Genomic DNA, 115,343 nt, shown 5'->3' on the forward strand with positions numbered 1-115,343 from the left:
CTTCTCCGTTTTTAGATCAGCAGTCTTGGAAGACGGGAAAATTTGCCAATTGTGCCTGCGTTTGAATTCGACAGGCTTTGGTCCGTAAAGGGGTTCGCGCAATCTTTCCATTAAGCGGTCAATGAGGCCGATATTGTCGGCAACCTCACGTTGGGTATAGATCTTGATACTGTATGACAGGTCAGTCATTTTCTGCTCGATGACAATACTGCGCTGTTCTGAAACCTTTCGCAGATATGGGAACTCGTCGCGAACTTCGTCGATGATCGTCTGTACCCAGTAGACGTAATCCAGTGATAGATACTCGTCATACACCAGAGAAATAGCGCGATCCACGACGATCCTGCCGTCATCCGTTTGAAGGTCAGATATAGTTGGGCAATAATAGCTCATCGCACGATCTCCGGTTCACGATCCAGAAAGCGCGACAGGCTTTCAATTAGAGCATTGTATTCGTTGATATTGACCCTTCTCGGCCGAAGTCCAAACGATTCCATTTCATCGCCGTCTACCCAGTGACGAATTGTGAAATTCACCATCGGATCATTCTCGTTGCCCAGAACAGCACTGATAATCGGCGTCGCAATCAGGTCGTCAACGTCTTGCGGGCTAAGACTACGATCTGCAAACAATACGATTTCTGAAACACCATCCAAGGATGTCGAAACGGGCACCACAGGCGTCAAAACAGCCTCTTCTGGAGTCCGAACAATCTCCTTCTCAATTTCACCATGACCTTCATTGATACGCGCCAATCTGGACTGCTCTGCCTTGTCTGCGGCAACGAGAAAGCCAACAAATGCATCCGCATGTGCCAAATCGGGATTCAATACTTCTTCGCTGATCATCATCCATGCAGCTTCATCGGCTCCAAACTCGGCAATGGAAGCAAGCAGCCTGTCACCGCGATATGAACGGGAATTGAAACCTGATGTCACTCCGACATTGCTTGTCGCCTCGTGCAGTGCAACTTGCCAGAGCTGGAAGAATTGGAGATGTCCAAATCCGAGCTTCTTGGCAAACAGCTTTTGAGCTTTCAGCCATACATGGTCGGCGACCAAATAAGGCTCGACATCGAATTTGCCAGCATTCGAATTCACTGCATCAAAAAGAACGCGCGTCTGATGATGACTTGGAGCCAGTAGTTCCAAGCGGAATTCGATGTGATCCAAAGGCCTGCCACGTGCCTCCTTGCGGACTTCCACTATCTTAGTTTTAAAGCGGCGAATGGATGCAAGATCGGCTTCCAGGAAGCTTAAAACGCGTTCCTTCAGCTTACCAAAGCTGACGCCTGCTTCGATGTCTCGGGGGAAGCCAGACCATGCAGCGTCGCCTTGATGATGATCTCATTATCGCCATCGGGATCCCATTTCTTCTGAACGGCGGTCGCAGCCAGCACGCGGTATATACGGATGGAAAACTTGGATCTCATGGTGGCCAACGGTGCCAGCTCCAGGTAGGCGTATGAAGGCATCGATTTCATAAGATCGCGGATCGGTTGCGGTAAGCTGTAGCGAATGATGTCGGACTGCTTGTCGCTTTCCAGCCAGGAAACGATCATTGGCACATTTTCGTAACGGCGTGTTTCCAGCGTTCCATAATTCACCGTGGTTGCCGTCAACCTCTTGAGTGACAGCTTAAGCATCTCACGACGGTTGATATGTGTATCTCTTTGACCGAAATATTTGAGAACCGTAGACACCGGAATGGAATGAGTGGCCTCCATCATTTCCGGATCAAACATGTATGCAGTCGCCACCATCAGCTCGTGCAGCGCGGTGTCCGATGCGGTCAGTTTGTCATCGGAAGCAATTTCGCAGCTTTCAAGCATCTCAACCGGACGCGGGCTGGATGGTGCTACCTTTGAAAGCGCATCATTATCAATTGCAGCGATGACATCGCCACGAGTAGCAGGTTTAAATAATTCGGTTGTTTTCGGTTTCATTTGTCTTGGTCTTTCTCAATCATGTATTTCAATGATGAGTCGACCACTTGCATACGACAAGAAATAAAATCACACGAATTCAAATCTGCCGCTTAAGTGTATGTTGATATATTATAACGTATTGTTATTGCTATATAAATATTTATATCCTGCAATCCGATGCTACGGGATATGGTTATTTCATCGGCGGATTCATACCCTATGAGTCTATGTCTAAATCACATTTTTCGTTTTCGCGGGATTTAACAAGAACAGCAAAAGCGTCAAATCTAGGGATATAAACATCTAATTATTTGTTTTATTTATTCTTTCTATTTATCCCATCTCAGCAATCTATGAGATATAAATACGTAATGTTAGGCTTGGATTTGCAATTATTGACGCCTTCGGCTGGCAAAAACCGTTAAATCATGGGTTTTAGACATATGTTTTACGATATTCTGTTGACGGCAAAAAATGGCCTCCATTAAATCGCGGGATAAAAACAAAGTGGACGAATCGCGACACCCTAAGACTTTCACTCGTTTCCCTCGCGTACGCGCGCGTGAGATTCTAAACCCCTTAGCGTGACGCACGCCGACGCACGCGCATATACACGCGTACACGCGTGTATGGCGAACCTGCGGTGCAGTTTGGATTTTTCAAATCCGTGGCGCTTCGCACTGGCTTATCGTTGCAGCTATACGATCCGGCCTAGCGGATAATCTTTGACGGGCTTTTTCAATTGAGGGAGAGGAACACAAGGCTTCAGCCGATATGGCGATGTAGTTTGCCCGATATACGGTCAGCAATAGTTGTCGGCATGCCTCTACGATCTACAGAAACGCCCAAAATCGCAGCGTCTTTCACATTTCCCACTCGTTACTCATCAGAACATAAAACCACACGGATTTGAGCTGTTTTTGAAGCTTTGAAAGGCCGTGTTCTATTTTCCACCATCGGCTCAACCTTAATTCCACCCACCAGCCAATGACAACGTGGTTGGCCAACTCGCAATATGAACCTCGCTAACAACATACGCATTCATGCGTCAAAAACCGTCCAAGTCTCTGCGTCTTTGCAAATTCCGGCTCCTATATACACAAGAAGGTAATTCTAAGCTCAATTGGGCTGTTTCTGATGATTGGGATCCAGGCTGGTTCGGCTAATATGCCATAGGCTCAATCTGGTGTCGAATATCGATGAATATTCTGCAAAGAAGCTGTAAAAGGGGTCAGTTCCGGCTGAGGGCGAAATGACACCATAAGGCCGATTCCACTGTCCCAGTTGAACCCTCGTGGATTTTTGCGCTGGAATACCTTGATTTGTAAGGGCTGATTGTTGTCCCACACAGCCTTTTGTTCAACTGGGACAAGGAATTGCGCTATGTCTTGTGAGATTGAGGAATGCCCATGCTGCCGCAACTATTTGATGAATTGATAGGTGGTCGTATCAATCAGACTACATGGCTTTCTGATGATGCCCTGTCTTCGATTGGCAATGTCTTCCCGGCACCGCTCGTTGAATTGTATGCCCAAGCGGGCCTTTGCTCGATTAAGGGCGGCAGGTTACAACTGTGTGATCCAGAAACATTGCGCGGTGTGCTGGCCCTTGTTTTTGGCGCGGATAAGCAGTTCAGCCATAATAATTGCCATAGTTTTGCGTTTTCATCGTTTGGAAAGATCTATTGCTGGTCCGAAGTCCTTGCGATGGTGAGCGTGGACATGATCAGCGGTGAGGTAACGAGCCGGGGTGCACTCGGTAAAATCAAGGCAGGAGCGAAAATCGAAAATCAGATTTACGTCCCCTTTAGCCTTTCAGACGATGCACTCGACCTTGATGATGAAGAGGGAAAACCACTGTTCTCACGAGCCGCTAAGAAGTTGGGCGTTCTTGACATAGGGGAATGCTATGGCTTCTTTCCAGCGGTGGCACTTGGAGGTGTGCGTCGTATTGAGAGCCTCAAAAGGGTGAGCGCTCCTGAGCACTTCGCCATTATCGCGCAAACATTAGATTTCCAACTTATTGATGTTCAAGGTTATGGCAGGACAAAGCTCGTTCGAGCAATCGGATAGGAACGCTACGCTGCCGACATTCTTACGGTGTCATTTCGCCCTCAGCCTGCACCGACCCCTAAAAGTGAGACCAGATTATCATGATGTTCAACGAAACTGTTAAAAACGATGACTAACCTGCATGATTTTGAGCGAAATTACAAAAAGAATAGAAACGATTGGCCTTTTCAAAGTTTTGTAGAAATTGTATTCGTATACTTTAATAATTATTTCGACTTTCGAACCATATATCCGACAGATGCGTACGTACAACCAGTCCTGTTTCGTTTCGAATGTCGAAATACTACTCTTCTGATGAAATTTTAATATTCTTCAGAATCGCCACTAACTGTTATATAGTGTAGTATTCAGAAATTATCTTCCACCATATTTCTGATAATGCCGATGCCAAGTCTTCTAGCTCTTCGTATCGTTCTACGAGAAACGCATCACCATGCACGAACCTCTCGCGGAGTGTTTCGATGGTCATGGCAATCAACATTCTGAACTTACCTTCAATCTGGCAACGTTCTATTGTGTCAAATGAGTTTTGACGTCTCTTTTCAATGTGCTTTACGTTTCTTGCGACCCAATCATTGTTCATTTGTTCACGTATGCGAATAAGGCCTTTGTTTGTCGACGATATTTCATTGAACAACGCATAAATATGCGAATGCTCTCTGTATGCGTAACAGAAAGCCAAATTTGTCTCATATAGAAGTTGATAGGCGTTGACCTCTCCAGTCTTCTTTCGGATCGGTTCACGACTTCCCCACGTCATATTCAAGAAGGTTTCCAGTAGATTTACGAGTAGGCCATCGACGTCTTTATAATGATTATAAAACGTCCCACGAGATAGGCCCGTTTCCTCCAGCACCTTCTCAATTGAAATCTTTGCGGATGGCTCACGGCTAAGCAGATTTGTTGCTGCCGTTAGCAACAGATACTTAGTTCTTTCTTTCTTCAGAAGTTTGCGATCCAAGCTGCGTGCTTTTAGCCCGTCAGCAAATGATTGGCTATTAAGTGCGACACCGCTTGCTTGGAGTGGAGTATCCATATGCGTAACCTTGTTTGACCTGCAAAATTGAGTAGCACAATTCCACAAAGAAAGAAATTGACACTTTGTTCAAAAATGACATAGGATCCACAAAAATTACGATAATGACCAGCAGGGGTGCGAACGTGACGGGCGCTAAGCTAGAATTCAAGAACGTGAAAAAGTCATACGGAAACGTCGTTGCCCTCAGTGATTTCAATCTAGCCGTCGAACCTGGCGAATTTGTTTCTATTCTAGGTGCCAGCGGGTCCGGCAAAACCACTGCGCTCAATGCATTGGCAGGATTTGCGTTTGCAGATAGCGGTCAGATCCTGTTGGATGGAGAAGATATCTCATTGGCCAAACCTGAGAAACGTAATCTCGGGATGGTTTTTCAGAATTATTCGCTGTTTCCTCATATGACAGTTCTTGAGAACGTCATTTTTCCGCTCAAGATGCGTGGACTTTCAAAGTCCGATGCACAATCAAAGGCTTCCTCTGCATTAGAGGTCGTTCAGCTCCAGGCTCTTGCTAGTCGTTATCCGAAAGAATTATCAGGCGGACAACAGCAGCGAGTGGCGCTCGCCCGTGCAATCGTTTTTGAGCCTCGCGTATTGTTAATGGACGAACCCTTGGGTGCACTCGATCTAAAACTGCGCGAGGCCATGCAGTATGAAATCAAACAAATTCAACATAAGCTCGGTTGCACTGTAATCTATGTCACGCATGATCAACATGAGGCTTTGGCGCTTTCGTCTCGAATTGCGGTATTGCGGAACGGCGTAATCGAGCAGCTTGATACACCCACTAATCTTTATGATGCCCCAAGGACGCGATACGTCGCTGAATTTATCGGGCAAAATAATATCTTCGATACCGCAGCTAACGGGCACAAAGTCTCTGTTCCAGACTTGGCTATGACAATTGATGCCCCGGCAAACCCTTTCAAGTTCGCGTGCATTCGGCCAGAGAATTGGCAGCGGAAACTAAGCTCTGCGTCTGATGGAGCTGCAGCGACCGTCGACGAAGTGACCTTTCAAGGCGATTCTATCGAGTACAGCGCCAAATTAAAAACCGGGAAGTCGGTGATTGTCAAAGAAAATCGCCGATTGGATTTACCAGAAATACAACGAGGGCTGGAGGTCATATTAAGTGCCTCTCCCGAACATGTCGTTTTTGTTAACTAGTGAACAAATAAAGGGAACGAAATGCTGAAGAAGACTTATCTATCTATTTTTGCGGCTGTGCCGCTTATGGCACCTCTATCCGCTCACGCAAGCGAAAGTCTAGTCATTGCGAATTATGGCGGAGCATGGGCCAAGACCCTTGATGAGGTCTGCGTGAAGCCTTTTAGCGCAGAAACCGGGATCACCGTCACCCAATCTGCGACGGACGATTCTGCTGCACAAATTAAAGTCCAACAAATGACCGGGAATGTTTTGTGGGATATCTCCCCAACGGAGGGTTCGACGCTGTTTATTGCACGTGACAATAATTGGCTTGAACCGATTGATTGGAAGGTTGTCGATCCTAATTCCGAACTGATAGATCAGGCCAAGAATGAATTCGCTATTGGTTCGGTAGCTTATTCCACAGCGTTGGGATTCCGCACAGATAAACTCCCGGCTGGCGAAACTGTGAAGTCATGGAAGGATTTCTGGGACACGAAGAAGTTTCCCGGCCCACGTTCGCTTCGAAACAGCCCAGTTGAAAACCTCGAATTTGCCCTTATCGCTGACGGCGTAGAACCAGCCGATGTTTATAAAGTTCTGGACACGCCAGAAGGTGTAGACCGTGCGTTCAAGAAACTGGACGAGATCAAAGGCGATATCACTGTTTGGTGGACGAGTGGCCAGCAACCCGTTCAGCTGCTCGCTTCCGGTGATGTTTACTATGCCACCGCTTTCAATGGTCGAATTGGACAGCTACAAGCGGACAAGGTACCTGTGGACTATACATTCAATGGCGCGTCCCTCGATGTAAGCTACTATTCAATCCAAAAGGGGGCCAAGAATCCAAAGGCCGCGATGCAGTTCATGAAGTACTGCTGGAACTCACCGGAACGCCTTGCCAAGATTGCGGAACTCATGCCCTACTCCGGATTCAATCCGAAGCTTTTTGATAAGATCGACCCATCACTTGCTAACAAGCTGCCGACAGCACCCGATAATCTGTCTAAGCAGTTCTTTCTAAATGGCAGTTTCTGGGCCAAACATCGTCCCGAAATCCAGGCCCGCTGGGATGAATGGATCCTACAGTAAATCGACAAACGGCTATCCAGACCTCTCTGGATAGCTTCCGTTCGATGGTGAGGATTTTATGGAACGAACAAGCAAATATCTCCTGGCACTTCCGTTGAGTATTCTACTACTGCTGGGATGCATCATTCCATCAGGGCTTGTCCTATGGATGAGTGTGTATGACAATGGGTTTAGTTTGGGTGCCTATCAAAGCGTGGTATCCGGTGTCTATCTCGGCATACTCGTCAGAACCGCAACAACCTCGCTATTAGTAGCGTTATTATGCGTCGTATTCGGTTATCCGGTTGCCTACTATCTCGCTAATAGCAAGACCAAATATAAAACAGTTCTGCTGCTTTTAATTGTAAGTCCGATGTGGGTCAGCACGCTTGTCCGTACCTATGGTTGGATCATCGTTCTAGGCAGGGAGGGGCTAGTAAATTCCTTGCTGTCTACGTTCTATATAATCGATAAACCATTGCCCTTGTTATACAATCTCTTCTCAGTGCTAATCGCCATGGTTCAGGTCATGATGCCGATTGCCATTATGCTGATGTACTCCTCGATGCTGAACGTCAACTACAACCTGGTAAAAGCTGCGAGGGTATTGGGAGCAAATCGCGTTAGAGCATTTCTACATGTCTATCTGCCCCTATCCGTAAACGGTGCCGTCACTTCAGGCATTCTGATTTTCATTATGTCCCTTGGGTTCTTTGTCGTTCCGGCACTGGTCGGCGGCCCGAAAAACCAGATGATCTCCAATGTCATTGTTACTCAGGTTAACCAAACCCTGAACTGGCATTTTGGTGCAGCCTTGGGTGTCGCTATCATAATGATCGGCATCGTAGCTGCGTATTTAGCGTTCATCCTGAGCAGCCGATTTACCTCTGACAATCTCACAGGGGGCGTCAAATGAAATCGAAGAGTGACAACCACGAAAGCCGCATCCTTGCGATATATTTCGCCGTTATGCTTTGCTTTCTGATGCTTCCATTGCTTCTGATTATTCCGACCGCGTTTTCAGAGACACGGTATCTCAAATTCCCACCTACCGGTTTCACGTTGAGATGGTTCGCGGACTTCTTTCAAAGTGCAGAATGGATGGATGCAACTGTTCGAAGTCTATCTATTGGAGTTTGCTCCGCAACACTCTCTGTAATCGTTGGAACAGCAGCCTCCTTTTATATCGACAGCAAAATGAAAGGTTTCCGGGTACTTAATATCCTTGCACTCGGCCCTCAAATAATCCCGTCCATCATTCTTGCGCTTGGAATACTGCTGTTTCTGTCGAAGATGAGAATGCTTGGTACATATCCTGGCATTATTGTGGCTCACGCGGCGCTATCCTGCCCTTTCGTATTGCTGGCAGTAAGCACTTCTCTAAAGCAAAATGGAACGACGCTTGAACAAGCCGCGAGAGTGCTTGGCGCGAATGTTTGGCAGACCTTCTGGTATGTTACTCTACCAAGAATTAGACTGGCAGTAATTTCCGCCTGGATATTTGCGTTCTTCATATCCTTCGACGAAATCATAATCAGCCTTTTCACAATGGGAGGGAAGGAAACCTTACCCATGCGAATTTGGGCAGATATGCGTCAAGACTTAACCCCCATCGTTGCGGCCGCATCTAGCATACTGGTGATCGTCACACTGGTTTCAATTTTCACAATCGAAACGCTCAAGAACAAAACACGCGTGTAGTTCTCCGGAAAGTAAAATGACCGAACATATCGATACAGCACCGTTTATAGAATTTAACAGATCGATAGAGGAATTAGAGTTACCCGACTCGATTTATGATCAACTTACAATCACCGCTGGCAAATGCGGGCAAAAACTCGCTTGGAATTTCATTGATTCTGACATCCAGCGTAACTGGTTTGAAGTTCTTACACTCGTTGACAATGCAGCCAACGCGTTCTCATCGATTGGAATTAAGGCAGGCACGCATGTTGGTGTTATGTCCTGGAACAGAGAAGAGTTCCTTATCACCTGGCTTGCTCTATCGAAGCTTCAGGCCGTAATGGTGCCAATCAATGCATCCTATACAAGCCGAGAGCTTGACTACGCACTTCAACTATCCGACGCTGAATACCTTTTCATTGAAAAAGATTTCGCAGTGTTGTTCGAAGGGGCCGAGGCATCCAAAACGTTTAAAAATGTCATCTATTTTGATCCAAACGATGAAGATACCCTTACGTGGAAGTCAATTCATGACAATGTTTCGGGACAAATTCCGGAGATAGAGCGAAACCGCGACGCACTATTGAATCTTCAGTTCACCTCCGGGACAACGGGCTTTTCCAAGGCGTGCGAACTTACAAACGATTATTGGCTAACCTTAGGGGCGAGTTCAACAGCGTTCTTTGGGTCTGATATCAAGCGATTTTACGTTGGGTCCTCGATCTATTACATGGTTGGGCAACGCATCTTCCTGAACGCACTCTTTTCCGGGGGGACTATTTTTGTTCCGCGCAAGCCGAGCGCAAAGCGTTTTATGTCGGACGTCAGCAAGTATGAGTGCGAGTACTGCGCTGCTTTTGAGATTGTCTTCAAACAGCCCCCCTCTGAGGCTGACCGCGACCACAAACTGAAATTGGTCTCCATTTTTGGCTTTTCCAGAGAAAATCACAAGCAATTCGAGGAACGTTTCGGAGTCAGAGGTCAAGAATTCTACGGGATGACCGAGATCGGTGGCGCAACCTATATGCCCCGCAAACTGCTAGATCAGATGTCGGGCTCTGGAAGCTGCGGTATTACCGCACCATGGAGGGAAGTCGCTGTTTTTGACACGGAAACCAACAAACAAGTAGCTGCTAACTCTATTGGTGAACTTCGCGTACGCGGGCGTTCCATCTTAAGAGGATATTATAAGAACCCCGAAGCTACGGAAGACAGCTTTATCGACGGCTGGTTCACTACGGGTGATCTGGCTCGTATCGATGAGCAAGGATTCGTCTATATTCTCGGACGCAACAAGGACATGGTACGCCGCATGGGCGAGAATATCGCTTGTCGTGAAGTCGAGTCAGTAATCCGTCAAATCCCCGAAATCGAAGAAGTTGCATTAATTCCGGTACCTGATGAATTTCGCGGGGAAGAAGGCAAGGTGTATATCAAACTGCATGAAGGTAAATCCCCCGAGGTCGTCACACCTCAGTTAATCCTGGATTTCTGCAAGGGAAAGTTGGCGGATTTCAAAATACCCCGTTACCTGGAATATAGAACCGAGTTCCCGCTGACGGATTCCCAACGAGTTCAAAAGAAGAAGCTAATTGCTGAAAAGCCCGACCTCACCGTTGGTGCCTTTGATAGGCAAACTGGCACCTGGAACAGCTAAAGGGCGACGTAAAATGGCTGAAATCATTAAAACCCAAGATGGGCCGATCCTCATTCTAACTATTTCGAATGAGAGCAAGAGAAATGCCTTTCAGGGCAATATGGCGTCAGAGATGCTTCGGCACTTTAATGAGGCAGAACAAAACCCTGAAGTACGTTCGATAATCGTCACGGGAAGCGGAGATGTCGCATTCTCCAGTGGGCACGATCTTGCTGAAATTCAATCAGGAGCGCACGCAGAATCGGGTCTTGGAGAAGAACCGTTTATGCGGCCTCTGACGATGAATAAACCGGTGATCGCTGCTGTTAACGGTCATTGCTACGCAGCTTCCCTGATCCTCGCCCTCTCATGTGATATCCGAGTTGCATCTACAAACGCTGCATTCGGCTCACCTGGTGCTCGATTGGGAATGCTGCCAGAAGGTCGTCAGATCAGCTCGATGATAAGATCGATGTTTGAATCATTGGCGGTCGAAATGATGTTTACTGCTAAGCCGCTTAGCGCAGAGGATGCCTACAGGGCAGGCTTTGTGAACCGTCTGGTTCCAGTCGGGAATGCGCTATCGGCCGCTCTCGCCATCGCCGCCGACATTAGTGCAAATTCCCCTACCGCCGTTGCTGCTATTAAACGCGGCATCAGGCATTCGAAATGCAATGGGATCACTTCGGGCGATCAATTTGAAGCCCGCGTTGCTCCGATATTGGCAGAACTGCCGGATGCCAAGGAGGGCGTAAATGCTTTCTTTGAGAAGCGGACACCAAGCTTTACGGATTTGAATATGGAAGCGTTGACGCCAGCATTAGAACTCTCGTCGAACTGAATTTTATTCATATGTGAAGTCAGGTTGTACAGTTATGAAAGCTATTCAAATTAACAAAGACAGCTCTGGTTATCGAGCAACCCTCGAAGAGCTGAATGAAGACGAACTGCCCGTTAACGATGTTAAAGTAGATGTCGAGTTTAGCACGTTAAACTACAAGGATGCACTCGCCATTACTGGAAAAGGCCCTGTAGTCCGTTCGTTTCCGATGATTCCCGGCATTGATCTATCTGGCACAGTCAGGGAATCCAAGGATCCTCGCTTTAAGGCGGGGGACGCGGTTATTCTGAATGGCTGGGGAGTGGGTGAAAAGTTTCCAGGCGGTTATGGAGAGGTAGCGTCGCTCAAAGCTGACTGGCTTATTCATCGCCCAAGCTCTTTGAGCGCCTGGACTGCTATGGCAATTGGAACGGCAGGCTACACTGCTATGCTCTGTGCAAACGCCTTGCGTGATGCAGGCATAGCTCCCGGCTCCGGCGAGATCGTCGTATCAGGGGCAACAGGCGGTGTAGGTAGCATTGCTATAAAAATCTTATCCAAAAGGGGCTACCAGGTAACAGCGATCAGCGGCAAAGATTCCGCACAAGAGTATCTGAAGTCGCTAGGCGCTAGTGAAGTTATCGACCGCGCAGAATTCGAAGCCACTTCCAAACCCCTATTGAAAGAACGCTGGATCGGTGCGATTGACACCTGCGGCGGAGCAATCCTTGCCAATTTATGCGCAAGCATAAAATACGGTGGCGTCGTCACCGCCTGCGGACTTGCCCAGTCGATGGATCTTCCAACGACCGTTGCGCCATTTATTCTTCGTGGTGTTTCCCTTATTGGCGTTGACAGTGTCATGTGCCCTGTTGAAAAACGAAAGCTAGCTTGGGATGACCTTGCTAAGGAAGTTCAGGAGAGCGATCTTTCTGAAATTGTCCAGACAATCGGCTTGGAAGATGTGTTGAGCGTCGCTCCAGGGATGATTGATGGAACTACGAAGGGTCGTTATGTCGTCAATGTAAAGCAGTGATACTTCATCAGTTGTTCCCTTGGCATTTTCCGGGGGAACAATTCTCATGCGTTGATAAACCGATTGCAGCTAACACATTTCCATTTCTATCGTCTCCAGAGTATTACATATTCGATATGCTATCGTTAACTCGGAGACTCCATGCAGGACAGATACGCGGGCGACATCGGGGACTATGTGAAGCTCGCTCTACTTCGACATTTAACGGGAGGTCGAAAACTCGGTATCGCTTGGTATCTCTATCCCGATGAAGGTCACAATGCCGATGGGCGTCATATAGGCTATCTCAGTCTGCCAGACCGATGGCGACGGCTCGATCCAGAACTCTTCGATGTTCTGAAAACTGTTGCAGACGACACACGTTCCGTCCAAGCATTGCAGCAAACTAAGATGATCGGCGACCTGTTCCACGGCACGCCGCTCACTTCTGAGGCTCTGCCATGGCAAAAGAGGTCAGCTTGGCGTCATGAATGGTTTCAGGATGTAGTTGCAAGCATGTCCGATGCCGATGTTGTTTTTGCCGATCCTGACAACGGGCTCGTAGATGACGATCCCAAGCGGCGCACGAAAGCTAAATTTGGAAAGTCGATAACTCTGCAGGAGGCGACCGCCCTCGCCCGCAATCGCCCCGCAATTATCTATCATCACAACCCTCGCCGTCCTGGCGGCCATGATCTGGAAGTCGAATATTGGCTAAGCCATTTTGATGATAGAGCGTTTGCGATACGTGCAAATGCTTATAGCTGCCGTACCTTTTTCGTATTGAACCCAGATGACCAGATCTTTGAACGCGCTCAGGAATTTTGCTATAATTGGCGTGAACGTGGGGTGCGTTTGCATATATTGAAGTAGCGTCGTGGGGGCGATATGGGGAATTTCAAAGGGTTGGCACGGATTTTGACGTTGTTGGTTGTGACGACTGCTATGCTGACCACACCCTCAGTTGGTGCAGGACCCGGCAAGAACGAAGATATTGTGCACCCAAAGTTACCTATTACGTCTCGTTGGCTGCACTTAGAAGGTAAAGACAACGCCAATTTCACAATATTCCGCAAATACACCTTCGTTCCGGAGGACAAGGAAGTCCCTATCCGAAATATTTTGATGTTGAATTGCGCAAAAGATGAACCCGCATATTTAGATTTCGTAATCCCAAAACAGCTTCCATTGAAAGACCTGTACGGGAAGGAATACATTGAGAAACAATATTTTGGTTTGGTGTTAGCACCGCTATCTGGGGCAAAAGAGCGGGTATTCACGATTGAAGGAGAGGTCAAGGACAACCATATCTTCGTTGATTTTGTTGGTGATCAGCGAAAAGCCATTGCTGCACTCCTGCGTGCAGATAGATTTCGGCTGTACTTTGATGACTACCGCCACCTTGAGCTTACCGAGGTAAACGACAAAATATTCCCCACAAAAAAACAAGGTCAAAAGTTTGATGAAGTGGTGAATTCACTGTTATCCAACCAATATGAAATCGATATAATTCCATCCATCGGTAAGATACTCGACAGTTGCCCAGATATTAAGGAATGGAATTCTTTAGTAGATCCGTAATATATATAAGTCGGAACGCTATTCTGATAAAATTTCTGTAATCGGCCAAATGCCTTGATATGGATGTTACATATGAAAAAGAATTACATCTTTACGGTAATGATATTTGGTTTCTTTTTTTCTGCAGTCAACGGCAAAGCAGGCGAGTGGTGGCAAGATAAATTCATAAAAGACGGAAGCGGTATCTGTGAGAACAATGATAGCATACGAACGTTTTCTGCCACCACGATGGAAGGCTGGGAGACAAGCTGCAAAATAACAAAGCAACATAACATCAAGGATATCGACGCCATCATTCTTGATTACGAATGCGGTGGCAACGACCTGGACCCTGAAATCACGAAACCGCGTGAATTGGTCGTAAAATTACAGGACGGCATCCGAATTTTCCCAGGCGGTGAAAAATATCAGTATTGCGCTTCAATTAATCCCTACTTGCTGCCACAGTACCAGCCGAAAGCCCCCGATTGCCCCATTGATCGCAGCCTGATGCAATCCGACACCCGCGACGATGGCACGTATCAAGTGCTTCAGTTCACAGAAGGCTACTTACAGGGGCGAGCCACGCTCACAGGGTATAAAAACAATGAAGCTATATGGACAACGAGACCCGACAACATGTGTTCGAATGGCGCAGTTATATGCAGAATGAGCTTTCGGACACGAGCAGGTGAAGAATATGAAGAGGCCTTCCAACCGCTATATGTCAATTCTCGTCCATGGGCCGTCTTCGCTGAACTCCGGCAAACTCTTTATATGAAAGAACGGGACGCGACTTATTACCGAAAGGCTTATGGCGGCATCGAGGTCAAGTTCCTGAATGGATATAAGCCCGCCGTCGATGAGATGATACTGCCAGAAAATGTGTATAAATTCTCTGGATGTAGCGCCCCTGAAACTCGCGCAGAATAGTCAATTTTCAAAGATAGATTTCAGTATACGCTTCTTAGGCGTCACTGCTCGCGTTGTTATTTGATCCTTTTCCTCATATGATCGAGTTGTCTACGAGGGGCGAAATCATGGACACTCGATCTGTATATATAACAGTGACGCTCGTTATATTGGCGAACGGTGGCGTCCTGACAGCCGTCTTGGGAGACCTGCCGTCGTCACTTCGGCCTGCCGCTCGTATTTGGCAAGTAGCCACTCTTTTGGTAGCAATCGGCTGCGTTATTTTTGCTATTGAAGATATGCTCCCGTATAATTTGGCTACGTCTTTTGCTAATGCAGTATTACTGTTTGCCCTTTGTTTATATCACGCCAGCATTCGTAAGTTTCACGAGCTGCAAGTCTACACCAATGCGTTTATTGTTCCTGCAGTTGGCACAATTCCATATTCCTATTATCTTTTCATTGTCCCAGATATTGGTGCGCGCATATTTCTTGTTGCGCTTCTATGGGGCTTCATAACCTGTGCGTCTGCAATCATTTTAATTAAGAATGTCAGAAATCCAGAATACCGTTCACGGGGCGCATTTTCTCTGACTGCGATCTATGTCGTGGTCACAATTGCTAATCTGACACGTACGCTCATATACCTGTTCGATGGCAATCGTGGTCTGAATACCGTCGCCGATAACGAGCATTGGATGAATGCCGTTACTCCGATGTTTCTCTGCATTATGCCTGTCATAGGCACGACCTCATTTTTGTTGATGTGCTCTGATCAGGTGAAAAAGCTTTGGGAAGACGCGGCCTCACGAGACCATCTGACGGGATTGCCAAATCGTCGTTCGCTTATCTCTTACAGTTTGGCGTTCCTGGAAAACGATAAAGCTAACAATAGTCGTCGTGCTGTTGCCATGCTCGATATCGACGATTTCAAAATCATCAACGATACCTACGGCCATCAATCCGGCGACCATGTCCTGCAGGAAATAGCAATGCGGATCGAAGAAATTTTACAACCGGAGGACTTCGTTGCACGCTCAGGCGGCGAAGAGTTCGTTGTTATCTTCGGCGAAAAGGGCAGCATGTCGCCCGAAATCTCAGCCGAGAGAATTCGTCAGATCATTGGCAGCAGATCTTTCCAGATTGGCACTACAGCGATTTCTGTAACGGTTTCCATCGGAGTCGTCCTGCATATCGACAACGCGACGTTTTCCGAGACGCTTACGAGAGCCGATAAAGCCCTTTATGCCGCCAAGAACAAAGGCCGAAATCAGGTTATTTTTGCCGAGGGAGTTCCTTCAGAACCTAGATCGGCTGAATTGCCGTCTCATCTCCCGGCCAACGACTCGAATTGATCTGGCGGTCAACGCGATATATCTGGAGATCGCCGTCCAGATGCTCTTTCAGCAACTCTTTAGCATCAGTAACCGAGGTCGTGGGATTAATCCACGCCTCGTAGACGTCAGGTTTCAGAATGACAGGCATCCGCGTGTGAATTGAAACAATAGGCTCGACTGGTAAAGCGGTCAAAATGGTGCAGGAGCTGATGCCAAGCGGTTCATTTGTCGCCCAGAGACCAGCAAACGAGAACGGCGCGTGTTCGGGCAGATGAATGTGCCAAGGATCTCGGCCGCCATCCTCGGCATTCTTGGTCCATTCGTAAAAACCATCGGCCGGAATCAGGCACCGCTTGCTTTTGAAGGCTACTCGAAACATTGGTTTTTTGTCGGCTTCCTCGCTCTTGGCATTAAACGTCGAAAAATTCCCGAGTTCCTTGGCCCAGAACGGAACGAGGCCCCACCTACCCTTCCGTAATCTCATCCCGTCGTCGGAGTGAGTGACGAACAGGACATCCTGAGTTGGGCAAATGTTGTATCGCGGCTGCGTGTTGCGTGCTTTATCAGCAGCCAGTGTCAGGTTATACAGCCGATGTATCTCCGACCAAGGTAGGTAAAGAGTGTATCGGCCGCACATTGCTTGCATCTCTACTTTGTTAAGCGGTTTCACTTGAGTTGTTGACTATAGCGCGAACGGCCCGCGTTGAAATCTTGTATTTCTTGGCAATTTCGGAGATAGGTGTTTTTCTCATAAACGCGCTTTTTATTGCTTTTCTCTCATTGCTTTTCACCTTTCGCGGGCGTCCGATATGCTTTCCCTTCAGTCGCGCCGCTTCCATACCAGCTCTGGTTCGTTCACTAATCAGCGAACGCTCAAACTCGGCTAGGGCCGCCATAATGTGAAATATAAGCCGACCTCCAGACGACCTCGTATCGATACTCTCCGTTAATGACTGAAATTCGACACCTTGCATCCCAAGATTATTAACAAGTTCAACCAGGTTAACGAGAGACCTACCGAGTCGGTCAAGTCGCCAAACCACCAATGTATCTCCATCGGAAAGGTGATCTAGTGCTCCCTGAAGCCCCGGTCGATTAGATACTTTCCCAGAAACGCCTTGATCTGTATATATTTTACTACATCCTGCTAAGCGAAGTGCATTTAGCTGCAAATCAAGGTGCTGATCGTCTGTAGAAACCCTCGCATAACCAATGCGAGCTATTTCTTTTTTTGGTTTTAATAGATCTTCGTTCTTCTTTTCTGTTCGTGGGCGCATAGTAAATATTCTGAGCTTTGCCATTTATCTTAACGCCATTCTTGTTCTCGCGAACCCCCTTGGCGTTGACATAAAGGGAACCCTTTCCTCCGCTTATATTTGTAAACATTTTTCGCAATGAAAGTTCCCCCCGGAATTGGCCGACAGGCCGTTTTTGCTGACGAATCTGTGTTTTAATCCAATGCGAATGAGTTTTGACGTGGACTTACCATAAGGGTTCCCTTTCGTTCCGAGCTTCTCTGTCCGCTATCGAACCAAACTGAGGTGAGTCATTTGATGGATCACCTCGATGTCGCAGACCCCGCATTATTTTCTGCAATAACGGATGCAATTCTAGAGAACCGAATTGAAATCGCGGTTCAGGGAATACATTGCGTTACAAATGCTGACCGTTTGCTTTACGGCGAGTGCCTTGCACGACTCCTGAACCGCGACGGTACCATCACCAGTGCTGGCGAGTTCATTCCCATCCTGGATATCTGGGGCAAAACACCGCTCCTTGACCAGCACATGATTAAGCTCGTTCTTGACGAACTGGACACAGATTCACGCGCAGTTTTGGGCTGCAACATTTCTACTGACAGCCTCGCAGACGCCGAATGGTCACTGATTTATCGTCAGTTGGTCGAACGTGCTCATTTGGCTCACCGTCTGGTTCTTGAAATTACCGAAACACGGCCGCTCGGCGACATTGTTACCGCCAACAGATCCCTGGCGGCTGCGCGTAAGCTCGGTTGTCTAATTGCCGTCGATGATTTCGGCAGCGGTCAAGTTACACCCTGGCAGTTGCTGCGGCTGGAGGTCGATATCGTGAAAATCGACGCGTCATTTGTGCGCGACATCAAGGAATCCCATTCTCGAGGCAACAGCCTTCAATTCATGATCGGTCTGGCAAAGTGCGCAGCTCCGACTGTTATCGTCGAAGGTGTCGAAAACAATTCTCATCTGATCGATGCCGTGTTGGCCGGGGCTACTCATGTCCAGGGCTTTCATCTTTCTCGACCAGCATTTCTGCATTCAAACGAGCCTGTGTTTCGGGCTAATTCTGAGGGTAAGACATGTCATTAATTTCCAGAGATCTGGCGCGTGTACTGGGGTCAACCGCCATTGCACTGGTTCTAACAGGCGCAGTTGCGAAAGCTGAGCCCGCAGTTACGATGGATGGAGCCGCATATCGGTATTCTGCTGGCGGCACGGATACGACGAGTGGTAACACTTTTGAAGCTGCCACGAGCGGGACGACAAAGCGGGCATGGGGCATGCTCGTATATAACGGCTCAAAAGCGCACGTTTCCGATACAACAGTCATCACGTCTGGAGCGAAGGCTCACGGAATTCAGGTCGGTGCCAAAGGTGGCAACGCAGACGGTGCAGATCATTCAGCAATCAATCTCGGCAACGGCGTCAATGTCACGACGGGCGGAAATGATTCTTATGGTCTTCATGCTATTGATGGCGGCAACATCTCTGGCACAGCGACTGTCGGTACGACTGGTGCCAGAGCTTACGGCGCGTTTGCAGAATCCTTCTCGACAATCGATCTGACTGGCGGCTCGATCACCACGAGTGGCAGCCTTGCATATGGCCTGCTCGCGAACAACGATATGAATACTGTCGGCGGCAAAATCACCGCGACGGATGTTGATATCGACACCTCTTCCAGCTGGACATTCGGTGCTTATGCCAAAAATGGCGGCGAAATTACGCTAAACGGTGGCTCGATCACCACCACGGGCGAACGCGCTTATGGCATTCTCGCCAGCAATGGCGGTATAGTTAGCTCAAGCGCCGATATCAAAACCACTTTCGATAAGACTCACGGCATCCAGGCGGGTGAGGATGCAAATAATCCTGGCGGGCAGGTAAATCTGACTGGCGGAAGCGTTACAACTGATGGGGTTTTCTCTGTCGGCCTGCACGCTGTTCAAGGCGGCACAATCCAGGGCAACACGACAATCACGACCAATGGCATGAATGGTCACGGCGCGTTCGCTGAAAGCGATTCAATTATTGCGCTGAATAACTCGACCATTACTACAAGGGGCAATACTGCTTACGGTCTTCATGCCAACAATGACAAAAACACGGTTGGTGGCAAAATCACTGCTGTAGATACCGTCATAACGACAAATGGCGTTCATTCCTACGGTGCGTTTGCCGACAATGGCGGCCAGATCAATTTGACGGGTGGCTCGATCACAACCGCCAATGAAAAAGGCAAAGGAACGCAAGATGGTGACGGTTCGCGCGGCTACGCCCTTTTCTCTCAGGGTAGTGGTTCCCTTGTCAGTGCCGAAGGAACGGCGATCCACACACTTGGACAGCGCGCCTATGGCGCTTATGCGCTGAATGGTGGTGATGTCGATCTGAAGAATGTTTCGATCACGACCGAGGGCTTCATGGCCTACGGTGTGTATGCATCTGGTACAGGATCAGTGCTGAATGCCGAGAACGTCAACATCACGACGTCTGGCGACGTTGGCGATGCCGCGTGGGCATATGCGGGTGGTATTCTCAATCTGAAAGGCGGCACATACAACGTCCTGGGAGAGCAAAACTCGAATTCGCCGCATGAAAATGCCAACGGTCTTATCGCTGTTGGTGGTACGGCAACGACTGACGGCGGCATCATTAATGCAGAAAACCTGGTTATCAACACGACTGGTGCCGACAGCTACGGTTTCCGAGCTGGCGCTGTTGTTGGCAACGACCAAACGTTTGGTACAATTGATCTGAAAAATACCACGATTACTGCCTCTGGTGAGAACGCCTATATCGGCCAGGTTCAGTATGGCAGCACTCTCACGGTTTCGGATTCCACGCTGAAATCCGAGCGTGGGATCGGCATTGGACTGACTGACAGCGCCGATGTAACACTCAACAAGACCACGATTATCTCCGGTAAGGAAACGTTCGAGTCCACATTCACGAAATCTGGTCAGACCCAGAACCTGAGCTTGGGCGATAGCACGATTGCAACGCAAAATAACGGAACCCTGCTGAAGGTAAATCGTGAAACAGCTGGCGGTGACGGTATCGTCAATCTGAATCTGCAAGCTGGATCGACATCGAGCGGCGATATCGTTGATACTGACGCTACGAAGACGACAGGTCTCGTCAACGTCAAGGTTGAGCAAGGTGCGACCTATAAAGGTAAGATCGAAGGCATCACTGATCTGGACGCCGAATCCGGCACCGAACTGACTTTCGAAGCTGGTACCGAGATCGCGGGCAACCTGACGGGAACGAACAGCACCTTCAATTTCGATCCTTTGGGCGCGGATATTGGTGGCGATGTCGAACTGAATGACGGCTCCTCCACCCACGGCGGTAGCATCGACACCCCAATTACCGTTGGCGGCAATGTTCTCGTTGATCCGACCTCCATTATGGGCGGCAATTGGAATATTGCAGGCGATCTAACCGCAAATGGCACGATCACCCCCGGCAACTCGATTGGCGTTGTAACGGTTGGCGGCGATGCGACATTCAGTGCAGATTCTATATATGCAGTTGAAATCGCAGGCGACGGAACGAGCGACCGTATCGATGTGACCGGAAAGGCAACACTGCAAGGTGGTACTGTCGAAGTTACTGCACTTGACGACAAGGTAAGCTATCAGGATGGTCAAAAATACACTATCCTGACTGCAGGTAATGGTGTGGACGGCGAGTTCTCTGAAGCCGTATCCAAGTCGATCTTCCTGACGGCTGAATTGCAGCACCTGGCAAACGCGGTCGATCTGACCGTGGGCCTGGTTGCCGATCCTGTCGATCCGGAGAACCCACCAGTCGTATTCGAAAAGGTGGCTAAGACAGGCAATCAGGTCGCTACGGCTCGTGCGCTGGACAGCCTGGAACAAAGCGGTTCGTCACTTGAACTGTATAACTCGGTTCTCTTCCTGACGAATGAAGACGAAGCTCGTGATGCCTTCAACCAGCTGTCAGGAGACACGCATGCATCGGTAAAAACAGGTCTTATCGATACTGCAAACTTGACTGCGGATGCGATCAATAATCGCCTGCGCTCGGCATTTGAAGGTGTGGCCGCCAAGGACGCTCCTGTTCTGTCATTCGCTCAATCGCCAAAAGGCAGTGCACCGCAGCCGTTCGATGCAGTTGAGCCTGCTTCATACGATTATGGTGTCTGGGCTTCTGGTTTCGGTTCGTGGGTCGTTCACGACGGAAATGCAAACACGGGCGGCTTGAAGTCGACCACGGGCGGCTTCCTGTCTGGTGTTGATGTCGGCTTTGTTTCCGGATGGCGTCTTGGCGTTGTCGGCGGTTACAGCCAGACCGATCTTGATGCCAAGGGCCGTTTTGCTTCGGCGACGAGCGATAACTGGCATCTGGGTGTCTATGGTGGCAATCAATGGGGACCAATTGGTCTGCGCGCTGGCCTCGTGCACACTTGGCATAGCATCGACTCTTCACGCTCGGTTGCTTACACAGGTTTCAGCGACAGCCTCGATGCTGATTATGATGCCCGTACATTCCAGGCATTTGGTGAACTTGGTTATCGCATCGATACGGCTGCGGCATCCTTTGAACCGTTTGCCAACCTGTCGCATGTTCGTTTGCACACCGATGGTTTCACTGAAAAGGGCAGTGCGGCAGCTTTGTCTGTTAACGGTGAAACGACCAGCACCACCTTCACAACCATTGGTCTGAGGGCATCGGCTCCCCTCCAGCTCGGTGCCACCACCACCAATCTGAAGGGAACTCTCGGCTGGCGTCACGCTTATGGTGACATCACGCCGGAATCCACGCAGTACTTCGCAGGAAGCAACGCCTTTACCGTCGAAGGTGTCGCAATCGCCAAGGATGCGGCTCTGGTCGAAGCTGGCTTTGATGTCGCCATCACTGAAGCATCAACCTTCGGTGTAAGCTACGTCGGCCAGTTTGGCAGCGATACCATTCAGAATGGTTTCAATGCGAGTTTGAACGTCAAGTTCTAATTTCAAAGCAAGTCGCATTACCCCTCAGATATGTAAGCGATTTCCAATAAGGGTCTTCAGTTGCTCCTGAGGCCCTACTTGCCGCCCAACGTAAAGTTGGGCGGCCTTTTCTCAACAACTCTCAATGCACTCTTGGGTGGGGCTTTCCATGAATAAAATTAACGGGTTCGTTTTCGACCATAGCGTCGAGATACAAAAAGAATCTGAATTGTCCTTTCAACATCGTTATGACGATGGAGTTTCTACATCTGGCAGTAAACAACGGCTGAAATACTGGCTCGCCACAGTATCCTTATCGATTCTGGCATCAGTGGGACGAGCCACGATTAATTCGAAATTCACACACAAAGCCGCATTGGTTGCACTTGGTGTCGTCGCTGCACCAGTATTAGCGCAGGCACACACAGATTCACTTGGCTATATTCTAACACCTGGAAGCGAGGACGGTAAGTATAACGCCCAGGTTGTCTACGGTAGTTGGCACCCCGGAACAATCGGCCCTGAAGGATCGGTAAACCTCTACAAAGATGGTGACCTAATTGGAACGGAGACTTTCAGTATTTTGCTTGCCGACGTCGCTAACGGAACCTTGCCAGATGGGCTTACCACAGGGCAGAACTATTTTTTTGCTAATGGCAGCGAATTAACAAGCGATCCAAGCGGACACACAATATACAACTTTCAATCCGCAACGTTTCTGGACCTCACGCCTGGTACATATACATTCAGCTATGCGAGCACTAGCGGGCTTTCGCAGAATTGGGAGCCTTCTGGCATCGCAATCAGCCAAGGTAGCTTCATAATCACTGACAACGGTGAAATCATCGTTCCGGGCACTGCTACTGATATCGATAGTAACGCACCATCATATAATGCGAGTAATTTGGGAGACACTGTAAACCCCGCGTTTACTGGCGGGACGTTGGTCACCGACGAAAACAACGCAAGCTACTCGAATAATTTTACGCTGGACAGTTCACCATCCAATACAATTGATAGCAGCGGTAATCATTCGAACCTTACTGGCAGTTTTTCAGATGCCGATCCATCTCAACCTGGCCAGATTACTTTTGATGACACTGTCGGAGGCGGTAGTGTAACACTCGAAGGCCACAATACCCATACCGGTGGAACGACTGTCAATGATGGGACACTGGCACTTTCTGGAAACGGCACGCTCGGTGCTGACGCAAACACCACAACGGTGAATGGCGGTACGCTTGATCTCGGCGGGACAAACCAGACCCAGCAGCAGCTGGTTCAGGCGGGTGGTACTGTTCAGGACGGAACGATCAACGTCGACACATATACCATGTCTGACGGTCAGCTTGCTGCCGACGCAACTGTCGTTGCATCGAACAGCTTCGACCTCAGCTCGGGCGATGTAGATGGTGTACTGGATGGCTCCGGTGCATTGACCAAGTCCGGTTCGGGCACGGTTACCCTCACCAATGACAATGGCTATACCGGTGGAACGACTGTCAATGATGGGACACTGGCACTTTCTGGTAACGGCACGCTCGGCGCTGATACAAACACCACAACGGTAAATGGCGGAACGCTCGATCTGGGCGGGACAAACCAGACCCAGCAGCAGCTGGTTCAGGCAGGTGGTACCGTTCAGGACGGAACGATCAACGTCGGCACATATACCATGTCCGACGGTCAGCTTGCTGCCGACGCAACTGTCGTTGCATCGAACAGCTTAGACCTCAGATCGGGCGATGTAGACGGTGTTCTGGATGGTTCCGGTGAATTGACCAAGTCCGGTTCGGGAACGGTCACCCTCACCAACGACAATGCTTATACCGGTGGAACGACTGTCAATGACGGAACGCTGGCGCTTTCTGGTAACGGCACGCTCGGCGCTGATACAAACACCACAACGGTAAATGGCGGAACGCTCGATCTGGGCGGGACAAACCAGACCCAGCAGCAGCTGGTTCAGGCGGGTGGTACCGTTCAGGACGGAACGATCAACGTCGACACATACACCATGTCCGAAGGTCAGCTTGCTGCCGACGCAACTGTCGTTGCATCGAACAGCTTAGACCTCAGCTCGGGCGATGTAGACGGTGTTCTGGATGGTTCCGGTGAATTGACCAAGTCCGGTTCGGGAACGGTCACCCTCACCAACGACAATGCTTATACCGGTGGAACGACTGTCAATGACGGAACGCTGGCGCTTTCTGGTAACGGCACGCTCGGCGCTGATACAAACACCACAACGGTAAATGGCGGAACGCTCGATCTGGGCGGGACAAACCAGACCCAGCAGCAGCTGGTTCAGGCGGGTGGTACCGTTCAGGACGGAACGATCAACGTCGACACATACACCATGTCCGAAGGTCAGCTTGCTGCCGACGCAACTGTCGTTGCATCGAACAGCTTCGACCTCAGCTCCGGCGATGTAGATGGTGTACTGGATGGTTCCGGTGCATTGACCAAGTCCGGATCGGGCACGATCACCCTCACCAACGACAATGGTTATACCGGTGGAACGACTGTCAATGACGGGACACTGGCATTAGGCAATGGAGGAAGCTCCGGATCAGTCAAGGGCGATATTCTCAACAATGGAACCCTGAAAATAAATCGTAATGATTTCATTGACCTAACCAGCAACAATATTTCTGGTGATGGCAATGTCGAATTTGTTGGCGGAGGTGTAAACCTCCTCGGTGATAACAACACCTACTCCGGTGGGACTTCTATTGAGAATTCACTTGTAGCGGGTTCGGCAACCAGCTTCGGATCTGGTGATGTTCATAACAATGGTGTGATTGTTCTCTCGCAAACCGAAAAGGGAACGTTGAGCAATCGACTGAACGGCGGAGGCGATTTTTATAAGTTTGGTTCTGCCGCGCTGAACCTGGAAGGCGACGGGGATTTCCACGGAAATTTCCGTGTTACCGAAGGTAAAGTTGCAGCAAACTCACATCTCGACCGGGCGCATTTTTATGTTAGTCAGGATGCGGTTCTCACCGGTGTGGGTACTCTGGGCGGACTAACCCTGGAAAGCGGCGCTCTACTCGCCACCGGTAATAATAACATCGGTCAAATGGAGGTCGCGGGAAATATCTACAAGCAAAACGGTTCATTATGGTCGGTTGAATTGGGCCAAATTGGATCGAACGATGCTCTTTCTGCAACTGGTTCCGCTCACATTGAGGACGGGGCAGTTCTCAATGTGACCAATATTTCAGGTTCCCGATACACCCTTGGTGGAGCATATACGGTTCTGACTGCCAATGAAGGAGTTTCTGGCCGCTATGCCCTAACCGGTGACACCTATGTATCCGCTTTCTACGGTCTCGAAGCGGATTACTCCGACGCAAACTCTGTAGTACTCCGAGTAGCTCAAACGAAGCAATATAATGAAATTGATGGCCTGAACTACAACCAACGCAATGTTGCATTTGGCCTTCAATCATTGGGCGTCGGCAATCCTTTGTATAACGCGATGGGCTACCTATCCAATGAAGACGATGCCAAGAACGCCTTCACTCAATTGTCAGGTGAAATCCATGCCTCGGCACGATCTGTGGCAATTGAAGACAGTCGGTTCGTACGTGAAGCAGCGCTCGACCGCTTAACAAGCGGAACAATCGACTCCAATCTCTATTGGTGGTCGCATGGGTTCGGTTCGGACGGTCGCTTCGACAATACGTCCAGCAATGGCTCAACCGATATAGATCGCACTATCGGTGGAGGATTCGCTGGCGTCGATGTCGGAGTATCTGATACGTGGAGAATCGGCGCGTTAGCTGGCTATAGCCATTCGAACTTTAACACTCGCTGGCAGACGTCAAGTGCTGAAGTGCAGTCATATCATGCCGGAGTATATGGCGGCGGAACTGTTGGTCTCGTAAATCTCCGGATTGGTGGCGCATATAGCTGGCAGGACGTCGATACATCGCGAACGGTAGCATTCCCTGGATTTAGCGATAACCTGACAGCAAGCTACCACAATCAGGTAACTCAGCTATTTGGTGAGGCCAGCCACCCATTCGCGATCAATAATGTAACCATTGAGCCTTTTGCGGGCCTGGCCTATGTTCATCTTAAGACAGACGGCTTCACCGAAACAGGAGGTGCCGCGTCGCTCTCCAACGATGCCTCCACAGACGATACCGTGTTTACGACAGTAGGTTTCCGCGCCAGCGTTCCGGTTTCGGAAGATGGCGCTACCCGGCTCAGCGGCTCAGCAGGTTGGAGATATGCGTACAATGATCTTACGCCTTCGAACTCTGTAAGCTTTGCATCTGGTAGTGAAGCCTTCTCAGTGGGTGGCCTGCCTATTGCGAAAAATGTTGCAGTCTTGGAACTGGGCTTGGAACGCAAAATGACCAATGGACTGGGACTCGAAGTCAAATATTCAGGTCAAATGAACGGCGACGTGCAAGATCACGGAGCACGTGCATCTCTGCAGTGGAAGTTCTGAGCATGATCTAAACAGCACTGGCGCGAATTGCGCCGGTGCTCAACCATTTGGGTGTATATAGCGTGAAAATTGGCAAGATTCTTATTACGAGCTTGATGAGCGCTGTTCTGTGGGCTCCGTTTCCTTCACTTGCAGCAGATAAAAAAATAGTTAGTGACCAGGCAACAAAAGGCGCTTGGAACGTTGTGTGTAAGGATGACAACGGTACAAAGCGTTGCGCAGTTATCCAACAAGTGGCCGCTAGAGTAGGATCGAAATCAAATATCCAGCAAAGGATGTTTGCAATTGAATTGCTCCGTAAAGAAAACGGGGCCAGAGGTACTCTAATACTTCCGTTTGGTCTTGCTGTCAGCAAGGGCATTACAATTAATATTGATAGTTCCAAAAATGAAACTCCCGTAATCCCTTTTAAAACATGTTTGCAGGCCGGATGCATTGTTGAACTAGAATTCGGGGCCGAGTCATTGGAGAGACTAAAAAGCGCTAGTGAGTTGAGTATAAAATTCTACCTTGCGGCCAATGATCAAAAGCAGACCTTCAACGTGTCTCTAAATGGCTTTCGTCAGGCTTTTGAGCAAATTGAGGCTGCGGAAAACAAATAAAAAATGCAAATTAGACAACACAAAGAAGATGGTGACTGGGTGGATACGACCTTCGATTCTTGTGCGACTATTACAGCGACATTTCAAGATGACGTGTTTCGTTATCGCAAGGAATCCATAGGCTTATACAATTTTTCTCAAAAAGAAACGGAATAGATTCAGCGCCGGACTGAATGTGAAGTTCTAAAGCAGTTTGGAAATCGCAACACCCCTCACACAGAACAAGCATAGCGATTTCCTTAGATAGGACTTTGGGTTGCTCCTGGGTCCTCCACTTGCCGCCCAACCATTATGGTTGGGCGGCTTTTTGTGTAAGCTACGCAAGTATAGTTAGGTAGCGTCTCTTTCAATTTATGGGGATTTTTCGCACACAACCCGCTGTTTTTCGTGGATTTCCTCTTAATAATACTTCATAAATTAGAGAATATAAAAATGGGCAATATCTTCGCCTCGTCCATTCGAATGCGAAGATCAAACTTGGGGCACATAGACGCAGCGGTCGGAAAGCGTCTTGGGGTAGGAAACATGTCAGTATCGCGAAATACTTCGCGCTGCGTTATCGCGGCGTCCATATTTGTGTTTTCTTCGACAACCTTTATTTCTTCAGCGTTCGCGCAGTCAGCATTGGCAGGCCACGGCGGACTGGGAGGGGCCAGTGCGGGCGGAATGCCAGGTGGAAATGGAGGCGACGCGACCTTCACGGGTTCTAACATCGCAGGCTCTCCGGGCTTCGATGTTACAGATCCCTTCTCTGGAGGTGGACCCGGCGGAGGGGCTGACAGCGCGATTGAATCGACTGGTCTTGCTTCCGCCTTCAATTCCCTGACTATCCAAGCACAATCTGGTGGAAATGGAGGCAGCATCCTTTTGCCAGGTTTAGGTGGGGGTGGCGGTGGAGGCGGAGGGGCGAGCATTCGATATATCGACTCCATCCATCTACAGAGCTTAGAAAACCAAGGCAACCTCACAGGCGGCAACGGTGGTAACGGTGGTAACGCGCACGTCGCAACTGTAGGTGTCGATGGCGGTAATGGCGGTGGTGGCGGCACTGCATTGATTTTCAACATTCCCAGCAAAGCGAGCGCGTCGGTTGTACGTAATTCCGGCTCAATAACGGGTGGCAATGGTGGATTCGGGGGCTACGGTTCCACAGGCGGCAGTGGTGGCTCGGGTGGTGATGGAATACACATCGCTGGCGATCTGTTCAACGTAACTAACACTGGACAGATCTCTGGAGGCCAGGGAGGACACCCTGGAATTGGACAGTTCACACCTAATCAGGTCGTCGGCAATGGTGGTGTTGGCCTTAGAATTAAAGGCAACGGCAACTATGTTACGAATTCAGGCATTATTTCGGGTGGCGCGACGGCTCAGGGGTATGTTGTCGGTACTGTAGTAACTGGTGGATCAGGCTTACTAGTAACCGGAAACAACAACATCGTCACAAATTACGGTGCTATTCGGTCAGGTCTGGACTCAACAGGCTTGTTATCCGCCCCTGCTCTAAAACTATCTGGCAACGACAACCGCCTCGTTATAGGCGACAGTTACTCATTCAACAGTTCCGTTGTATCTGCTGGCGACCGCAACGTTCTGGATTTGGGCGGATCCGTTAATTCTTATCTGAATATCGATATATATTCTGGGTTTTCGGCTGTCGACAAAACCACGAATGCTAAGTGGACGGTTGTCGGATCGACTGGAGATTCAATGCCATGGAATATCCAGGCAGGTACGTTGCAGGTTGGTGAAGGTGCCACGCAAGGCCATATCGGTAATGGCAATGTCAATCTATTGAATGGCGGCACCACTATTGCGTTCAACAATGATTATAGTACGACTGCAGTCAACCAGATTTCAGGATTTGGCGGCCTGACGAAACAGGGTAGCGGAACACTCACCCTGGAAGGCATGAATAGTTACACAGGCGCGACGATAATCGAATCTGGGACGCTTTCGCTGTCCAAAAATGGCCGCATCAGTTCGTCAGAAGCAGTCACGGTAAATGGGACACTCGACATTTCAAATGTGGACGGCGCTCTGGTCAGGAATCTGACTGGGAACGGAACGATCAATATGGGTGACGCATCGTTGTCGATCAACAACGCCACAGACACGACATTTGGTGGCCAGATTATTGGATCTGGCGGCGTCTCTCTCTCAAATGGCTGGCTAACACTGACCGGAGAAAACACCTTTGCCGGAGGTATTGGCCTTTCGAGTAGTTCGGTCTTGATAATTGGAGAGGGAGGGACATCCGGTTCCATCACCGGGAACGTTACCAATTTCGGCCTTCTTGCCTTCAATCGCTCAGATGATGCCGTTTATGGTGGCCAAATTACTGGCACGGGCAGCCTCTATGTGGTGGGTAGCGGCAAACTCACGCTCACTGGGAATAGCAGTTCCAGTGGTAACGTTCTGATTGGCCCCGACAGCACACTTCAGCTGGGCAACGGCGGCTCGACAGGACATATCGGCGGCACCAATTTCACCGGAATGATATCCAACCTCGGAACATTGATTTACAATCGCTCCAACGATGTTTCCTGGAAAGGTGTCTATGCTGGCAACGGCGAAATCATCAAGGAAGGAACCAACACGCTTACGCTGACTGGTGACAGTTCCGGATATGCAGGTTCCACTTTTGTTAAAAGCGGCAAGCTGATCGTTGGAAACAACCTGGGCAACGGCAAGCTCGGCGGCGATGTAACCGTTTCTAACGGCGCAACCCTTGGCGGATATGGCACGCTTGGTTCTGGCTCAGGTTCTCTCGTAAGCATCCAATCCGGTGGCATTCTGTCACCTGGCAATTCGATTGGAACCTTGACGATCAATGGTGACCTGACATTGCAAGCTGGCTCCTATCTCATGACCGAGCTGGCTGGCGATGGCAGCGCCGACCTCGTCAATGTCACCGGTCGTGCAAACATTGGCGGTTCGCATCTCGTTATTACGGCGCTCGACCCCGAGATCAGCTACCAGGCAGGCCAGAAGTACAACATTCTGTCCGCAGGTGATCTCGTCAGCGGCCAATTTGCTGATGTGACGTCCAGCTCTGCATTCCTAACTTTCACACTCGATCCAGAGCAGAATTCGAACGCCTTTAACGTTGCATTGAAGCCAAAGGCTACGGAGCCGGAGCCAAACAAGCCTGATCCGGGCACCAATCCAGAACCCGGCGAAAAGCCGGAGCCAAGCCCATTGTTCACGACAGTTGCAAACACGAACAACCAGTTCGCAGCCGCTCAGGCACTGGATTCACTCTCACAGACCGGAAGTTCACTGGCGCTTTACAACAGGCTCCTGATGCTTTCGGCCGACGAAGCCCGTGCTGCTTATGACAATCTGTCTGGTGAGGCATATGCGTCTGCGAAAGGTACGCTGATCAATCAGTCGCAGTTTATCAACAGCGCTATAACCAATCGACTTCAGCAGGCAAACGGCTCCACGCCGACAGCCCCAGTGGCAACGATGAACTATGTGTCGGAAGCCAAAAAGCCTGATGCCTTTGGGACCGTTATCCCGCAAACGGATTCTGAAAATCTCTATACGGGATGGGCATACGCTTACGGAGCCTGGAGCGAACAGGATTCGACCAGCAACACTGGCCGCATGAAATCTTCGGTCGGTGGCTTTGTAACTGGTATCGACAGACTTGTTTATGAAAACTGGCGTCTTGGACTCTTGGCCGGATACAGCCATACCTCGTTTAACGTAGACAGCCGAGCATCGTCGGGCAGCAGCGATAACTACACACTAGGCGCTTATACAGGCACCGAATGGCCGATGTCTAACGACAACGCTTTGGCCTTCAGCTCAGGTGTAGCCTACACGTGGCATCAGATGGACATGAACCGTTCCGTCGCCTTCCCTGCTTTCAGCGATAGTTTGAATGCCGACTACGATGCGGGCACATTTCAGATATTCGGCGAACTCGGATACAAGATCCGTCTGCCCAAGGCAGTGATCGAACCGTACGCCAATCTGTCCTATGTTCGTTTGAAAACTGACGGTTTTGATGAGGACGGCCAGACCGCAGCGGCGTTGTCCATGAATTCCGATACGATGAGTACCACGTTCAGTACTCTAGGCGTTCGGGCATCGACTGGCTTCGATCTTGGAACGATCCCGACGACCGCTAGGGCCGATCTTGGATGGCGACATGCAGCTGGCGACAACGATTCCGTTTCAACGGCCAGCTTTGTCGGCTCGAACGCTTTCACTGTTGCGGGCGCGCCGATAGCCAAGGACACGGCAGTCATTGAAGCCGGATTGGATTTCGAGTTGTCGAAAGATGCTACTCTTGGGTTGTCCTACAGCGGCCAGTTCGGATCGGGCGCTCAGCGGAATGGTTTCAATGCGGCATTGAAGGTCAGCTTCTGATCTTAGAATCGAAACCAAATAAAAGAGGTCTACGGCCCTCTTTTTGCGTAATCCGTTCAAGCAACAAACTGGAATCCTGTCTTGCAAGCATTTGTATCGCTTTCCGTGAGTTGAATTAAATACTCATCTCGATAAAATCCAACGAGGGCTTGGAGTTGGAATCATGAAATTTACTACCGCAATCGGAATTATGCTGCTCGCGGCTACTCCGACGTCTGCACTCGCGCAATCATTACCGCGTTATGATCCCGCAACTTATTGCAAAGGTGTCTCGGACTTCAGTGGAGGATCATCGGTCGTTTACAAAGGCTGCATTGAAATGGAGCAGAGCTCTTACAATGAGTTAAAACCCAAATGGTCTGGGCTTACTTCGTCTACACGCAATCACTGCGAAGAAGTCGCTCGATACAGTGATGGCTCATACGTCATCCTGAAGGGCTGTGTTGACATGGAAGCTGATGCGGCCGCGTCGACACCAGAATTCAAGTTTTGAAAGTTCGCGCCATGAAAACGCTCAGTTTCGCTATTGCGATTTCCGCCGCAATGCTCGTTTCGGGATCAGCACAAGCTGAAAACCAGTTATGGGTCAAGGTCGATACAGTCGAGCGTAAAACCTGTCCCAGCGTTAAATGTGGAACTGTCGGGACGCTGTCCTTCCGTGAATCGGCGAAAGTCTTGGAAACGCGAAATGGATGGGGCCGCATTACCCGTTTTTATGATGCCTCGTGTTCAGGCGGCACATCCCAGTATGTTGATTCAGGACGAGCGGTCTGTGACAAAACCAATGGGATCGTTGGCGGCAATTTCGCCGAGTGGGTCAAACTGGATGGCTTATCCAAGGACAGGCCACCGAAACCAGAAGCAGGAAACACGGCAATTGAACAAGCGTTGAAAGATTCCGACAGATACGAGGAACACAGGGACCGTTTCATCGCAGCAGCTGAAGTATTAATGGCCTCAGGCCAATGCACGCTGCAAGACTTTATTGATGAGGGTGGCTGGATGCGCTCGACACAAAAAAGCAGAGGTGTCGGCGTTTATTTTACCTATTGCAACGGAGGCGCGAAGCGCGTCTATCTCGACGTAAACACGGGTAAGGTTTCCTCTAATTAGGTTGGTTGATCCACCTCCCTTCGTGACAACCACCACGCATCTTTTGATATCAATCAATTATATACCACAACGCAAATGAAAATTAGTTATGATGCATTTCTTGCTAAAACGATCTTGTTAGAAACTCCAACGATCTATTGGACTGAACATTAGAGTTTCCGACGCAAGAATGATATAGTTCAGAAAACACTTTGTAGGCGAAGTAAGTCGGGTTTTATTCTCGACATTGTGTTTCTTGAAGAACCTCCATAGCATCTGGCTGATTCAGATTATCAGCGGTTAGCGTGACAGTTCCGATTTTTACTAATGGTTGGGTCGACTGTTCACCCTTAAATGCCTGGATTCCAAGATCAACAGCCCTAACGCCTATTTCTTGTGCTTTTTGGGAGACAATCGCCTGGATTTCACCTGCCTTCATCTGACTAACCATCGTAGGAGACGCGTCAAACCCAACAACCTTGATATCGCCTAGTCGATCAGCTGCTCTAAGCGCAGCAACTGTTCCTTGGGCTCCGAAATCAGTTGTAGTGAACACTCCCTTAAAATCATTCTCCTGTTGCATCACAGCTGAAACGATGGATGCGCTTTTCTGGATGTCTGTTCCACCAAATTGCTCATCCAGCACCCGCATGCCCAATTCCTTTGCCTTTTCAGTGAATCCTCGGCCGCGCGCTTCGGTTGTCGATACGCCAGGCTGAAAATTTAGAAGAAGCACAGAGCCCTTTCCACCGGTGAGTTTGTAAAGCTCTTCGGCGGCAGCAACACCGCCTTGATAATCATCAGTTGAAATTTGCGCAACGGTAGACGATACGTCTTGAAGCGTGGTGTCAACCAGGACTACTTTCGTTCCACTCTCTGCAACCTGCTCGATTGGAACAACCATCGCCACGTCATGCGTTGGCGCTATGAGCAAAATATCTGGTCGAGCTGCCGCAACCGCATTAACGATAGGAATTTGATCGGTCGGGTTGAAGTTTTCCGGCGCTTGAAAGTCTAAAGTAGCGTTCTGACGTGCTGCTTCTTTCTTAGCACCACACATCATAGTGATATAGAACGGATCGCCTTTGACCCCGGCCACCATCGTAATTTTCGGAGAATTCTCCGATGCACTTGCGTGAAAAGTGCTCGCCATGGACGCCGCGACAAATGACATAGCGAACAGTCTCGCTACATACTTGCACTCAAGGTTTTTCATTTCAGTTCCCTTTTTGTTATCGAATGGAGTTCATCTATTTTTAAATTGAATTCATCCGGCAAAGTTTCGCTTACGCCCGTCCAGATACACGGCAATCACCAACACTAGACCAATTGCAAACTGCTGCCAGAAAGCCTGGATACCGGTAATGACGAAGCCATTTAGCAGAACGACAGGAATCAGAGTTCCTATAACCGTGCCAGTAACGGTTCCAATGCCACCGAGCAGACTGGCACCGCCAAGTACGACAGCTGTGATCACTTTGAGGTTGTCCTCCAAGTGTCCGCCAATTGTGGTGGTACCAAACCGCGATAGCGACATGATCGACGCCATCCCTGCGAGCGACCCTGCAATCATGTAAACTTTGACGAGATGACGGTTGACCGAGATCCCAGCTCGCTCAGCGGCTGCTGCGCTTGCACCAATTGCCAGCGTGTGGCGACCGAAGCGGGTCTGATTGAGGATAATTGCCATCACAACGGCGGTTAAGCCTGCGAGTACAACCAACCACGGCAGAACGCCGAATAGACGCCCTACACCCAGAGACCGAACGAGCGGAAGCGGAGCCATCAAATCGATACCGTTAGCGATGACGAGGGCGAGACCCATTGCCATGCCGAAACTACCCAGTGTCGCGATGAGCGGAGATACTTTCGCACGTGTAACAAGCAGGCCATTAACCGCTCCCCATGCCGCACCACTCAGAATGCTGACGGCGATTCCGCAGATAATTCCAGCAGTACCTCCAACGCTGTTCATCACCAGGCATCCCAGAACGCCGGAGAAGACAAGTACAGCGCCAACTGAGAGATCAATGCCGCCTGTAATGATGACAAACAATTGCCCCAACGCCATAACCATCAATATGCACGCATCTGTCGCAATATTGCGGAAATTGGCCACTGATGCGAAAGACTGCCCTGCAAGCACCGTGAAGCAAGCGATCATCACAATGAGAATAAGAGTGATCCAGGTCAACTGTCCTGTTGCGAAACGCGAAAATATTCCTGGCGCAGATTGATCAGGCTCACTGATGGGACTTGTGTTGTTCATAGTTGACTTAATCATTTCTATTTCCAGTTCCTGCGTCAGCTCCGGTCATTGCTGCAACAATGTCTTCTGCCTTAATTTCTTTTGTTTTCAACTGTGCAACACGGCGTCCCAGACGCATTACCTCCACTCTGTCTGAAACCGCCATCACGTCAGGCATGCTGTGGCTGATGAGTACGACACCCACACCGGAGTCGCGTACTCTGCAAATAAGGTCGAGAACGCTCTTCGTTTGAACCACGCCAAGCGCAGCAGTCGGTTCGTCCAGAAAAATGATTTTGTTGGCCCAGGCCGCTGCACGGCTTACTGCGACACCTTGGCGTTGGCCGCCGGACATTGATATAATTGGTGAATCTATGTCTTGAATACGGACGCCCAGTTCCTGAAACTTGGTTGCAGCCTGACGATGCATTGCTGGTTTATCAAGAAACCCGAGCTTCCCCCACATCCCTCCTCGGAGAAGCTCTCTACCCAGGTAAAGATTGGCGACGGGATCGAGCGTTGGAGCAAGTGCCAGGTCCTGGTAGACGGTTTCAATCCCCCGTTGCCGTGCGCTGATTGGATGAAGATGGGCGATCTCCTCGCCATCAATACTAATTGTCCCCTCATCGGGAGTGATTACACCCGAAAGTGTTTTGACCAGGGTGCTTTTGCCAGCACCGTTGTCACCTACCAAGGCTACGATTTCGCCGGGAAAGACGGAAAAATCGGCCCCCCTTAAAGCCTGAACTTTACCATAGGTCTTTTTGAGACCTCTGGCCTCTAATAGAGGCATCTGCATATGACATGTTCCTATCTGTCGGCATTAAATCAGTTGGCTCTTCATGGAACGGCTAATGCGTCATTGGCCTGTTGTTGATCTGGCATCATTGTTGTGCGACAACTGAAACGTTGTCAACATTTTTCTCACCAATGCGATATTCTCTCTTGCATCGTACCGCACTTCTGATTAGTTGTTGGATAACTTCTTATCTTATCGACAATATGGAGCGCTAAATGCTGAACTTCGATCCAGAGCAGTATCTTTCCGTTGAAAAGGGTGCGGTTGCCTTGGCTGACACAATCGATCAGGTTATAGGTCGAGAGTTCGATAATGGGATGCGTAACATCGCTTTTTGGGGTGTGGGGGGCGTAGCGTTCCTGAATATGCCAGCTGTTCGCATGTTGCAGACAATGTCACCTTTCCCGACTATTGCTGATATGGGTGCGGAGGTCGTTCTGACGGATAACGTGAATGTCGGGCCTGGAACTCTTATCGTCTTCACCTCGGTGTCGGGAACAACGAAAGAAGCTGTTGCGGCCCTCGACTTTGCTAAAAAAAAGGGAGCGCGTGTTCTGACACTTTGCGGCACTGACGATACGCCGCTTGCTAAGCTTGCGGATGTTTCTCTTTTCAATAAGTGCGCTGATCCGACTTCCAGTGAAAACTACTACCTGCAAACGCTCTTCATTGCGTTATCAATCATTCGGCGAACGACTGAATACCCACCGTACGAGCGCGTTATTTCAGAACTCAAGACGCTTCCTGAGTTGCTCGTAGGCGTAAAGCAACAGTTTGAAAGTAGAGCCGCTGATTTTGCTGCCGAGATCAAGGATGAGCAGCACCACATAATTACCGGTGCAGGCAATTCATGGTACGAAGCCTGGTATTATGCGATGTGCATTCTTGAAGAGATGCAATGGATTTGGACGCGGCCTATTCATGCATCTGACTTCTTTCACGGAACTCTCGAACTTCTTGAAGCCGATACAAGCGTATGGATTCTTAAGGGTGAGGATTCAACGAGACCATTGGCGGAACGGGTTGAAAAGTTCGCAACGACGGTAACGAAGAAAGTTCGGGTATTCGATAGCCGCGACTTTGCTCTGCCGGGTCTTTCAGACGACGTACGTGCCCTCGTCAGCCCAATCGTGTTCGCTGCGGCCTTTGAACGCTTGAGCACACATCTGGAAAAGGTTCGCGATCACGACCTGACCACTCGTCGCTATTACAAGAAGGGCAATTTCTGATCTCACGGTATTATTCCGTTTGGGTTCATATCGCATCCGTCATTATTGGAAGTGGAACAGATGGCAAACAAACTGCCTCCTTCAATCTGCTTGGCAGGAAATCTAAACCTGGATCTCATGATTTCAGGGATAAAGCAGATTCCATCCTGGGGTGAGGAACAGTTCGGAACCCAAAGACGGTGCGTCACTGCTGGCCAGGCGGGCTATATGGGTATCGCTGCTGCGCGTCTAGGCACCAAAGTATCAATATTAGGCCTTGTCGGCGCTGATAGCGACGGCGCCTCCATCCAGGATGACTTGAGGCGAGAGAAAATCGACTGCTCGGGCATACGAGCTGTCGAAGGACAGGCAACGGGGCTCACTGTTGCGATCATTCGCGAGGACGGTGAACGCTGTTTCGTGTCAGAAATTGGCGCGTCATCGTTGTTTGATGTTGATTGTATTCTGTCACAGTGGGATCTGGTTGCCAGACATCGGGCACTTGCCATCGTGGGTATTTTCAATACCCCGTCAATGACAATTGACGGAATTCAAACCTGTTTCGACAAAGCTCGAAAACAGGGTATCGCAACTGTGTTTGATTCAGGATGGGATACCGGTGGCTGGCAGAAGCAGACGCGCAGAGACATCTTAAGTCTGCTATCGAGCGTGGATATCTTTCTTCCCAATGAAGATGAAGCTTGTGCGATTACACAAGTAGCGGACGTGCATTTGGCTTTGGATATTCTTGCAAAGGCATGTTCCGGTACAGTCGTAATCAAAATGGGCAGCAAGGGTTCAATAGCCCGCGTCGCCGATGAGACCATCATCGTCCCCGCACGCCCTGTCGAAAGTGCGAATGCCGTCGGGGCAGGCGACGTCTATGACGCAGCGTTTGTTAGCGCACTGCAATTTGGATCCGAATTCAAGAGCGCTATGGAGTTCGCGAGCGATGCTGCAGCTTACTATGTAGCGCGAATTGATGATCGGTTTCCAAGCCCCTCCGATATTACATCCAACACACAACTCTTACAGAAAATGCAGGAGATGAGCCTTTGACGGTCATTGATTTCAGGACTTATCCAGTCCAGCTAAACGAGCTTTATGAGATGGATCCCAGCCTTAAGGGGCCAGTCAAGGAGATTTTTGGCTTCTATTGTGGCTCTCAACCCCTGTCTACGCTGATCGGACAACTGGATGTTGCAGGCATAGACAAGGCAGTTCTGGCTACGGTTGACTGCACCACGGCACGCGGCGCTGCAGTTGTCCCCAATGAGGTGCTCGCTAAACTGGTTGCCAAAAGTGATCGTCTTGTTGGCCTTGCTTCTGTTGATCCTCGGGATCCTTCCGCACCACACCAACTTGAGCACGCTGTAGAAAGCCTCGGATTGAAAGGGCTTAATCTCGACCCTGCGCTACAGCAGTTTCAGGTAGCAGATGAAAAGGCGGCATTCCCAGTTTATGAAAAGGCAAACCAACTCGGAATATCCGTGACCTTTCAAATGGGGCTCAACTGGGCACCGCTTGCACGTCTTGGTGATGCAAATCCTGTGGCCCTTGAACGTGTAGCAACAACTTTCCCTGATCTGCGCATCGTAATTGCTCATTGCGCGTGGCCATATACGATGGAAGCTCTCGCCTTGGCGATCAAGCATCCGAACATATACCTGGATACAGCAATCCTGTACTCAGCCCGGCCGGAATCCTCGTTAGCGGCTGTATATGCGAACCAGTATGGCCTCGACGTCATAGAGGCAAGCCTGCGCGAAAAAATCGTTTTCGCTTCAGATTATCCGCGCGTCGATCCAAAGCGCGTCGCTCGCGCAGTCAGAATGCTCGGCCTGCGACCGCTCACGGAAAAAATGATCCTTGGCGAAAATGCTGCAACTCTCTTGAATAGGAAAGCTGCCCAATGAAATCCCTTGTAAAGCGCTTAACAATCGACACTAAGGGCGATGTTGAACTTATCAATATCACATCCATTGTCAAAGACGTTGTAAAATCGGCTGGTGTGTCGGACGGTATCGTTTATGTGACGACCATGCACACCACAAGCGGCATAACCGTCAATGAAGGATTACCCGACGTCGAGGCTGATCTCCTTACAATGCTTGAAAACACCGCACCGGAATTCGGTGACTATCGCCATCAGCGGTTTCTACCCAGTGATGGTCAGATGGCAGTGAATTCTTGCTCGCATCAGCGCAGCCTGCTGACAGGAATGCAGGTGGCATTTCCAATCGAAAACGGGGCTATGGTCATGGGCGAGCGGCAAACGATCTATTTTGCCGAGTTCGATGGCCCCTTGCATCGGAAATATGTGGTGCATGTTCTGGGTACCTGAGAGGCTTTATTCGGGCTATAGCTTGAATTATCTACATTAAACAGCGAAGAAGACGCATTTGAAACTTGCGTCTTCAATCGGGTCGGAAACAATGAACTTGAAACCTGTGTCGTCAAAAGAAAATACAGCCGAAAGACTGCGGGAAGAAATTCTGCGCATGCTTGACGGCTTGGTGCCAGGTGATCAGCTTCCGACAGAACAAAAGTTGTCGGAAACGATTGGCGCATCGCGTTCCATTATCCGTGAAGCGCTTAAACTGCTTGAAAATGACGGCATCGTAACTGCGATTCAAGGCAAAGGGCGTTTTCTATCGGCTGTTGGCGGTCTGCGCGTTGAGCGACCGGTAACCGAGTATGAAAGCGTCACCGAGATGTTGGAGAATCTTGGCTATCGTGTGACGAACCTTGTCCTCGATATTTCCGAAGCTGAAGCATCTGAAGTGGAGGCAAGAGCCTTGGATCTTGCGCCTGGAGCAGCAATCCTACGTCTTGTAAGGCTTCGCTGCGGCAATGATGAACCACTGGTTTTCGAGATTGATGCAGTGCCAAGAGATACCCTGCCCGGTCCGACTGCTTACCGTGACTGGAGCGGCTCTCTGACAAAAATCCTGGAGTTCCATGGGAAAAAGGTAGAGAGTTCCATTGCTCGCATAACAGCAGCAAACTTACCTGGCGATTATGCCGAACGGTTCAACTTGACCGGACTTGATCCGTGGCTTCTGGTCGAAGAAACATGTATAACTCCGGAAGGAGAGCGCGTTATCTTTTCGTCCGGATATCACCGTGGCTCTGAAATTGGTTTCAATGTATTGCGAAGGCGCAGCAATTAATTCTTCGCCTTCAACCTGTCCAACAGTAGATCAGTATTCATATAATATACTTCGATATCTGTAGTGTTAATTTTACCAAATACTGGTCAAATCGCCGCGACGATGAACGATTGAATGCGACTTGCAGCCCTTTCGATTAAAGAAAACAGCTCTGTCGTCTTTTCCTGAGTAAACAATAACGTGGTCGGCTTTCAAGACGGTGTCATTGTCCGTTTTGCAAGACTTGCCGCCGCACCACATCCGTGAGTACGCTTGAACGAAGTCTAGAACATCGCGATTGTTATCGCCCTCCCATTCTTCCGTGTATCCCAATTCCATCATGTTGTCGGAAACTTGGCTCATAGTTCTACAAGCCGCATTCGCATAGCTTGAGAAAGCCATCATTGTAATGGCTGTCGTTATCAATAGTTTCTTCATGTTGCCCCCTGGTTATCAGCTGTATCGGCTTTCCAGATTTGATAGATCGCTTTGCGCCGCTCAAAGGCCTCCGGGCCGCCTTCCATAATGGAAATAACACTCTTTTGGCAGGCCTTGTCATCAATGTTTCCGACCGATATGGCGATTTCTTCGTCGCTGGCACTGCAAGTGGTTATAGTCTCCGCATCGCCCAAAACCGGAAAATTCGCATTATGGGTAGCGAAAATGAATTGTTGCCTAGGCTTGAGCTTTCGAAGGAGCTTGACCACTTCCTCGTACACGGTCTGGCTATCGAGATCGTCTTCTGGCTGGTCAATGAGCAAAAGATCATTCCCTTCTTGGCTCAGAAGGAAGAGCATCATGGCTGAAGCTCGCTGACCGAGAGAATGCGAGGATAGCGCTTTGCCGTGATATGTAACGGCATAGTTGTTGGGTACTTGATAGCCGATGAACTGGTACAAGTTTTCCATGAAGAGCTTTTTGAACTCTTCAGACTTTCCTTTCGCGTGAGTAGATGCATTATCGAGGTCTTTGAATATCTCACCGAAATCGACATAAGCATTACCCAGCGTGTCGTAATATTCCTTGCGGAAGCTATGGCCGCGAAGCAGGGCTTCAACGTGTATCTTAAACTCACTACGATCACCTTTGAACTCAGCCTCCACCCTGAGTGAGCCTTGTGATTCATTGATGATCTTCAACGCTGCTTTAATGAGCATATACTCATCGCGCCACGCATCGTTTAGAGAGGACAGTGCTGTCACAACCGCATCGCGTTTGGATTTCTCCATTCCCGCCCGATTGGCAAGTTCAGCAATCGACCCTTCAATCTCTTGCTTCAGTTGGGTAAGCTTGATGTATGCATCCGGTTCGATTGACGTAACACCTCTCTCTTCGAGAGCCTTGACCAATTCGCGTTCCGTTTCAGCAAATTCTTCTTTTAATTCGTCCCTGACGCCTTCAAACTCCTGTCGTAAGCTCTCCAGATTCTCCGATTTAGATTTTATCTCGTCGACAAGAGTTCTCGCGGTTGTTACGGTTGCCTTAAGTTCCGCCACCTTTACGTCGTATCGCGCGAAAAACTCGACATTGTGCTGGGACGAATGGGCTTCGACCGTTTTAAAATCGTCTTCAGCCCTTGTCACCGCGCTATCAATAGCGTTGTGCCAAGACTGTGCTGTCGCATCTATGCCCTTACAATAGGTAAAGTCCGCGCTATAGGCTAATTGTTTTTCGAGTTGGTCTTTGATGCCATATTTATCGAAATGCTCCAGATTGAATTCTATGTCTTTGAGTTTATCCTCTAGCGTCTGCTTTCCCTCGGCATCGCTACGGACCGAGTTAAAGCTTTCTATGGCTGTTTTAAGCTCGGCTGATCGTTCTGCGATCTTCTGCCTGACAGCCTTCAGGCCATCCCCCATAAGTTTTTCGATGAGGTCATGACCGAATCCCTTTCCGGCTGCCGAAAGGTCCTTCTGCCCAAAATATAGAGGCTTGGCGATGATCGTTTCTTTGATAGAAACGCCAGGTCGTAGAGTACCGTCAACATAAACATCGGGTGAATGACCCAATATACGGCTTACCTCAAAATGCCCACCGTGTCTGTCAGTGGCCTCGACAACGACTTTGCCACCACTTTTCAAAACATGTGGCAGCAGCCCGTCCTTGTATTCCTTGTCCTGTGCCTTATCTCCAAAGGGGATATCGAGTGCGTAGCGCACGCTCTCAAGAATCGAAGATTTGCCGCTACCCTGGATGCCGATCAAGCAATTCAAATGCGGTGAGAAGGTAACGCGCTTGCCGTCCAAGAGGCCGCCTTCAAAGCGAACGGCGTTGACATGGGAATGTTGAACTGCCGGGACCGATGGCGATACACGAAAGCTATGATCAGTGAGGGCGAACTTAACGGCATCGAAGCTAAGATCGCCAAGCTTGAGATAGACATTCTCGCCCTTGCCGATTTCCTCAATCGCTTTTGCATCTGAGCCTTCGACTTCAGCAGGGTAATGCTCGCCCCACCAACCCTTTACCTTCATGCGGCATACTGCATCGGGCTTATCGTGCGTTCTCACCTTTTGAAAACCAAGGGCGTACTTCTGGATGAGCGGTTCGACGGCAAGTTCTTCCATTCGTCCGCCTCCGATCTCCTTCCAAAGTCCACTATTGGACTCGACATGGGCGAAGATGATGAAAAAGTCGCGATTATAGTTTTCCAAATTCTTCAGCGTTGCAACAAGGTCGTCGTTACTCCGCCCGTTCTCCTGTTCGTATTGCGAGGGAACTTTGCCAGCAAAGGCAACGCCTAGAAACTGGTTGATGAAATCTTGGCCATCGGCCAGCCAGGCGTCAGAAAACACAACAAGCGTATGGACCCCGTTTGCGCCATCTTTAACTGATAGCTCCACGCCCGGCAGTACGCCAATACCCGCTTTGCGTGCACGTTTGCGCAACGCCTTGAATTCATTTAGGTCAAATTTGTTGTGGTTTGTGATGACGGCGAGCCGTATTCCAGCTGCTTCTAGCGCGTCAACATATTCGGAAACGAAGCGATTATCCTCACCATCATAGCGAAATTCTTTATCCGCTTTTGTGTGCAGGTGGAAGTCTGCCCGCCCCCATTGCGCGCCATGTGATACGAATTTCTGAATTGCGTCGCCCACCCTCGATATCCTTATTAAAAAGCACTTCGCCTCTTGTACTAAACCATAGAGGGTAGTTGTTGGTGAAGCTTTCAATAGCAGATTGCTTACCCTTCCACAGGAAGCAAGCAAAAGGTTAGCATGGGCCTGGCAATAACTCGTATGAGTTAATTACTCCGACCAATCTGTCTGGTAGATGATGAACGTCGTCTTTTGAACAGAGAAGGGAAATGAGAGTACATCTTTCTGAGAACAAAAAACGCTCTCATTACTGGTAATTAATTCACTGTATTTGCGTTCACGATCTATGTCGCAGTCCACCGGTCTATACAGTGTCACTTCCACTTACTCGACCAATTCCGCAATACAGCCTTGGCCTTTTCAGGCCATTCCTTGACGACGGGGAATACTTTTATCTTCTGGCCGTCAAGTTTGTACGCTGCATAGACCTTCTTGTCCGAATACGACAGATAGATAATCGCTTCCTCGAATGTGCAGCTATGTGGCGTGCAGGATTGCCCCGAATAATCGCCGTTTAGATATTCTCCGCTGCCAACGCCTGTCAGGATTTCCTGATATTTCTCAAAGTCGCTTCCAAGCAACTGTTTGATTTGACCGCTTATCTCGATATTGCTGAACACATCCCACGGATAGCTAATTGCCTGCTCTCTCAGCGCATTCCAACCGCTGCTATCGCTGGCCTTGAATTCAGTTGTTCCTATGCTTTTCACACCAGTTTCGGCCGTCCATTCCCATTTGTCCTGACCTTTACCTGGAAGGTTAGGCGTCGAAAATATGACCTTGTCGTTCTTGATATCGTGCGACACTGATGCACATGAATCTATCGGGCCGTCCAAGCGTGCTTTCCCATCAATTGGCACACTTAAAACAAAGGGGCTGCCATCGCAGGCATTACCGCCGCCTGAGCTTGAACCGATGATAATCGGAACGTCCGACACCGTCGTCAGCTCTTCGAAGAGAATGATCGCATTACGGTGCATTTCGCGACCGTCGACTTTCAGGATTTTCTCGTAGTCCTGCTCGGTCAGCGTGATTTCGTGGCCATTTATTTTGCCGATATCGATTGCGTATGCGGCATTCGCCGCAGAAGTTGCCGCAACAAATAGCGCTGCTTTTACAAAGCCTTTCATCGAACCCTCGAAGCCCCTGGTTCATACTTTCGCGAATCTATCTTTCGTCATTCCGTTCCGATTTAGCAACCTCAATGTTATGTAGTGATTAAGCTGTGGGAACACATGACAAATGGAATTCTTTTCAAAGAAAAAGCCTTTAAATATTGTTCCGTTCATAGGGGGAAATTGAATGCGTATGTCTATGATTGCAGCTTTGATGCTTATCGCTGGCGTTATCCCAGCCCATGCGTCCACATCGTCCCTCGATAATCAGGTTATTCAGGCAATTCAGCTGTCGAATTTCACATTTACCGCTGATGACCGCATCACCCTTGCTAGAAGCGCGCTCAAATACTGGGAAAGCTTCGACTCTAGAATTCCGCGAAATTCCCCTGAGGATCAAAAATGGCTTGAAGGCGAGTTGTCTGTGACGGATATGACCCGTATCAATCGGGCAGTGGCATCTCCGCAATATGCCCGGATGCAACTAACTACACTTAGCACCACGTGCGTTGATTTATTTCAAAATCTTCCCAACACAATCGGAAAGAATAGACTTAATGAAGCCTACTTCTGGCTAAAAATTGTACAGTGCTACGCACATCCAGACGCCACATTGAATTATTTGCGAACGGCAGGTATCTCTAATGGTCAAGAAGATGGTGAAGTATCTACTATTCATTTTCGAATGCTTATTAATCAAATACCTGGAAAGATTGCGAACGGTCTTTTAGAACAATAGATAAACTAAACAGCCAATATAGGTAATTCTGACAATCTTGTAGTGTAACGCGGAGACCTCATTGTTGCCTTCGCTTCGAAATCCCGTTTGAACCCCTCTGAACCTAGTAGAAGTGTCTTCTTGCCCCAACGGTCGTTGACCGCATCGAGGGCCGACATCAGCTTCGCATCCCTCGGGCGCTCGATCTCGAAAAGCATCGCAGGCGCTTTCTCGGCCGCGATCAGGTCATCAAGCATGACGCCCGCTTTCGTGTAAGCATATCCGTTACCTGACGGATCGCCTTTCCAGCCCTTGCGAACGCACAGCAACGCAGCCTGTACAAGGTCGAATGTATCGTTACTCATTGGCTTCAAATGCACCGTTCTGGATACCGAATGGCGTGGAGCAGCTGGTGAAAACAGGCTGGTGTGGAAAAAGACCGTCACCTGCCCAGCGACGAGACCATGCTGTCTCAGTTTCTCGGCAGCACGCGTAGCATGAGCGGTCACCGCCTGCGCGACGGCGTCAAGTGAAATCATTGGCGATCCTGAGGATCTGGTGACAGCCATTCCCTTCCGTTGCGGTTCCACTTCTTCGAGTTCAAGGCAACGAACACCTTGCAGTTCGGCAACCAGACGTTCCAGTACAACCGTGCCGATCTTTCTGGCCTGTGGCATCGGCATATCGCGGAGTTGGGCGGCTGAGTTGATACCAACTCCCTTCAGCTTCGCTTCTGTCTTTGAACCGACTCCCCAGACCTCTCCGACATCAATGCGATCCATGCTCCAGGCGCGGACTTGATCGTCCATGAAATCACAAACACCGTCAAATATCGGGTTCTTCTTGGCGGCGAAGTTGGCAAGCTTTGCAAGTGTCTTGGTCGGCGCTAATCCGACACACGTGGGAATGCCAGTTACGGTTTTCACCGAGTTCCGCATCGTTCCCGCCAGTTTCCGATAATCTTTGAAGCCACCGAAATCGACAAAGGTCTCGTCGACAGAGTAATTTTCGATCACAGGCGAAAAACCGCCGATGGTTTCGACGACCCGCCTACTCATGTCGCCATATAGGCTGTAATTGGACGATAGTGTGCGAATTCCGTGCTTCTTCACCAGGTCGCGAATTTGAAATAATGGAACGCCCATTTTCACGCCAAGAGATTTCGCTTCTTCAGAACGGGCGACCGCGCAGCCATCATTATTGGAAAGCACAATAACAGGCACGCCGACCAACCGCTGATCGAAAACGCGTTCGCAGCTCACATAGAAGTTATTGCAATCGATCAAGGCAATGGGCGACGACATTGGTTCATCCCACAATGCGATCCAAATCAGCGATCACGACGTCAATATCCTCGAATTCCCCGCGAGCGATCTGATTTCGACCCTCTATGGAATTTAAGACCTCCCCGCCCTCATTGAGCAGATATATCTTCACCGCTCGCGAAATCACCCAATCGACCGAATGTTCGGTTGCTTCAGCAATTGCTTCGATCTTCGACATTACGTCTGCTGGAAGTTCAACACTGATACTCTTCGTGTCGGATTTTATGCTCATCGGAAGAAGCCCCTTTCCTCTCCCTTTCAATATCCTGGCTTGTGTAGACAAGCAGCAGGCAATTACTCGACGGCGTATCGCCTGACGACTCCAGCCAATACGCCCCAGATTTCAGTGCTTTCAGTGACGAGGATCGGCGCAAAATCCCTGCCTTTCGATTTCGGATCTAGCCAGTATCGGCCGTCACGCTTGGCCAGTTTTTTAACGGTCACGTTGCCATCAACGACGGCCAACACAATACGTCCGACGCGCCGTTTCCCTGAACGGTCGACGGCGATCAGATCACCGTCGTGAATGCCTTCGTCCATCAGACTGTCGCCTGACACTTTCCACCAGAATGTCGCTGACGGGTGACGAACGACCCATGCTATTGGATCGACCTCGTCTTCTTCGTGATCGGCAGTCGGCGAGGGAAAGCCAGCTGGAACGTAAATCGATGCCATCGGCAACAACTGCTGCACGTAAGAAACCGACACTGGCGACAGGGTAGTCATCATTCGCCGCCTTTTGCCGCTGCATAGGAGTTCTTTGAAGGCTTTTGTGGGTCGGCGACGTCCAACGGACTGCCTTTAATGGCCTCAAACCATGCATTTTCGACAGCCTTCGCCGCTTCGCGAGGTGACGGAGCCATACCGTTGTGAATTTTGGGACGAGCAATGCCCTCACCGTGGGCAGTAAAGCTCCACGACCATTCGCCTTGCTGGGCACCGTGTTCATGGAGATAAATGCGACCGACGCTGTCCTCATACACCGGAGAACGTGCCACGAAATCGTTTTCGCGCTCTTCCCATGTCTTTGTCCACTTAAGCGCCAATGCGATCTTTTCTGGTTCGTCGACCATGAGAGATATCTCCTGTCTTGCTTGTCAGGAGTCATACGCTCAATGACAGAACATATCAAGAACGATACAGATTCACGATTCACAACGGTCGCGAGATGTGGATTATAGGAATACAACCTCTAACGTACTGATTTGGGCGGGAAATGACTAAGTCTCTGGAAGCGCATGACAAGCTGATTAAAGATATTTTTTCTGACGAATTTCAATTTAGAATTCCGGATTATCAACGACCGTATTCATGGACGACCGAGCAAGCTGGCGAGCTACTTAGTGATCTCCTCGACGCAATGCGGGATTTCCAAACCAGCAGTTCGACGGACAACGCCTTTTATTTTCTTGGCAGTATCGTTCTGATCAAAGCAGACCGCATTGCAAATGCCGACGTCGTCGATGGCCAACAGCGCCTAACGACACTGACTATTTTGTTTTCCGCCCTGCGCGCCTTGCTACCGAGTAAGGCCAGAGCGTTGACAGCATTTCTATATAAGGAAGGCCTCGGCATTCGTGACGACGAGCCCAATGAGTACCGTTTATCTGCGTTTCAGGAAGACGAAGCATTCTTTCGAGATTACATTCAGGAACCCGGTGGAATCCAATGGCTGGTCGCATCGACAGAAAAACTGGTCGATAGCCGTCTCCGGTTCAAGGAAAACGCAGCCCTCTTTCTCGAAGAGATTGGAAAGCTCACAGACGAAGAACGCGCCTCACTGCTCGGATTTCTAGCTTACAAATGCTCGATGGTGGTCATCTCGACGCCGAATTTTGAATCCGCCTATCGCATCTTTAGCGTTCTGAATGATCGCGGCCTCGATCTTTTCCCAAGTGACATCCTGAAGGCCAAGATTCTGGGCGATATCCGTAAGGCAAAAGACGGTGAAGCTAAGAGCAAAGATTATGCGAAAAAATGGACGTCACTAGAACGGAAACTGGGCCGGAACGGTTTCGTGGACCTTCTCGGCCACGTTCGCACGATATACGCAAAGAAGAAGCAGCACGCTATTCTGTCAAAGGAGTTCACAGAATTCGTTGCAAAGGGCATGCCAGCTGAAAAACTGGTCGACGATGTCATTGAACCGTATTCGGATATCTATTCATTCCTTAAGGAAGCTAATTTCCAAGCTACCGAGGCAGCAGAAGACATCAATGAACAACTTCGGCATCTCAACCGTGTTGATTGGAAAGATTGGGTTCCGCCAGCGCTATTGTTCTTCAAAAAATTCAGAAATCAGCCTCGTCTGATTGCCGAGTTCCTGAAGCGCCTGGAAAGGCTTTCCTATTATCTGCTTGTCACCAAAGCGGGCATCAATTCTCGTATCGAGCATTTTGTGGCGGTCATAGAAGAAATTGAAAAGGAGGGGTTTGACGGCTTCAGCGAGAGCATGACAAGCCTCGGGCTCGACGACGAAGAAAAGAAATCCTTCATCGCAGCACTCGATGGCGACATCTATAAAAAGCTGCCGAAAGCGCGCGCGGCGTTGATCCTGCGCCTTGAAGCATTGAAATCGGACGGGTCAAAGAGGCAGGAATTCACAAACGTATCTATTGAGCACATCTTGCCACAGACGCCGTCAAAAGAATCCGGATGGCTGGATATCTTCCCAGACACCGAACTGCGGGAGGATTGGACGCAACGATTGGCAAACCTGGTACCGTTGCACATCCGCAAGAATCCAGCCGCCTCGAATTTTGATTTCGATACGAAGAAAAACGTCTATTTCGCCGGAAGTGACGGCACGGCATCACCGTTTGTCCTCACTCAGGAAGTCCGGTCATTGCCAGCCTGGACACCGGAGGTGTTGGAAGATCGCCAGCAAAAGCTGCTCGACATCTTCAGTCGGCATTGGGGACTTCAACTGACCGAGCAACAGGAATTCTGATCACTTCTTCTCGGCGTCAGGTTTACGAGATCGCGTGCAGGACAGTTCTTTTTGAATGCACGCAATCTTTGGCGTCGAGCAAACCAATTCCCCGCTCTGCTGTGAGCAAGTGGTGCACTGATCCATAAAGTCCATGCAATCCGGGTGAGCCTGAGCGAACTCTTGGAGTGAAATCGAAGCGTTTGCTTCGGCTTTCGTCAGTTCACCCGACACCGATGGCGACGCAAATGTCACCATCAGCAAAAAGGCCATGGATAGCCAAGCACTCATCACTGGCTTGTCGCCGCTTTGTCGGACGGCTCCGGTTCGAACAGAGTGGCAACGGCTGCCCATTGGTTCATTGTAAGCGAAGCCGATTTCACATTACCAAACACCGCCTCAATTTCTTTGCGTGGCTGCAGTGTAAGATACACATTTTCGACGTCGATAGGATGCCCATCAACGAATGATCCAATAGTCGGTACAACAACGACGTCCGAGCGAAGGTCATTATTAATACTGATTTTAACGTCAACTTCTTCGAGGTCGATATTGGCCATCATATCAACAGCTCGAATGGCTTTCCTGATTTCTTCGTATTTTTCTTTGGAAAAATGAGCGATAAAAAACAATCCATCGACCTGTTTATTATTGTTGGTGACAGATGTTTTCATTGCATCAAATTGCAGAAGGTATTTCCCAGCTGAGAGTTCACGCCCCTCAGGCGCAGTCAAAACCGTAGTCGCTTTAATGGTCATGCGATCTCTCATGCTACCCTTCACGACTTCACAGCCTGCAAGCGATGCAGATTGGAATTGAGCGGCAACTGCTTTCACAATTTGATCGCTCTTGGGGTCATTGCATTTTTTGGCGATGCCCATCTCGTAAATGTTTATCGAAATATCGACTGGAATGTCCTTTTTCGTTTCCAAGACCTCCAGAAGGTCACGAACATAAAGCGTGCCAACGACTTCTTGTTTGCACGCAGAAAGGCCTGCTGCAATGCAGCAAGTGAGAGCTATTTTCTTAAACACGGAACACCCCGCCCCAAAATCAACTTACAGTTTCACCTTAGGAAATGGCCACACGGTCTTCAATAGAAAAAGGAGGCCGTAGCCTCCCATTTTCGTGCCCCTGCCCACCTGTCAGGATGCCAATTTTATGGGTTCGAAATCGTCGGAAACAAAGTCGAAATCGACAGCGCTTACGAAAAGCGAGACCGTATGCACTTTGTGCAGGAATTCCTTGTGAGACAAATAGCTTCCAAAACCGCCGTTTGTCGGGGTCGCAAACTGCGCGCTCTTTGAATAGAAATCGTCATTGACGTAAACAATGGATTCCCAATAGCTGTTCTTGCGATTGACAATCAGACGAGCTGGAATTCCGTTGGCCTTACGCTCGGCGTCGTTTTTCGGAATGCCTTTGAATGTAATGATAGGGATATCGTAGCGGATCAGTTCGCTGTCGTCTCCCGCGACCTCCCTCACACCGTGTTCCATGTAATATGAAAGCATGGAGTCTGCCATCCGATACGGATAGGTTTTCAGGTGCGCGCGCAGCAAGTTAGCGATTTCACGATAAATAGCTCGATACCGTTCTTGAGTTTCGGAATCGAATTGTTGGATACCTGCCAGCATGTTTGCGTGGTCTTCTCCAAGAATATCCTGGTAGTCATCGGTCAAAATAGCAACGTCGCCATCCCATCCGTTTATGTCGAACGAAACCACGACATCGCGCTTTTTTCGCGCAAATGGATGCTCTTCAAAGTACTCGACGTTTGAGATTTCCAAGGGAAGACCAGAGAAGTCCGGCACAGTTCGCCCATCCAGCCAGTAGAATGCCTCTCTAAGGGCGTTATTGCTGTGAGGCTTGTCGCCAGCGCGTCGCGAACCATCAGGCTTGAAGATGGAACACTCGTCCTCGAAAACGGTTTCGCCGTGGCGACCAGAAATCCAGACTGGTTTATTATTGTCATCCAGTCGAATGACAAACCCGTCACCGCCCAAGGTTTCACCCAGTATTACCGGATCATTGGAACGACTTCTTCCGAAACAGAGCGTATGCGGATTAATGCGATTGTCATCGTTAAGTGGTATCGTAAAATCAAAATCGTATTCGTCATCATCGTCGAAATCATTTTGTTCTGTACTTGCAAACTCGTTCATTTATTTCTCCTTCTAAACTGAGTAATGCTATCAGTTTGCACAGGAGAACTGTCGGCCACAATATTTATAAAATATTACCCGGATGTTTTACTTTTTCTGTCTAGCGCTAATCACGTCCTGTAGCTCAAGTTGCCAAAATGTTGCCTGCACGGTCTCAGCATTCTCAACATCGAAAATACGATCCCACGAGCGATGCACAATTTCCAGCAAGGGATGAAGGCTGCTTTCATGCTTCGATTTCTCGATCAGCTCGTTGACGCCGATAAGTCCAGCTTTGGCCAGCAACTCTTGAAACTCATCGTATTCACGATCAGCGGCCGCTTCGTCGGCAGCATAGTCTGTCAACAAGGATAGGTTCAGCGGCGAATGCCATTTCATATAGTCTGAAAGCAAAACCTGATTGGCTGGCTTTCGGAATTTCACCATCCAGTTTCCAGGTTCAGAGATGCGGAACCCTTTTTCCTTTCCATCTATACGAAGCCACGCCCACAATGGCCAAGGTTTCCAGTCGCTGCTAGGCGCTGGAAGACGTTCAAGCATCTTCAATGTCAGCCATTCATATGCAGGAAGCCAGTCCTGATCACCAATGAGGTCGGGAGCGTTCAGCAAAACGCCATCGCGCTTCAGTACCGAATACGCTTCGTCAGTCAGCTCCATATGTAAAGTCAGTTCCGTCATCGTTTTGTACCTTGCAAAGCCAGCTTCAACAATCGGTCAGAAACCGATTCAGGAGAGGCCTTTGACATACCAGAAACCTGTAGAATTCAACGACATAATCCTGACGGATGACAGAGGTGTCGAATATCGTATACCAGCCGATTTTCGAGAGCTTGTTGCACGATGCCTGGAACCGATCAGCGAAGCAGACCGAACAGGAAAATTGAAAGGAGAGGCTTATCTATATCAACGCTTTGAGGAGTTTGAGGACGCCATCACAGATATTCCTGAAGTCCGAAACGCCTTAAACGAGATGTCGAGTGACGGCCAACGGCATCGCCAAATCCTGCAGCTCTTTTATAACGACCTGCCAAAGTGGGCAAAATGCCGTGAAACGCTGGAAGGCAAATTCAAGGTCAGGATCACCGAACCTGCGCTGATGGTCTCGAAAGGTTACTACCGTGGTGACATGGAATTCGTCACACGGCAGTTTTGACACCTTTCAATCAAACGGATTCCAACAACCCACATCTAACGGCGCGAAGTGCTTCAGGTTCACCGTCAACAGCTCCAGATCGTGAGCTTTCGCCGTAGCAGCAATAAGGACGTCAGCAAGTCCAGGGTTGCGCCCAATTGATGTCGCCTCGGCTTCCAGAACACCTGCAACGCGGGCAACATGAGAATCTATCGGCAGCACTTTTTCACCAAACTCGGTCAGCAGCTTTTCCAACCACTCAACAAGATCCGATGCCCGCCGGGATCCACCCCGGTTTGCCAGCGTTAGCTTGGAAGCTCCCTTCTGGATTTCTTGCACCGTCATCGCTGACAGATAGAGACTATCGGCGTTGTCTTTGAACCACGACGACATCTCCGGTGACAACGGCGGCCGACCAGGTGCAAAAGCCGATATAACAGACGTGTCCAGCAGATACCCGTTCAATTTGATTTCTGACATGCTCAAAACTCGAAGTCTCTACCTGCTGACGTATTTCTCTCGAATTCAACGCCTTCGCCTGGGAAAGACATCAGGAAGTCTGCAAAATTTGGCTTCTGCGACATCCACTTTTCAGCCAAAGCAAGCGGCACGATTACGGCAGCTGGCTTTCCATGTTTTGTAATAGTCACGCTTTCACCATGCTGAGCCGCATCCACCAGTGCAGAAAGCTTGGTCTTCGCATCTCGAAGATTGACACTTCTCATGGCCGAGCCCTCCTGTCGGCTAATTTCGATGTGACCACATGTAACCACAATTAATGACGGTTTCAAGGCCATTGCGATTTGCAAGAAACAAATGCCTTGTGGCTTGCAAGAGACAAGAACACAATATGGATATTCTCAATAAGTATGGAGAGCGCATAGGAAAAGGAGTATTCGAAAATGCAACCGACACTGACCATTGAGCTAGATGAAAAGATCGCAAGAGAAGCTGTAAAAGGTATCTTGCATCAACTTTCTTATACCAGAAACCAGCTTTACAACGGTGTTCGGGTCAGGTTGAAACGTGCAACCAAGACTTTCGATATCAATATACTCCACTTCGATACGACTGCGATCACCATGGTCATGAGATCGTATGACGCTCTTGAAGATATGCTGCGCGACTATTACGCCGTCGATAGTCAGGCAGACAAAAAAGATATTTTGGACGATATCGCCGACAGGCTGATCTGCACGCCGACCTTCAGCACGTACGCCGAATTCAGGGCATGGTTCATGAAGCGCGCCGACTATCGCGACATCCATCAGTCTCTAGTGAAAGACAAGCGTCTCACCACCGAATTCAAAGCTATGTATTCGAATGCGGTGATCATTCTGACGTGGATGCTGTTGCCGAGATGGGCACGTTCCGAAGCCCGATACAGCAAAAAGTGGACGTATTTAACCGACGTCGCGCCGTTTGGGCAAAACTAACCGAATCCAAACCAATAAAAGGGAGAACAAAAATGAATGAGGCAATGAAAGCAAGATTACAACAGCGGATAGAGATGAAGCGCGCAGAAGATCACCAGACTGATCTGAATCGTCGTCTTGAGGAATTCCTGCGTGACTACGGCCTGTTCTATCTGTCGGATGAAGAAAACTCGGTTGTCTTTTATAATCGAAATACGAAGTCAATGATCAGCCCACTGCACGACACCCCGCTACAAGGTGAGGAATACGTATCGTGGCTTCGCTCGCAGAACCAGATGTTTGCCACCCACCACGACAGAGTAGCGGTTTCGCAGTTTGTGCAAAACTGGGCATGCTTGGATAAGTTGAAGCGCATTCAGTTCCTAGCCAAGAACGTCGACAATTTCGATGGCAACCACGGTCTCTGGCTGGTTTCCATGAATGACCGCGAATGCGCAATCCTGCAGAATGCCGATCCAGCAGACGTTTATAATCATCTGGCTGGCACCAATTGCATTGAAGGCGTGCGGGATCTTTTCGATGCAAAGAGAGACATCCTCGAAAAGCACGGCATCAACATGAATGAGGTCTATCAGCAAGGTTCGGTATCCGCGCCTGCTCCAAGACCGATGGCGAGAGCAGCTTAACAATGGCAAGGAAGAGGAAGTCAAAACGCGTGGATTTCCTGACAATAATCGTCTTGATGTCCATGCCAGCATTCCTGCTTACGGTTCTCGTGATGCTATCGCTTGCTAAAGAAAAACCACCGGCGGCAAAATCGTCGCTTGTTGAACTCAAAAGTGGCGGTCAGACTTCAGATATCAAGAATTTCGGAGATGACGGTTTCGGTTCCTCGTCTTCGAAGCGCGGCGCTGCCATCGAGCCTTGCTCTGGGGCGACCGCGTGAATGGGAGGGGTCGATCACTTTACTCCTTTCTGTGTCGCTCCTCCCATTCATAATTGCTCTTGATGCACCATAGAAGAACCCGATGTTTCCAAATGAAATCACTGAAGAGAAGACTTTTTTCAAGCTGTTTGATGCCGATTATCTCGACTTCACTCATGATGAGAGATCTCAGGTCTGGTTCGGCGACCCCTCTGCAATATTCTCGGCTTCCGAATGGTTTGAATTGGGTGCAGCCATGGCTCACTACATGCGAGAGGGATTTTCTGGCGGTGGAATTCTCATCGGCGGAATGCAAGGCCTCTGGCAAGCCACGGCAACTGAGGCCGACAATGATGGAATGATGGTGTCCGTTGATTATCCGGGCGGTGTTCAATCGATAAGAGTGAAGTCGTCGGTACTCATGCTGCTTCCACTGGATGTCGCTGAATTCTACGGAAATCCCCTACCCGGCATCGTCACTAAGCCGTTTTTCGGCCGCGTATACATCGACCATGATGACCGCAGTTGGAGCGGTTCTATCGACGCAAAAACATAATTTTTTATTTTCTGTATTGTTATATGCAACGCCGCTACACATACTATGCATAGTTGTTTATTTATGCATTTGGTTGTTGGCCGGAAAGAGACATATTATGCAGACATATTTAGATTATTACGCCCACGGTTTGTCAGCAAAGATAGCAGGCGCAAAACTCAAACTGGCGAAGAAAGAATGTTCAGAATCCGATTTCGAGTTTCTAAAGAAGGCGTGCCAATCCGATGGCTATGCTCTCCATTTCATTGCGCAAGTCGCCCACAAGCTGCTGACAAGTCCCGATTTGGCTAACGAATTCCGAGGCCTGACGGAAGAAATGATCGAGACCAATTATTTTCAAGCTCGCCTGCTGCCATTCTTCAATCAGTGTTCAAAGCCACTCGCTCTCCAACTTTCAAGAGAAACGGTGGCTGCCTTGGCCGCAGCAGATGCCTCGCAAGATATCCGCGACCACTCATTTGGAATCCTTGAAGATCACAAATGTGCCTATGTCGACATCCCGCATAAAGACTATCGACTTCGTGATAATCTGTCACTGAGGGCTATCATGGTCGATATTGGCGGTTTACGCATGGAAACCACAGCAGGAAAAATTCCAGGCACGTACGATACCGTTGTTAATGACCGGGGTTTCGTCATGCGTCATCGCCGTCCAGATGACAAGGTCGTCTTCACAGCGATTTTTCGAGACCACAGGAACAACAGCTACCCGCGTCTCAGCTGGGTTGAAGGCAGCGACTTTTTCATGGGTCGCGGAATTAAGCAGCTTGGCATCGCATTGAGTGCGCCGGAGGTCATGCTGACAAATGCAGACATGCTGACCAAGCACATCATGACGGACATCGAGAGCTTGTTTTGGCTCTCGCTGGCATTCATGGACACCGAAGAAGAGTATGGCGGTGTCCAGTATCAGCAGTTGCCCCACCTCGCCTATGACCATGTCCGACGCCAAGGTCGCAAAGCAGGACAGGTTGCGAAGAAATTCAGCTTGTTCCGCGTCAAGAAAATCACTGGCGGTCGCGATCTTGGAAGAGAGATCGAAAACAATGGCGAATGCGGGACTTCCGGGCTTCCAGTGATTGGCAGAAGACGTCATGAGGTTCGTGGACATTTCAGACTTCAGCGCTATGGCAAAGGTCACAAACTGACGCGCCTGCGTTGGATTAATGCCTTTGAACGCGGAACAGTCGAAGACCTGCCATTGCATGATCTGCACATCGTCACCGCAACAGAAATCCAGCCTTTCGGCCAATAATATTCACAACCGCTTATAAGGGAGTTTTCATAATGTTTGATTATCTATTACCACTTCTTTCCGTAAAGACGGCGGCTATCGTCGTCGTCTCGACGGGCATCGCAATGATATTGTTGTCTGATGGAACTAAAAAGGACACCGCGATACTCGCTGCAGGTTTCTCTTTTGCGGGCATAATGCTCTCGGTCTTTGCATCCAGGGGGCTGACATGATCACGAAACAGTTTCTCAAGGACATCGCCGATGAGATCGATGCAGGAATTGCGGGATCTGCATTTATCCTGTTGCTGGTAATGGTAATTGGGGTCTTCATACATACCGCAATGTTTTTGCTATCCGAATTCCATGACATCGTGTTTTGGGTGGGCTTTTTCGGAGTTTTATTCATCTCGATCTTTGCACTCGAAACGGCTTCCGAACATATCCAGTTCGCTGCCATTCCAGCTGTTATGCCAGTTTCGATTTTGGCGTTCGTGGCAAATGGACTTTACTTTTTAGACATAGCCAGTGATTTGGTCGCCACATTCAGCGTGTTTGTCTTCGGGTTCTTTGTTATTGGCTCAGTTACCTCAGCAATATTGAGGTATTTTTCTCGCGAAGCTGATGTCTGCAATGATTTTCAGGGAGAAAATTTATTATTAGAAGGAGATGATTAATGGCTTCTCCCTTTATTTTTACCATTGATGTATGCGTCCTCGTTACACATAATAGGTTTAAGTCACTCGGTGGCTAATGAAAGGGGAATTTTAAATGCGAGAGATAGATGAGGAAAGAAGGCATCAAGCGATGCAGAGAAAGGTTGAATTCATTCGCTTAAGCAAAATACTGAGACTGCCGCGCAAAATGATAGCTGAAATCGTGTCGGCGACAGAGCCACAAATCAAAGGCTGGCTGGATGGCCTAGAGGGTGCTGAACACTACCTCGCGACCAAAGAATGGCCGGATGCAAATGTAAATCAGCCTCAGGAGTCTGCTGTTGACGCCCTGCGTGAATTCACCATCGCCGTCGCCCATAAGGCAGTTCAGGATGGCCGTTCTATTGAGGGCGGAAATCCTTTCACCAAGCACGAATTCATCGATGCTAATCGCCAGAATTTCCGGGGCGTCATAAGTATGATTTCGGATTCTGGTGAAGGCAGAATTCACAGGTTCGACATACTCGGCCGCGTTGGTTTCATTGGCACGGTTTCATCATCTATTGATCGCAAATTGGGATCGGTTGAAGGCGGTCATTACATACCAGATTTCGAGGCCACCGATGCGTTCGTTGATGACATCCTGGACACCGCCTGGTTTTCATACCGCAACTGGCTCAAACTGGCAGCGGGCAAAAAGCGCACTGAGCTTGAAGAATTCCTGTGGCAGAAAACCAGATATCGGAATTTCACCGATTTCTTTGGCCTGACAGCCGAAGCTATTGCTCTATATGCGGGCATCCGGACGCCACAAGACGTCGCCGCTGGCAACAGGAAAGGTCTTTCTGAGGCTCGTAGCTGGGCTGAGTATAGTCGTCCGGTACTTCCTCCGCGTGCCTTAGTGAATGAAATGCAGACGGCTTTTCTCGGATGGGCAAGAGATCTGTTCAACATTGTTGAGAAAGAACGAGGCAACGATGCACGTTCAGTCGGTTTGGTGCTCCCATCGATTTCGGCATCCGAACTGGACTACCGTTTGAAAGGACTGGAATCCCGCGAAATTGTAAAAGGTGGCAACTTGTCGCCGATAGCATCGCGAGAAATGAAGATTTTGCTACGTCAATCAACGGATTTCCATAAGAACTATTCACTATTCAACATCGGATAGCTGCATAAAGTCGTTTTCTGTAACAATTCGTGATCGCTAATTTTAATTTATTTATGCTTACTTTTTGTAAAGTCTAGCAACCGCATAGTCTTGTCAACTTTCTACTAGTATTTACATATGTGACGCCGTCACATATATTAATATTATAAAGATCAGGCATAGGGCTATTGATCTCAGGAGATTTCAAATGACTTACATTGCACAGAACATTTCAATCGAAGAACTCGCATACTTCGGATGTGATGTCTTTTCCGAAATAAAACGTCAGAAGGTCGAATACAATGCCTATGACGACGACGATGCCATGCAGTCTCTCCTTGAAGATAGAGATATTGACTACATCAGGCATTTTCATTGATCGTTTTTATGCGTTACCGTTTAGTTATTCAGTCGCTATTTTCAGGAGGAGAAATCTAATATGCTAACAGTTTACACCAAGAAAGTTTGCCCGAGCTGCACACAGCTCAAACACTACCTCGACCGCGAGGGCATCGACTATGAAACAATCGATCTTGAAGACGATGCCACAGCCTTCGATCACGTCATGTCATTGGGGCATCGAGCAGCGCCAGTTATCGAACTCGGTCACAGTTCAGCAGGCTTCTATCTTGGCGATCCGAAATTCAGGGAGATTATAGCGAAGGCAAAGGCCCTCCCACATGTCGCGGGTCTGCCGAAGCCTTGAGACTTATTCACCTATCACAATCGCAATCAACATGGAGATGTCCATGCATTAAAGGAAATTGTAATGCCCGCATTACACATAGACATTCAAGCAATCGATACTATTAATAACCGCATCCGCCCTAGCGTTGGCACCATATACGATGGCGAAACTTATTGGCCACGTCGGCTACTTGAACAGCCGCATGAAACCGTATTGCCATCTTTAAATGGTCTCGCACGATTAATTGCATCCGATGGCAATTTCCTAGAAGACGTCCACCTTGGAGAACGATACAGCCGACAACATGGCTTCTTCGGTACAGCGCATATGAAAGCCAGGATCATAGACGCTATTGGGTTGCTATCCCTTCGAGAAGCCGGAGTTATCGAGGTCAACGGATTCAGCCCTGATTTTTATATCGATGGCGGACTCTTGGGCGTCTTTCGTCTGCTGGAGCATGTTTGGAATAATCCCCACTCTATTACTGCAGTAGGTGCTGACCGTGGGGGCGAGATCCCAAAGGATCGGCTTGATGTAGTCTACCAGGCCATCAACAGGTCAGTGACTGATATCGCCGATTTAAGCGTTGGAAATATCACTCTCCTGTTCGACTACGCCAATGACTACCGAAATTCTGCATTAGATTATCTCGGCGAGATCCTGCAGAAATCCGACCGCGAAATCTGGTGCAATCTGGGAGACCTTATCGGCATCGAGGCAGGCACCCATAACCTTACCCTTGTAGTCGACGGTGGTATTTTAAGGCAGCGCGCTCAGCTTGTATTTGAAGCTCACTGATAAACCGATTGTGCCTTGCAAGAGTTTGACCGACCATAAAATCACACCATCTCGAAACCGAACTTGGAGATGCGATAAACCAAAAAGGAAAAATCTTATGAATACAATATACTATTATGAATCTCATATTTTAGATGACCCCGAATTGTCCAAGCATATGGTAGCAATCAGTGAAGCGCTGCGGAATCCCTGTCAGGTCATTCCGGACAGCATCATCGAGGAACTGGTAAACGAGCTCAAGACTGCTGACGTCAGATAAAGACTACTCGGCCCCCTGCCCTACCTCCTCTCAATTACCCAACGGTCGTCGATGCGGCCGTTTTATTTTGCCTTCGGATTCTAGAAAAATCGTTAGTTCCTTGCAAGCCGTCGAGCGAGACTCCTTGTGTGGGGCAACCGAAGCCCACACCAACCGAAAACGATATCACAAGGAGAAAAATCGATGTCTGATACTGCTTACTATAATTCCCCTTATTCCCAATTTGGATTCCCGACTGTTGGGACATACGCGATTTCAATTCTGTCTTGCGTGGTAATCCTGTTGTCGATCCTGAAAGCTGCAACGCTATTCGGAACCGACTTCAATCCTTCAATCTTCATATATGCCAGTGTTTGTTTTGTCGGCGTAATTGCTGGCCTGGCAATCGCTCATATCGATAATCGTTGAGGGGGTGCTGCCATGAATACAGATCAATTTCACAATAGTCCTTACGACTATTTTGCTTGTAGCAGAGCATGGAAGCGAAAGCTAAAAGGAAAGCAAAACTCGATTGAAGCTGACCGCGATTTGGTGCGCGAGTATCTACAAAGCGGCGGGTCGATTACGAAACTCCCAGACGGGCATGCAGTAGATTATTACCTGACAGATCATTCTGCCAAATTTCAGTAGCCCCCTCCCCCAGCAATAGAGAGTTCATATGATAGAAAAAATACGAAACCGACTCCGACAAAAACCAAAGGAAGCATCCCAGCCGACCACTGAGATGACACAAATCCTTAAAGACCGTGAGGATCAAGAGAGAATTACAGCTACGCTTAAAAGGATGGCTGCTCAAGAATTCAAAGATAACATTGATCCTGTAGCGCCTTGTGACAGGAAGATTTTCGACGAAAAATATGTGTTTGGTTACGCTTTGGAAGTTGCTGAGACCGTCGTTTCTTCTGTGAAATTTGTGAGGCAGGACTACAAGGCTGAGTTATCGCAGTCCAACAAGATCGGTGTAGCCCTGATCCTTCTAGCCGACATCGATGCCGCCTGCCTGCTAATAGCTGATATCGCAAAATCAGCACCCGGATTGCTGTCCTGGGACTACGCTGAGCGGCTGGCAGTCAGCAACCACTTACATTTATCCGTCATAAAAAATCTCGTTCTGCATATGATTTCAGAGACCTCCGAGGGCAGATTCATCGTTCACGAGTGGTCAAAAAAACCGTTGCCAGAGAAAGTCAAAATTCTGACGTTCTTCACAAACCGAGTCCGACACAGACTGATGGCTATCCAAAAGCTTTCGAGCAGGGCACCCGATATCTATGATCTGGAAGACTGGGATCTGCAGTATCCAGAACACTTTCTGGCAGAAACCGCGCTCGAACTTTTTCCGCTAAGATATTGGCATCGTTTTCAGGATGCTGGCTTGAATGACGCAATGGAATTCACCTGTACAGGAAGCGAGCTCCCACCTTTTTATCGGCTGTTTCTCCCAATTGAAGCCCTCACCTGGTTCGGATCCGTTATCAAAATCAAAACTGACTCGCCTAGTACAATACCGAAATCCATTGAGGTAGACGGCATCAGATGTTTTATTCCAAACTCAATTATTGGGCCTCGGACGGCCGAACTCTTTCGTGTTGCACGCGTTGAACATCGATTGAAACCACGTCTTTCCGACCTCCCCCACATTTGGTGACTTGCAAGCCGTTGGGCTATTCTGATCATCTACACATTAAGGGAGGCAAAATGAGAAACATCGATTTCAGCAGCTGGCGTACAACGAAGGCCAATCCGAATGTCTTCGGGAAGACAATCAAGATAGATGGCGATTCGTACTCCATAGAGATTACCCGCACAAATGAGGGCCGTGGTCTTTGGATGTTCCAGCGCGGGCAATACGACAATCAGCATGGCCGTTTCGACAAACAAATACGCTCCGGTCTAGCAGACACGTTCGATGACGGTTACGATCAGATGATGACGACGGTACACGCATACTCGTCCTTCATGCACGACTTCGATCTCACTGGTTGGCAGAGAAATCTGGACACAGCAGCTGAGATTTATTGGAAGATGGTCGAACTCGGGGATCGGGATTATGCCGTCGAAATCCATCGCAAGAGCGATGTCACATCAGTTTGGCGGATCACCCAAGGTGATTACGACGGCAAAAGCGACAATTTCGATGCCGAGGTTATGTCGGGGAAGTCAAGGACGCTGAAAGAGGCCTTCGTCGCTGCGCTTGACGCCTGCGAGAACTTTGAAGCGCCTGCATCGCACAGGTTTTAAGCTTTCCTATGCGTTCCCATCGAAATGCCACTTCACCATATCGTGGGTTTCGAGAGCCAACTTCATAACTGCGATCCCTTCAGATAATAATTCTCGATCCCGCTCATTGAAGGGGTTCTCGTGTTTTCCACCGTGGAACAAGTTGTTTCGAATTCGGCGGATCGCGACGAATAGGGCGACTGAATTTTCTGGCGGCTTACAATCTTGCCAAACGAGCTCACCGCTCCCGTCAACTGCCTGCTTGTTAGGTGGCGAGTGCAAAATCGTATCGGCAAGAGCCTCATCTTTCACGCGTTTAAAAAATGCTGCTCCTAAGTCGTTGGCAAATTTGTCCCAATGTGCTGCGACCATCCCTGCTCTGGCTCGAATGTATTTTGCCTTCTTTAACGCGTACTCGAAACGAGCGAACATTCTGAAAAATTCAATGTCCAATGTGGATGAGACATTGCTCGCATCAACTGTCTTGTCAGCCTGAAATTCTATCGATGTTCGTGCGTCTGTATTTGACATCGTTTTCATCCCCTCCCCTGCCCTCTTTCGGTGATCTTAAAAACCATGACAGGCGTTATTTTCAAGTCATGATGATGGCGGTCACGATTCGATTCTATTGGAGGTGGCTACAATAATAGCGAGAATAAGGTCCAACTTATGCTGCACCTCCATTTAATCGTCTTTTTTTGATTTTGCGGAGAACTCATTAACTCACTGATAACCTTAATGATTTGGCGCTTTAATGGTACCGTGTTAACCCTCTGTTAACGAATAATTTCTTGCAGCAAATGACCTTCTTGCTATCATCACGGCAAACGACCCATTTCCATTGATTTCGCGTGATGAAAGATTTCTCTGTGAACACACAATCTCAGCCTGCACGTCAGGATGTCTACAATTCCATCGGCGATCAAGCTGAAATCCTAAGCTCGTCTCTACAAGCGATGAGCGAAGCCCTGTTTCCGCCAACGGCATCCAAAGAGCTTCGCCGTTTCACGTCGACAGAGGCTGCCAAATTGATTGGCGTGTCGGATTCTCATCTTCGGAAAATGAGCATTGCAGGTGATGGCCCGCAACCTGAAACTTCCAGTAATGGACGTCGACTATACACGCTTGGCGACATCAATGCGCTTCGTCGCTTGCTGGCGGACAACATTCGCGGCCGCGATCCCATCGAATTGCTTCCTCGCCGCCGTGCACATGAACATCTTCAGGTTCTGGCAGTCACGAATTTCAAGGGTGGCTCCGGCAAGACAACGACATCGGCCCACCTTGCGCAGTACCTGGCAATGCAAGGATACAGAGTTCTGGCCATTGACCTCGATCCTCAGGCATCCCTTTCTGCTCTGTTAGGCGTCATGCCAGAAGTAGACGTCCATTCCAATCAGACACTGTATGCAGCTATTCGTTACGATGACGAGAAACGCCCGTTGTCTGACGTCATTCGCAAGACATATTTCGACGGCCTCGATCTCGTTCCTGGTAACTTGGAGCTGATGGAATTCGAGCATACAACACCAAAGGCTCTCACGTCGGGTGACCGTAGCCAGCCGCTATTCTTTATGCGGATTGCTGATGCGATAGATCAGGTCTCCGATGATTACGACATTGTCGTTGTCGACTGCCCTCCTCAGCTCGGCTTCCTGACATTGTCGGGTTTATGTGCAGCAACTTCGATGATCGTCACGGTTCATCCCCAGATGTTGGATATCTCGTCCATGTCGCAGTTCCTGCTGATGACACGCGATCTGCTAGGTGTCGTCAAGGAAGCTGGTGGCAATCTGCAGTATGACTTCATCCGCTATCTGTTGACCCGTTATGAGCCTCAGGATGCTCCACAGACCAAGGTAGCTGCACTACTCCGTAACCTGTTCGACGACAGTGTGCTCGTTAACCCGATGCTGAAATCCGCAGCTGTATCGGATGCGGGCCTTTCAAAGCAGACTCTTTATGAAATCGGCCGAGAGAACCTGACACGCTCTACATACGACCGAGCAATGGAAGCGTTGGATGCTGTTAATGGAGAGATTGAGGATCTCGTCAAAGCCGCCTGGGGACGGAAATGATGATGCGTTTCCCCATCCTGCTGTTGGGACGTCCCAACAGCCAGTTGATCAGCATCTCGTTTGTTGGGACGTCCCAACAGTGCGAAACCGAGAATGGAGGATAAAGTGAGTCGTAAAGAAACCCTCAGCAATCTTTTCCTTCAAAAACGTGAGGCCCTTGCCCCATCCAAGTCTTTGGATACGGATCGCGTACGCACCGGTGCTATCGGAGCCATGGGTGCTTCACTTAAGGAAATGGCCGAAACCGCTAGACAAGCTTCCGATCTCCAGAAGCAATTGGAAGAAGCCAACTCCATCGTAGAGATTGACCCAACACTTGTAGACCCCTCGCGTATTGCTGACCGAATTTCCATTGATGTCGATCCTGCGTTCGATGGATTGGTGGAAAGCATTCGTGAGAGCGGTCAGCAGGTACCCGTTCTGTTGCGACCGCATCCAGACAACGCTTCACGCTTTCAGATCGCTTATGGCCGCCGTCGCCTTCGTGCAGCGCAAGCTTTGGGGATCAAGGTTCGTGCAATCGTAAGGAAGCTGACTGACGACGAACTTATCGTTGCTCAGGGTCGTGAAAATCTAGATCGGCAGGATCTGTCATTCATTGAGAAGGCATTTTTCGCTAAGAACCTGGAAGACGAGGGTGTAGAAAGAGCTGTCGTCATTTCGGCATTGGGAATGGATAAATCCGATGTCAGCCGCCTTATCTCGATTGCACGGAAAGTTCCTCTCAATCTGATCCGCGTTATTGGTTCAGCTCCAAAGGCGGGCCGTAAGCGTTGGATGGAATTGCTTGATCAGCTCGACGACGAGAAGAAATTAGAAGTTGCAGAAAGCCTGTTGAACAACGATGACGTAAAATCGCTTGATAGTGATCAGCGTTTTGCAAAGCTCATGTCGGCGCTCCGTAAACATGATAGCGACTCCAAGAACACAGAAACTGACATCGAAAATGGTTCTGCAGCTAAAGCCTGGAGATCTAAGGATAATTCAGTTAGCCTATCCATGAATCAGAAGCCCAAAATGGTTGCGATCAAGCTCGAAGAGAAGAACGCAAAACCATTCAGCGATTGGCTGACAACACGCTTGGATCGTCTATACGACGAGTTCGAACAGTCAATGAATAAGGAAACAGGAGACTAAACCGCAAAAGAAAAAGGCCCCCAAACGTCACCGCGTGGAAGCCCTTCTCATAAGTCTAAGCAGCTAGAGAATCGCATTTCCATGAATCACTGTCAAGAGTCGTTGGCGTCGTTTTGGCGAGCGGAATTCTTTTGCCTTTAGAAAGGTGAAGGGAAATGCAAGTTCTGGAGACTGTTGCGTCCGCAATTCGCGGTCGAATGCAGAACCGTGCCCAAAAATCAGAGCAGGGCAGGGGACTTAATCGTTGGACAATCTATAAGCAGCTATGCATCGCAAAGTCGGAATTCGGTCTGAATGACCGTTGTCTGGCGGTGTTGAGCTCGTTGCTGTCATTCCTGCCTGAGGACGAGATCAATGTGAAAAATGGCCTCATTGTCTTCCCATCCAATCGTCAGCTTTCATTGCGCGCCCATGGAATGCCGGAAAGCACCCTGCGGCGTCATTTGGCATCACTGGTTGAAGCTGGGATTATTCAGCGCAAGGATAGCCCGACCGGTAAACGGTATGCGCACAAGGACAAAGAGGGTGAAGTAGAGATCGCCTATGGTTTCTCCTTCGCACCAATGGTTTGCCGTTCAATTGAGATTGCGCAGGTAGCCGAACGCATCGTTACCGATCAGAAGGTCCTGAAACGCCTCAGGGACGAGGTTTCCGTCATCCGACGCGAAATCGCATCTGGCTTCGCTGAAATCACTCCAGACGCCCATTCTGACGATCTGGAGGGACTGTTTCTCAAGTTCAGGGAAATCGTTGATGCCATTCCAAGGCGTGCCACTGTGCAGGAACTGCAGACCATAAAAGCCAATTTGGAAGCCATTTGCGCGGAATTGGCTAACCAGTTGAAAAACAATAATATTGCTGAAGAAGTGAGCGCCAGCGACGCTCAAATTGAGCGGCACCATTATGAATCCCTACCAGAATCCCTTTTTGAATCTAAATCAGGTCAAAAAATTGATTTGAAGGCGAATTCTGCGGACAAGCAGGCACCTGTGTCCATCGTTGCGGAAACCATTCCACTCGACATGGTGCTCAGAGCCTGTCCGGACATCAGAGAGTATGCATCTGACGGCATCAGGTCGTGGAGAGACCTCGTTGAAGCCAGCACCATGGTTTCAAGATTTCTCGGCATCACACAGTCGGCCTACGTCGAAGCCCGACAAACATTGGGCATGGAAGGCGTTTCTGCAGTTATTGCGTGGCTTCTGCAACGAGCAGGAGACATCCAGTCGGCAGGTGGATATCTGCGTTCGCTAACCCAGAAGGCGAGGGGAGGGGGCTTTTCGATCTCGCAGCTATTAATGTCCACGTTGAAGGAGAATTGGACTGCGATGGCCGCCAATTGACGTCGGAGTTGGGAACATGGACAATAGGTTTATCACCACTAGCCGATTGATTCGATGAGCGGATGGCAGTCCAAAAATCAATCGGCGGTGCCCAAAGCTAAGGCCGTTTTAGGTTTTGTTAACAAAATTTTAATGCCTCTTAACAATGGGTTAACCGTCTGTTAGTCGACGTCAGGATTTCTCGATTTTGTACCAAAACAAAAAGGAGGCCGAAGCCTCCCTTGAGTTGATGGTTGGATTTCGAAGTTATCGGAACAGTGACAGGATCGACTGTGGAGCCTGGTTTGCGATAGACAGAGCCTGCGTTGCAAGCTGCTCCTGAACCTGGAGAGCAGAAAGACGGGCAGCTTCCTTGTTCATGTCCGCATCAACGAGTGCGCCAACGCCAGTATCGAATTTATCGACCAGCTTACTAATGAAGTTCTGCTGGTTTTCGATGCGCTTTTCAGCCATACCGAAATTGGTTTCATATTGCGCCGCCCATGCGATCTGCGTCTCAACCGTCGTCAAAGCATCTTCGAGATCGCTTGCGTTCGTTGCGGTTTCAACATTAATGCCTTTCAAGTTCGTGATAAAACTGTCTAATTCAGCTGTCTGAACAACAAAGCTGGTCGTCATCAGGCCACCTATTTCACGCTTAACGCCCGTGACAACTGTCAAATCTGATGTCGCAGAACCGTCGCTTTCCAGCAAGCTCTGACCGTTGTACGTGGCCTGACTACGGGTTGTTTCGATCTGACCGATCAAGTCAACGATCTCTTTCTGAATGAGGGCTTTGTCGACGGACTTGTCAGCCTGAGCAAACGACACGCGTTCCAAAATCTCCTTTGTGAGGTTTCCAATTTCCTCTAGTCCCTGACGGGCAACAGATATGGAAGCGCCAGTAATTGAAAGGTTTTCGCTAATTGCATTGAAAACGGCCGCGTCACCTCGCATCGTCTGAGCGATGGAGTAGTAAGCAGCATTGTCTTTTGCACTCTGAACCTTAAGGCCAGTGGATACTCTGCCCTGGGTTTCCGTTAGGTTGCTCTGTACGGTTTTGAGTGTCTGAAGAGCGGTCATGGATGCATTATTAGTAATTATAGACGCCATAAAGGTCGTACTCCTTTTCTGAGTTGAATTTTGAGAAAAACGGCGACTTTCTGCCACCAAAGGGGCGCTAGTCTGTAGCGCACGAGAACAAGCTTGGATGGTCGACGTTCAGATCAAGTTCAGAAAATTGAGATATTGAAATAATAAATATTAGTGGTCGGGATACGGATATTGGATGCAATAAAAAAGCCTCCCATAAGGAGGCTGATTTGTGTTTGATGAGGTCGTAGTCTATTACCAACTGATTTCAAAATTACCGTATGGGCCAGTTGTTACACCAGACTCGCTACCGTTCTCTTTACCCAGCATTACAGAGTAATTGAGCGTAGTCGAGTTGCCCGAATTAAAGAAACTCTTGATTGTATTTTGTTGTGCCTGTGTCAGCTTCATCGACATCGAGCATGTTACCGTTTGATTTGGTGTGAAATTGACATTATCGGGACAAATATTCTTTAGCTTCACATCCAGCCCAATATCAATATCGAATTCCCAGCCGCGCAAGTAGTCAGATGAGTTATTTCTTATCACTGCACTGATTTCAAAATCACCGTCCAACGTGGTAGGTGCAGTGACTGAAAATGACGAAAATACGGGATGCTTCGAGCCATAACGCAGCGGACCTTCAATAAGAGCGCCTTCAGCAATTGTTTTATTGGTTGGGAAACCAGCCATTTTTGTTTGGATTATCTCATATGAGAGTTGGTAATTGTCAGGTAGACCTTCGTATATTGTTTCCTTATGTAAAAAGTTGATAGGCAATGTAGCGTTGCACATTGCAGTGAAATTATTGGGGATGTTCATATAGAAGCAGTTGGCGTTAATTTCATCATCCAACTCCGGGATTTTTACTTTGACGGCATAATCTAAAAATGGTTCACGGCTGTCCGCCTGTAATTGGAATGATATGCCAATTGCAGATTCAGAAAACAGATATTGAGGCGATCCCGCCACGCTGGGCGTTCCTGTCAATTCAAGCAACAACTCAGATCCGAGCGGAATGGCTTCCTGAATCGTGCTATTGCCCGTTATTTCATCGACATTTTCGGGCATAGACATGCTGAACTGAGCCGTAAAACAGGCGTAAGATCGGTTAGACGGCAGTATTCCATCTGTGACTACCATGGACGTCGAGCAGGTCATACTTGCACCCGGGGCAAGGTTGTTTGCGCAAGAAAGCGAAGTTGATGCCCCGCTCCAACTTATGTAACCCAAAGCGCGATCTTCGATATTAAATATCGCTGCCGTTGCAATACCTCTGATCTCACCCATGCCTGTATTTCTTAGCGTCCACTGCACAGAAACGTGGTCGCCAGCGTCGATTATACCATTTCCATTGTAATCAGAATGCGAAAGGTAGCCGTTGCTTATATTGAGTCCCCCCTTTTTCTCGGGCTGCGGTATCTCGGGTTCAACGGGGAGCTCAGGTTGGGAGACATTGATAGTTTTACCTCCCGCAACATAGCGGAAATAGAATTTTTGCTCGGCATAGGCACTGGATGCCAATAAGGCGAGAAGTCCGGCGGCTAAGACTGTTTTCTTAAACATCATCACTCACCACCGCCTTCACTAGTACGCTCATTCGCAATCAATTCCTTGATGACATCGCAGGCCGACTTTGACCCAAAACGCTTGCTGAAAATCTCGGCACGGTCTGCCATCGACCAAGCTCCGATACTCAGAAATTCGTCATCAAATGCGATGGCCCTCAGTCGAACCTGGCGGTCAACAACAGCCTGATCTGCGATTTCCAATTCGTCATCTGTCAGATCGCAGTTTCTGGATTCCATGCGCAGGGCAATGGTCTCAATTGCGATGTCCCTGAGAGCCGCATCGGCAATCTTGGCTTTAAGTGTCGATTTGAAATCGGTGGGGATTGGTGAGACAGCGATGGATGGTCTTTTCAGGTCGCAGAGGGCGCTATAAAGATTGGCATGCTGATAAGCGCCGCCTTTTGTGTGCTCGATCTTCTCGGATTCCTGATGGGCAAAATACATGATTTCGCCAATGCTCATGTTCAGCTTTCTGGCGGATGAATGGGCGGCCACACGAAGATCTTGATAAGCCGATTTATCATCGCATACCTTGACCTCTAGCATACCACCGACGACTCTCGAATAGTCCTCATGGCCTGCCAACAGATCAACAGGCGCTGCCGATACGGTCAGTGGCGATGCCAGAATTGCTGCTGAGGCGAGGGCGGATAAAATTGTGTTTTTCATATTCACCCTCCTTATTTCGATGCCGCATCGGCAGGTATCTGCGACCAGGTGAAGGTGCTGAAGCTTCTAAATTCATCGACACTGGTGGTATCGCAAACCCAAGAAACATCGGCTCCGGCCTTTGTAAAACTGGCATCAATGTTTTTGGCACGGGCATCAACCAGCACCAAAAGCTTGCCAGCCTCAATTCCAGTTTTCGCGGAGGCATCAAGAATATCAGCTTCGATTTCTGCCTTTAGAGCTTTTGCGTCTACACTGTCGGCGCAATGCTTGATCTTATAAGAGTTGGCAGCGGCATTCCTGAATTCATCAGACTGGATGCCAACCTGGCCCTTGCCGTCGAAACCGTCAGGTGAGGTGCTTGCAGATGCAAAAGATGCGGTCGCGAATAGCGCGCTTGCCGCGACCATTGTAATTTTCGTGAACATAAATTTCTCCTTTTAATGACGGCAGTTTTTTGCCGGATGCCATCATTGTTGGAGAGGTGGTTGCATAGCACAAACTGAGAAAATTCGGCCGCCAGAAAATAAAAGGGGCGACCGAAGCCGCCCCCATTTGGATGTCGATGCTGGAAAGTTAACGCTTGCGTTTTCCCTTGCCCGATATCGTGTCTACGAATTGGGTGTTCATGTCAGGCACCGGAGTCAGCTTTGCCGAAAGTGCGTTCCATTCACGCAGATCGGATTCCGCCTTTGCCAGCAGCTTTTTGAATTCGGCGATTTTCTTCGCGTCTTTCTTCTTTTCTGCCTTTGACAGCTCACCTTTGAAGAAGGTCAACTTCTGCTCACGGGTCATGCAGTCGGTCTTTTTGAAGCCGATGCCGCAGATTTCCCAATTGGCGCGAACCGCATAGGTCATCGTTGGCTTGCGGGATCCACTCATGCTGGCCTGCGCGGATGCCTCTACCGAGAGGCTGGATGACTTTGGTTTCACGCGAACGCCAACGGAAGCTACAACGCTGCTGGTTTCGCCTGGATCGGTCATCACCGAATATGCCATGGTACCGAGGTCAGCATATCCGAGAGCGGTGTTAGTTCCACTTGCAAGTTCATGGCGGTATTCGACTTTGGCATTTGGAGTGATCAGGAAATCATCCGTCTCATACTGCTTTTCCAGTCGAATGCCAGCAACAGCTTTGAGGGAACGAATGTCAGTGGTGCCGTATGCCAGATTTGTCCAGTCGTTACCGTGTTCCGTAAAGCCGTTCAGCTTTCCAACAACACCACGGAAGCCTGCGTAAGGCTCAATCTTGAGACCCTTATCCGTCTCAAAGCGATACCCGCCGATGATCGATCCGAAGACGGTGGTACCATCACGGGAGCCGTATGCCAGTTCACCAGTAGACGTCACATAACGCGTGCTATCCATGGTCAAGTGGGAGAAGCCGATGATGCCATCAACAAAGGCACCATTGCGATTGTGCCAGGTGCCATAGAGTGCGCCTGAAATCGCCTTGGCTTCATTTTCGGTGCCGTTAGAGCCGATTTCCGACATCTCACGACCGAAACCGATAGCAATACCACCAACGAAGGCGTCTGAGAAACGATAATCGACTCCAGCCGTTCCACCTACCGCAGTCGACTTCATGTCTATGCTGCCCAGTTCACTACTCTCACCCAATCGGACATAACCCGTCGTCCAGACTGCAAGAGGATTTGAAGACTCGAATGAACCACGTGCATTCAGACTGTTTTGCGCGCTGATATCATTGCCGTCATGATCGTAGCGAGCGCTGTCTTTTGAATCGACACCGAGCTGCCAATCAAAGGAATTCGAGCGGGCACCAGGGGCTTCCGCACGGATCTGTTCAAGACGACGAGTGATATTGTCGACCTGATCGTCAGCAAGACGGATTGCTGCATCAACCTGAGCCTTCAGCAGTGCTGCCACTTCGGCGTCCTTAGATGGATCAGGGCGTTCAGCTACAACAAACGTTGCCGTCGCAATGGCCGAACGACCCCACTTGTTTTCAAGCTGGTAGCTGACCACAGCGTTTCCTGCGAATGCCTTATTCGGTTGGAATCCGAGATGCGTATCAGTAAGATTGGTGTTGCCAATTTCATCCGAAATCGATGTCAGGATGTGCACTCTGGTGATCGGGTCTTTCGACACCGCACCTTCGGTCAAATTGACATCGCCAGCCTGTAATGGCTGAAGGCGGATGAAGTGGTTTTTCGCAATCGGTGCTTCACCGGTTGGTTCCTTGATGGAAATAGCGATGTTTGCAGTCGCCGATCCGCCAGCATTGGAAACTAGGAAGCTGAAGTTGTCAGAACCCGTTGCGCCTTCATTTGGCACGTAAGTTACCGTGTTGCCTTCGAGTTTGGTGGAGCCCTTGGATGGCTGCGAAACAATGGCTATCGTGTCGACATCACCCGTAATCAACTGAGCCAGATCGACGGTGGCCGACTGACCATAGTCGAGATCGAGTGATCCATTTTCAGCCTTCGGAGCTTCAACAACGGCATCCGCTGGCACTACAGTGAGTGTATAGCTCTGAATTCCTGTTGCCGAATTTGCATCGGTGGCCTTCAATTCAAAAATGAAGGTGCCATCGACAGTTGGAATACCCGAGATCACATTACCTGCAAGAGCGAGACCGTCTGGAAGTGCGGAGGCGTCAACCAGTTCGTAAGTGTATGGTTCCGTACCGCCAGTTGCTGCAAACGACTGGCTGAAGCTTTCGCCAACTTTGCCGTTCAGGGTGAGGGCAGGTAGGGAGACGGAATCCGCTGCGACGATAGTGAATGTAAACGTTCCGGTTGCTTTCATGTTTACAGCGTCGACAACCTCAATGGTCGAGATCGTATAACCTTCAGCTGTTGGCACGCCTACGATCTTGTCGCCCGAAATTGAGATGCCTGCAGGAAGTGGCGACTGAATCGAGAATGTAAACGGCGCAACACCATCAATAATGGCGATTTCGTGTTCTAACGCTTGGCCAACTTTGCCACTTAGAGAACCGTCAACAACCTGAAAAAGTTTTTCGGCAGCAATTTCAATCGTAATTGTGGCGGGAGCTGACCATTGATATGTGTCGCTTACTTCATACTGCAATTGAATGGTTTCAGCTCCAGTGACCCCGGTTTCAGGCGTGTAGCGATAGCGGCCATTACCGAGGGCATCCAGCACACCAGAGCCAGGCCAGGTCGTTATTACGGCATGATCTATGTCGAAATAGCCTGCTGTTATGTGATCATTCAGATCGAATTCGACTGACTTACTGCGTGAAGTCTGAATCGTGAATGGGGCTGCAACAGGAGCTGTAGCAGCGTCCAAATTAATGTATACCGATGCCTGAACCTCAGCCCCTGTACTCGTGAAAACAGAGAACGTAAATGAGTCATTTGACGCATATGGGTCATTCTTCTGTGGTCCTGTATAAGTCACATTGTTGCCTGCAACAGTCGTGGAACCATAACCACTTGAATAGACGACGATATGGTCGAAGTCGCCTGTGATTAGCGTCGAAAGGTCAATGTTGACCGAGTCACCATAAGGCATAGTAATGGTCGTATCGCTCACAGTCGGAAGAACGTCGACTCCCAGATCGATGGTGTGCGAAATCGACTTCGACTGTCCAAGAGCATCCGTGATGGTGACCGTTATCGGGTAAACCCCATTGTTCGGCAGCGTGCCACGAAGCGTGAAAATTGCGCTTTCTGGGAATTCAGTACCAGAACCGTTATGGTCCTCCTCCCATACAAGCCCGGCAGGTATCTTGCCGGAATACGAATACATGAAAGGACCGACGCCGTTTTCAGCAATAAAGCTCACGCCATAACCCGTATCGCCGCTCGTAGGAGGCGAAGACTCATTGAATCGGAGTGCCAATTCAGGGCGAGTAACGGTGAAAGTGATGCTTGCGATATTGGATTCAACGCCATTGAGAATGTCGACGGCCGCGTATTGGACAACTAAATCACCACGAACAGCGAATGGAAGATAAAGATAGACCGGACGAATGCCCGAGCCAGGACTAATTGTAGCACGCGAATCTGATACGGATTTGATAACGATTTGATCTGGAGCCATGTCTCCAGAGTTCACATGTTGCCAGAAATCATAGGCATATGGGTAAAGCCCCATAGTGTTGCCATCAAGCGAAACAACAGCATCGTGGGCGACAATCTCGTTCAAGGGCTTTACCGTGACTGTGTAAGTCACAGTCATATCATCTCCGTTTTCATCGAATCCTCGAACGGTAAAAATGTAAACGCCAACCTGAGTTGGATTATCGATGATCCCACTCAGGTTCATTACGACACCGGGCGGCAGCGTGCCGCTTTCCAGCGAATAAGGCCCAGCTGCGAAGTCATCCGAGAAATTATGCTGAAAGTATTGGTTGGCCTTTGTTTCAAGGCTCACCGACGCCGCCCAACCAGGGTTTACGGCGGCGAGCATATATAACACGGCCATCATTAAAAACAGCCTTAGACTTCCTATTGATTTCATTGAATTTTCTCCTTTTTAACGGTACATGTTCACCTCCATTTAAAGACTCGTAGATAAACAGTTATGAATAGTTTGTTTGCAGTTCATGCAAGAGACAAGGCCAAAAACCCCTGTTATTGCCGAAATATTTTATGGATTTATTCGAGGACCCAAGACACCCAGCGATGTCGGAAAACAGATCGCAGCAGACGTCGCATAAACAATGTCGAAATCGCTGATAGGCCTACAAGCCACCCCCAATCTGCGGTCTTCAACCAGACTTCGATCTGATCGAAAACGGGCGTCCCTGATGCCAGCCTCAGGCTGTCTCGTCCCTTAACAATAGTAATCTGACAGGTCTCCAGATCGTCGACTATGCCGCCACCATTGCGGTCGCATTTCTGCGTAATGGTTACCGGATCGGCGTTTTTCAGCACGTCTACCAGTTGCTGCGAATTCGGCAACTTTGCCCAATCGGCCAACACGCTAGCCGTAAGCTGGGCATTGGTCTTTCCATTCACATAACCCACCGAGAAGAAGACCGCACTCGACAGCAGTAGCAGGCCAGCGACGCCCGCTGTTACCGATGCCAGAAGTCTCGTGTCTTTGCGCCAATTTTCGGAATCTACAGCCTTCTTTTCGATGCCGATACGGTCGCGTTCCTGATGCCGAGCTTCATCAAGCGCTGTCGCCATCTTTTGCTGAATATCGGCGCTGAAGGTTTTTACAGTTTCGCCGACAACTTCTTTTGAGATGGCCTCCAGCTTTATCTTTGCGAGGTCGAGCTCTTGATTAGACCTGGCATCGAGCTCCTCGATAAAATTAGACTTCGCTTCACGTTCGAGCTCCAGCATCATGGTAGAGTTTTGCTGAAAACTGTCGAGCAGCTCTTTCATCGCCGCAGTCGTGTTTTTACCCTCACGACGAAGGCTCAGCATCGTCGCGAAGAATGGCAGCAGTTCATCCGTAATCGGCATCCCTGTTGCGTCTGCGACGTCAAAAAGTGTTTTGATGTCGTCATCGGTGAGGCCTTCTATCTTCCGAAGGCTTTCTTTTATGCGCTCATCCGTCTCCCATTTTTTCATCGTGGTCTCCTTTCCCGACACCGCTTAGGCGATGCCGAGATATGCCTTTTTCAAAACGGGATCGGCTTCGACCTGTGAACGGAAGAGATCGCGATGCTTTTTGATGGCCATTCTTGGACGAATGGAAATCTGGGCGACTCTTGCGAATTCGGGATCGATAAAACGGGAATACGGAACTGGCACCGCCGACGTCACGCTCATCACTTCAGATGGCAATTCGACGATTTTGGTTTCCGACAGCTTCCCGACATCGAGAAGTGTCTTTCTCGTGGTGCTGTTGAACCAGTAATCGAAACGGTGATCGATATCATCGAGGTCACCATTCCATCTATTGAGTGCAATGTGGAAATGGACGTTGGCGAACACGACATATTGGTCGACGAGACGCTTCGTGGACGACAACGCTTCAATCGTTTTGCCACCGTCTTGTGGAATTTGAGGGGATGCCAATATAAGTGTGTAGCCAAGCTCTTCCAGCAGACCGACGAATTCCTCGGGTGTGCCGGACTTCATGATCATCAGACCCAGGTTCTGAGCCGATCCACCAGCACCGTCAGCCAACAGGAGGTCCGGTTGGATTTCTTCGAGTGCCTTTATCATCTCTGCAGACGACTTCTCCGGATCACGGAGGTCGATGGTTCGGCAACCTGTCAGCAGATCATTCTTCTCTGGGTCGAGAAGTGCGCCATTGGCATCCCTTTCACCACAGACGGTTAACAGTGAATGGTTTTTGGGATCGCCGTCGAAAACGCCAACGGATCGACCTCCAACACTACGCGTGAGGTCGACTAGCAGCTTTGCGAGTTCGGATTTTCCAAGCCCGCCGCCGTCATTCAGTATAAGTGTTAGATACTTCATTTCTTTCTCCTTTTAATTGATTACAGGTTGTCCAGACGCGGCACCTGGTATCCGCTCTTGGTCGGCACCACGAATTCGGTTTTCTTTTTAGTTTTGGCTTCCGCAACAGGCACCTCGGGTGTCAGCTCAACAGCCACTGGTGTCGGGGTAGGGGAGGTGTCGGACATCTGGTTTTCTGATGTCGATGTCTTGACTGGTGTTGCATTGGCAGCCGTCACCTTTGGTGCGGGCTTCGCCTTTACAGACCTGTTGGCCCTTTTGCGGAGGTCGCGCTTGTAAGCATTATACACGGACGCAAAATGCTGCCTGTAGGCCTCGTCAGTCATGCCTGAGGCGTCCCGGATTTCTTTGAACCCATCGGTGTCCTTAACTTTCGCGTAGACCTGCGATGGACGGAATTTGAGATCAATTAGTTCTTTGAAGAGAGCAACGCTCTCCATCAGACGTCGCGTCGGGGACTTGTTTGATTCCGCCATTTTCAGCACCGGAACCTCATTACGAAGCTCCTCAAGCGCCGATATTAAATCACTCATTCAATTTTCTCCTTTTATCGGTTTTTTGCAGTCTCATCATCAGCTCACGGAACGGTCTCGATTTCGAATCGTGACGGCCAACAGGTTGACCTGAAGATTCCGCTTGCATAGAATGCCAAACCGCAATATATGCAGATGGTGATTGACAAGCATGCATAAGACAAGCGAATTTTTTCGCCGTTGAAAATTGGAACGAGAGGGAGAATGGTTTCCGACCGATTTGGAATCGAAATCAGAATGTAATGGGAGTGAAAGCAGGCAAGATGGAAACCGGATTGAACCGACTGGAGGTCATGTCACTGAAGAATGCCCTTGAAAGGCATGCGGAATTCGATGCCGTCATAAGCATTGAGAACGCCGACAGAAATCCGGTGTCGCTTACTGTGGATGATGGCAGACCTCATCTCACCCTGAGATTTAATGACATCGATTTTGACGACTGCACAGCACTGTCGGTGACATGGCAGCACTTGGTCGACGCCCTCACGTTTTATATGGACTGTTTATTGAGAGGAGATGAACACAGGCTTCTCGTCCATTGTCATGCAGGTCGGTGTCGGTCTCCGGCGATTGCGCTACTATTTATTGCATGGGAACTGGGGGCAGGGCGTGAAAATGAGGCTGTCGAGAGGATTATCAAACTGGTGCCGAAAGCGGCAGTTAATTTGCAGGTATTGCGGCACGCAGATGACATATTAAACCGCCATGGAGATCTGATCCGTGCGTGGCAGCCGCAGGAGGCAAGGGGGGATATCCAGCGACTTCGAGAGCTGAAGAAATACGCATACGACAGGGCACGTCGAGGTAATTAAATGCTTGTGGCTTGCGACATACTATATGCATTATTGCTTATTACCGACATTGTTTAAAGGAGTTTACATGTCACCAACACCATTATCCAACTGGCACTTTATACTCGATACGATGACCAAAGAAGTTCACGGCATGGGCTTCCCAAAAGGCGAGATCGCTGGCGAAAAGATCCGCGTTACGTCACCAATTCGCAAATTCGACGGAACCAATTTCACCACGCATTCTGGCAGCCAATATTACATTTCTGGCGATGGGACGCTCGATCCTCGAATTATAGCGCAGGCCATTCTGGGCTTCTGGAAAGATCTTTTGAATCAAGAAGCAGGCATTGATGAAGTCGTATTATTGCAGACTGTGTTGGCCATTTCGGCCGATGAGTTATCAAAGATTTTGCTTTTCAAGGCCGAAGTTGCGGGGAACGCGTAACCATGAACGACATCGTTAAGCCCCTGAAAACCGAATGGAATGCGAAAGTTCTTGCGAGACAGCTGATGAACGACCCTGATGCCCTGGTCGGTACTAGCAGGCATCCGTTTTCCGCCGTTGATATCGATGTGAAAGCGGAATCCGTATCCATTGCAAGAGCCGTCTATTCGCTCGGTCTGGCCTTCGAACCTGATATTATCCGCATCTCATTACCCAACGACATCCGCAATAAGCAACTCGCTGGCTTCCTGCTATCGGCGGATTTCGTGGATTTGCTTCATGTAATCGATAGCGATTTAGAAGCGGTGATCGATGGATCGAGTGCTGCACATGGCATGTCAGTCGAATTGGAAGTCGACATTAATTGCAAGAAAGATGGAGAAAAGTAAAATATTTCTCCAATAAATGTGGGTTACTTTGAATTTCGAACAAATAACCCACGATAACACTAAGAAATGCCGTCAATAAAATATTCGATAAATAAGCAAAATATTTGTTGAAAACGGTTGTTATATGTAACGCCGATACATATAATTAATAGTATAGAGATTGGACATAGGGTTTAATTATCAATTTTAAGGAACGTAGAGATGTTAGCAGTAGTAGAAAACAATAACACCGCAACCAAAGCTTCCAAACAGAACACGGTCGAACGCGGTCATTACAATGAAATCAGTCGTTACTACGATGCCGAAGGCGTAGCGGTATCTGCTTCCAAGATCATGAGTATTTTCGAATCCGTGCTTCCGGAGACCTTTGTTGAGTTCGATAAGAAGATGCGCGGCGATAGTCTGAATATCGATCTCTATGGTTACGATGCTGAACAAGGCGTTGCCATTATTCAGATCCGTCATTTTTACAAGCGCTATGCGAAGGGTTTCGCGAACATCCATAAGGATTACGTGCTCGTCGGTCAGAATGAAATCACCAATGAATTCTTCCGTCATCCGGTATCGCCGCACGCAATCCACGCAGCTATCCGCAAGAACCCATCTGATCCAAAGGCCGCAGTTCGCGCTGCTCAGCGTTGGATGTGGAAGGTCACAGACAAGCAGCTCGATGCCAGTATCCGCCAGGGTGATGTCCTGATGGTGCCATCCAAGAAGCCGTCCGATAAGTACCTGCGTGCTGACGTCAGCACGGCGGTCGTCGGTGGTTCTCATGAAATCCGTTCAACGGAAATGTATGTCCGCACTGAAGACGGTGAAATCAAGGATGTTGTCGCTTGGTGCCCCACCGTTGTTCATATGAAAGGCCAGCACGACCCGATCTTTGCCAATGAAGAACGCTTCTATTCGATCCGTGTAGCTGAAGAAGCTGCCACATGGAAATGGGGTGTCCGCCTAGGCGACTGATGATGTCCCATTTCATCCCCACCTCTGGCCTTCAAGTCAGAAGAGTGGGGATGGGGAGTGATATCACTCGAAACCGTAAACAACCAATCAGGAGTATTATTTATGAAAAAGACCGAAGCCGTAACTGTCGTTGTAACCGTTGCCAGCAATAAAGAGTCAAAGCGTGATGTTTTTGATTTCTTTTCCGAATACCTTGAGCACTACCGCATTGATACCTCGCATTCGATCAATGTCACGTTGGATTTTGACGACGACAGCATCACGGTTCAGTGGAAGGATAAGGAAAAAGGCCTGCGCATTGCCAAAATGGAAGACGAGGGGCGGCAAATCATGGATATGTTTATTGCCGACTACAGAATGGTTATCCTTCCGCTAATCGCATCGGAGTCCGGCTATCCAGGATTGAATACGGCGGCGTGATCCATGCCCCGCTTCATCCTCCAGTTGGAAACGGCTGCGAGGATTGAGAGCGGCATGCTCAAAATGAAATCAAACAATTTAAAGGAAACACTATGATCAAAAATGAATACGATATGCGCGGGCGGGTTATCATCACGGAAGTCAAATCCGAAACCGAAGCCACACCCTTACAGCTGCCAGAATTGAATACGGCTACGAATTCACATGTTTCCAAAGTGAGCCGTCTCGGTAACGACATCTTCCTAAAGCTCACCCAGCCAGGCCAACTGGCAACAGGCGTTGTCGCGAATGGTGAAGTGGGTATCTACATGTTCGACGATGCGATGGATGCATCAATCATCTGGCATGACAGTTCGGGCGAGCAGCGCATCGATCTGACGCACGACGACGTAAAGCGTCATTTCGGCAGCTATGCAGGTATTTTAGAAAACCCATTGTTGGCATTGAAGGTCATCAAACCAGAGATCGAACTCTAATCGCTCCCATTTTCAGAAGCTTGCCTTGCCTCCTTCCAATAATTCTGTCGGCGTTTTGAACGTGCAAGTGCCAGCCTCATACTCATGAGCAAAGGAGATTGTCATGAGTGAGAAACAGGAGGGCTACATTTACGTCCTATCGAATCCGGCAATGCCAGGACTTGTAAAAATCGGCCGAACAACACGACATCCAACAGACCGCGTTAGAGAGCTAAATTCAGCATCCGGTGTCGCGTTGCCATTTAAACTGGAATCCTCTATCCGCACCAAGTATCCGAATTGGACAGAGCGGCTGCTACACGAGGCCTTGGATCGATATCGCCTCAATCATAAGCGCGAATTCTTCCAATTGTCAGCCGACGAAGCCGTGGCCATTTGCAGGCGATGCGTTCGCATGTCGAAGGCCGAGTTTTTAAAATCTGTCGGCTACAAACCAAAGCCTCGTCGGCCAAGAATATCAATTGGTTGGCTGAAATTGGCCGTTGGAATTCCGGTTGTAGCCTTAATCTCTGATATCGCCATTGGAACGCAATTTGTGAACACCGCTTGGTTATACGGGCGTTTAATGTTCGGCGTCCTGTAATCCAAATTATCCCATATTAAGAACGACTTAAGAAAAAGCAGAAATTCCATAAGTAATCATATTGGCCATTGTTATATGTCACCTCGCTACATATAATTATAAACATGGGAGATAAAGATTTCTCGTGGCGAGGTCTGGGCTAATTCCTCGCGAACAGTTCCCTCCTCGAATTGAAGCCTCGGGGAGGGGGCGACCTTAAAGTCAACCAAACAATAAAGGGAACCGAAAACCATGTCCGATTTATTCAAGCACAAATTCCGCATCGCATACAGCAGATCGTATCTCAATGATGTCTCTTTCATGCTTAAGGGAAACACCCTACGCGTGGCATTCACAAGCATTATCAGTGGAGCGAGAGGCCTGCAGACGGCCTATGTGACGATCAATGATGTCCTCGCGGATAAGGTAAAAGCCTATATCGCAGATGAGCGCGAAGACAGCCCATACCATACTGATATCCTCAATCTCTTACAGGCAGCCGTTGGTCATGAGGTATGGCGCTTGAATAATCGCAGGAAGGCTACCGGATCTCTGGAAATCTACGAACTCGACCTTCCAACGGAGCTGACTGCGAGGCTGAATCTGATGCCGAAGTTGGACCTGTGGGTAGTCCGTGGAGGCGATAATGATTATGCAGTTATTTCAGTCCGCGACCGCTACCTCAACTGGCTGGAAGCCGAGGTTGATCTGGACAATGATCTCCAGGCACTGGATGAGCATGCGCTGGCATATATTCTAGCAGAAAAAGCGGTGGAGAAGCTCCACCGCGCTGCCGCCTAATTCAGCCATTGACGGCTTTATAATCAGGCCGTCTGTGATGTCCCTTGTCGATTGTTTCCGGATGTTTAAAGGAGGAATTTGGAAACAAGAAAGGGGTCGATAAGGGACTGCGCAATTAAATTTTACTATTATTTTCGCGTCCATATGGCCATATTCAGATTACCGACTAATAAGGCCAATATACCATGACTGATCCGACGACTATCGCATTACTAGAACTGACGACCGATATTGTATCCTCGTACGTGTCGAACAATTCTATCCAGCATTCTGAACTGCCATCCCTGATTAGTCTGGTTCATGGAAAGCTCAATGAGTTGCAAAATGGTCCTGTAGAAGTAGTCGTTGAAGGCGAGTCTCAAAAACCAGCTGTGAATCCTAAGAAGTCAGTATTCGACGACCATATTATCTGTCTCGAAGACGGGAAGAAATTTCAATCCATGAAGCGGCATTTGAAGACGGTGTACAATCTGACGCCGGATGAATACCGCACGAAATGGGGATTGCCGCGCGATTATCCGATGGTCACAAAAAATTATTCAGCGAAGCGGTCTGCAATGGCCAAGAACATGGGTCTGGGTCGCAAGCCTGGGGAAACACCAGTTGCGCAAACAAAGAAAAAGAATAGCTAAAATCGATATCAAAAATGAAAAAGGCCTGCTCAAATTGACGTTTGGGCAGGTCTTTTTCATGGTGGAGATATTAATACTGGCTGAGAATGTTACATATAGAGGGGGGTAGGGCTGTAAGCGTCCTCAACCGGTAGAATTACTATACCAAATATTTTAATTGGCGCAATTGGTATCAATCAGTCATCACTTCGATAGCGATAGGTGCATTTTCCAAGACGTCCTGCAGCATTCGGATATAAGCACGGGTCTCCGGGGTCTGCGAGGATGCGTAATGTGACAAGCTTGTCGTCAATGCATCGATATCAGCCAGATGGTTGCGAAAAGCCGTCAAAACGTCTCGAAGTTCAGCCCATTGAATAATCTGGGACTTCGGCCATTCCACGATCCCTGACGTCCGGTTGACTACCTCGAATGCGATTGCTTCTATTTGACGATCTACCGAATAATCGAGCTGCGGCGTGAAATCAAACCGAAGGCCTGCTTCAGCAACCTGCGTCACCGCTCTGCCTGTTTCTGCTTTCCAAATGGCTATCAGGGCATCCAGTGAGTCCCTGTTTGATGTCGTCATATCATCAATTGGAATCCGAATGGTTGGGGTGCTTGAGGCTGCTACTTCATTCGATTTCTGAAAGCTTACGAGCACCTGCAGTGTATCTGGCAGCAGTCGCAGGCAATAAACAGGTTCTCCCATGGCAACATATAGCTCGCCATCAATGTCGATTAGATCGGCTTCAGCTGCCTTTTCAAGTCGCTCCAACGCTGTAGCTCTGCCCGCATCGTTTACGTCTTTTAGCTCATCGACTGAAATTGACTTGAAATCGTCGGCGAATATCTCTGGGTCCCGGTAATGGAAGATCTCGAAAGTGCTATGGTATTTCACCAATGCGGTTGCCAAGCGCATATCTTCGATGACACCTGCCTGAGCGCGCAGCATACCAGCTGCTGGGCCATCTAATTTGTCGCGTATCCAGAAGCGACCATCGTAAAACTTTAATGTCTCGGAGTAGCCACCGATGGTGATCGTCAGGCCATCAAGGGTATCGATGTCGCTGACTTCCTGAATAGGAAAGGCGACCTTTTCGACGATCTTATGCGACGTTGCACGGCGAGCATGGCTCGTTTTCCCGGTTATTTCATATGCCAGCTGCAGTTGATGGATCGCCATGATTCAGGTGTTCTCGATTTCATTTTTATCAAAGATACACGATTCCGCCGACATCACAAAAAGCGACTGTGAATTTCAATCTAACACAAATGCAAAAGGGCATAATATTCAGTCGTCTTTGTGCTTGTATTATTCTCCGCCGACAGCATATTATTGATTCAGAAAGGAAAAACCCCCGCTTTCATCGCCCCTGGCAGGGCTCGGCGGAGGTTCAAGCAACAGAACAATGATCAGCTTAACATTAGAGATCGTCAACAACAGATGCTTCGAAATCTCGAAGACAAATCGTCATGGCGACCATGCATCGGATCATAACTTCCATACCAGTTCATCTCGTCAACAAAACACCCCACATAATAATTTTCAAAAAGCTCGTTTCAGCGGCGTCAAAACACCATCATCGTCGCCGGCGACATTCATGAAGCGTTTTCAAGAGGACATTATCCGTTCCAATTTGGCGAAGGCCTGCAAGCAAGCCCGTCGCAAGAATTCAAATCGTGAGGTCTCCCCAGAGGCCGAATATTTCATCGAGCAATCCCGTATCCAGCGCGAGCTGATCAAGGAACGTCTCGAAAACGGATATGACCGCCGTGGTTGGAAGGAACTGTCAGGTCACCAGGTTGCGCCAGTTTCTGAAATGGGCCTCCGCTCTCAGACATTGAATTCCCAAGCTGCCAAGCTATTCGTCGCCGCTGTGCCAAAGGGCAAGGATCTCCGCTCCAATTGGGGGAAGGGCGCTCTGGCAAAGATTGGCGTCAAACTTCTCTCCCTCGACGAGCCATATGTAGAAGGAAATCGCAAATTCCTGTCATTTATCCGCATCGACACAGATCGCGTGTGGGATTCATTTGAGCAATGCGTCGATTTCTTCCGCCAGTTGGCACACGATGGCAAGATAGCCAGCGAACCGCATTTTCTTGTCGGCCTACGACTGCCTAATGGCCAATACGTTCGCCCGCATGCGGTCTGGATGTTGCCATACAGGTCAGCGGTGTGGCACGAACCAGCAAAAGCCGGATTCAACCGCGCACCTGTGGATCTCTTTCATTCTGTCTATTACGGTTTGTGCAATGCCCTTTTGGACGCCGGAGCTGATGCAGGTGCCCCAGCTGCATCTCAACAGGTTAAGAACCCGCTCTCACCAGAGTGGTTTACGGTATGCCCACAGGACTCCCATTTTCCTGATCTCAGTGAGCACGCTGAATATTTGGAACTCGGCCACAACCGTGAAAACTTGACCCGTCGTTCGGCTGCCGTGCAGTCCGGCATGGACATCGAGCAGTCCAACGGTCTTTTCAATTATCTCCAGAAAGCCGCCTACAGCATCATGAGCATCTGGCATTTCGCGGGCGATCCCGAATTCGCTCGCAATCGTTCTGAAGGCCGACTGGGTGCCATTAGCGACCGTTTACATATCGAACTGGAACGCGCGGTTGCCCAATCCGATCATCGGCCATCGAAGAAGGACGGCAATGTTCAATACCTGATTGCCAGTGTTGCCAATTATGCTGTGTCGAAATGGAATCCCGATAAGCTGGACAAGGCAGGACGAAACAAAGGCGCAGCACTTCATCTCGTACAGGGAATGAAGTCGGTCACTGATCGTATGGCTGCAGGTGGTAAGTATGCAGCTCAAAAGAATTCAGACCGCGTGGTCGATGCGATAACGACTTCTATCCAGAAATTGACAGCAGACGGTGTCGAACTAACGAAGTCGACGGTTGCCCGTATGGCCGCTGTTTCCCGCAGTTCTGTTCAAAAACATTGGGATCATGCCATAGCCTTGGTTCAACGTGCCAACGTCTGCCTAAAACAGGGTATGATAAAAAGCTTATCCCATAACACGGATATGTTTAAGAACCAGAATATCCCACAGCGTTCCAACATTCAGCCACCAGTGGTGGCCAACCATGCCAGTGAGGCAGTCGATATCAAAGGTAAACCGGAGCCGTCCAACCAGATCGAGGTCAGGAAAACCCACAGAAGCAGTGCAACGGCAACCAAAATCCGAAATCATGAACTCGATGTCATCGACAGGTCGGACAACGATGGAATGCCTGTTACCAGACCAGGGAAGCGGTTTTTCCAGATGCATCGGGAGGTTGCTGAAACCGTATCTGCAAAACTGATGTTGAGATAGAGTGTTGCCGGATTGGAGAATTAAACCGTCTCGGATTTGAACATCAAAATCTGGAATCCCTTATTGGGATAAGGCTCGCCAGATAATTGTAACAGAATACGTGCTTTGTGGCCTTAGAGATGAATTTTAAATCGCGGTATTGATCGGATCCTGGGAGTTTTAGTAGCAACGGCATACACCGTCCACGTGCAGTAAAACCGTTGGATCGGAAACTGGCTTACGAACCTCCAGATTTAATTGAAAGCCATCCACAGATACAGTCAAACCGGTATGTTTTCCTAGAAATTGGGTGCTGTGAACAATAGCAAGAGCTCCTTTTCCATCGGAAGATATTTGTATTTGTTCAGGTCTGAGGAAAACGGTCGCAGCAGTCCCATCAGAAACAGTATTTTCGGCGATTGGTATACGGCCCAATACCGTTTCGGCATGATCTCCCCATATTTTCCCTTCCAGGAATATGGCGTTCCCTGTCAACAATGCGGCCTCTCGGCTGGCGGGCTTCCAGTACACTTCTTCAGGACTTCCGCATTGCAGCACTCTTCCTCTTTGCATGACTGCGACGCGGTCAGCCGCTGAAAAAGCCTCAGCTGGGTCGTGTGTAACCAGAAGGGTTGTCGTACCTAAATTTCGAAGTAAATCCATTACTTCGGCGCTCATACGACGACGCAATTCGATATCCAGCGCACTGAAGGGCTCATCAAGCAAAATAAGTGACGGCCGGGGAGCGAGCGCTCGTGCTAACGCTACACGTTGTTGTTGCCCCCCGGAAAGTTGGCGGGGATACTTATCTGCAGAATCCTCAAGGCCTATCAGATGAAGCATTTCCTTGGTTCTTGCGATCCTCTCTGTCCCTTTCCTCACCCCGTATCCGATATTTCCCGCAACCGTCAGATGTGGGAATAGTGAGCCCTCTTGCGGGACATAACCGACATGACGGTTTTCGGCAGGGACAAATCTGTCCGATGAATCCACTACGACGGGACCAATCGATATATTCCCCTCATCTGGCCGCTCAAAACCAGCAATAAGACGCAAGAGCGTCGTCTTCCCACAACCAGATGGCCCAAGCAGTGCCATTGTTTCTCCAACGCGGACATCGAGGCTAACGCCCTCAAGCACAACGTTGTCGAGAAAAGTTTTTGTAACAGAGCACAGATGAATATTAGTCATTGGCCTTCGTAGATATCCATACTTTTACGCGCAAACATATAAACTGGGAAAGCTGACACTAAAACCAGCAGGGCAGCGAATGGGGCCGCTGCAGCGTACTCTCCGTCATTTGCGTGCGACCAGACTTCAGTTGCAAGCGTCGTCGTACCTGTTGGAGCCAGCATCAGAGTCGCCGTCAGTTCTCGCATGACTTCAAGAACCATGAGCGCTAGCGCGGCACCGATACCGGGAAGAATATTTGGCAGAGTAATTGACAAAAAGACCGCCAAAGGGCCTCTTCCCAACCCTCGCGCGAGTTCTTCCATTCGAGGCGGCACCAGTTCAATCGAAGCACGCAAAGCTGATTGTGCAAGCGGCAAAAACAGCATTGCGTAAGCGGCAAAGAGGACAATTACTGTCTGATAGAGCGGGCGCACAAAGTGTATGGACAAGAAAACAAGAGCCAGAGCGATAACGATACCTGGCAAACCATGCAAGACATAGGGCAAGCGGTCAGGCAGATCAGAAAGCCACCCTTTGTAACGTATGGAAGCAAAAACGAGCGGGAGCGCAAAAAGCAGGATGATAAATGCGCCCGGAATAGACAAGCTTAAAGAGCCGTAGATGGCGGGAAGCACCTCAGATATTCCCTCTCCCCGTGAATGCCCTACGACAAGCCAATAGCAAAGCATAACCAAGGGCACACCGAGCGCTAATGTGGAAAGCAGGCAGAAAAATGCCACCGCAGGCAACCTGAACGGCCCCAAAGATCGAATGGGTAATTTGCGGGTACTTCCCTTACCTGTGCGAGCGACCCGAATTTGTCCACGCAGTCGCATTTCACCCCACACAGCGGGCATCGCGAGTAATAGCAGCACACCGGACTGTAAGGCTGCTGACGCATTATCGAATTGCAGCTCATAAGACGCGAATATTGCGGTCGTGAATGTCTGAACACGCAGAAGCGAGAGAGCTCCAAATTCTGCAAACATATGAGTCAGTACAAGTAAGGCTCCTGCACCCAACGCAGGCTTTGCTTGTGGTAAAATCACCTTGAGAAAGGTTTGCCAGGATCCATAACCTAGCGAGCGTGAAACGTCCTCCAAAGCGGGATCCATACCACGGAGGCTGGCACTGACAGGCAAAAACACAAGGGGATAAACAGAGATCGTCAGAATAAAGATGGCCCCCGGCAAACTCTCGAATATAGCGTTGACAGACGACCAGGCATAACTTGCGACGAAAGCTGGAACAGCAAGAGGAAGGCTAACACCGATACGCCACCAATGCCGTCCGGGTAAGTCGCATCGTTCTATACACCAGGCAGCCAGTGTTCCGACAAGACAAGCTCCTGTCGTAACTCCCAAACCAAGAAGCAGGGTGTTCACAAGAAGGAGCAGGATACGTTCGCGAAACAATTCTGCAATAATATTGGCTGGTCCCGCCTGCCAGGACCGGATCACAACATAGAGTAAAGGCAAGCACAAAAGCAGAAATGCAACCAGAACCGCAACGACAAGCAACAACGGGGGCGTTTGCCCCCGTCTCACGCTCCTGAACTTAGCAATCAAGCCAGGCCAGCCTCACGCTCAAGGACTAGGGCGTCGGCGGCATCCCCCAGATCGGCTGGCGTTACATCTGGAGGGGATAGTTCCTCAAAAGGTTTCAAAGCGTATGGCGACTTCACCCCTTCACGAACCGGATATTCTGCCACAGAACCCGCGATAGCTTCCTGACCTGCTTCACTAACCATGAAGGCGAGGAACTTCGCAGCGTTATCCTGGTTCTTACTCGATTTCAAAATACCTGCTGCCGATACTGTGAGAAGCGCGCCGGGATCTTTTTCTCCAAAATAGAACAGCGCTGACTTCATTTTGTCATCACCAACTTCTTTGGCGACATTAAACCAGTAGTAGTTGTTAATAAGTGCCGCTGGAATTTCACCAGCTTCCACCGCCTTCATTGCGGCCCCGTTGCCGTTATAAGGACGACCATAGGCCTTCAATCCCTTGAGCCACTTCAAAGCTGTTTCCCGGCCTTTCAGCTTCTCAATTGCGATAATCTGTTCCTGAAAGGCCCCGCTTGTCGGCACGTAAGCTATTTTGTCTTTCCAGGCTTCGGTTGCGAAATCGAGAACCGATGCTGGAAAGTCGCTCTCCTTCACCAGTTCTTTGTTATAGGCAACAACGCGGGAACGCATGCTGGCTCCCAACCATGTACCATCTTTCGCAACATACCTCGCCGGGATCTGCTTGAGTGTTTCATCCGCCAGCGTGCTGAGAAGCCCTTTTTCGGCCAACGCTACAACAGGCGGGCTCTCCTCTGCATAAAAAATATCCGCCGGAGAAACGTCACCTTCCTCAATGATCTGATTAGCGAGCTGACTACTGCTGCCTTTGCGAACATCGACTTTGATGCCAGTAGCCTTGGTGAAGGCTTCAACGAGCGCCGCTGTCGTTTGCTTATGTTGGCCATTGTACAAAACGAGCGTTGCTCCATCAGATGCCACTGCCGATTGAATGCCGACATGACCAACAGTAAGAGCTGCCGCCGTCAGCGCGCTGACCTTCAGGAACTGTCTTCGATCAATCTGTCTCATTACAGGCTCTCCTCTGCTATAACATTAATCACGTTGAACCTGTGTAGGCTCGACAAGAATTCTTCTGCAAGAGCAAAGATTTAGATCAATTCTAAAGCTTAGCTGGCTCGCCATCCCTTAGCCGCTCTAACATGATGAAAAAAGTAATGTTTTTCGCAGCGGGCGTAGGCGCGTAAAGAAATTTGTGGCATTTTCTTCACAGAATTGTGACAGTACCGCTATATCCAGATGGAGAAATTCCTTTTGCTAACAACAGTGATCAACTGGATGGGGATAAAAGATGTTATGGATGGTTGGAAAAAAGATTTGAATATTGAATAGCCCGTGGAGACTTGTTTGACCGACGAAACCTATCCAGCCATCTCGTCCGTCAACCGGACAACCTCGTAACATCTGAAGTCATCCGGCCGTTTTCATTTTCATGCAGCACGATATTCCCTTGGCAACGAGTTCATCACGGGTTTAGCTGGGCCTGATCCTCTTTTGAAACCGTCGATCCAAACCCTTTTACGCAATTTGCGATCTGGACCATATGCCTGCATTCTCCAGAATCCATCGACCGTATGGGCGCAATTCTTACGCTGACGATCCTGGTACTTAATGCCCGAAATGCGATTACGGATCTGTCGGATGCGTGCCTCACCGAGTGCTGGCAGAGCGACGACATTGAAGATCGAATCCGCCATTGGCATTTCACCGATGCGATCACCATGTGCAACATATTCCGCCATTGCTTCCGTTGGCAGCGGACCATTGTTTGCAGCGGCTGGATGTCTGTCGAAATTCGGCAGAGCAGGCGCTGCATGCTGTTTAAGTGTTGACCAGTTGGCAATTGTCATCGATGCAAGCCGTTCAAGGTCAGCAAAGGCACTGTAGTCGATCTTCTTGCGATTGATTGGCCTGCTCGCGTCGGCAATCATCCAAAGATCCGGTGCCCAGACATCATCGTATAGTATGTTAGTTGGATGTCTGTTGTGGTGGCCTTCAAGCCATGCGAACAACCAGCCTTTGTTGGTGCCAGGGCGTGTCAGAATGGCGCTGAAATGAACGTGTTTAACACCTCCCGTGATGAAAAGCGCACGCACCTGAAAAACATTGCCAGGCATCATGAACACATGATCTGCAAGGTCCAGATAGATTCTGGAATGTGTATTGATGACCTCTTTTGCCCGTTCTTCGATCTCGTGATCATATGCATAGACATTGTAGTCGGGCGTATCAGCGACAGCTACGGCGAGAGGCGGTCTGGCAAGTTCGAGATCGGCCCCACTGAATGGCGCTAATTTATCAACCAGGTATAAGTAGTCTTCATTCATTGCCTGCCTGACTGATAAATCCGGATCGTTCACGATGATATAAGCTTGTCCAACAAGAACACGGATACATTCCGCAGGTGACGCGTAAGGATTCTTGCCATTGCCAATCAGATGACGGTTCTCGATTTCCATCGCGTTTTTAGCAAACCAGTCAAGCCAGTATCTGCTCATTTCAATTCTCCATCTTTTTGTAAGGCACAGCTCCCCTGTTGCGAGGGCATACCGCTGCCTGAATCGTTTCCTTGTGTAGGGGTCAGGCGGCCAGTTACAGGCCGCCTGAGGTTTCGGACTTTGCCCTATTAGCAGCCGTAGCTACCAATTCGGATTTTCATATTAAAAACGTCTTATATCGGGTTGTTCGCCGTAGGTAGGCGGAAAATCCCTGACGTCAAAGACGCAAACGATATGAATTCGTCTGCGTCGATCCGGCGTTGAATTGTTAGAAATCACGGCCTTGGAGCGGCCGCCAAGCTCAGTTCAGCAGAGCTATATGTTACCGTGAAACCCTATATACTTCAAACAGATATAGCTATTATCGTGACGTGTTTGACGCCCGATATGCATGCTATGCTGTTGAAGTTTGGGGTGGTGTTCACGATCTTTCTCCTTGTTTGTAAAGCCCGTATACGATGTAGTTTTCAGCTTGTCTAGATCATAAATGCAAAAGCGTAAAAATATCCGTTGGTTTAATGCAAGCCGCTGGCTGACACTCAGGAATAACCGAAATTTAAGGAGCCGACATGAAAAGTCAGATTGACCTGAACAAATACGATTCCGTGCTACGGTGCGCAGCACTTATCAGCCATTATGAAGGCATCGAGGACAAACCGAAAAACCATCGGGCATTCTGGCGGGATCTGTCGACCTTTTGGCCGACCTTCGACAACATCAATCACGATGCCATTCAAAATCTGATGCTAAATACGCTTTACCGCCACGCTTATCTGACAAAGGCCTGTCAACGGGATCTGGATGCGCTGTTTCCCAGTGAGGACGTGCTGGAAATCTATCGTGGGCAAAACGACCACCGTTGCGGTCGAAATTACGTATCCGGGTTGGCATGGACGACTGACATCAATGTTGCCGAAAAATTCGCACGCATTGGAATTCGCGGGGTTACCGTAGGTACGCCCTATATCCTGAAGGCATTCGTCAATAAGCGTGACATCGCGATGGCCTTCACAGAACGTGGTGAAAGCGAAGTTGTGATGTTTGACATGGACATGGATGTCGAGACGGTGGAGCTGATTGGCTGAATGGTGCGTGTAGTGATGTTAGAATCCTACGCCCGGTGCTGCAGGGTTTGAATGTCTAAACCCCATTGATTAAAAACATGGGTTACGTCAGCTATTCTGGCAAATCCGTAAGCTGGCGACCACTAAATCCGGGGATTGAGCAACGTGGGATTAAAACGTTGTCCCATCATTTTTACCAATAATTCTGTCGGCGGAAAACGGTCGAATTTGCAACTTGGGAAATCGACAGCTACCATAATTGCAGTACACAGGGTTTTAAGAATACACCAATGTGTATCGGCAGCGCAGTCGGCGGTCGTGCCGCTTAAAACAACACCGACAGTCGGGTTGGTAGCTCCTTTATTACCAGACCCGAACGCTCGTCGCATAGCGTTACGCGACACAATAAACGCTCTCCTGTTTTCGTGTTCAGGAGGGCGTTTTGGTTTTCTACTTACGGAAATGTTTAAATCCCACATCCGCTGTTTACGTGGTTTTATAAAGGCTTAAGTGTCTAAAGCCCACGTCCGTGTTTCACGGGATTCTATAAGACTTTGCTGTCCAGCCGGACATTATCGTTTCGAAATTCGAACGGATTTCACATTAAATCCATGTCGAAAACCAGTTTGGCATTCTTCGATTTCGAACTGTAGCCTTTTACATTGCAGCCATCCCAAATCGGAGCCTCGCCCGATAGAATGAGCTTTCCAGACTTTTCATTCTCGAAGAACCCATTCACATAATATGGTTGCGGCTCGCAGCCCTTCTTGAAGGCGTAAGCCATGCCTCTGGTCGGAACGCCGTGTTCCAAACTAATCGAACCCCGAAAGAGCACTGTGTTTTCGGCGATGCTTTTGTATTTTGGTTCTCTATACACGACTACACCGAGGTCCTTATCAAGCACCATCAGGCTGCCGTTGTGTCCGACGTGCTCTGTCATCTGGACGTCTCGATCTCGAAGTCTCGGATAATCGCGGTTCACGTCTATAGTTTTCGATTTCGGTAATTCAGAATACGGGAGTCCAAACGGACACAGCGTCATCCATTGCGCCATCAAACCGACACCACCGTCAGCGTTTGAGAAACCGATTTTCTTGCCAGTGGTGACATTGGTGAATTCGTAGAAGCGGTTGAAGTCCTTGCCCCGGTTCAGACCTGTCCATTTAACTTTCATGCCGTTGGGGTCGGTCATTGTGCCTGCAGCGCAGTCAGCCGAGGCCTTATAAACGGTGTCCAGATCGCCAGAGTTGTCGGACACGCAGTTCTTCTTCCCTGGATACCAGTTTTCGCACCAGTTCTTGATGTCGTCGACAGTCGATTGCGCCTCGACGTAGGCAGCTTCGGTGCCAAAACCGGACGACTTGATGATCTGATAATCAGGGCCTTTGCCATCAATTGGGAAAGTATCGGCTTTTGCCATTGAGAGGAGGGATGAACAGGCTGCTCCAACCATCAACAATATCGACGTCGCCAATATCGCACGCTTTGATGCCATTCCCCAACTCCCCTTAATAACTAATTCCCCATCGACACTAATAGTCGCTTGCAAACATGATTGATAGCACTCGCTGCGTGATTTTCGCGTTTTCTGGCGCTTCGGAAGCATATTTGTAATCCAGATCGTAGTAGTCGATTTTCCATAGGAATTTCTGGCCATCGACAACGACCTGGCCGAAGTCATGCTCCGAATATGGGTCGTCCTTGTCGCCAGTAACGATTTTCTGTTTACGAACAGCCGTCACTACTTTCTGACGAAAACCGTCATCTTCCATTTGCGCCAGACCACCTACAACAATCACCTGGCCGCCAATGCCCTGAGTTCGCAATACGTCATTTAGTGCGCGAATAGACGCTGTTTTTTTGATTTCAGATGGGTCTAATGTCATTATTGCCAACTTCCAATAATACCATGAAAAGCAATTATGCATTATGAGGATGGAATCGAAGTGTCAACAGGAAATAGCTATTGCAAAGATATTCAGAATGGCATAACAGCAGATAACGCAATAACGCATAAAGCCAAATGAAGGAGAAAGCAGATGTCAGCAGAACATGCCACGAGGTCGAATGAACCGTATCGATTGTTTTTTATTAGGAGGAGTTTGGGTAATGGCTTCAATTCAACCTTTTAAAGTGCGGGGGCAAATTCTGTCGGCGGTTATCGGCTAATAAAATCCGCCGATGAATCCAAATAATGAAAGAAAAACGAAAATAACCGACATTTAAGCCCGTGGTTATACCTACTTCGGTAAACAATGTTTGCAGTAGAAATAAATAATAACAAATATATAATTGAATGTTAGCTAAAAAGCGCACATAATATGCCTACAAACATTACTTAAAGGAATTTCTCAATGACCTTCTACGCTAAGCAAAAGAAAACATACCCACGCACAATTAAGATCGCCAAAATCGGTCGCGAATGGATCGATGTCATCGTAATTCTCGACAAAGGGAATGCGAAAGCGAAGCTCAAGCTCGATGCCAGCACACAGACCTTGGCAGTCGGCACGACAATCTCGGCACAGATGAGCTACCTGTCTGATTTCGGCGCTTCTCCAGTGAAATACGCCGTTGCTGGCAACATGGAAATCCTGAGTGTTGATGAAAGCGCAGCCGAAAAAGATGCCGCCTCCGAAATCGCCTTCAAAGTGATGCGCAAACTGAAAATGGACAGGAAGACATCAACTCTGTCGCTTCCAAGCTTCTCGGTAGCGGAAGCCACAAACCGCCTTCTGAACGACCCGCGTCATCCAGCAACGTTCCAGGAAACTATCAAAATCGAAGGCAATGACGTCACTCTGTTTGATGTCCCTACATTGAGTAAACGGGTAGCGATCTTTGGTTTCAACGAGAAAACCCAGTTTATCCGTGCTGAATACGAATCTGAAAAGACGAAGGCAGCGCCTGCAATTTCTGCACGCAAGAGCCGCTTTTTAGCTGAGGCAAAAGGCCAAATATGGGACAGCTGTCCACATTGCGGAAATGAGCCAGTGTATTTGCCAAAACTCGTTTGCGAAAACTGCTGGTGAGGAGGCGACATGCGTTATCCAACAACCGAAGCCGAATTCGTCGAACACGAGATCAAAAGACTCTTGAAGAAGCATAAACTCTGGAAAACTGAGCTTGCGGTGATCCTGGATATGACAACCGCCAGCCTCAAAAAGTTGCCACCAGAAGCCCTGTTGGCAGCCATTGAAGGCGAAATAAGAGATCGGAAGTCTGCAAGTGTCAGCAAAAACCCGTTAACGCCAATTTTCGAGATCCTTGGCATCAAACCTGAGGCCTTCGAACTGGTGATAAATGGAAACCGTGTTAGTTACCAACCTGCCTTCAAGCGCGGTCTCATACGCGGCGATGAGGTCATCATAATCGACGACAAACGCATTTCGACATTGCGCCCTAGATCTGCCGACCGCATCAGGAAATTACTGGTAGTCGCATTAACAGGGTCTTGGAAGCCAGGAATGGCCGATACTGACATCGACGCTTGCCTGAAGGAATTCGCCGATGAAATTCGACGACTGCAATGAATCCTTCACGAACCCACGATATCCAGCCACCAGCTGCAAACAAAGGAGAAAGCTAAATGAGCAATATTACCGCCCTCAAAGTCAACATCAGCGCTGAAGAAGCCGAAGAGCTGCGCAAGAAATCGGAGATCACGTCCCTACCAGAAGACGGCATCTATCTAATGGATGCAATCGATGAAGCAGTGAAGAAGGGCACCGTAAGCGCCGACGATATGCTGTCCGGACAGGACATGCTGATCGCTATCGCTGAGAAGCTGGAACAGGAAGGCGACAATCCTGAAGTGAGGGCTTTAATGATAGAAAACTTGAGGCTCATGTCGGACTATGCGACGACGCGTTTAGTCCCCATTGAGATTCCTTGAGTAATAAAATATCGACCCCCATGATGGGCGTTCAGGAATTCGAGAGCCCGTTATTTCCGGCCAATGGATTATCACAACCGCCTATGAGAATTTCTGTCGGCCGATAAAAATGCCCAAAATTGGATTCCATCGGCCGAAATTAAACATTTGCAAGCATAAAAATCGCATCTTCATAAAAATAATTCTATTATATTCTCTATACAGTGTCTAATTTTGTAAACATACTTCGTTTTCTAGATAACAATTTCAGAAAATAGGTATTGATTGTTAGCTAAAAGGCGAACATCGTTAATACATGAAGAACAAAGCAATCTTCTGAAGCAGCTAACAATTAAAGGAAAATATAATGTCGAACAAAAATAATGAAATGCAGATCGATAACGTCGGGGTTGAGTTTTGGGATGGTGGAGCGTTGGCCGCAACGTTCACCGTTAATTACAACGGTCAGTGCGAAAATCTGCTTGAGTGGATTAACCTGGATAATGGCTTTCTGTGTGAAAATAGCGACGCTGCTTTCAACAACAACGACGATGGCGGCCTAAAGAGTTTTGATGTTTCTTCAGATGATGAGGAATATGACGGCGAAGCTTACGAAGACTTCAAAAGCGAGGTCATTGGTGCCGTCAACGATTACCTTCGCGAAAATCCAATTTCCATGGACGTTTTGCAACGTGCTCGTGACGTACGCGACGGCTATGACGGCGAAAAAACCTCCGAAGATGATCAGGAAGAAGTTGAATTCGACGTCGAAATTGATGGTGTAACCTATTCCATCAGCTCATCAAATGAGACCGCTTATGTCGGCGGTCAGGAAGTCGTTTGGTTGCACTTTGAAGACGATGAGCGTCGTCGTGGCGAGCTGCATGTTTGGGCAAAAGACGTTGAATATTACGGTTACGAGAAAGCGGTGACAGACCGCATTCGCGATCTCTATCATTCCAGCGCTCCAGCTTACGCTTAATGCCTCGCCCAAACCCCTTCTCCGAAGCCATATGGAAGGGGTTTTCGAGGGGCGTTCAGCTGGCTCTACAAGGCTCTCGTAGCCTTCTCCTTTATGGAAAATTAAACGACACCATAGGTGTTCTCAAATGAGAAAAATCAAAAAATGTCATAAAAATAAGGAGTTTAGCTATGACACTGAAAATCGAAAACATCCGCCCTGATTTTGACTACGGATTTGATCGCTACGACAACAGCAACAACTGGTCGAGCGGAATTCTTCGCTTCAATTTGAACGGCGAAGAAAGGTTTGAGTACCTGAACGATAATTATGAATCCGAGCTCTCTGACTTGGATGGGCGCACGCGCAAAGCTGTAAAAAATCGCCTTTCAAAATGGGTTAGCGAACACGGCGACGCGTCATTTTCAACAGAGTCCGAATATCTGGATATCGTAGCCGTTTGGCATCGCGTTGACATCGAAGAAGGCATTGAAATCGAGCTTACTGAGGAAGCAATCGAGCGATTGAATATCAGTGGTAACGGCTACGAAATCAATTCAAACGGCGTCATTTCATGGGAAGATCGCGATTTCGGCTATCAGGAAATCGACAATGGAGATGACGGTGATCGGGAGTTTCTAACTCGCTGCTACAATCTAGCAAACCCCGAAACGGCCCTCGGTGATATAGAAGACCGCCTTGAGCAGCTACGCGATGAAGCTGAGGAAGAGGCCGAAGAAGAGGCTGTTTAATTTCGAACCACTTTTCAGAGGTTCATTTGAAAAATAATCATCACGAAAACCATACTTAAAGGAGTTAAAATGGGAAAAATAATAATGGTCATCGGACTGGTGGTAGCTGGTGCATACACATTTCAAATAAAGCAGACGGCAATGAATCCGTATCAAGCTGCCATTCAAGCAGAGCAGAAGAAAGCCTATAGCCGCGATTGCCCTCGGTATTTCCAGGCGGGCATTCTTTCAAGGCTGACGACTATGAGAAAGTTCTCATGGTGCGACGATCTGAAGGAAGAAATGGATTCCAAGTAACCGCATTCGATGCGTTCAGCTTGAGCAGGATGGCCGATGCGTTTCGGTTGTACGGCATCGGCCGCTGATATCAGTTGCAGAAACCAAGGACATTAAGGAGGAACTATGCACCCAAATAAGACGACCTACATAAAACTACGGACATTGCTGGCAACCACGAACGTGCGCTTAGCAGCCTTGATCGGAGAGGACGAGCTCACAACCAAAAGCTGGGGCAACCCCTCAAACAGGCGAAGGCCACAAGATGAGCAGCTTACGCAATGCGTGGTCGAATTCTATAGACCACTGTCCGAGCTCCAGCGGTCTGTCGGCCTCAAGCCAACGACGATGGTAGCCGATTTGGAATTGCTGGCTGAGAAGCTAGTGAAGAAACTGAGAGAAGAAAAATAGGCAGCCATTACGAATTTATTGAGCCCAGAGTGGGCACTATTGATTTCGATTATGTGGATTGCATTCCCGCAGCGGAACTTGGGGGACGACATTATTTATTGAGAGGAGAGTATAATGGTATCAAACCATCATTACTACGACACTATGAGGATCATCAGGGGTAATCTGGAACAACGCGGATATCGCGGGCGAACGACGAATAAAACAGAGTTCTATCGGGCTTTTGAAGACGACCAGGAAGGCACGATCCTGGTGCGATCCGGCGGCGGACGTTTCACGTACCATTGGAGTTACCGATCCAACGGCGAAATCAGTGACAGTGGCATAACAAAGACCATTGATGATGCGATTGACGAAATCAATCTATCCCAAGCATTGGATTCAGAGATAAATTACAGGCTTTCAATTGAAGACGGTGTTGATGCTTTCATGTGAATTCCGCCGATGGAAACCAATAATAACTAATATTTCATCTGATATTGCCGTTGTATTCCAGTGATTGTAAACATTGTTTGCCAAGTAATATATTTTACATATTGTTGTATTCCATTTTAGCGCACATAATATATTCAGTTGGGAAATCGACAAACAACAGCCCAACAAAAACATTCAGGGAGTAAAACTATGGATATCTTTGAACTCAAAAAGTTAAACGATGAAATCATTGCTAAAATAGAGATGCTGTCATCTGGGATCGACAAGCTTGTAGACGACATTGATACGGAAATCTCCGACCAGGATGCATCTGGTGCCCATACACACCATGCCGCAAGCGTGCTTAGTAAGCTGGAAGCCGATTTGTTTCACCTCGACAATCTCAAAGAGAGCATCGGCAATCGTCTGGCAATTTTGGGTGAGACACTTGATGCTGCGAGTTATCTGAGCCTTTAACCCATAGGGCTGCCATCTAACATGGAGCTGTTACCTATCTTCTGAAGAGAAGGGAGAGGGCTCGTGCGATTGGCATCGCTACAAACCCGGAATGCACCATGGGATGCATCAAGAAGGCGCTTGCAATTGACCCCGACCGACATCAATCACATCAAATGCATGATGCCAGGGGTATCCGAACCGCTGACCTCGTTCTTCGAAAACAACGGCAACCTTTATTGCTTTGTCTCGAAGGCTGATAAGCCAAGCTTTCAGACGTCAGTTCCCGCAGCGGGATAGAGATCTACGCGTTTTACTGAAATCGACGCCATCTAGAGCCTTACAAAGTTGTCATTAAAAATGTGTTGACACTTTACCGACCGGTAAGTAACGATATCACATGGAGGAGACGATGACCCGGAAAACCACTGCTATTAAAGAGCTGCCTAAGTCTACAGATGGTGTCGCACGAGCCGACCAGGTGAGGCGTGTGATATATGAAAGGGCGTTGGAGCTTTTTGAAGCAAAGGGTTTTGCGAACACATCGATGAATGAGATCGCACGTGTATGTGGTGTCAGTAAGCCTGCGATATACCACTACTTTCGCAATAAATCCCATCTGCTGGAAACCTTATACGCAGATATAACGCGCGATTTCTTTGGTGCAATCCAGGCTATTGCATTTGACGAAGGGGGGCCAGAGGAGCGCCTTCGACGCCTCATCCAGCATCAGGCGATCTACAACATAACCCATAGTCGATTTTTAACAGTGTTCTGGCGTGAACGACATTCTATTGAGGATGAAGATCGTCGGAATCTCGCTGAACGAGAACGCGAATTCGAACGTTGGGTTTTTAAGATTTTGGAAGACGGACAAAAGGCGGGCACTTTCCGTCCGTTTGACATCCGAATTACCGCTTTTGGGATACTAGGGTTGCTTTCCTCAGTGCAACGGTGGGCCCCTTATGCAGGTAAATCTGCGGAGATAGTCGCAGAGCATCTATCAGAAATGATCATCGGCGGTCTGCTGCCATTGAAAGACAAGGTCTCGTAGAAGGACGGAATAGCCTATCAAATATAGCAGTCAAATACTGCAATCAGTTCAGAGATTTAGGGAGGAAGTCGATGTCTGGAAACTATTTAGAGGGTAAAGTCGTCGTAGTGACAGGGGGAGGAAGCGGCATCGGTCAAAGCGTTGCTGATGTGTGCTCAGAGTTGGGTGCCAAAGTTGCAATTTGCGATTTGAATGTTGGATCGACATCATCCGACGACAATCGCCTCTTTTGTGAATGTGACGTTACACGACCTGAAACGATTGATAATGCGTTTGCTAAAGTGAAGGATACCTTGGGCGCGGTGGACGCTGTGGTGAATTGCGCCGGAATCTGGCGTCCTCGTAGTGATGGCCCAATTACTGCTGTTACTGATGAAACCTGGGATCAAGTCATTGCTGTTAACCTAACAGGAACCTTCAACGTTTGCAGAAGTGCGGTGCGTATAATGGAGGAACAAGGCAGGGGATCAATAGTAACTATTGCATCTGTCGTGGCAATCACAGGCTGGGAAAAGCTGAATTCTTACTCAGCCTCAAAAGGTGGCGTTCTGGCTTTGAGCCGAGCCTTAGCTGTAGAGTGTGGGCCAAAGAATATTCGTGTAAATTGCATTTGTCCCGGTGTCATCGAGACACCAATGACTGAAAAGGTTCTCGCCTATTCAAAACCCGATGTGTTGCCAATTGGGCGACTTGGTCAACCCCGCGATATAGCCCATACAGCTGCATTTTTATGCTCAGATCGCTCGGCGTTTACCACCGCATCGACGGTCGTAGTTGATGGAGGCTTCAGTGCAGCATGAGGTCGGAGGTTTACCCTTTCTTCTGAGCGATGTCGTCGCGGATAATGCGCGTTGGGTCCCGAACGAACGAGCCTTGATATTTCAGGGGCGGACCAGAAATTGGCGAGAATTTGCCGAGGACATGAAGCAGATTCAGACCGGGCTCTCATCGCTGGGAGTAACGAGAGGCAGTCGAGTCGCGGTGCTGGATCGTAACTCTGACGACTACGTGTTGTTGGGCTATGCATTGGCTGGGATGGGTGCCGTGCTGGTGCCCGTGAATATGTGGCTTCGGACTGCAGAGTTGACCTACATTCTTGGGAACTCACAGCCACTACTGTTGGTAACGAGTTTAGAATTTTTGGACGCGGCAAAGCAGGCCATAGCGCCACTAGCAGAACCTCCTCGCTTAATTTTACGAGGAAGCGTCCATGAGGGTACTATTCCTTGGCAGGAAGTGGCTGAAGGGAAAGATGGTCAGATTGTTTCCCGCCCATCTAGTTGGGATGATCCACATCTCGTTCTCTACACGTCCGGCACGACGGGTCGACCGAAGGGGGCACTGATCTCGCATCGACGAACCATTCTGGACGCTATGTCGGCATTACCGATATTCGGGATCAAAGAAAGCGAGTGCTTTTTTTGTTACATGCCACTTTTCCACACCGGAGCATGGGACTATCTGAAGCTCTATTTCATGCGTCGAGGGGCGGCAGTCATTGCCGAAAGGTTCGAAGCCGATGCAGCCGTAAGCGATCTTCAAACATATCGTTGTAATGGAATGTTTGGAGTGCCTCGAATTCTTCGAGAGATGATTGAATCGCCACTTTGGGCATCTAGCGATATGTCCTCAATGAAGCTGATTGCGTACGCAAATTACGATCCGTCAGTTTTGATTCTTCGGATTGTTGATGCTTTTCGGCAGCAGGGAGCTTCGGAAATCGGTATTGCCAATGCTTATGGGATGACTGAGGCAGGCCCCTATATATGTATTAATCCTCCAGGGGTGTCACTTAAGAAACCATTATCAATCGGCAAACCAGTACCAGGAGCGCAGGTGGCTTTACTGGATGAAAATCTCAACGAAGTACCTGTTGGTGAGTTGGGGGAGATTTGTATTCGCGGCCCTGGTCTGATGAGCGGGTATCTTAATCGTCCAGAAGCGACAGCTGAAGCTTTCGCGGGGGGCTGGTTGCATACAGGAGATATTGGAAAGGTCGACGAAGAAGGGTTCGTGCATCTGGTGGACCGCAAGAAGGATATGATCCGTACGGGCGGCGAGAACGTTTTCGCAAAAGAGGTTGAGCAGATTTTGGTCGCCCATCCTTCAGTTCAGGATTGTGCGGTTGTTGGTATGCCAGACAATGACTATGGGGAAAAAGTTGTAGCAGTCATTGTAATTGATGGCGACGCAGTACTCGATGCAGAGGACGTGAAGGGCTTTGTCCGGGAGAGGCTCGCAGGGTTTAAAACCCCACGCCAGGTTATCTTTGTTGACGAGCTGCCAAAAACACCAGCCGGAAAAATCAAAAAACATGAAGTGAAGAAAGCTATCTTGGCTGAGTGTGCTTAAGACATACCAGTTGATGAGGCGAAAACGTTAAAACATCAATGGGAGGTTATAATGAAAGCTGTATTCGCAGTTGCCACCGCGTTGTCTTTTATCTCAGTTTGTACGCCTCTGGCCGCGCAAGAGATAGTAATCGGGGACTTACATCCCATTACTGGTCCGGCCAGCTTCTACGGACTACCAGAAAGTCGAGCAATCACTCTGGCTGTGGAACAAATTAATGCTTCTGGGGGCGTTAATGTTGGTGGCACCAAGCACACCTTCAAGGTTCAGACGGAAGATGATCAGGGTAATCCTACCGTAGGCGTATCAGCTTTGAAAAAACTGGATACGTCAGGAGTTCGCTTCATTATTGGCCCACTCGCAAGCGGTGTAGCACCAGCGTTGTTTCCAATTATCGACCGGAATGACAATATCACGCAGATTATTGATGGAACCATCGCAGAAGGTGTCACGAACGGAAGAAATATCTTCCGGAACCAGGCGACGGTGAGTCAGTATGATGTCTCTGTTGTCAGACTGTTCAAAGCCAAAGGCTTCGATTCTGTCGCAGTGATGACAGATCGTTTCCACGCTGGCTTTGTTGGCACTCAGCCAGCATTGTCAGCAAGCCTTAAGGAGTTAGGCGCAAACGTCTTAGCAGAGGAAGGTTATAAACTCGGGGACACCGACTTTTCTGCAATATTGACTCGTATCGCCAGTTTGAAACCAGCGGTATTGCTGATTCGGGGCTATCCTGCTGAGGGCGCGTTGATTACCAAACAGGCCCGTCAACTTGGTTTCGAAGGCAACATCGTCTGGGAAATGGTTTCGCCGCCCTCGACAGTGTTGAAGAACATATCAAGCAAAGAAATGGAGGGCGTTTACAATTGTATCCCATTTACAACGGAAGATTACATCGCGCTCGAAAACAAGAAGGCTATTGCACTCGAAGACGCGTACAAAGCCAAATTCAATCAACCTTCGGGTGAACTTAGCGTCCTGAGCTATGACTCTGTACATATCTTGAAGGCCGCGATTGAAAAAGCGGGAAGCATTGAGAATTCGGCTGTAAATTCGGCTTTAAAACAGTTGAAGGTTGCCGACGTCCCGGCTCTGATCTCCGACTACATACCATCCAGTGAAGGTCTCCTGTTCGATGATAAAGGGCAGGTCACGTTGAAAAGTGCTGTTAGCGTCTGGCAGGGCGAGGGCTGGCATCCAGCGGCGGGTATCGTCGATTAATCCAACTGGAGGGCATGTGATGTTCGACCTGTTTTTGCAGCAACTGGTTAACGGCATAGCTTTGGGTAGTACTTATGCGCTTGTCGCATTGGGTTTGACGCTGATTTTCGGTGTATTATTGATACCAAACTTCGCGCACGGTGAGTTCTACATGGTTGGAGCTTTCCTCACCTATAGCTTGAACCAATTTGGTCTCAACTTTTGGCTTGCCCTAGTTGTTGCAACTGGTGCTGTTATTGTACTAGGTTTTGTGGTGGATCGAATAGCTTTCAAGCCGCTGGAAAAGGCACCGCCACTCAGCTTAATGATCTCAGCTCTTGCTGCATCTATCATCATCCAGCAAACGGCAGTCTTGGTGTGGGGGAATGAGGCACGTACCATTCCTTCACCTGTTACTGGCGTTCTGCGCACACCATTCTTCGTGCTTACCTGGATGCAGGTCATTGTCATAACGAGCTTGGTGCTTTCGACCATAGGTGTTTGGCTCGTATTGAATCGCTCCCGGCTCGGTTTAGCAATCCGTGCTGTGGCTCAGAACCGTGACGCTGCTCTTCTTATGGGGATCAGCATGTTTCAGGTTCGATTTGCTACTTTTGCAATTGGGGCAAGTCTGGGTGCAATCGCTGGTGCACTTCTCGGGGCAACGTTCCCGATTTACCCAACAATGGGCGTAAACCCAATACTTAAGGCCTTCGCGGTCTTGGTTTTGGGCGGAATAGGTAGCCTAAAAGGCGCAATAATCGGAGGCCTAGTTCTCGGCATCGTTGAAGTCATGATTGCAGGTTACATCTCTTCAGAACTGTCAGATATCGGTGCATTTACAATTCTGGTTGCTGTTCTTTTGCTAAGACCGCAGGGCTTTTTCGGTAAATTACAGGTGGAACGCTGATGCCAAACCAATCATTATTCCGTTCCACGATGGTTGCATGTGCTATATTCTTGATAGCTAGCGTTCTGGCGATGCAACTTAACTCCTACTTCTTGTATGTTGTCACTTTGGGAGCTATTTTTGCTACGTTAGCAGTCAGTTTCGATGTTCTATTGGGCTACACTGGATATTTATCCCTTGCGCATGGAGCCTTGTTCGGCGTTGGAGCTTATAGCTGCGGTATTCTTACAGCGCGTTACGGCCTCTCTTTTTGGTCCGCCCTCTTTCTGGCAGGTGTAATCACCGGAGCATTTGGAGCGCTCGTCGCACTGGCCTCCTTTCGTACCAGAGGATTGTACTTTGCAGTTCTCACCCTGGGAATTGGACTCATTGGACACCAGCTATTCTTGGTGTTCTCAGATCTGACCGGTGGCATTGGAGGTCTTGCAGGCATACCTAGTCCATCCAAGCCAAATTTTGCGTGGCTGAATCAGAACCGTTGGAATGCGTTCTTGGCGCTTGCACTTTTGCTCCTAACATATGTGATGGCGCAAGTGTTTGTTCGGTCACGACTTGGTGCCGCTTGCCTGGCTGTCAGAGAAGATCTGACGCTGGCACAAGCTTTAGGTATACGTGTTTCTCGTGCTCGTTTTGCCGCATTTCTTTTTAGTGCAGTATTCACGGGCCTTGCCGGAGGACTGTTTGCAGCGATCTCTAACTTCATAGCTCCTGAGACATTTACTGTACTCGGTACTGGCTTTCAACTTGTGGCATTGGTTGTGGTTGGTGGCATGGGAACGCTTTGGGGACCTATCCTGGGTGCAGCGTTGCTCACCGCCTTGCCGGAGGCACTCAGAGTAGCGTCTGGTTACAGTCTTCTCATCTACGGCATGCTGCTTCTGATCTTCATACTGTTTGCACCTAAAGGGTTGGCCGGGATACTCGGCAAGATGAGCACTCATTTTGTTCGCTCCGCGAAGACGAAAACTGTGGAGGTAAGTTCATGAGTTTGCTGGAGGTTGAGGAACTTGGAGTTCGTTTTGGCGGCATTATTGCAGTCCAAGATGTTTCGCTGTCCGTAAATGAGGGACAGATTATGGGTCTTCTCGGCCCGAACGGGGCCGGGAAAACGACACTTGTCAATATGATCTCGGGTTTGATACGTCCTACGTCAGGCAGCATCAAATTCAATGGTGAAGCGGGTGGGCCATGGCACATTGCAGATGCTGTTTCACGAGGTATCGTTCGTACATTTCAGCAAACTCGTGCTTTTCTGGGACTTACCGTTGAAGAAAATTTGAGAATTGCCGCCGCTGCTTCGGGACGAGATCACGCGTCGGACGAATTAGTTCAAGCCTTTGGATTAGCTCCGATCCTCAAACGTCAAGTTGCGGATTTGCCTTACGCATCGATGAGACATCTGGGCATAGCACTGGCTTTGGCTTTGAAACCTCGCTTGTTACTGCTTGATGAACCTGCGGTGGGTATGACTGTAGCCGAGGTGTCGCGTTTGGCCGATCTGATCCGTGAGTGGAACAAACGCGGTGTCACTATACTGCTGATTGAACACAATGTGCGGTTTCTAATGTCTCTGGCCGACCAGGTCGCCGTTTTAGATAGAGGGAAACTTTTATTCCAAGGTACACCTGCCGAATGTCAGCAGAACCCTGATGTTATCGACGTTTATCTAGGCCGGAGGAAAGACAGTGCTTGAGATCGCAGATCTACATGCTGGATATGGCCGGATGGAGGTGTTGCATGGAGTTAATGCCACCGCTGTAAAAGGCCGTCCAACCGTTATCATGGGAGCCAACGGAGTTGGAAAGACGACTCTCTGCCGTTGCATTACGGGGCTTATTCCAGTTCGGAAAGGCACCATTCTGCTAGATGGCGAAGATATTACCAATCTAAGTCCTGCTGATCGTGTCAAGCGTGGCATCGCGTTGGTACCTGAAGGTCGACAGGTATTTTCAGAAATGACGGTACGCGATAATCTTAGAATTGGTGCTTTCGTGCATGGTGAACCAAGTACGGCTGAACTGGATCAGGTAACCCAGATGTTTCCCATCCTCTCAGAACGATATGGCCAAATGGCTGGTTTACTTTCGGGTGGAGAACAACAAATGCTCGCACTAGCGCGCGCCTTGATGTCACGCCCGCGAGTGTTGTTGTTAGACGAACCTAGTCAAGGCCTCGCACCAAAGGCTGTCGAGCAAGTTGGCCTTGCCGTCAACAAAATCGCTCAAGAAGGGATGACAGTACTACTTGTCGAGCAAAACTTGACGTTGGCAGAGATGACAGCACAGCACGCTATTGTGCTTGAAAGCGGCACGGTCACAGCAGAAGGCCCTGCCGATCATCTCTTTACAAGTGGTGCCGTCGAAGCAAGCTATCTAGGACATTAATGGAGGAAGAACATGCCCTATGACAATAAGTTCGTCAAAGTTACAGTAGATCGTGGCCTGGCAGTCGTTACGCTTGATCGGCCGCCAGCCAATGCGGTCAATTTGGAAGTCTATGACGAATTACGTCGCACTTTCCATCGCTTGGGTGAAGATCCACAAATGCGTGTCGCGGTCTTTACCGGAGCAGGCCGTGTGTTCTGTAGCGGCAACGATGTGAACGACTTCGTTGACCTGGAATTTGATAAAGCAACGGAATACCTTGCGCACGTCCGACTAACATTCAATTCGCTCTATGATTGCCCTGTCCCAGTGATCGGTGCAATAAATGGGGCAGCTGTTGGTACCGGTATCGTGTTAGCGTCGCTTTGTGATGTTCGGATTGCCTCGGAGAAAGCCGTATTTGCATTGCCTGAAATTGACGTCGGTGTGCTCGGTGGCTCGCGCCATGTGATGCGGCTTGCCGGACAGGGTATGACGCGCTCGATGATGTATACGGGGCGTCGTGTTCCAGCCGACGAGGCTTTGAGAGCGCATATTGTAGATGAGGTCGTTGCTCCTGAAGCAGTTCTTCCTCGCGCGATGGAACTCGCGGAACAGATCGCTAGTAAGAGCCCCCCTGCCATTAGATTGGCAAAGCAGGGATTGAACCGTACCGAAGCGATGAACCTGAAAGAAGGTTATGAGTTTGAATGTACGTTGACTGCATCAGTGCGCAGAACTGATGAAGCGCGTGAAGGTGCGCTTGCGTTTCTTGAAAAGCGTCAACCATCCTATGCGGTGCGCTAATGTTTGAAGTCGAACGTAATGGAGAAGTGGCGATTATTCGCCTCAACAACCCCCCGGTTAATGCCGTTAGCTTCGGCAATTGGGATCGACTACCACCATTGTTAAACCAACTGGTTAGCGATGGGGTTGGTGCACTGGTGTTTAGCGGACATCCGCAGAAGCATTTCTGCGGAGGAAACGACTTCCGGGAATTCAATACCCTTACCCCGGAACAGACCTTAGCGGGAACTGGAGCAGTACAAAATGCCATGCGCGCAGTGCGTGATTGCGCACTGCCATCCATCGCAGCAATTCACGGAGCTGCAATGGGGTCTGGCTTCATGCTGTCGTGTGCCTGCGATATACGACTTGCAACGCCGGACTCTCGCTTGGGTTTGCCCGAGGTAAAGGTAGGAGCAATTGGCGGCTATCGTATTGCGCGTGAAGTGCTGTGTCAGAGCGAAGCCAGAATGATGGTCATGACGGGTGAACCAATTTCCGGCCAGCGCGCCCATCAGATTGGTCTCGTCCAGGAATTGCAAGACAGTGCAGATCTTTTATTGGCACGAGCCATAGCGATGGCAGGTCAGATTGCATCGTTGATGACGGGTGAACTGCGAAGTCAATTGAAAACTTGCATGAATGCCGAGGATGAGAATGCACTTTGGATTGCTTACGATATGGAGCGCGACCTCGCAGCAAAGGTAATGGGGACGTCTCGAAATCAATAAGTCTATTATTGATGACTAATGCATGTTCCTGTCGGGTAACCTCGACAGGAATTCTAGTAGAAAAAGCCAATTATGTCTTCGAAATTATCTGATTTTACACATCGGTTGACGAGAAGTTTGATTACCCTAGGTGCAACGGCTGTTAATTGTAAATGGTCAATATTGATGCAATGGGAGAGCCAAATGAATACTATTAGCAGAACTGAATCGGCCATAGTCAAACGGTATGATGAAGCCACTGGTATCGCGCGAATTATATTTAATCGTCCTGAAGTTCTGAATGCAGTAAACGTACAAATGGCGAGTGAACTATTACAGGCTGTGCGTGAAATTGCAGAAATACAAAATTTGCGGTGCGTTGTTTTGTTGGGAGCAGGTGGAAACTTTATGGCGGGCGGCGACGTAGCCGCTTTTGGCGATAAAGTTACGGCAGCGAATACATTTAACACTTTAATTGATGCATTAAATCCTGCTGTACTTGCATTTAGACAGCTGGAAGTGCCCGTCTTAGCTGGTGTACAAGGGGTTGCTGCTGGAGCAGGCCTCAGCTTTGCACTGCTAGCCGACCTCATTCTAGCAAGCGAGAAATCGAAGTTCCTTCTCGCTTACGACAGAATTGCTGCCGTACCAGATTGCGGCGGGAGCTGGTTTCTGCCTCGCAAGATAGGGTATACGCGCTCAATGGAATTGATGTTGTTATCAACCTATTTAACGGCAAAAGAAGCGTGTGAATGGGGATTTGTCTCGAAGATTGTGCCAGAGGAATTGTTTGACGCAGAACTTGAGTCGCTATCCAAGAAACTTGCGACCGGACCTTCATATGCATACGCAAAGTTTCGCCATCTCCTTGACACGAGTAGCGGGGGACCTTCACTTGCAGAGCATCTCGAAGCCGAACGTGATACTTTTCTGGCCACGATGGGAACTAATGACTTTGTTGAGGGAGTGAGTGCTTTCCTGCAGAAGCGACGGGCTAGTTTTGCTGGGAGTTGAGCTGTTCATTGAAGAGAGATTTAAATATGGGCGATTACTACATCGATGAGATATTCGTTGGGAATCTCGCTAAAATTGCTGGCAATCCGCCGTCCCTGCGTTGGATAGCTCAGTCGATACATCCCAGTAATGCGGGAATGATCATTTCAAAGAGATTCCCCACAAGAGCAGCTGGTGCTTCTTGGTTGAAGGACCAACACGAGCGGAATTCAGAGCAAATGGTGTCATCCTGATGTATTTTTCATCGTCAATCGATGTCCTCATAGGGTTTCCCGCCGATGGACACGATCCGGACTTTGCTGAAGTCCACGCCATGGAAGGCGTCGTTCTTTCTCCGTAAGCCAGCCTGATCGATTTCGCCGCGTTCCAGCATTCGAGCATCGCGATTCCGAGATAACTGCTTGGTATACTTCGAATACTCATGCAGGTTATCAACGATCTGGATAGTTCTGCCACCCTCATCTATATATTCACGTGAGATGATCGGATGAATAATCCTATCTCCGAATTCATCGAACTCAGGTTCAGGGATCTCTGGATTTGGTATTCCGCCGCCGCCGATTTTCATGTTTTCTCTCTCTCAGATCGACCACTTAAAGATAGTGCAATCAGCAAATAAAATTGTCGAACGATAAAACGGCAGATATCCAACCGTTAATCTGCATACGTCACCTTTTTCCAGGATGCCCACTTCATCAAGCATGAAATCGCCGCTGTCAAAATAAACCTTATGATCGTTTGATGAAATCTTGGTAACCGAGGCGATCTTTTCATAAGCAAACATCTGATTAATATTCTGTGAGATGTAATAACCAGCTATTATTATTAACACGATTAGCGTTGAGTCTTTAATAATCTTCGATAACTTGCCTTTTTCCATTGGAGTCTCCTTAATGTCAGTTTCGGTTTGACTTCAAAATTGTCATTCAGGAGACTGCAAGCAACAAGAGAGAAAGCGCTTATGAATAAAGAAGGGAGCCGAAGCTCCCTGATGTGGTCATCCAAACTTAGGACGAGGAGGTCGATAGGACGGTTCACTGAGCCATTGCACGGCATCGCAAGATAGGGGATCGTTCTTGCGCCAGTTATTGCATGCAAGGAATTTCTTCCCCGACGTTTTCGACGTCCGTTCAACCATGAAACCTTTGCCGCACTTCGTGCAATTTGGTGTTGGAGAGCTATTGCCTCCTTTGACTTCAGGCTCAGGGATGTCAGCTTTCGGCCAAACCGCGTATCCGCAATTTTTTGGATCGTCTTTACCGAAATACTGATTGCAAGATTGGAAATCACGGCCGTCTCTGGTCTTGCGGTATACCAGTTTGCCTTTCTTGCATTTTGGACAATCAAGGCCCGTGACATCCTCTTCATCTTTCGGCCAGATCGCATGACCGCAGTTCTTGGGATTGTCTTTACCAAAATATTGCGAACAGCTCAGGAAGGCTTTGCCCGCCTTCGTCTGACGGGTCATCATCTTACCCTTTTTGCACTTCGGGCACGCTTCACCATGGCCTTCAATTGGTTCGATCTTGACACCCGAAGACGAACCGCCCGCCGTTTTTTTCGTCTCAATGATTGTCTTCAAGCTCTGGACGAGTTCATCAATAAACTTCTCGGCGTCGTATTTACCTTCGGAAATCGCCTTCAGCCGTTCTTCCCAAGCAGCCGTCAAACCTGGCGATACGATTTCTGAGCTCAGTTTCGATGCCTGATCGATCAGAACGCCGCCCTTGCTGGTGGAAATCAGCTTTGTTTTGCCTGCGCGCACCAGAAGACCATTTTTCAGAAGGCCTTCAATAATGTTTGCACGCGTAGCTTCCGTTCCGATGCCGGAGGTGTCTTTCAGCATCTTTTTGACAGACGGATCGGTGACGAACTTATGCACCGCTGCCATTGCTCCAATAAGCGTGCCATCATTGAAGACTGACGGCGGTGTCGTCCGTTTTGATGTGACATCGGACTTTGCAACAGAAACGGAATCCGTTTTCGACATGGCTGGCAACGCTTGCGTTTCGTTGTCGCCTTCCTCTTCATCTTCGTCGACCGCATTGACGCCGTAGACGACTTTCCAGCCCGCATTGGTAACCTGCTTGCCCGTGGCCTTGAATTTCTCGCCTTCGACTTCGACGGTGGCGGAAAGCGCATTCCATTGGTGATCAGGATGGAACTGGGCAATGAATGCCTTTGCGATCAGGGAGAATACCGAACGCTCCATGGGCGTCATTTTTGCAATCACGGATGCCGTGGCTTCCATTGTGGGGATAATGCCGTGGTGGTCGGTCACCTTACTGTCGTCCCATGCCTTTGACTTCAGGGACATGTTGGCAGCCGACGCGGATTCCTTGTGTTCCATTATGCCAACCAGGTTCTGCATGATCTGCGGAGCCTCGCCATCTAAGATTGACTTTGGCAGATAACGGCTATCCGAACGTGGATATGTCGTAGCCTTGTGGCGCTCATATAGAGACTGAGCGACATCGAGCGTTTCCTGTGCGGTTAACCCCAGCTTGCTGGAGCATTCGGACTGCAACGCTGAGAGCGAATATGGAAGAGGGGCGGACTTCGACTTGGCGGATCTCGTGAATTCGATGACACGTCCGTTTTTTCCTGCAATCTTATTGGTGATGGCTTCAGCTACAGATTTATCGACCAGACGGCCTTCACTATCGAGGCCGCTCAAATCTTCAGGGATGACGTAGTTCGCCGAGAAGTCGCCGTTGGCATGTTTGAAGGTCGCCCGAGGCAGGTAATGGTCAACAGCCTTGAAATTCGCGATCTCGCGGTCACGGTCGACAACCAGTTTCAATGTTGGAGTCTGCACGCGGCCGATATTAACGACTCCGTCAGCACCTGACTTTCTCCCCTCAATGGTTGAGAACCGCGTCATGTTCATCCCGTGCAACCAATCAGCCTTAGAACGGGCGACGGCGGCGTTGAATAGATTTCTTTTCTCAGCGTTCGGGAATATGCCCTCAATGGCTTTTATGACGTCTTTCTCGGCAAATGAGGACACCCAGACGCGGCCGATGTCGTTTCCGAATGGGTCAACGCCATTTTCCTCTAGCAGCTCGTCGACCAGCAACTGCCCTTCGCGCTCGGCGTCGCCTGCGTTGATAATCCGCTTTGCTTTCGGCAGAAGGCTCACAACGTGTGCGAGATGAGAAAGCTTAGATGCCTGTCTCTTTTTGAGATCGGGATATTTAGCAAGCTTTTTGGCCGAATATTCAGCAGTGCGCTTCCAATCCTCCGGCACAATCGGGAGGTCGCTCATTCTCCATTTTTCATAGTCCGAGCTATAGGCCTCCGGTTCCACATATTCATACATATGGCCGAAGAGCCAGGTGATCGCATCGTTGCCTATTACCCAGTGACCTTTAGATTTCTCGGGTTTGATGCCTAGCATCTTACCCCGCGCGGTTGCCAACGCTTCAGCCAGATTAGGTTTCTCAGCTATATATAGATTATCGAATTCTTTGAATGCCATACGTTACTCCTTTAACAAGCATAATTGCCAATTATGCTGTTGGGAGTTTGTGCATGTGTCAAATCTGGTGAGCGAGTAGACCGCTTAAGACCGAAAACATTGGGATTTCAGAGGCTTGTCGACGGAAACAGTATCTGGCCCTCTGTGAAAAGATAGAAAGTTATATAACTATCGCACTTTACGCTTGCCATCATGGTTTCAGGGTTATATACCGAAATCAACCAAACGGAGGGCGACATGAACCTGACAGCACACGCAAGCGCTAGAATGCAACAGAGGGCATTCCCACGGCATGTAGTCGAAGCCATTATGCAGTATGGAGCAGGCCAAATTGTTCGGGGTGCTGAGAGCATCATGCTGGACAGGCGAGCGCTTCGCATGGCTGCCGAAGTTGATAATCGTCTCGCAATCGAACTGGAACGGTATCGTGGCGCTTACGTGATTGTCGGGGATAGCGGTCAAATCGTTGCCGTTGCACGCCGTAAACGCCGTCTAAAACACTAATCATCATCTATCATCATACAAACTGGAGAACACGATCTTGGCTCAGGATCTCTCAATCGCACGCGCATATTTCGACACAATCAATGGCCAGAGCGCCAACAACATTCTGACTGATCCCAAGCTCACCATTGAAAGAGATGGCAATGTTCAGATTTGCTATGCCCCATTCGATCACATTGAGCGTTCAGCTCGTCTGGTAATCGTGGGCATCACGCCTGGTATGACGCAGGCGGTAAACGCATTGAATGCCCTGCATTCCGCAAAGCTCGTTGGAAGGTCGTTTGAAGAAGCCCTCCGTGTTGCAAAAATGACGGCCAGTTTTAGCGGTCTCATGCGCACGAATTTAATTGAGATGCTCGATTTCGTTGGGATTGCTCAGCTTCTTCAAATCGATACATCGGCGTCGCTGTTTGATGACAAATCGACCGATATGCATTTTACATCCGCACTGCGATATCCTGTTTTTATTGGTGGCAAAAACTATACTGGCAAGCAACCAGATATGATGAAGACGGCAATCCTGCGCAATATGATCGACAGCCATTTGGCCGAGGAAGCCAAACTATTACCAAACGCCGTCTGGTTACCACTCGGTCCAACTGCAGACCGGGGTGTAAGTCGCCTCATTGAATTAGGTCATTTGAACGAAAGAAACGTTCTTCGAGGCATGCCTCATCCATCGAAAGCAAACAACGAGCGTGTTGCTGTTTTCACTGGACGGAAATCGGCTTCACTGGCATCTAAACAGACGAATCCGGCCAAACTCCTGCTAGCGGCCTCAACATTGAAGAAACGGATCGCTGAACTCGATCTGGGAGAAGCCGCATGAGTAAGAATCTAGTGCCATATACCTGGGAACAAGTTGAAGACGATATCAGGAAGGCGATCTGGGTTGCCATCGAAGCAATCGGCATCTTCACTACCAATGAAGCATATTCCGAAATGCTCGGCGACGAGAACGCTGACGAAGACACATTCGACATCAAACGACACCGCATTTATTCGATTGTGCAGCGCTGCTACGATTACGCATACCAGCTCTCCGGACACGAATTGATAGAACCTGAAGACTGGTATGAAGCAGAGATGCTTCTGAATGGCGGACTTCCTGTCTACACCCACAATCAGGAATCCCCGCTCATGCCGAGCTTGGACTCGCCACTTCGCACGGTTCTGGAAACCTTTTTCGCTCGATACAAAATGAACGTCGAGGGAGGAGGCTTGAATATAAAAGAGC

The 115,343-nt window shown here is 49.0% G+C and carries 117 protein-coding genes (2 of these 117 cut by a window edge); 77 read left to right on the forward strand and 40 right to left on the reverse strand.

All coding sequences use genetic code 11. The features are described from left to right. The 3 genes from F9K94_RS21370 to F9K94_RS21380 form a co-directional block, all read right to left on the reverse strand. A protein-coding gene (locus tag F9K94_RS21370) for a hypothetical protein (RefSeq protein WP_151648347.1) crosses the window boundary here: on the reverse strand, positions 1 to 393 show its 5' end (the start). It extends 411 nt beyond the left edge of the window; only the first 393 of its 804 coding nucleotides appear in the window; its start codon is at positions 391 to 393; its stop codon lies off the left edge, out of view. After that, on the reverse strand, positions 390 to 1,151 hold the full coding sequence (locus F9K94_RS21375) for a hypothetical protein (protein WP_210250257.1): 762 nt from the start codon (positions 1,149 to 1,151) through the stop codon (positions 390 to 392). Before F9K94_RS21375 ends, F9K94_RS21370 begins: the two co-directional genes overlap by 4 nt. Positions 1,152 to 1,270: 119 nt before the next feature. Continuing rightward, positions 1,271 to 1,945 carry a RepB family plasmid replication initiator protein gene (locus F9K94_RS21380; protein WP_151648350.1) on the reverse strand — a complete coding sequence of 225 codons (675 nt, stop codon included), beginning with the start codon at positions 1,943 to 1,945 and terminating at the stop codon, positions 1,271 to 1,273. Between the two features lie 1,391 nt (positions 1,946 to 3,336). On the opposite strand from F9K94_RS21380, the gene F9K94_RS21385 reads away from it, so the two are divergent. After that, positions 3,337 to 3,999: a GAD-like domain-containing protein gene (locus F9K94_RS21385; protein ID WP_192799551.1), complete on the forward strand. Its 663-nt coding sequence runs from the start codon at positions 3,337 to 3,339 to the stop codon at positions 3,997 to 3,999. Positions 4,000 to 4,330: 331 nt separating this feature from the next. Here F9K94_RS21385 and F9K94_RS21390 read toward each other — a convergent pair whose 3' ends face one another. Further along, entirely contained in the window at positions 4,331 to 5,035 is a 705-nt protein-coding gene (locus F9K94_RS21390) for a TetR/AcrR family transcriptional regulator (RefSeq protein ID WP_151648354.1), read from the reverse strand. A 125-nt stretch (positions 5,036 to 5,160) separates the two neighbouring features. Here F9K94_RS21390 and F9K94_RS21395 point away from each other — a divergent pair, with 125 nt between their 5' ends. The 11 genes from F9K94_RS21395 (at position 5,161) to F9K94_RS21445 (ending at position 16,235) form a co-directional block, all read left to right on the forward strand. Then, the gene (locus F9K94_RS21395; RefSeq protein ID WP_210250258.1) at positions 5,161 to 6,201 is read left to right on the forward strand and encodes an ABC transporter ATP-binding protein; all 1,041 of its coding nucleotides are present in this window, start codon (positions 5,161 to 5,163) and stop codon (positions 6,199 to 6,201) included. A gap of 21 nt (positions 6,202 to 6,222) precedes the next feature. Continuing rightward, positions 6,223 to 7,275 (forward strand): ABC transporter substrate-binding protein, encoded by a 1,053-nt coding sequence (locus F9K94_RS21400; protein ID WP_151648358.1) that lies wholly within the window; start codon positions 6,223 to 6,225, stop codon positions 7,273 to 7,275. 58 nt (positions 7,276 to 7,333) lie between these two features. Continuing rightward, positions 7,334 to 8,170, forward strand: a complete 837-nt coding sequence (locus F9K94_RS21405) for an ABC transporter permease (RefSeq protein WP_151648360.1) — start codon at positions 7,334 to 7,336, stop codon at positions 8,168 to 8,170. Beyond that, on the forward strand, positions 8,167 to 8,955 hold the full coding sequence (locus tag F9K94_RS21410; protein WP_151648362.1) for an ABC transporter permease: 789 nt from the start codon (positions 8,167 to 8,169) through the stop codon (positions 8,953 to 8,955). Before F9K94_RS21405 ends, F9K94_RS21410 begins: the two co-directional genes overlap by 4 nt. Before the next feature lie 16 nt (positions 8,956 to 8,971). Next, complete coding sequence (locus tag F9K94_RS21415) at positions 8,972 to 10,594, forward strand: AMP-binding protein (protein ID WP_151648364.1); 1,623 nt, start codon at positions 8,972 to 8,974, stop codon at positions 10,592 to 10,594. A 13-nt stretch (positions 10,595 to 10,607) separates the two neighbouring features. Continuing rightward, on the forward strand, positions 10,608 to 11,414 hold the full coding sequence (locus tag F9K94_RS21420; protein ID WP_151648367.1) for an enoyl-CoA hydratase/isomerase family protein: 807 nt from the start codon (positions 10,608 to 10,610) through the stop codon (positions 11,412 to 11,414). 34 nt (positions 11,415 to 11,448) lie between these two features. Continuing rightward, entirely contained in the window at positions 11,449 to 12,429 is a 981-nt protein-coding gene (gene acuI, locus F9K94_RS21425) for an acrylyl-CoA reductase (NADPH) (RefSeq protein ID WP_151648368.1), read from the forward strand. A gap of 141 nt (positions 12,430 to 12,570) precedes the next feature. Beyond that, complete coding sequence (locus F9K94_RS21430; RefSeq protein ID WP_151648370.1) at positions 12,571 to 13,281, forward strand: hypothetical protein; 711 nt, start codon at positions 12,571 to 12,573, stop codon at positions 13,279 to 13,281. A gap of 15 nt (positions 13,282 to 13,296) precedes the next feature. Then, positions 13,297 to 13,989 carry a hypothetical protein gene (locus F9K94_RS21435; protein ID WP_151648372.1) on the forward strand — a complete coding sequence of 231 codons (693 nt, stop codon included), beginning with the start codon at positions 13,297 to 13,299 and terminating at the stop codon, positions 13,987 to 13,989. Between the two features lie 72 nt (positions 13,990 to 14,061). Next, positions 14,062 to 14,901: a hypothetical protein gene (locus F9K94_RS21440; RefSeq protein WP_151648374.1), complete on the forward strand. Its 840-nt coding sequence runs from the start codon at positions 14,062 to 14,064 to the stop codon at positions 14,899 to 14,901. Between the two features lie 107 nt (positions 14,902 to 15,008). Continuing rightward, positions 15,009 to 16,235, forward strand: coding sequence for a GGDEF domain-containing protein (locus tag F9K94_RS21445; protein WP_192799552.1), 1,227 nt, complete (start codon positions 15,009 to 15,011; stop codon positions 16,233 to 16,235). Here F9K94_RS21445 and F9K94_RS21450 read toward each other — a convergent pair. Both F9K94_RS21450 and F9K94_RS21455 read right to left on the reverse strand, forming a co-directional pair. Beyond that, positions 16,186 to 16,887 (reverse strand): SOS response-associated peptidase, encoded by a 702-nt coding sequence (locus F9K94_RS21450; protein ID WP_235920664.1) that lies wholly within the window; start codon positions 16,885 to 16,887, stop codon positions 16,186 to 16,188. The genes F9K94_RS21445 and F9K94_RS21450 overlap by 50 nt on opposite strands. Continuing rightward, complete coding sequence (locus F9K94_RS21455; RefSeq protein ID WP_407922060.1) at positions 16,874 to 17,518, reverse strand: recombinase family protein; 645 nt, start codon at positions 17,516 to 17,518, stop codon at positions 16,874 to 16,876. The genes F9K94_RS21450 and F9K94_RS21455 overlap by 14 nt, the downstream gene beginning before the upstream one ends. Before the next feature lie 252 nt (positions 17,519 to 17,770). Here F9K94_RS21455 and F9K94_RS21460 point away from each other — a divergent pair, with 252 nt between their 5' ends. The 7 genes from F9K94_RS21460 (at position 17,771) to F9K94_RS21490 (ending at position 32,994) form a co-directional block, all read left to right on the forward strand. Further along, on the forward strand, positions 17,771 to 18,562 hold the full coding sequence (locus F9K94_RS21460) for an EAL domain-containing protein (RefSeq protein WP_192799553.1): 792 nt from the start codon (positions 17,771 to 17,773) through the stop codon (positions 18,560 to 18,562). After that, positions 18,553 to 22,452 (forward strand): autotransporter domain-containing protein, encoded by a 3,900-nt coding sequence (locus F9K94_RS21465; RefSeq protein ID WP_151648380.1) that lies wholly within the window; start codon positions 18,553 to 18,555, stop codon positions 22,450 to 22,452. The genes F9K94_RS21460 and F9K94_RS21465 overlap by 10 nt, the downstream gene beginning before the upstream one ends. 148 nt (positions 22,453 to 22,600) lie before the next feature. Next, entirely contained in the window at positions 22,601 to 26,896 is a 4,296-nt protein-coding gene (locus F9K94_RS21470; protein WP_192799554.1) for an autotransporter domain-containing protein, read from the forward strand. A gap of 62 nt (positions 26,897 to 26,958) precedes the next feature. Further along, a complete protein-coding gene (locus tag F9K94_RS21475; RefSeq protein WP_151648384.1) occupies positions 26,959 to 27,498 on the forward strand; it encodes an invasion associated locus B family protein in 540 nt (179 codons plus the stop codon). A 525-nt stretch (positions 27,499 to 28,023) separates the two neighbouring features. Continuing rightward, entirely contained in the window at positions 28,024 to 31,881 is a 3,858-nt protein-coding gene (locus F9K94_RS21480; protein WP_235920665.1) for an autotransporter domain-containing protein, read from the forward strand. 163 nt (positions 31,882 to 32,044) lie between these two features. Beyond that, positions 32,045 to 32,374 carry a hypothetical protein gene (locus F9K94_RS21485; protein ID WP_151648386.1) on the forward strand — a complete coding sequence of 110 codons (330 nt, stop codon included), beginning with the start codon at positions 32,045 to 32,047 and terminating at the stop codon, positions 32,372 to 32,374. Positions 32,375 to 32,385: 11 nt separating this feature from the next. Next, the gene (locus F9K94_RS21490) at positions 32,386 to 32,994 is read left to right on the forward strand and encodes a hypothetical protein (protein ID WP_151648388.1); all 609 of its coding nucleotides are present in this window, start codon (positions 32,386 to 32,388) and stop codon (positions 32,992 to 32,994) included. A 214-nt stretch (positions 32,995 to 33,208) separates the two neighbouring features. On the opposite strand, the gene F9K94_RS21495 is transcribed toward F9K94_RS21490, so the two are convergent. The 3 genes from F9K94_RS21495 to F9K94_RS21505 all read right to left on the reverse strand — a co-directional run bounded on the left by F9K94_RS21495 (position 33,209) and on the right by F9K94_RS21505 (position 36,020). Then, entirely contained in the window at positions 33,209 to 34,189 is a 981-nt protein-coding gene (locus F9K94_RS21495) for an ABC transporter substrate-binding protein (protein WP_151648390.1), read from the reverse strand. Positions 34,190 to 34,240: 51 nt separating this feature from the next. Beyond that, a complete protein-coding gene (locus F9K94_RS21500; RefSeq protein ID WP_210250259.1) occupies positions 34,241 to 35,167 on the reverse strand; it encodes an ABC transporter permease in 927 nt (308 codons plus the stop codon). An 82-nt stretch (positions 35,168 to 35,249) separates the two neighbouring features. Beyond that, a complete protein-coding gene (locus tag F9K94_RS21505) occupies positions 35,250 to 36,020 on the reverse strand; it encodes an ATP-binding cassette domain-containing protein (protein WP_151648392.1) in 771 nt (256 codons plus the stop codon). Positions 36,021 to 36,235: 215 nt separating this feature from the next. Here F9K94_RS21505 and F9K94_RS21510 point away from each other — a divergent pair, with 215 nt between their 5' ends. From F9K94_RS21510 to F9K94_RS21530, 5 genes are all read left to right on the forward strand, one after another. Continuing rightward, positions 36,236 to 37,249, forward strand: coding sequence for an SIS domain-containing protein (locus F9K94_RS21510; RefSeq protein ID WP_151648394.1), 1,014 nt, complete (start codon positions 36,236 to 36,238; stop codon positions 37,247 to 37,249). Positions 37,250 to 37,309: 60 nt separating this feature from the next. Next, positions 37,310 to 38,287, forward strand: coding sequence for a carbohydrate kinase family protein (locus F9K94_RS21515; protein WP_151648396.1), 978 nt, complete (start codon positions 37,310 to 37,312; stop codon positions 38,285 to 38,287). After that, complete coding sequence (locus F9K94_RS21520) at positions 38,284 to 39,144, forward strand: amidohydrolase family protein (RefSeq protein WP_151648398.1); 861 nt, start codon at positions 38,284 to 38,286, stop codon at positions 39,142 to 39,144. The genes F9K94_RS21515 and F9K94_RS21520 overlap by 4 nt, the downstream gene beginning before the upstream one ends. Then, complete coding sequence (locus F9K94_RS21525; protein WP_151648400.1) at positions 39,141 to 39,572, forward strand: secondary thiamine-phosphate synthase enzyme YjbQ; 432 nt, start codon at positions 39,141 to 39,143, stop codon at positions 39,570 to 39,572. Before F9K94_RS21520 ends, F9K94_RS21525 begins: the two co-directional genes overlap by 4 nt. Positions 39,573 to 39,663: 91 nt before the next feature. Continuing rightward, positions 39,664 to 40,401, forward strand: a complete 738-nt coding sequence (locus F9K94_RS21530; protein WP_151648402.1) for a GntR family transcriptional regulator — start codon at positions 39,664 to 39,666, stop codon at positions 40,399 to 40,401. A 72-nt stretch (positions 40,402 to 40,473) separates the two neighbouring features. Here F9K94_RS21530 and F9K94_RS21535 read toward each other — a convergent pair whose 3' ends face one another. The 3 genes from F9K94_RS21535 to F9K94_RS21545 all read right to left on the reverse strand — a co-directional run bounded on the left by F9K94_RS21535 (position 40,474) and on the right by F9K94_RS21545 (position 44,608). Beyond that, on the reverse strand, positions 40,474 to 40,818 hold the full coding sequence (locus tag F9K94_RS21535; RefSeq protein WP_151648404.1) for a hypothetical protein: 345 nt from the start codon (positions 40,816 to 40,818) through the stop codon (positions 40,474 to 40,476). Next, on the reverse strand, positions 40,815 to 43,478 hold the full coding sequence (locus F9K94_RS21540; RefSeq protein ID WP_192799555.1) for a TrlF family AAA-like ATPase: 2,664 nt from the start codon (positions 43,476 to 43,478) through the stop codon (positions 40,815 to 40,817). Before F9K94_RS21540 ends, F9K94_RS21535 begins: the two co-directional genes overlap by 4 nt. Before the next feature lie 314 nt (positions 43,479 to 43,792). Then, complete coding sequence (locus tag F9K94_RS21545; protein WP_151648406.1) at positions 43,793 to 44,608, reverse strand: hypothetical protein; 816 nt, start codon at positions 44,606 to 44,608, stop codon at positions 43,793 to 43,795. Between the two features lie 172 nt (positions 44,609 to 44,780). On the opposite strand from F9K94_RS21545, the gene F9K94_RS21550 reads away from it, so the two are divergent. Then, a complete protein-coding gene (locus F9K94_RS21550) occupies positions 44,781 to 45,332 on the forward strand; it encodes a hypothetical protein (RefSeq protein WP_151648408.1) in 552 nt (183 codons plus the stop codon). Positions 45,333 to 45,337: 5 nt separating this feature from the next. Here the strand turns inward: F9K94_RS21550 and F9K94_RS21555 are convergent, their stop codons facing one another. The 4 genes from F9K94_RS21555 to F9K94_RS21570 form a co-directional block, all read right to left on the reverse strand. After that, positions 45,338 to 46,615: a Y-family DNA polymerase gene (locus F9K94_RS21555; RefSeq protein WP_151648410.1), complete on the reverse strand. Its 1,278-nt coding sequence runs from the start codon at positions 46,613 to 46,615 to the stop codon at positions 45,338 to 45,340. A gap of 4 nt (positions 46,616 to 46,619) precedes the next feature. After that, positions 46,620 to 46,814 (reverse strand): CopG family transcriptional regulator, encoded by a 195-nt coding sequence (locus F9K94_RS21560; RefSeq protein WP_151648412.1) that lies wholly within the window; start codon positions 46,812 to 46,814, stop codon positions 46,620 to 46,622. 116 nt (positions 46,815 to 46,930) lie between these two features. After that, positions 46,931 to 47,365 (reverse strand): LexA family protein, encoded by a 435-nt coding sequence (locus F9K94_RS21565; RefSeq protein ID WP_151648414.1) that lies wholly within the window; start codon positions 47,363 to 47,365, stop codon positions 46,931 to 46,933. Beyond that, positions 47,362 to 47,709 carry a hypothetical protein gene (locus tag F9K94_RS21570; RefSeq protein WP_151648416.1) on the reverse strand — a complete coding sequence of 116 codons (348 nt, stop codon included), beginning with the start codon at positions 47,707 to 47,709 and terminating at the stop codon, positions 47,362 to 47,364. Before F9K94_RS21570 ends, F9K94_RS21565 begins: the two co-directional genes overlap by 4 nt. Positions 47,710 to 47,852: 143 nt before the next feature. Between F9K94_RS21570 and F9K94_RS21575 the strand changes: the two genes are divergently transcribed. Then, positions 47,853 to 49,586, forward strand: a complete 1,734-nt coding sequence (locus F9K94_RS21575) for a DUF262 domain-containing protein (protein WP_151648418.1) — start codon at positions 47,853 to 47,855, stop codon at positions 49,584 to 49,586. A 269-nt stretch (positions 49,587 to 49,855) separates the two neighbouring features. Here F9K94_RS21575 and F9K94_RS21580 read toward each other — a convergent pair whose 3' ends face one another. From F9K94_RS21580 to F9K94_RS21590, 3 genes are all read right to left on the reverse strand, one after another. Next, positions 49,856 to 50,599, reverse strand: a complete 744-nt coding sequence (locus F9K94_RS21580; RefSeq protein WP_151648420.1) for a DUF7424 family protein — start codon at positions 50,597 to 50,599, stop codon at positions 49,856 to 49,858. A 111-nt stretch (positions 50,600 to 50,710) separates the two neighbouring features. Continuing rightward, entirely contained in the window at positions 50,711 to 51,730 is a 1,020-nt protein-coding gene (locus tag F9K94_RS21585) for a hypothetical protein (protein WP_151648422.1), read from the reverse strand. 87 nt (positions 51,731 to 51,817) lie between these two features. Then, a complete protein-coding gene (locus tag F9K94_RS21590) occupies positions 51,818 to 52,408 on the reverse strand; it encodes a DUF3841 domain-containing protein (RefSeq protein WP_151648424.1) in 591 nt (196 codons plus the stop codon). A 61-nt stretch (positions 52,409 to 52,469) separates the two neighbouring features. Between F9K94_RS21590 and F9K94_RS21595 the strand changes: the two genes are divergently transcribed. Further along, on the forward strand, positions 52,470 to 52,883 hold the full coding sequence (locus F9K94_RS21595) for a hypothetical protein (RefSeq protein WP_151648426.1): 414 nt from the start codon (positions 52,470 to 52,472) through the stop codon (positions 52,881 to 52,883). Positions 52,884 to 52,889: 6 nt separating this feature from the next. On the opposite strand, the gene F9K94_RS21600 is transcribed toward F9K94_RS21595, so the two are convergent. Both F9K94_RS21600 and F9K94_RS21605 read right to left on the reverse strand, forming a co-directional pair. After that, the gene (locus F9K94_RS21600) at positions 52,890 to 53,342 is read right to left on the reverse strand and encodes a type II toxin-antitoxin system VapC family toxin (protein ID WP_235920666.1); all 453 of its coding nucleotides are present in this window, start codon (positions 53,340 to 53,342) and stop codon (positions 52,890 to 52,892) included. Positions 53,343 to 53,344: 2 nt separating this feature from the next. Next, positions 53,345 to 53,587 carry a type II toxin-antitoxin system Phd/YefM family antitoxin gene (locus F9K94_RS21605; protein ID WP_151648428.1) on the reverse strand — a complete coding sequence of 81 codons (243 nt, stop codon included), beginning with the start codon at positions 53,585 to 53,587 and terminating at the stop codon, positions 53,345 to 53,347. A gap of 177 nt (positions 53,588 to 53,764) precedes the next feature. On the opposite strand from F9K94_RS21605, the gene F9K94_RS21610 reads away from it, so the two are divergent. The 14 genes from F9K94_RS21610 (at position 53,765) to F9K94_RS21670 (ending at position 62,741) form a co-directional block, all read left to right on the forward strand. Further along, on the forward strand, positions 53,765 to 54,298 hold the full coding sequence (locus tag F9K94_RS21610) for a hypothetical protein (protein ID WP_151648430.1): 534 nt from the start codon (positions 53,765 to 53,767) through the stop codon (positions 54,296 to 54,298). A gap of 32 nt (positions 54,299 to 54,330) precedes the next feature. Continuing rightward, positions 54,331 to 54,924 carry a hypothetical protein gene (locus F9K94_RS21615; RefSeq protein ID WP_151648432.1) on the forward strand — a complete coding sequence of 198 codons (594 nt, stop codon included), beginning with the start codon at positions 54,331 to 54,333 and terminating at the stop codon, positions 54,922 to 54,924. Positions 54,925 to 55,266: 342 nt separating this feature from the next. Further along, positions 55,267 to 55,719 (forward strand): hypothetical protein, encoded by a 453-nt coding sequence (locus tag F9K94_RS21620; protein ID WP_151648434.1) that lies wholly within the window; start codon positions 55,267 to 55,269, stop codon positions 55,717 to 55,719. Positions 55,720 to 55,816: 97 nt separating this feature from the next. Beyond that, entirely contained in the window at positions 55,817 to 56,974 is a 1,158-nt protein-coding gene (locus F9K94_RS21625) for a hypothetical protein (protein WP_151648436.1), read from the forward strand. Positions 56,975 to 57,006: 32 nt separating this feature from the next. Continuing rightward, positions 57,007 to 57,186: a hypothetical protein gene (locus tag F9K94_RS21630; protein ID WP_151648438.1), complete on the forward strand. Its 180-nt coding sequence runs from the start codon at positions 57,007 to 57,009 to the stop codon at positions 57,184 to 57,186. Then, positions 57,183 to 57,629 (forward strand): hypothetical protein, encoded by a 447-nt coding sequence (locus tag F9K94_RS21635; protein WP_151648440.1) that lies wholly within the window; start codon positions 57,183 to 57,185, stop codon positions 57,627 to 57,629. The genes F9K94_RS21630 and F9K94_RS21635 overlap by 4 nt, the downstream gene beginning before the upstream one ends. 94 nt (positions 57,630 to 57,723) lie before the next feature. Next, complete coding sequence (locus tag F9K94_RS21640) at positions 57,724 to 58,776, forward strand: hypothetical protein (RefSeq protein WP_151648442.1); 1,053 nt, start codon at positions 57,724 to 57,726, stop codon at positions 58,774 to 58,776. 187 nt (positions 58,777 to 58,963) lie between these two features. Beyond that, a complete protein-coding gene (locus F9K94_RS24515) occupies positions 58,964 to 59,134 on the forward strand; it encodes a hypothetical protein (protein WP_180350186.1) in 171 nt (56 codons plus the stop codon). A 60-nt stretch (positions 59,135 to 59,194) separates the two neighbouring features. Next, positions 59,195 to 59,461 carry a glutaredoxin family protein gene (locus F9K94_RS21645; protein WP_151648444.1) on the forward strand — a complete coding sequence of 89 codons (267 nt, stop codon included), beginning with the start codon at positions 59,195 to 59,197 and terminating at the stop codon, positions 59,459 to 59,461. A gap of 63 nt (positions 59,462 to 59,524) precedes the next feature. Further along, entirely contained in the window at positions 59,525 to 60,241 is a 717-nt protein-coding gene (locus tag F9K94_RS21650) for a hypothetical protein (RefSeq protein WP_151648446.1), read from the forward strand. A gap of 442 nt (positions 60,242 to 60,683) precedes the next feature. Continuing rightward, the gene (locus tag F9K94_RS21655) at positions 60,684 to 60,908 is read left to right on the forward strand and encodes a hypothetical protein (RefSeq protein WP_151648448.1); all 225 of its coding nucleotides are present in this window, start codon (positions 60,684 to 60,686) and stop codon (positions 60,906 to 60,908) included. A gap of 12 nt (positions 60,909 to 60,920) precedes the next feature. Then, the gene (locus F9K94_RS21660) at positions 60,921 to 61,130 is read left to right on the forward strand and encodes a hypothetical protein (RefSeq protein ID WP_151648450.1); all 210 of its coding nucleotides are present in this window, start codon (positions 60,921 to 60,923) and stop codon (positions 61,128 to 61,130) included. A 28-nt stretch (positions 61,131 to 61,158) separates the two neighbouring features. Further along, positions 61,159 to 62,148, forward strand: a complete 990-nt coding sequence (locus F9K94_RS21665; RefSeq protein WP_151648452.1) for a hypothetical protein — start codon at positions 61,159 to 61,161, stop codon at positions 62,146 to 62,148. A 50-nt stretch (positions 62,149 to 62,198) separates the two neighbouring features. After that, entirely contained in the window at positions 62,199 to 62,741 is a 543-nt protein-coding gene (locus F9K94_RS21670; RefSeq protein ID WP_151648454.1) for a hypothetical protein, read from the forward strand. Positions 62,742 to 62,747: 6 nt separating this feature from the next. Here F9K94_RS21670 and F9K94_RS21675 read toward each other — a convergent pair whose 3' ends face one another. Further along, a complete protein-coding gene (locus tag F9K94_RS21675; RefSeq protein ID WP_151648456.1) occupies positions 62,748 to 63,251 on the reverse strand; it encodes a hypothetical protein in 504 nt (167 codons plus the stop codon). 323 nt (positions 63,252 to 63,574) lie between these two features. Here F9K94_RS21675 and repA point away from each other — a divergent pair, with 323 nt between their 5' ends. The 3 genes from repA (at position 63,575) to repC (ending at position 67,278) form a co-directional block, all read left to right on the forward strand. Then, positions 63,575 to 64,798: a plasmid partitioning protein RepA gene (repA, locus tag F9K94_RS21680; protein WP_151648458.1), complete on the forward strand. Its 1,224-nt coding sequence runs from the start codon at positions 63,575 to 63,577 to the stop codon at positions 64,796 to 64,798. A gap of 105 nt (positions 64,799 to 64,903) precedes the next feature. Further along, positions 64,904 to 65,935: a plasmid partitioning protein RepB gene (gene repB / locus F9K94_RS21685; protein WP_151648460.1), complete on the forward strand. Its 1,032-nt coding sequence runs from the start codon at positions 64,904 to 64,906 to the stop codon at positions 65,933 to 65,935. 155 nt (positions 65,936 to 66,090) lie between these two features. Then, a complete protein-coding gene (repC, locus tag F9K94_RS21690) occupies positions 66,091 to 67,278 on the forward strand; it encodes a plasmid replication protein RepC (RefSeq protein WP_151648462.1) in 1,188 nt (395 codons plus the stop codon). 246 nt (positions 67,279 to 67,524) lie between these two features. Here the strand turns inward: repC and F9K94_RS21695 are convergent, their stop codons facing one another. From F9K94_RS21695 to F9K94_RS21730, 8 genes are all read right to left on the reverse strand, one after another. Further along, complete coding sequence (locus F9K94_RS21695) at positions 67,525 to 68,370, reverse strand: flagellin N-terminal helical domain-containing protein (protein ID WP_151648464.1); 846 nt, start codon at positions 68,368 to 68,370, stop codon at positions 67,525 to 67,527. Between the two features lie 234 nt (positions 68,371 to 68,604). Beyond that, a complete protein-coding gene (locus F9K94_RS21700) occupies positions 68,605 to 69,921 on the reverse strand; it encodes a hypothetical protein (RefSeq protein WP_151648466.1) in 1,317 nt (438 codons plus the stop codon). Beyond that, positions 69,918 to 70,589 (reverse strand): hypothetical protein, encoded by a 672-nt coding sequence (locus tag F9K94_RS21705; protein ID WP_151648468.1) that lies wholly within the window; start codon positions 70,587 to 70,589, stop codon positions 69,918 to 69,920. The genes F9K94_RS21700 and F9K94_RS21705 overlap by 4 nt, the downstream gene beginning before the upstream one ends. An 11-nt stretch (positions 70,590 to 70,600) precedes the next feature. Then, positions 70,601 to 70,999: a hypothetical protein gene (locus F9K94_RS21710; RefSeq protein ID WP_151648470.1), complete on the reverse strand. Its 399-nt coding sequence runs from the start codon at positions 70,997 to 70,999 to the stop codon at positions 70,601 to 70,603. A 166-nt stretch (positions 71,000 to 71,165) separates the two neighbouring features. Next, on the reverse strand, positions 71,166 to 75,044 hold the full coding sequence (locus F9K94_RS21715; protein ID WP_151648472.1) for an autotransporter domain-containing protein: 3,879 nt from the start codon (positions 75,042 to 75,044) through the stop codon (positions 71,166 to 71,168). Between the two features lie 137 nt (positions 75,045 to 75,181). After that, a complete protein-coding gene (locus F9K94_RS21720) occupies positions 75,182 to 76,108 on the reverse strand; it encodes a hypothetical protein (RefSeq protein ID WP_151648474.1) in 927 nt (308 codons plus the stop codon). Positions 76,109 to 76,132: 24 nt separating this feature from the next. Next, complete coding sequence (locus F9K94_RS21725; protein ID WP_151648476.1) at positions 76,133 to 76,966, reverse strand: hypothetical protein; 834 nt, start codon at positions 76,964 to 76,966, stop codon at positions 76,133 to 76,135. A gap of 20 nt (positions 76,967 to 76,986) precedes the next feature. Continuing rightward, a complete protein-coding gene (locus F9K94_RS21730) occupies positions 76,987 to 77,499 on the reverse strand; it encodes a hypothetical protein (RefSeq protein WP_151648478.1) in 513 nt (170 codons plus the stop codon). Positions 77,500 to 77,741: 242 nt separating this feature from the next. On the opposite strand from F9K94_RS21730, the gene F9K94_RS21735 reads away from it, so the two are divergent. The 9 genes from F9K94_RS21735 (at position 77,742) to F9K94_RS21775 (ending at position 82,984) form a co-directional block, all read left to right on the forward strand. Beyond that, on the forward strand, positions 77,742 to 78,311 hold the full coding sequence (locus F9K94_RS21735) for a dual specificity protein phosphatase family protein (RefSeq protein WP_151648480.1): 570 nt from the start codon (positions 77,742 to 77,744) through the stop codon (positions 78,309 to 78,311). Between the two features lie 67 nt (positions 78,312 to 78,378). Further along, entirely contained in the window at positions 78,379 to 78,738 is a 360-nt protein-coding gene (locus tag F9K94_RS21740) for a hypothetical protein (RefSeq protein ID WP_151648482.1), read from the forward strand. A 2-nt stretch (positions 78,739 to 78,740) separates the two neighbouring features. After that, a complete protein-coding gene (locus F9K94_RS21745; RefSeq protein ID WP_151648484.1) occupies positions 78,741 to 79,127 on the forward strand; it encodes a hypothetical protein in 387 nt (128 codons plus the stop codon). 201 nt (positions 79,128 to 79,328) lie between these two features. Beyond that, entirely contained in the window at positions 79,329 to 80,093 is a 765-nt protein-coding gene (locus F9K94_RS21750; RefSeq protein ID WP_151648486.1) for a hypothetical protein, read from the forward strand. A 102-nt stretch (positions 80,094 to 80,195) separates the two neighbouring features. Then, on the forward strand, positions 80,196 to 80,513 hold the full coding sequence (locus F9K94_RS21755) for a hypothetical protein (RefSeq protein WP_151648488.1): 318 nt from the start codon (positions 80,196 to 80,198) through the stop codon (positions 80,511 to 80,513). Positions 80,514 to 80,605: 92 nt separating this feature from the next. After that, the gene (locus F9K94_RS21760; RefSeq protein ID WP_151648490.1) at positions 80,606 to 80,989 is read left to right on the forward strand and encodes a hypothetical protein; all 384 of its coding nucleotides are present in this window, start codon (positions 80,606 to 80,608) and stop codon (positions 80,987 to 80,989) included. 103 nt (positions 80,990 to 81,092) lie between these two features. Further along, on the forward strand, positions 81,093 to 81,572 hold the full coding sequence (locus tag F9K94_RS21765; protein ID WP_151648492.1) for a GIY-YIG nuclease family protein: 480 nt from the start codon (positions 81,093 to 81,095) through the stop codon (positions 81,570 to 81,572). A 231-nt stretch (positions 81,573 to 81,803) separates the two neighbouring features. Further along, a complete protein-coding gene (locus F9K94_RS21770; protein WP_151648494.1) occupies positions 81,804 to 82,352 on the forward strand; it encodes a hypothetical protein in 549 nt (182 codons plus the stop codon). Between the two features lie 185 nt (positions 82,353 to 82,537). Beyond that, positions 82,538 to 82,984 carry a MucR family transcriptional regulator gene (locus F9K94_RS21775; protein ID WP_151648496.1) on the forward strand — a complete coding sequence of 149 codons (447 nt, stop codon included), beginning with the start codon at positions 82,538 to 82,540 and terminating at the stop codon, positions 82,982 to 82,984. Positions 82,985 to 83,156: 172 nt separating this feature from the next. Here the strand turns inward: F9K94_RS21775 and F9K94_RS21780 are convergent, their stop codons facing one another. Continuing rightward, complete coding sequence (locus F9K94_RS21780) at positions 83,157 to 84,149, reverse strand: hypothetical protein (RefSeq protein WP_151648498.1); 993 nt, start codon at positions 84,147 to 84,149, stop codon at positions 83,157 to 83,159. 226 nt (positions 84,150 to 84,375) lie between these two features. Between F9K94_RS21780 and F9K94_RS21785 the strand changes: the two genes are divergently transcribed. Then, on the forward strand, positions 84,376 to 86,289 hold the full coding sequence (locus F9K94_RS21785) for a hypothetical protein (RefSeq protein WP_151648500.1): 1,914 nt from the start codon (positions 84,376 to 84,378) through the stop codon (positions 86,287 to 86,289). 159 nt (positions 86,290 to 86,448) lie between these two features. Here F9K94_RS21785 and F9K94_RS21790 read toward each other — a convergent pair whose 3' ends face one another. The 4 genes from F9K94_RS21790 to F9K94_RS21805 form a co-directional block, all read right to left on the reverse strand. Next, the gene (locus tag F9K94_RS21790; protein ID WP_151648502.1) at positions 86,449 to 87,459 is read right to left on the reverse strand and encodes an ABC transporter ATP-binding protein; all 1,011 of its coding nucleotides are present in this window, start codon (positions 87,457 to 87,459) and stop codon (positions 86,449 to 86,451) included. Then, positions 87,456 to 88,964 carry an ABC transporter permease gene (locus tag F9K94_RS21795; RefSeq protein ID WP_235920667.1) on the reverse strand — a complete coding sequence of 503 codons (1,509 nt, stop codon included), beginning with the start codon at positions 88,962 to 88,964 and terminating at the stop codon, positions 87,456 to 87,458. The genes F9K94_RS21790 and F9K94_RS21795 overlap by 4 nt, the downstream gene beginning before the upstream one ends. A 41-nt stretch (positions 88,965 to 89,005) precedes the next feature. Next, entirely contained in the window at positions 89,006 to 90,037 is a 1,032-nt protein-coding gene (locus F9K94_RS21800) for an iron ABC transporter substrate-binding protein (RefSeq protein WP_151648506.1), read from the reverse strand. Positions 90,038 to 90,456: 419 nt separating this feature from the next. After that, positions 90,457 to 91,524, reverse strand: a complete 1,068-nt coding sequence (locus F9K94_RS21805; protein WP_151648508.1) for a hypothetical protein — start codon at positions 91,522 to 91,524, stop codon at positions 90,457 to 90,459. 569 nt (positions 91,525 to 92,093) lie between these two features. On the opposite strand from F9K94_RS21805, the gene F9K94_RS21810 reads away from it, so the two are divergent. After that, positions 92,094 to 92,609: a hypothetical protein gene (locus F9K94_RS21810; RefSeq protein WP_151648510.1), complete on the forward strand. Its 516-nt coding sequence runs from the start codon at positions 92,094 to 92,096 to the stop codon at positions 92,607 to 92,609. Positions 92,610 to 93,186: 577 nt separating this feature from the next. Here the strand turns inward: F9K94_RS21810 and F9K94_RS21815 are convergent. Then, positions 93,187 to 94,083, reverse strand: coding sequence for a hypothetical protein (locus F9K94_RS21815; protein ID WP_151648512.1), 897 nt, complete (start codon positions 94,081 to 94,083; stop codon positions 93,187 to 93,189). A gap of 37 nt (positions 94,084 to 94,120) precedes the next feature. After that, positions 94,121 to 94,474, reverse strand: coding sequence for a DUF3768 domain-containing protein (locus F9K94_RS21820; RefSeq protein ID WP_192799558.1), 354 nt, complete (start codon positions 94,472 to 94,474; stop codon positions 94,121 to 94,123). Between the two features lie 468 nt (positions 94,475 to 94,942). Here F9K94_RS21820 and F9K94_RS21825 point away from each other — a divergent pair, with 468 nt between their 5' ends. The 19 genes from F9K94_RS21825 (at position 94,943) to F9K94_RS21915 (ending at position 110,121) form a co-directional block, all read left to right on the forward strand. Beyond that, a complete protein-coding gene (locus tag F9K94_RS21825; RefSeq protein WP_151648516.1) occupies positions 94,943 to 95,620 on the forward strand; it encodes a hypothetical protein in 678 nt (225 codons plus the stop codon). Positions 95,621 to 95,629: 9 nt separating this feature from the next. Next, on the forward strand, positions 95,630 to 96,121 hold the full coding sequence (locus F9K94_RS21830) for a hypothetical protein (RefSeq protein WP_151648518.1): 492 nt from the start codon (positions 95,630 to 95,632) through the stop codon (positions 96,119 to 96,121). A gap of 56 nt (positions 96,122 to 96,177) precedes the next feature. Further along, entirely contained in the window at positions 96,178 to 96,483 is a 306-nt protein-coding gene (locus F9K94_RS21835; protein WP_151648520.1) for a hypothetical protein, read from the forward strand. A gap of 346 nt (positions 96,484 to 96,829) precedes the next feature. Then, positions 96,830 to 97,444, forward strand: coding sequence for a hypothetical protein (locus tag F9K94_RS21840; protein ID WP_151648522.1), 615 nt, complete (start codon positions 96,830 to 96,832; stop codon positions 97,442 to 97,444). A 170-nt stretch (positions 97,445 to 97,614) separates the two neighbouring features. Further along, on the forward strand, positions 97,615 to 98,175 hold the full coding sequence (locus F9K94_RS21845; RefSeq protein ID WP_151648524.1) for a hypothetical protein: 561 nt from the start codon (positions 97,615 to 97,617) through the stop codon (positions 98,173 to 98,175). Between the two features lie 69 nt (positions 98,176 to 98,244). Next, positions 98,245 to 98,472, forward strand: coding sequence for a hypothetical protein (locus F9K94_RS21850; RefSeq protein WP_210250260.1), 228 nt, complete (start codon positions 98,245 to 98,247; stop codon positions 98,470 to 98,472). A gap of 504 nt (positions 98,473 to 98,976) precedes the next feature. Beyond that, complete coding sequence (locus F9K94_RS21855; protein WP_151648529.1) at positions 98,977 to 99,297, forward strand: hypothetical protein; 321 nt, start codon at positions 98,977 to 98,979, stop codon at positions 99,295 to 99,297. Positions 99,298 to 99,486: 189 nt separating this feature from the next. Then, a complete protein-coding gene (locus F9K94_RS21860; protein ID WP_151648531.1) occupies positions 99,487 to 99,753 on the forward strand; it encodes a hypothetical protein in 267 nt (88 codons plus the stop codon). Positions 99,754 to 100,144: 391 nt separating this feature from the next. Continuing rightward, positions 100,145 to 100,786 carry a TetR/AcrR family transcriptional regulator gene (locus tag F9K94_RS21865; protein WP_151648533.1) on the forward strand — a complete coding sequence of 214 codons (642 nt, stop codon included), beginning with the start codon at positions 100,145 to 100,147 and terminating at the stop codon, positions 100,784 to 100,786. Positions 100,787 to 100,857: 71 nt separating this feature from the next. After that, complete coding sequence (locus F9K94_RS21870; protein ID WP_151648535.1) at positions 100,858 to 101,586, forward strand: SDR family NAD(P)-dependent oxidoreductase; 729 nt, start codon at positions 100,858 to 100,860, stop codon at positions 101,584 to 101,586. Beyond that, positions 101,576 to 103,138 carry a class I adenylate-forming enzyme family protein gene (locus tag F9K94_RS21875; protein WP_151648537.1) on the forward strand — a complete coding sequence of 521 codons (1,563 nt, stop codon included), beginning with the start codon at positions 101,576 to 101,578 and terminating at the stop codon, positions 103,136 to 103,138. Before F9K94_RS21870 ends, F9K94_RS21875 begins: the two co-directional genes overlap by 11 nt. Positions 103,139 to 103,189: 51 nt before the next feature. Continuing rightward, on the forward strand, positions 103,190 to 104,359 hold the full coding sequence (locus tag F9K94_RS21880; RefSeq protein ID WP_151648539.1) for an ABC transporter substrate-binding protein: 1,170 nt from the start codon (positions 103,190 to 103,192) through the stop codon (positions 104,357 to 104,359). A 19-nt stretch (positions 104,360 to 104,378) separates the two neighbouring features. Further along, positions 104,379 to 105,248 carry a branched-chain amino acid ABC transporter permease gene (locus tag F9K94_RS21885; protein WP_151648541.1) on the forward strand — a complete coding sequence of 290 codons (870 nt, stop codon included), beginning with the start codon at positions 104,379 to 104,381 and terminating at the stop codon, positions 105,246 to 105,248. After that, entirely contained in the window at positions 105,248 to 106,234 is a 987-nt protein-coding gene (locus tag F9K94_RS21890; RefSeq protein ID WP_151648543.1) for a branched-chain amino acid ABC transporter permease, read from the forward strand. The genes F9K94_RS21885 and F9K94_RS21890 overlap by 1 nt, the downstream gene beginning before the upstream one ends. Continuing rightward, on the forward strand, positions 106,231 to 106,941 hold the full coding sequence (locus F9K94_RS21895) for an ABC transporter ATP-binding protein (protein WP_151648545.1): 711 nt from the start codon (positions 106,231 to 106,233) through the stop codon (positions 106,939 to 106,941). The genes F9K94_RS21890 and F9K94_RS21895 overlap by 4 nt, the downstream gene beginning before the upstream one ends. Further along, positions 106,934 to 107,632 (forward strand): ABC transporter ATP-binding protein, encoded by a 699-nt coding sequence (locus F9K94_RS21900; RefSeq protein ID WP_151648547.1) that lies wholly within the window; start codon positions 106,934 to 106,936, stop codon positions 107,630 to 107,632. Before F9K94_RS21895 ends, F9K94_RS21900 begins: the two co-directional genes overlap by 8 nt. Positions 107,633 to 107,644: 12 nt before the next feature. Next, positions 107,645 to 108,418 (forward strand): enoyl-CoA hydratase-related protein, encoded by a 774-nt coding sequence (locus F9K94_RS21905; protein ID WP_151648549.1) that lies wholly within the window; start codon positions 107,645 to 107,647, stop codon positions 108,416 to 108,418. Then, on the forward strand, positions 108,418 to 109,128 hold the full coding sequence (locus F9K94_RS21910; protein ID WP_151648551.1) for an enoyl-CoA hydratase/isomerase family protein: 711 nt from the start codon (positions 108,418 to 108,420) through the stop codon (positions 109,126 to 109,128). Before F9K94_RS21905 ends, F9K94_RS21910 begins: the two co-directional genes overlap by 1 nt. A 183-nt stretch (positions 109,129 to 109,311) precedes the next feature. Continuing rightward, complete coding sequence (locus F9K94_RS21915) at positions 109,312 to 110,121, forward strand: enoyl-CoA hydratase/isomerase family protein (protein ID WP_151648553.1); 810 nt, start codon at positions 109,312 to 109,314, stop codon at positions 110,119 to 110,121. A 247-nt stretch (positions 110,122 to 110,368) separates the two neighbouring features. Here F9K94_RS21915 and F9K94_RS21920 read toward each other — a convergent pair whose 3' ends face one another. From F9K94_RS21920 to F9K94_RS21930, 3 genes are all read right to left on the reverse strand, one after another. Next, positions 110,369 to 110,689: a hypothetical protein gene (locus F9K94_RS21920; protein ID WP_151648555.1), complete on the reverse strand. Its 321-nt coding sequence runs from the start codon at positions 110,687 to 110,689 to the stop codon at positions 110,369 to 110,371. Positions 110,690 to 110,701: 12 nt separating this feature from the next. Further along, complete coding sequence (locus F9K94_RS21925) at positions 110,702 to 111,001, reverse strand: hypothetical protein (RefSeq protein ID WP_151648557.1); 300 nt, start codon at positions 110,999 to 111,001, stop codon at positions 110,702 to 110,704. 117 nt (positions 111,002 to 111,118) lie between these two features. After that, positions 111,119 to 113,602, reverse strand: coding sequence for a DNA topoisomerase 3 (locus tag F9K94_RS21930; protein WP_151648559.1), 2,484 nt, complete (start codon positions 113,600 to 113,602; stop codon positions 111,119 to 111,121). Between the two features lie 237 nt (positions 113,603 to 113,839). Between F9K94_RS21930 and F9K94_RS24615 the strand changes: the two genes are divergently transcribed. The 3 genes in view from F9K94_RS24615 to F9K94_RS21945 are tightly spaced (at most 37 nt apart) and all read left to right on the forward strand, a layout consistent with a single transcriptional unit that may run on beyond the window. Further along, the gene (locus tag F9K94_RS24615; RefSeq protein ID WP_151648561.1) at positions 113,840 to 114,106 is read left to right on the forward strand and encodes a DUF4258 domain-containing protein; all 267 of its coding nucleotides are present in this window, start codon (positions 113,840 to 113,842) and stop codon (positions 114,104 to 114,106) included. A 37-nt stretch (positions 114,107 to 114,143) separates the two neighbouring features. Further along, a complete protein-coding gene (locus F9K94_RS21940; protein ID WP_151648563.1) occupies positions 114,144 to 114,935 on the forward strand; it encodes a hypothetical protein in 792 nt (263 codons plus the stop codon). Further along, on the forward strand, positions 114,932 to 115,343 hold the start of the coding sequence (locus F9K94_RS21945; RefSeq protein ID WP_151648565.1) for a hypothetical protein. The gene runs 422 nt beyond the window's last position; only the first 412 of its 834 coding nucleotides appear in the window; it begins with the start codon at positions 114,932 to 114,934; its stop codon lies off the right edge, out of view. The genes F9K94_RS21940 and F9K94_RS21945 overlap by 4 nt, the downstream gene beginning before the upstream one ends.

The sequence above is a fragment of the Brucella tritici genome (genome assembly GCF_008932285.1).
In the GTDB taxonomy this organism is placed as follows: Bacteria; Pseudomonadota; Alphaproteobacteria; order Rhizobiales; family Rhizobiaceae; genus Brucella; species Brucella tritici.

What these genes read in the sequence shown, in the direction of transcription:
- F9K94_RS21670 (WP_151648454.1), top strand. Translation starts at nt 62,199, where the DNA reads ATGAGAAACATCGATTTCAGCAGCTGGCGTACAACGAAGGCCAATCCG.
- F9K94_RS21800 (WP_151648506.1), bottom strand. Translation starts at nt 90,037, where the DNA reads ATGAGACAGATTGATCGAAGACAGTTCCTGAAGGTCAGCGCGCTGACG.
- F9K94_RS21845 (WP_151648524.1), top strand. Translation starts at nt 97,615, where the DNA reads ATGACACTGAAAATCGAAAACATCCGCCCTGATTTTGACTACGGATTT.
- F9K94_RS21380 (WP_151648350.1), bottom strand. Translation starts at nt 1,945, where the DNA reads ATGAAACCGAAAACAACCGAATTATTTAAACCTGCTACTCGTGGCGAT.
- F9K94_RS21555 (WP_151648410.1), bottom strand. Translation starts at nt 46,615, where the DNA reads ATGTCGTCGCCCATTGCCTTGATCGATTGCAATAACTTCTATGTGAGC.
- F9K94_RS21725 (WP_151648476.1), bottom strand. Translation starts at nt 76,966, where the DNA reads ATGAAGTATCTAACACTTATACTGAATGACGGCGGCGGGCTTGGAAAA.
- F9K94_RS21590 (WP_151648424.1), bottom strand. Translation starts at nt 52,408, where the DNA reads ATGACGGAACTGACTTTACATATGGAGCTGACTGACGAAGCGTATTCG.
- F9K94_RS21510 (WP_151648394.1), top strand. Translation starts at nt 36,236, where the DNA reads ATGCTGAACTTCGATCCAGAGCAGTATCTTTCCGTTGAAAAGGGTGCG.
- F9K94_RS21810 (WP_151648510.1), top strand. Translation starts at nt 92,094, where the DNA reads ATGAAAAGTCAGATTGACCTGAACAAATACGATTCCGTGCTACGGTGC.
- F9K94_RS21880 (WP_151648539.1), top strand. Translation starts at nt 103,190, where the DNA reads ATGAAAGCTGTATTCGCAGTTGCCACCGCGTTGTCTTTTATCTCAGTT.
- F9K94_RS21925 (WP_151648557.1), bottom strand. Translation starts at nt 111,001, where the DNA reads ATGGAAAAAGGCAAGTTATCGAAGATTATTAAAGACTCAACGCTAATC.
- F9K94_RS21775 (WP_151648496.1), top strand. Translation starts at nt 82,538, where the DNA reads ATGACTGATCCGACGACTATCGCATTACTAGAACTGACGACCGATATT.
- F9K94_RS21675 (WP_151648456.1), bottom strand. Translation starts at nt 63,251, where the DNA reads ATGTCAAATACAGACGCACGAACATCGATAGAATTTCAGGCTGACAAG.
- F9K94_RS21805 (WP_151648508.1), bottom strand. Translation starts at nt 91,524, where the DNA reads ATGAGCAGATACTGGCTTGACTGGTTTGCTAAAAACGCGATGGAAATC.
- F9K94_RS21605 (WP_151648428.1), bottom strand. Translation starts at nt 53,587, where the DNA reads ATGAGAAGTGTCAATCTTCGAGATGCGAAGACCAAGCTTTCTGCACTG.
- F9K94_RS21565 (WP_151648414.1), bottom strand. Translation starts at nt 47,365, where the DNA reads ATGATGACTACCCTGTCGCCAGTGTCGGTTTCTTACGTGCAGCAGTTG.
- F9K94_RS21640 (WP_151648442.1), top strand. Translation starts at nt 57,724, where the DNA reads ATGCGAGAGATAGATGAGGAAAGAAGGCATCAAGCGATGCAGAGAAAG.
- F9K94_RS21505 (WP_151648392.1), bottom strand. Translation starts at nt 36,020, where the DNA reads ATGCAGATGCCTCTATTAGAGGCCAGAGGTCTCAAAAAGACCTATGGT.
- F9K94_RS21465 (WP_151648380.1), top strand. Translation starts at nt 18,553, where the DNA reads ATGTCATTAATTTCCAGAGATCTGGCGCGTGTACTGGGGTCAACCGCC.
- F9K94_RS21490 (WP_151648388.1), top strand. Translation starts at nt 32,386, where the DNA reads ATGAAAACGCTCAGTTTCGCTATTGCGATTTCCGCCGCAATGCTCGTT.
- F9K94_RS21515 (WP_151648396.1), top strand. Translation starts at nt 37,310, where the DNA reads ATGGCAAACAAACTGCCTCCTTCAATCTGCTTGGCAGGAAATCTAAAC.
- F9K94_RS21715 (WP_151648472.1), bottom strand. Translation starts at nt 75,044, where the DNA reads ATGAAATCAATAGGAAGTCTAAGGCTGTTTTTAATGATGGCCGTGTTA.
- F9K94_RS21760 (WP_151648490.1), top strand. Translation starts at nt 80,606, where the DNA reads ATGATCAAAAATGAATACGATATGCGCGGGCGGGTTATCATCACGGAA.
- F9K94_RS21550 (WP_151648408.1), top strand. Translation starts at nt 44,781, where the DNA reads ATGCGTATGTCTATGATTGCAGCTTTGATGCTTATCGCTGGCGTTATC.
- F9K94_RS21885 (WP_151648541.1), top strand. Translation starts at nt 104,379, where the DNA reads ATGTTCGACCTGTTTTTGCAGCAACTGGTTAACGGCATAGCTTTGGGT.
- F9K94_RS21860 (WP_151648531.1), top strand. Translation starts at nt 99,487, where the DNA reads ATGGATATCTTTGAACTCAAAAAGTTAAACGATGAAATCATTGCTAAA.
- F9K94_RS21625 (WP_151648436.1), top strand. Translation starts at nt 55,817, where the DNA reads ATGCAGACATATTTAGATTATTACGCCCACGGTTTGTCAGCAAAGATA.
- acuI (WP_151648368.1), top strand. Translation starts at nt 11,449, where the DNA reads ATGAAAGCTATTCAAATTAACAAAGACAGCTCTGGTTATCGAGCAACC.
- F9K94_RS21750 (WP_151648486.1), top strand. Translation starts at nt 79,329, where the DNA reads ATGTTAGCAGTAGTAGAAAACAATAACACCGCAACCAAAGCTTCCAAA.
- F9K94_RS21445 (WP_192799552.1), top strand. Translation starts at nt 15,009, where the DNA reads ATGGACACTCGATCTGTATATATAACAGTGACGCTCGTTATATTGGCG.
- F9K94_RS21730 (WP_151648478.1), bottom strand. Translation starts at nt 77,499, where the DNA reads ATGAGTGATTTAATATCGGCGCTTGAGGAGCTTCGTAATGAGGTTCCG.
- F9K94_RS24515 (WP_180350186.1), top strand. Translation starts at nt 58,964, where the DNA reads ATGACTTACATTGCACAGAACATTTCAATCGAAGAACTCGCATACTTC.
- F9K94_RS21485 (WP_151648386.1), top strand. Translation starts at nt 32,045, where the DNA reads ATGAAATTTACTACCGCAATCGGAATTATGCTGCTCGCGGCTACTCCG.
- F9K94_RS21545 (WP_151648406.1), bottom strand. Translation starts at nt 44,608, where the DNA reads ATGAAAGGCTTTGTAAAAGCAGCGCTATTTGTTGCGGCAACTTCTGCG.
- F9K94_RS21850 (WP_210250260.1), top strand. Translation starts at nt 98,245, where the DNA reads ATGGGAAAAATAATAATGGTCATCGGACTGGTGGTAGCTGGTGCATAC.
- F9K94_RS21435 (WP_151648372.1), top strand. Translation starts at nt 13,297, where the DNA reads ATGGGGAATTTCAAAGGGTTGGCACGGATTTTGACGTTGTTGGTTGTG.
- F9K94_RS21645 (WP_151648444.1), top strand. Translation starts at nt 59,195, where the DNA reads ATGCTAACAGTTTACACCAAGAAAGTTTGCCCGAGCTGCACACAGCTC.
- F9K94_RS21440 (WP_151648374.1), top strand. Translation starts at nt 14,062, where the DNA reads ATGAAAAAGAATTACATCTTTACGGTAATGATATTTGGTTTCTTTTTT.
- F9K94_RS21630 (WP_151648438.1), top strand. Translation starts at nt 57,007, where the DNA reads ATGTTTGATTATCTATTACCACTTCTTTCCGTAAAGACGGCGGCTATC.
- F9K94_RS21840 (WP_151648522.1), top strand. Translation starts at nt 96,830, where the DNA reads ATGTCGAACAAAAATAATGAAATGCAGATCGATAACGTCGGGGTTGAG.
- F9K94_RS21495 (WP_151648390.1), bottom strand. Translation starts at nt 34,189, where the DNA reads ATGAAAAACCTTGAGTGCAAGTATGTAGCGAGACTGTTCGCTATGTCA.
- F9K94_RS21720 (WP_151648474.1), bottom strand. Translation starts at nt 76,108, where the DNA reads ATGAAAAAATGGGAGACGGATGAGCGCATAAAAGAAAGCCTTCGGAAG.
- F9K94_RS21835 (WP_151648520.1), top strand. Translation starts at nt 96,178, where the DNA reads ATGAGCAATATTACCGCCCTCAAAGTCAACATCAGCGCTGAAGAAGCC.
- F9K94_RS21460 (WP_192799553.1), top strand. Translation starts at nt 17,771, where the DNA reads ATGGATCACCTCGATGTCGCAGACCCCGCATTATTTTCTGCAATAACG.
- F9K94_RS21470 (WP_192799554.1), top strand. Translation starts at nt 22,601, where the DNA reads ATGAATAAAATTAACGGGTTCGTTTTCGACCATAGCGTCGAGATACAA.
- F9K94_RS21620 (WP_151648434.1), top strand. Translation starts at nt 55,267, where the DNA reads ATGTTTCCAAATGAAATCACTGAAGAGAAGACTTTTTTCAAGCTGTTT.
- F9K94_RS21400 (WP_151648358.1), top strand. Translation starts at nt 6,223, where the DNA reads ATGCTGAAGAAGACTTATCTATCTATTTTTGCGGCTGTGCCGCTTATG.
- repA (WP_151648458.1), top strand. Translation starts at nt 63,575, where the DNA reads ATGAAAGATTTCTCTGTGAACACACAATCTCAGCCTGCACGTCAGGAT.
- F9K94_RS21890 (WP_151648543.1), top strand. Translation starts at nt 105,248, where the DNA reads ATGCCAAACCAATCATTATTCCGTTCCACGATGGTTGCATGTGCTATA.
- F9K94_RS21830 (WP_151648518.1), top strand. Translation starts at nt 95,630, where the DNA reads ATGCGTTATCCAACAACCGAAGCCGAATTCGTCGAACACGAGATCAAA.
- F9K94_RS21710 (WP_151648470.1), bottom strand. Translation starts at nt 70,999, where the DNA reads ATGGTCGCGGCAAGCGCGCTATTCGCGACCGCATCTTTTGCATCTGCA.
- F9K94_RS21600 (WP_235920666.1), bottom strand. Translation starts at nt 53,342, where the DNA reads ATGTCAGAAATCAAATTGAACGGGTATCTGCTGGACACGTCTGTTATA.
- F9K94_RS21930 (WP_151648559.1), bottom strand. Translation starts at nt 113,602, where the DNA reads ATGGCATTCAAAGAATTCGATAATCTATATATAGCTGAGAAACCTAAT.
- F9K94_RS21415 (WP_151648364.1), top strand. Translation starts at nt 8,972, where the DNA reads ATGACCGAACATATCGATACAGCACCGTTTATAGAATTTAACAGATCG.
- F9K94_RS21825 (WP_151648516.1), top strand. Translation starts at nt 94,943, where the DNA reads ATGACCTTCTACGCTAAGCAAAAGAAAACATACCCACGCACAATTAAG.
- F9K94_RS21575 (WP_151648418.1), top strand. Translation starts at nt 47,853, where the DNA reads ATGACTAAGTCTCTGGAAGCGCATGACAAGCTGATTAAAGATATTTTT.
- F9K94_RS21385 (WP_192799551.1), top strand. Translation starts at nt 3,337, where the DNA reads ATGCTGCCGCAACTATTTGATGAATTGATAGGTGGTCGTATCAATCAG.
- F9K94_RS21530 (WP_151648402.1), top strand. Translation starts at nt 39,664, where the DNA reads ATGAACTTGAAACCTGTGTCGTCAAAAGAAAATACAGCCGAAAGACTG.
- F9K94_RS21895 (WP_151648545.1), top strand. Translation starts at nt 106,231, where the DNA reads ATGAGTTTGCTGGAGGTTGAGGAACTTGGAGTTCGTTTTGGCGGCATT.
- F9K94_RS21560 (WP_151648412.1), bottom strand. Translation starts at nt 46,814, where the DNA reads ATGTCGAAGATCGAAGCAATTGCTGAAGCAACCGAACATTCGGTCGAT.
- F9K94_RS21865 (WP_151648533.1), top strand. Translation starts at nt 100,145, where the DNA reads ATGACCCGGAAAACCACTGCTATTAAAGAGCTGCCTAAGTCTACAGAT.
- F9K94_RS21535 (WP_151648404.1), bottom strand. Translation starts at nt 40,818, where the DNA reads ATGAAGAAACTATTGATAACGACAGCCATTACAATGATGGCTTTCTCA.
- F9K94_RS21610 (WP_151648430.1), top strand. Translation starts at nt 53,765, where the DNA reads ATGCAACCGACACTGACCATTGAGCTAGATGAAAAGATCGCAAGAGAA.
- F9K94_RS21455 (WP_407922060.1), bottom strand. Translation starts at nt 17,518, where the DNA reads ATGGCAAAGCTCAGAATATTTACTATGCGCCCACGAACAGAAAAGAAG.
- F9K94_RS21705 (WP_151648468.1), bottom strand. Translation starts at nt 70,589, where the DNA reads ATGAAAAACACAATTTTATCCGCCCTCGCCTCAGCAGCAATTCTGGCA.
- F9K94_RS21765 (WP_151648492.1), top strand. Translation starts at nt 81,093, where the DNA reads ATGAGTGAGAAACAGGAGGGCTACATTTACGTCCTATCGAATCCGGCA.
- F9K94_RS21855 (WP_151648529.1), top strand. Translation starts at nt 98,977, where the DNA reads ATGGTATCAAACCATCATTACTACGACACTATGAGGATCATCAGGGGT.
- F9K94_RS21570 (WP_151648416.1), bottom strand. Translation starts at nt 47,709, where the DNA reads ATGGTCGACGAACCAGAAAAGATCGCATTGGCGCTTAAGTGGACAAAG.
- F9K94_RS21915 (WP_151648553.1), top strand. Translation starts at nt 109,312, where the DNA reads ATGAATACTATTAGCAGAACTGAATCGGCCATAGTCAAACGGTATGAT.
- F9K94_RS21480 (WP_235920665.1), top strand. Translation starts at nt 28,024, where the DNA reads ATGTCAGTATCGCGAAATACTTCGCGCTGCGTTATCGCGGCGTCCATA.
- F9K94_RS21390 (WP_151648354.1), bottom strand. Translation starts at nt 5,035, where the DNA reads ATGGATACTCCACTCCAAGCAAGCGGTGTCGCACTTAATAGCCAATCA.
- F9K94_RS21585 (WP_151648422.1), bottom strand. Translation starts at nt 51,730, where the DNA reads ATGAACGAGTTTGCAAGTACAGAACAAAATGATTTCGACGATGATGAC.
- F9K94_RS21745 (WP_151648484.1), top strand. Translation starts at nt 78,741, where the DNA reads ATGAACGACATCGTTAAGCCCCTGAAAACCGAATGGAATGCGAAAGTT.
- F9K94_RS21615 (WP_151648432.1), top strand. Translation starts at nt 54,331, where the DNA reads ATGAATGAGGCAATGAAAGCAAGATTACAACAGCGGATAGAGATGAAG.
- F9K94_RS21655 (WP_151648448.1), top strand. Translation starts at nt 60,684, where the DNA reads ATGTCTGATACTGCTTACTATAATTCCCCTTATTCCCAATTTGGATTC.
- repC (WP_151648462.1), top strand. Translation starts at nt 66,091, where the DNA reads ATGCAAGTTCTGGAGACTGTTGCGTCCGCAATTCGCGGTCGAATGCAG.
- F9K94_RS21780 (WP_151648498.1), bottom strand. Translation starts at nt 84,149, where the DNA reads ATGGCGATCCATCAACTGCAGCTGGCATATGAAATAACCGGGAAAACG.
- F9K94_RS21785 (WP_151648500.1), top strand. Translation starts at nt 84,376, where the DNA reads ATGATCAGCTTAACATTAGAGATCGTCAACAACAGATGCTTCGAAATC.
- F9K94_RS21525 (WP_151648400.1), top strand. Translation starts at nt 39,141, where the DNA reads ATGAAATCCCTTGTAAAGCGCTTAACAATCGACACTAAGGGCGATGTT.
- F9K94_RS21820 (WP_192799558.1), bottom strand. Translation starts at nt 94,474, where the DNA reads ATGACATTAGACCCATCTGAAATCAAAAAAACAGCGTCTATTCGCGCA.
- F9K94_RS21790 (WP_151648502.1), bottom strand. Translation starts at nt 87,459, where the DNA reads ATGACTAATATTCATCTGTGCTCTGTTACAAAAACTTTTCTCGACAAC.
- F9K94_RS21410 (WP_151648362.1), top strand. Translation starts at nt 8,167, where the DNA reads ATGAAATCGAAGAGTGACAACCACGAAAGCCGCATCCTTGCGATATAT.
- F9K94_RS24615 (WP_151648561.1), top strand. Translation starts at nt 113,840, where the DNA reads ATGAACCTGACAGCACACGCAAGCGCTAGAATGCAACAGAGGGCATTC.
- F9K94_RS21665 (WP_151648452.1), top strand. Translation starts at nt 61,159, where the DNA reads ATGATAGAAAAAATACGAAACCGACTCCGACAAAAACCAAAGGAAGCA.
- F9K94_RS21755 (WP_151648488.1), top strand. Translation starts at nt 80,196, where the DNA reads ATGAAAAAGACCGAAGCCGTAACTGTCGTTGTAACCGTTGCCAGCAAT.
- F9K94_RS21870 (WP_151648535.1), top strand. Translation starts at nt 100,858, where the DNA reads ATGTCTGGAAACTATTTAGAGGGTAAAGTCGTCGTAGTGACAGGGGGA.
- F9K94_RS21635 (WP_151648440.1), top strand. Translation starts at nt 57,183, where the DNA reads ATGATCACGAAACAGTTTCTCAAGGACATCGCCGATGAGATCGATGCA.
- F9K94_RS21910 (WP_151648551.1), top strand. Translation starts at nt 108,418, where the DNA reads ATGTTTGAAGTCGAACGTAATGGAGAAGTGGCGATTATTCGCCTCAAC.
- F9K94_RS21815 (WP_151648512.1), bottom strand. Translation starts at nt 94,083, where the DNA reads ATGGCATCAAAGCGTGCGATATTGGCGACGTCGATATTGTTGATGGTT.
- F9K94_RS21405 (WP_151648360.1), top strand. Translation starts at nt 7,334, where the DNA reads ATGGAACGAACAAGCAAATATCTCCTGGCACTTCCGTTGAGTATTCTA.
- F9K94_RS21660 (WP_151648450.1), top strand. Translation starts at nt 60,921, where the DNA reads ATGAATACAGATCAATTTCACAATAGTCCTTACGACTATTTTGCTTGT.
- F9K94_RS21420 (WP_151648367.1), top strand. Translation starts at nt 10,608, where the DNA reads ATGGCTGAAATCATTAAAACCCAAGATGGGCCGATCCTCATTCTAACT.
- F9K94_RS21770 (WP_151648494.1), top strand. Translation starts at nt 81,804, where the DNA reads ATGTCCGATTTATTCAAGCACAAATTCCGCATCGCATACAGCAGATCG.
- F9K94_RS21920 (WP_151648555.1), bottom strand. Translation starts at nt 110,689, where the DNA reads ATGAAAATCGGCGGCGGCGGAATACCAAATCCAGAGATCCCTGAACCT.
- F9K94_RS21735 (WP_151648480.1), top strand. Translation starts at nt 77,742, where the DNA reads ATGGGAGTGAAAGCAGGCAAGATGGAAACCGGATTGAACCGACTGGAG.
- F9K94_RS21430 (WP_151648370.1), top strand. Translation starts at nt 12,571, where the DNA reads ATGCAGGACAGATACGCGGGCGACATCGGGGACTATGTGAAGCTCGCT.
- F9K94_RS21740 (WP_151648482.1), top strand. Translation starts at nt 78,379, where the DNA reads ATGTCACCAACACCATTATCCAACTGGCACTTTATACTCGATACGATG.
- F9K94_RS21905 (WP_151648549.1), top strand. Translation starts at nt 107,645, where the DNA reads ATGCCCTATGACAATAAGTTCGTCAAAGTTACAGTAGATCGTGGCCTG.
- F9K94_RS21650 (WP_151648446.1), top strand. Translation starts at nt 59,525, where the DNA reads ATGCCCGCATTACACATAGACATTCAAGCAATCGATACTATTAATAAC.
- F9K94_RS21695 (WP_151648464.1), bottom strand. Translation starts at nt 68,370, where the DNA reads ATGGCGTCTATAATTACTAATAATGCATCCATGACCGCTCTTCAGACA.